The 110,908-nt window shown below is 72.1% G+C and carries 101 protein-coding genes, 1 other RNA gene and 9 pseudogenes (1 of these 111 cut by a window edge); 51 read left to right on the top strand and 60 right to left on the bottom strand.

From position 1 onward, the window contains the following. Positions 1 to 1,445, bottom strand: the 5' portion of a protein-coding gene (locus ACFW48_RS00555) for an MFS transporter (protein ID WP_386309014.1). Its footprint begins 325 nt before the window's first position; the window shows 1,445 of its 1,770 coding nt (coding positions 1-1,445); it begins with the start codon at positions 1,443 to 1,445; the stop codon falls past the left edge of the window. 286 nt (positions 1,446 to 1,731) lie between these two features. On the opposite strand from ACFW48_RS00555, the gene ACFW48_RS00550 reads away from it, so the two are divergent. Continuing rightward, a complete protein-coding gene (locus ACFW48_RS00550) occupies positions 1,732 to 3,174 on the top strand; it encodes an MFS transporter (protein ID WP_386309011.1) in 1,443 nt (480 codons plus the stop codon). A 397-nt stretch (positions 3,175 to 3,571) separates the two neighbouring features. On the opposite strand, the pseudogene ACFW48_RS00545 reads toward ACFW48_RS00550, so the two are convergent. Continuing rightward, a pseudogene (locus tag ACFW48_RS00545) lies at positions 3,572 to 3,697 on the bottom strand (DNA-binding response regulator); the annotation flags it as partial. A 191-nt stretch (positions 3,698 to 3,888) separates the two neighbouring features. On the opposite strand from ACFW48_RS00545, the gene ACFW48_RS00540 reads away from it, so the two are divergent. Next, positions 3,889 to 4,785, top strand: a complete 897-nt coding sequence (locus ACFW48_RS00540) for a MaoC/PaaZ C-terminal domain-containing protein (protein ID WP_386309010.1) — start codon at positions 3,889 to 3,891, stop codon at positions 4,783 to 4,785. 95 nt (positions 4,786 to 4,880) lie between these two features. Here the strand turns inward: ACFW48_RS00540 and ACFW48_RS00535 are convergent, their stop codons facing one another. Then, on the bottom strand, positions 4,881 to 5,048 hold the full coding sequence (locus ACFW48_RS00535) for a hypothetical protein (RefSeq protein ID WP_386309007.1): 168 nt from the start codon (positions 5,046 to 5,048) through the stop codon (positions 4,881 to 4,883). Between the two features lie 97 nt (positions 5,049 to 5,145). Further along, the gene (locus ACFW48_RS00530; protein ID WP_386309005.1) at positions 5,146 to 6,312 is read right to left on the bottom strand and encodes a hypothetical protein; all 1,167 of its coding nucleotides are present in this window, start codon (positions 6,310 to 6,312) and stop codon (positions 5,146 to 5,148) included. Positions 6,313 to 6,510: 198 nt separating this feature from the next. Between ACFW48_RS00530 and ACFW48_RS00525 the strand changes: the two genes are divergently transcribed. From ACFW48_RS00525 to ACFW48_RS00515, 3 genes are read left to right on the top strand one after another with little or no spacing between them, the layout of a single operon-like run. After that, complete coding sequence (locus ACFW48_RS00525; RefSeq protein ID WP_386309002.1) at positions 6,511 to 7,377, top strand: Nif3-like dinuclear metal center hexameric protein; 867 nt, start codon at positions 6,511 to 6,513, stop codon at positions 7,375 to 7,377. Beyond that, positions 7,374 to 8,117 carry a C4-type zinc ribbon domain-containing protein gene (locus ACFW48_RS00520; RefSeq protein ID WP_337303862.1) on the top strand — a complete coding sequence of 248 codons (744 nt, stop codon included), beginning with the start codon at positions 7,374 to 7,376 and terminating at the stop codon, positions 8,115 to 8,117. The genes ACFW48_RS00525 and ACFW48_RS00520 overlap by 4 nt, the downstream gene beginning before the upstream one ends. Positions 8,118 to 8,163: 46 nt before the next feature. Further along, positions 8,164 to 9,486: a bifunctional RNase H/acid phosphatase gene (locus ACFW48_RS00515; protein ID WP_386310220.1), complete on the top strand. Its 1,323-nt coding sequence runs from the start codon at positions 8,164 to 8,166 to the stop codon at positions 9,484 to 9,486. Here the strand turns inward: ACFW48_RS00515 and eda are convergent. The 4 genes from eda to ACFW48_RS00495 all read right to left on the bottom strand — a co-directional run bounded on the left by eda (position 9,461) and on the right by ACFW48_RS00495 (position 12,421). After that, the gene (gene eda, locus ACFW48_RS00510; RefSeq protein WP_386309000.1) at positions 9,461 to 10,129 is read right to left on the bottom strand and encodes a bifunctional 4-hydroxy-2-oxoglutarate aldolase/2-dehydro-3-deoxy-phosphogluconate aldolase; all 669 of its coding nucleotides are present in this window, start codon (positions 10,127 to 10,129) and stop codon (positions 9,461 to 9,463) included. The two genes, ACFW48_RS00515 and eda, sit on opposite strands and share 26 nt — an antisense overlap. 93 nt (positions 10,130 to 10,222) lie before the next feature. Further along, positions 10,223 to 11,005, bottom strand: a complete 783-nt coding sequence (gene yaaA / locus ACFW48_RS00505; protein ID WP_386308998.1) for a peroxide stress protein YaaA — start codon at positions 11,003 to 11,005, stop codon at positions 10,223 to 10,225. A gap of 43 nt (positions 11,006 to 11,048) precedes the next feature. Then, positions 11,049 to 11,663 (bottom strand): hypothetical protein, encoded by a 615-nt coding sequence (locus tag ACFW48_RS00500; protein ID WP_386308995.1) that lies wholly within the window; start codon positions 11,661 to 11,663, stop codon positions 11,049 to 11,051. Then, positions 11,660 to 12,421: a MerR family transcriptional regulator gene (locus ACFW48_RS00495; RefSeq protein WP_386308993.1), complete on the bottom strand. Its 762-nt coding sequence runs from the start codon at positions 12,419 to 12,421 to the stop codon at positions 11,660 to 11,662. Before ACFW48_RS00495 ends, ACFW48_RS00500 begins: the two co-directional genes overlap by 4 nt. Positions 12,422 to 12,594: 173 nt before the next feature. Between ACFW48_RS00495 and ACFW48_RS00490 the strand changes: the two genes are divergently transcribed. The 4 genes and pseudogenes from ACFW48_RS00490 (at position 12,595) to rnpB (ending at position 15,342) form a co-directional block, all read left to right on the top strand. Beyond that, positions 12,595 to 13,164 carry a Uma2 family endonuclease gene (locus ACFW48_RS00490; RefSeq protein ID WP_386310218.1) on the top strand — a complete coding sequence of 190 codons (570 nt, stop codon included), beginning with the start codon at positions 12,595 to 12,597 and terminating at the stop codon, positions 13,162 to 13,164. A 27-nt stretch (positions 13,165 to 13,191) separates the two neighbouring features. Continuing rightward, on the top strand, positions 13,192 to 14,022 hold the full coding sequence (locus ACFW48_RS00485) for an AraC family transcriptional regulator (protein WP_386308991.1): 831 nt from the start codon (positions 13,192 to 13,194) through the stop codon (positions 14,020 to 14,022). Between the two features lie 20 nt (positions 14,023 to 14,042). Then, positions 14,043 to 14,822, top strand: a pseudogene (locus tag ACFW48_RS00480) (DMT family transporter); the annotation flags it as partial. 118 nt (positions 14,823 to 14,940) lie between these two features. After that, positions 14,941 to 15,342, top strand: an RNA gene (gene rnpB / locus ACFW48_RS00475) — RNase P RNA component class A. 97 nt (positions 15,343 to 15,439) lie between these two features. On the opposite strand, the gene ACFW48_RS00470 is transcribed toward rnpB, so the two are convergent. Then, positions 15,440 to 16,264: an HAD family acid phosphatase gene (locus ACFW48_RS00470; protein WP_386308989.1), complete on the bottom strand. Its 825-nt coding sequence runs from the start codon at positions 16,262 to 16,264 to the stop codon at positions 15,440 to 15,442. Between the two features lie 270 nt (positions 16,265 to 16,534). Between ACFW48_RS00470 and ACFW48_RS00465 the strand changes: the two genes are divergently transcribed. After that, positions 16,535 to 17,500 carry a hypothetical protein gene (locus tag ACFW48_RS00465; RefSeq protein ID WP_386308986.1) on the top strand — a complete coding sequence of 322 codons (966 nt, stop codon included), beginning with the start codon at positions 16,535 to 16,537 and terminating at the stop codon, positions 17,498 to 17,500. A gap of 56 nt (positions 17,501 to 17,556) precedes the next feature. Here ACFW48_RS00465 and ACFW48_RS00460 read toward each other — a convergent pair whose 3' ends face one another. After that, a complete protein-coding gene (locus ACFW48_RS00460) occupies positions 17,557 to 17,955 on the bottom strand; it encodes a hypothetical protein (protein WP_386308984.1) in 399 nt (132 codons plus the stop codon). 118 nt (positions 17,956 to 18,073) lie between these two features. Here ACFW48_RS00460 and ACFW48_RS00455 point away from each other — a divergent pair, with 118 nt between their 5' ends. From ACFW48_RS00455 to ACFW48_RS00435, 5 genes and pseudogenes are all read left to right on the top strand, one after another. Beyond that, on the top strand, positions 18,074 to 18,676 hold the full coding sequence (locus tag ACFW48_RS00455; RefSeq protein ID WP_386308983.1) for a hypothetical protein: 603 nt from the start codon (positions 18,074 to 18,076) through the stop codon (positions 18,674 to 18,676). After that, positions 18,673 to 19,443, top strand: coding sequence for a hypothetical protein (locus tag ACFW48_RS00450; protein ID WP_386308981.1), 771 nt, complete (start codon positions 18,673 to 18,675; stop codon positions 19,441 to 19,443). Before ACFW48_RS00455 ends, ACFW48_RS00450 begins: the two co-directional genes overlap by 4 nt. A 6-nt stretch (positions 19,444 to 19,449) precedes the next feature. Then, positions 19,450 to 20,094, top strand: a complete 645-nt coding sequence (locus ACFW48_RS00445; RefSeq protein ID WP_386308979.1) for a hypothetical protein — start codon at positions 19,450 to 19,452, stop codon at positions 20,092 to 20,094. Positions 20,095 to 20,239: 145 nt separating this feature from the next. After that, positions 20,240 to 20,497, top strand: coding sequence for a hypothetical protein (locus ACFW48_RS00440; protein ID WP_386308976.1), 258 nt, complete (start codon positions 20,240 to 20,242; stop codon positions 20,495 to 20,497). An 11-nt stretch (positions 20,498 to 20,508) separates the two neighbouring features. Then, positions 20,509 to 20,882: pseudogene (locus ACFW48_RS00435) on the top strand (hypothetical protein). 71 nt (positions 20,883 to 20,953) lie between these two features. Here ACFW48_RS00435 and ACFW48_RS00430 read toward each other — a convergent pair. Beyond that, on the bottom strand, positions 20,954 to 22,003 hold the full coding sequence (locus tag ACFW48_RS00430; RefSeq protein WP_386308974.1) for an LLM class flavin-dependent oxidoreductase: 1,050 nt from the start codon (positions 22,001 to 22,003) through the stop codon (positions 20,954 to 20,956). A gap of 342 nt (positions 22,004 to 22,345) precedes the next feature. Between ACFW48_RS00430 and ACFW48_RS00425 the strand changes: the two genes are divergently transcribed. Both ACFW48_RS00425 and ACFW48_RS00420 read left to right on the top strand, forming a co-directional pair. After that, positions 22,346 to 23,344 carry a glycoside hydrolase family 11 protein gene (locus tag ACFW48_RS00425; protein WP_386308971.1) on the top strand — a complete coding sequence of 333 codons (999 nt, stop codon included), beginning with the start codon at positions 22,346 to 22,348 and terminating at the stop codon, positions 23,342 to 23,344. Between the two features lie 34 nt (positions 23,345 to 23,378). Continuing rightward, on the top strand, positions 23,379 to 24,368 hold the full coding sequence (locus tag ACFW48_RS00420; protein WP_386308969.1) for a polysaccharide deacetylase family protein: 990 nt from the start codon (positions 23,379 to 23,381) through the stop codon (positions 24,366 to 24,368). A 47-nt stretch (positions 24,369 to 24,415) separates the two neighbouring features. On the opposite strand, the gene ACFW48_RS00415 is transcribed toward ACFW48_RS00420, so the two are convergent. Both ACFW48_RS00415 and ACFW48_RS00410 read right to left on the bottom strand, forming a co-directional pair. Continuing rightward, positions 24,416 to 24,760, bottom strand: a complete 345-nt coding sequence (locus ACFW48_RS00415; protein WP_386308967.1) for a MazG-like family protein — start codon at positions 24,758 to 24,760, stop codon at positions 24,416 to 24,418. A 45-nt stretch (positions 24,761 to 24,805) separates the two neighbouring features. Continuing rightward, the gene (locus tag ACFW48_RS00410) at positions 24,806 to 25,348 is read right to left on the bottom strand and encodes a DoxX family protein (RefSeq protein WP_386308965.1); all 543 of its coding nucleotides are present in this window, start codon (positions 25,346 to 25,348) and stop codon (positions 24,806 to 24,808) included. Between the two features lie 145 nt (positions 25,349 to 25,493). Here ACFW48_RS00410 and ACFW48_RS00405 point away from each other — a divergent pair, with 145 nt between their 5' ends. Beyond that, positions 25,494 to 25,820 (top strand): nuclear transport factor 2 family protein, encoded by a 327-nt coding sequence (locus tag ACFW48_RS00405; protein ID WP_386308963.1) that lies wholly within the window; start codon positions 25,494 to 25,496, stop codon positions 25,818 to 25,820. 101 nt (positions 25,821 to 25,921) lie between these two features. Here ACFW48_RS00405 and ACFW48_RS00400 read toward each other — a convergent pair whose 3' ends face one another. Then, positions 25,922 to 26,740, bottom strand: a complete 819-nt coding sequence (locus tag ACFW48_RS00400; protein WP_386308962.1) for an SDR family oxidoreductase — start codon at positions 26,738 to 26,740, stop codon at positions 25,922 to 25,924. Between the two features lie 132 nt (positions 26,741 to 26,872). Between ACFW48_RS00400 and ACFW48_RS00395 the strand changes: the two genes are divergently transcribed. Continuing rightward, positions 26,873 to 28,537 carry an alkaline phosphatase D family protein gene (locus tag ACFW48_RS00395; protein ID WP_386308960.1) on the top strand — a complete coding sequence of 555 codons (1,665 nt, stop codon included), beginning with the start codon at positions 26,873 to 26,875 and terminating at the stop codon, positions 28,535 to 28,537. Here ACFW48_RS00395 and ACFW48_RS00390 read toward each other — a convergent pair. Further along, positions 28,524 to 29,540, bottom strand: coding sequence for a Gfo/Idh/MocA family protein (locus ACFW48_RS00390; RefSeq protein ID WP_386308958.1), 1,017 nt, complete (start codon positions 29,538 to 29,540; stop codon positions 28,524 to 28,526). The genes ACFW48_RS00395 and ACFW48_RS00390 overlap by 14 nt on opposite strands. A gap of 105 nt (positions 29,541 to 29,645) precedes the next feature. Between ACFW48_RS00390 and ACFW48_RS00385 the strand changes: the two genes are divergently transcribed. The 3 genes from ACFW48_RS00385 to ACFW48_RS00375 all read left to right on the top strand — a co-directional run bounded on the left by ACFW48_RS00385 (position 29,646) and on the right by ACFW48_RS00375 (position 33,510). Continuing rightward, complete coding sequence (locus tag ACFW48_RS00385) at positions 29,646 to 30,983, top strand: multidrug effflux MFS transporter (protein WP_386308956.1); 1,338 nt, start codon at positions 29,646 to 29,648, stop codon at positions 30,981 to 30,983. Continuing rightward, complete coding sequence (locus ACFW48_RS00380; RefSeq protein ID WP_386308954.1) at positions 30,935 to 32,110, top strand: serine hydrolase domain-containing protein; 1,176 nt, start codon at positions 30,935 to 30,937, stop codon at positions 32,108 to 32,110. The genes ACFW48_RS00385 and ACFW48_RS00380 overlap by 49 nt, the downstream gene beginning before the upstream one ends. 398 nt (positions 32,111 to 32,508) lie before the next feature. Further along, complete coding sequence (locus ACFW48_RS00375) at positions 32,509 to 33,510, top strand: small ribosomal subunit Rsm22 family protein (protein ID WP_386308951.1); 1,002 nt, start codon at positions 32,509 to 32,511, stop codon at positions 33,508 to 33,510. A gap of 93 nt (positions 33,511 to 33,603) precedes the next feature. On the opposite strand, the gene ACFW48_RS00370 is transcribed toward ACFW48_RS00375, so the two are convergent. Further along, positions 33,604 to 33,810 carry a DUF6243 family protein gene (locus ACFW48_RS00370; protein ID WP_386308948.1) on the bottom strand — a complete coding sequence of 69 codons (207 nt, stop codon included), beginning with the start codon at positions 33,808 to 33,810 and terminating at the stop codon, positions 33,604 to 33,606. Positions 33,811 to 33,909: 99 nt separating this feature from the next. Here ACFW48_RS00370 and ACFW48_RS00365 point away from each other — a divergent pair, with 99 nt between their 5' ends. Both ACFW48_RS00365 and ACFW48_RS00360 read left to right on the top strand, forming a co-directional pair. After that, a complete protein-coding gene (locus ACFW48_RS00365; RefSeq protein WP_386308946.1) occupies positions 33,910 to 34,560 on the top strand; it encodes a TetR/AcrR family transcriptional regulator in 651 nt (216 codons plus the stop codon). Between the two features lie 105 nt (positions 34,561 to 34,665). Then, positions 34,666 to 35,397: a bifunctional DNA primase/polymerase gene (locus ACFW48_RS00360; protein WP_386308943.1), complete on the top strand. Its 732-nt coding sequence runs from the start codon at positions 34,666 to 34,668 to the stop codon at positions 35,395 to 35,397. A 22-nt stretch (positions 35,398 to 35,419) separates the two neighbouring features. Here ACFW48_RS00360 and ACFW48_RS00355 read toward each other — a convergent pair whose 3' ends face one another. Continuing rightward, positions 35,420 to 36,421, bottom strand: a complete 1,002-nt coding sequence (locus ACFW48_RS00355; protein WP_386308940.1) for a hypothetical protein — start codon at positions 36,419 to 36,421, stop codon at positions 35,420 to 35,422. Between the two features lie 284 nt (positions 36,422 to 36,705). Beyond that, a pseudogene (locus ACFW48_RS00350) lies at positions 36,706 to 36,864 on the bottom strand (hemin ABC transporter ATP-binding protein); the annotation flags it as partial. Positions 36,865 to 37,087: 223 nt separating this feature from the next. Between ACFW48_RS00350 and ACFW48_RS00345 the strand changes: the two are divergent. Beyond that, positions 37,088 to 37,732, top strand: a complete 645-nt coding sequence (locus tag ACFW48_RS00345) for a PhzF family phenazine biosynthesis protein (protein WP_386308937.1) — start codon at positions 37,088 to 37,090, stop codon at positions 37,730 to 37,732. 90 nt (positions 37,733 to 37,822) lie between these two features. After that, the gene (locus tag ACFW48_RS00340) at positions 37,823 to 38,038 is read left to right on the top strand and encodes a hypothetical protein (protein ID WP_386308935.1); all 216 of its coding nucleotides are present in this window, start codon (positions 37,823 to 37,825) and stop codon (positions 38,036 to 38,038) included. An 84-nt stretch (positions 38,039 to 38,122) separates the two neighbouring features. Here the strand turns inward: ACFW48_RS00340 and ACFW48_RS00335 are convergent, their stop codons facing one another. Continuing rightward, positions 38,123 to 38,770, bottom strand: coding sequence for a heme oxygenase (biliverdin-producing) (locus ACFW48_RS00335; protein WP_386308933.1), 648 nt, complete (start codon positions 38,768 to 38,770; stop codon positions 38,123 to 38,125). 128 nt (positions 38,771 to 38,898) lie between these two features. Next, positions 38,899 to 39,756 carry a type I methionyl aminopeptidase gene (gene map, locus ACFW48_RS00330; protein WP_386308931.1) on the bottom strand — a complete coding sequence of 286 codons (858 nt, stop codon included), beginning with the start codon at positions 39,754 to 39,756 and terminating at the stop codon, positions 38,899 to 38,901. Positions 39,757 to 39,814: 58 nt separating this feature from the next. Here map and ACFW48_RS00325 point away from each other — a divergent pair, with 58 nt between their 5' ends. Next, on the top strand, positions 39,815 to 40,048 hold the full coding sequence (locus ACFW48_RS00325; RefSeq protein WP_386308928.1) for a hypothetical protein: 234 nt from the start codon (positions 39,815 to 39,817) through the stop codon (positions 40,046 to 40,048). Positions 40,049 to 40,123: 75 nt separating this feature from the next. Here ACFW48_RS00325 and ACFW48_RS00320 read toward each other — a convergent pair whose 3' ends face one another. Beyond that, positions 40,124 to 40,726, bottom strand: coding sequence for a hypothetical protein (locus ACFW48_RS00320; RefSeq protein ID WP_386308925.1), 603 nt, complete (start codon positions 40,724 to 40,726; stop codon positions 40,124 to 40,126). Between the two features lie 153 nt (positions 40,727 to 40,879). Between ACFW48_RS00320 and npdG the strand changes: the two genes are divergently transcribed. Then, the gene (gene npdG, locus ACFW48_RS00315) at positions 40,880 to 41,587 is read left to right on the top strand and encodes an NADPH-dependent F420 reductase (protein ID WP_386308922.1); all 708 of its coding nucleotides are present in this window, start codon (positions 40,880 to 40,882) and stop codon (positions 41,585 to 41,587) included. 86 nt (positions 41,588 to 41,673) lie between these two features. After that, the gene (locus tag ACFW48_RS00310) at positions 41,674 to 41,865 is read left to right on the top strand and encodes a hypothetical protein (RefSeq protein WP_121746686.1); all 192 of its coding nucleotides are present in this window, start codon (positions 41,674 to 41,676) and stop codon (positions 41,863 to 41,865) included. On the opposite strand, the gene ACFW48_RS00305 is transcribed toward ACFW48_RS00310, so the two are convergent. Continuing rightward, the gene (locus tag ACFW48_RS00305; protein WP_386308919.1) at positions 41,855 to 42,652 is read right to left on the bottom strand and encodes a site-2 protease family protein; all 798 of its coding nucleotides are present in this window, start codon (positions 42,650 to 42,652) and stop codon (positions 41,855 to 41,857) included. The genes ACFW48_RS00310 and ACFW48_RS00305 overlap by 11 nt on opposite strands. 192 nt (positions 42,653 to 42,844) lie before the next feature. On the opposite strand from ACFW48_RS00305, the gene ACFW48_RS00300 reads away from it, so the two are divergent. Next, positions 42,845 to 46,270, top strand: a complete 3,426-nt coding sequence (locus ACFW48_RS00300) for a BTAD domain-containing putative transcriptional regulator (RefSeq protein WP_386308916.1) — start codon at positions 42,845 to 42,847, stop codon at positions 46,268 to 46,270. A gap of 17 nt (positions 46,271 to 46,287) precedes the next feature. On the opposite strand, the gene ACFW48_RS00295 is transcribed toward ACFW48_RS00300, so the two are convergent. From ACFW48_RS00295 to panB, 3 genes are all read right to left on the bottom strand, one after another. Beyond that, positions 46,288 to 47,094 carry an ABC transporter permease gene (locus ACFW48_RS00295; RefSeq protein ID WP_375918879.1) on the bottom strand — a complete coding sequence of 269 codons (807 nt, stop codon included), beginning with the start codon at positions 47,092 to 47,094 and terminating at the stop codon, positions 46,288 to 46,290. Next, positions 47,091 to 48,119 (bottom strand): ATP-binding cassette domain-containing protein, encoded by a 1,029-nt coding sequence (locus ACFW48_RS00290; protein ID WP_386308913.1) that lies wholly within the window; start codon positions 48,117 to 48,119, stop codon positions 47,091 to 47,093. Before ACFW48_RS00290 ends, ACFW48_RS00295 begins: the two co-directional genes overlap by 4 nt. A 158-nt stretch (positions 48,120 to 48,277) precedes the next feature. After that, a complete protein-coding gene (panB, locus tag ACFW48_RS00285) occupies positions 48,278 to 49,150 on the bottom strand; it encodes a 3-methyl-2-oxobutanoate hydroxymethyltransferase (RefSeq protein WP_386308911.1) in 873 nt (290 codons plus the stop codon). Between the two features lie 313 nt (positions 49,151 to 49,463). On the opposite strand from panB, the gene ACFW48_RS00280 reads away from it, so the two are divergent. From ACFW48_RS00280 to ACFW48_RS00265, 4 genes are all read left to right on the top strand, one after another. After that, the gene (locus ACFW48_RS00280) at positions 49,464 to 50,516 is read left to right on the top strand and encodes an endonuclease/exonuclease/phosphatase family protein (protein ID WP_386308908.1); all 1,053 of its coding nucleotides are present in this window, start codon (positions 49,464 to 49,466) and stop codon (positions 50,514 to 50,516) included. A 145-nt stretch (positions 50,517 to 50,661) separates the two neighbouring features. Then, the gene (locus ACFW48_RS00275; protein ID WP_386308905.1) at positions 50,662 to 51,888 is read left to right on the top strand and encodes an MFS transporter; all 1,227 of its coding nucleotides are present in this window, start codon (positions 50,662 to 50,664) and stop codon (positions 51,886 to 51,888) included. 111 nt (positions 51,889 to 51,999) lie between these two features. Continuing rightward, positions 52,000 to 52,854, top strand: a complete 855-nt coding sequence (locus ACFW48_RS00270) for a helix-turn-helix domain-containing protein (RefSeq protein WP_386308902.1) — start codon at positions 52,000 to 52,002, stop codon at positions 52,852 to 52,854. Beyond that, the gene (locus ACFW48_RS00265; RefSeq protein WP_386308899.1) at positions 52,851 to 53,057 is read left to right on the top strand and encodes a DUF397 domain-containing protein; all 207 of its coding nucleotides are present in this window, start codon (positions 52,851 to 52,853) and stop codon (positions 53,055 to 53,057) included. The genes ACFW48_RS00270 and ACFW48_RS00265 overlap by 4 nt, the downstream gene beginning before the upstream one ends. Positions 53,058 to 53,109: 52 nt before the next feature. Here ACFW48_RS00265 and ACFW48_RS00260 read toward each other — a convergent pair whose 3' ends face one another. Together ACFW48_RS00260 and glnA (ACFW48_RS00255) are read right to left on the bottom strand one after the other, a co-directional pair. Further along, positions 53,110 to 53,343, bottom strand: a complete 234-nt coding sequence (locus ACFW48_RS00260) for a hypothetical protein (RefSeq protein WP_386308897.1) — start codon at positions 53,341 to 53,343, stop codon at positions 53,110 to 53,112. Positions 53,344 to 53,796: 453 nt separating this feature from the next. Beyond that, complete coding sequence (gene glnA, locus ACFW48_RS00255) at positions 53,797 to 55,158, bottom strand: type I glutamate--ammonia ligase (RefSeq protein ID WP_386308894.1); 1,362 nt, start codon at positions 55,156 to 55,158, stop codon at positions 53,797 to 53,799. Positions 55,159 to 55,434: 276 nt separating this feature from the next. Between glnA (ACFW48_RS00255) and ACFW48_RS00250 the strand changes: the two genes are divergently transcribed. The 3 genes from ACFW48_RS00250 to ACFW48_RS00240 all read left to right on the top strand — a co-directional run bounded on the left by ACFW48_RS00250 (position 55,435) and on the right by ACFW48_RS00240 (position 58,550). Further along, entirely contained in the window at positions 55,435 to 56,103 is a 669-nt protein-coding gene (locus tag ACFW48_RS00250; protein ID WP_386308892.1) for a DUF3105 domain-containing protein, read from the top strand. Next, positions 56,100 to 56,726 (top strand): DUF305 domain-containing protein, encoded by a 627-nt coding sequence (locus ACFW48_RS00245; protein ID WP_386308890.1) that lies wholly within the window; start codon positions 56,100 to 56,102, stop codon positions 56,724 to 56,726. The genes ACFW48_RS00250 and ACFW48_RS00245 overlap by 4 nt, the downstream gene beginning before the upstream one ends. 69 nt (positions 56,727 to 56,795) lie before the next feature. After that, a complete protein-coding gene (locus ACFW48_RS00240; protein WP_386308887.1) occupies positions 56,796 to 58,550 on the top strand; it encodes an NAD+ synthase in 1,755 nt (584 codons plus the stop codon). Positions 58,551 to 58,590: 40 nt separating this feature from the next. Here the strand turns inward: ACFW48_RS00240 and ACFW48_RS00235 are convergent, their stop codons facing one another. The 3 genes from ACFW48_RS00235 to ACFW48_RS00225 all read right to left on the bottom strand — a co-directional run bounded on the left by ACFW48_RS00235 (position 58,591) and on the right by ACFW48_RS00225 (position 59,615). Then, a complete protein-coding gene (locus tag ACFW48_RS00235; protein WP_386308885.1) occupies positions 58,591 to 59,037 on the bottom strand; it encodes a VOC family protein in 447 nt (148 codons plus the stop codon). Between the two features lie 63 nt (positions 59,038 to 59,100). After that, on the bottom strand, positions 59,101 to 59,355 hold the full coding sequence (locus tag ACFW48_RS00230; protein WP_386308883.1) for a Txe/YoeB family addiction module toxin: 255 nt from the start codon (positions 59,353 to 59,355) through the stop codon (positions 59,101 to 59,103). Further along, on the bottom strand, positions 59,352 to 59,615 hold the full coding sequence (locus ACFW48_RS00225; protein ID WP_121746669.1) for a type II toxin-antitoxin system Phd/YefM family antitoxin: 264 nt from the start codon (positions 59,613 to 59,615) through the stop codon (positions 59,352 to 59,354). Before ACFW48_RS00225 ends, ACFW48_RS00230 begins: the two co-directional genes overlap by 4 nt. A 168-nt stretch (positions 59,616 to 59,783) precedes the next feature. Between ACFW48_RS00225 and ACFW48_RS00220 the strand changes: the two genes are divergently transcribed. Beyond that, the gene (locus tag ACFW48_RS00220) at positions 59,784 to 62,789 is read left to right on the top strand and encodes a bifunctional [glutamine synthetase] adenylyltransferase/[glutamine synthetase]-adenylyl-L-tyrosine phosphorylase (protein ID WP_386308880.1); all 3,006 of its coding nucleotides are present in this window, start codon (positions 59,784 to 59,786) and stop codon (positions 62,787 to 62,789) included. A 43-nt stretch (positions 62,790 to 62,832) separates the two neighbouring features. Here ACFW48_RS00220 and ACFW48_RS00215 read toward each other — a convergent pair whose 3' ends face one another. Beyond that, positions 62,833 to 63,726 carry an NADP-dependent oxidoreductase gene (locus tag ACFW48_RS00215; protein WP_386308878.1) on the bottom strand — a complete coding sequence of 298 codons (894 nt, stop codon included), beginning with the start codon at positions 63,724 to 63,726 and terminating at the stop codon, positions 62,833 to 62,835. 70 nt (positions 63,727 to 63,796) lie between these two features. Between ACFW48_RS00215 and ACFW48_RS00210 the strand changes: the two genes are divergently transcribed. Next, entirely contained in the window at positions 63,797 to 64,384 is a 588-nt protein-coding gene (locus ACFW48_RS00210; RefSeq protein ID WP_386308876.1) for a TetR/AcrR family transcriptional regulator, read from the top strand. Between the two features lie 49 nt (positions 64,385 to 64,433). Here ACFW48_RS00210 and ACFW48_RS00205 read toward each other — a convergent pair whose 3' ends face one another. Further along, positions 64,434 to 65,288 carry a phosphatase PAP2 family protein gene (locus ACFW48_RS00205; RefSeq protein ID WP_386308874.1) on the bottom strand — a complete coding sequence of 285 codons (855 nt, stop codon included), beginning with the start codon at positions 65,286 to 65,288 and terminating at the stop codon, positions 64,434 to 64,436. A 94-nt stretch (positions 65,289 to 65,382) separates the two neighbouring features. Next, positions 65,383 to 66,414 (bottom strand): LacI family DNA-binding transcriptional regulator, encoded by a 1,032-nt coding sequence (locus ACFW48_RS00200; protein WP_386308872.1) that lies wholly within the window; start codon positions 66,412 to 66,414, stop codon positions 65,383 to 65,385. Positions 66,415 to 66,792: 378 nt separating this feature from the next. Here ACFW48_RS00200 and ACFW48_RS00195 point away from each other — a divergent pair, with 378 nt between their 5' ends. From ACFW48_RS00195 to ACFW48_RS00170, 6 genes are all read left to right on the top strand, one after another. Further along, a complete protein-coding gene (locus tag ACFW48_RS00195; protein ID WP_386308870.1) occupies positions 66,793 to 68,064 on the top strand; it encodes an extracellular solute-binding protein in 1,272 nt (423 codons plus the stop codon). A gap of 116 nt (positions 68,065 to 68,180) precedes the next feature. Next, positions 68,181 to 69,185 carry a carbohydrate ABC transporter permease gene (locus ACFW48_RS00190; protein ID WP_386308868.1) on the top strand — a complete coding sequence of 335 codons (1,005 nt, stop codon included), beginning with the start codon at positions 68,181 to 68,183 and terminating at the stop codon, positions 69,183 to 69,185. Positions 69,186 to 69,198: 13 nt separating this feature from the next. After that, entirely contained in the window at positions 69,199 to 70,110 is a 912-nt protein-coding gene (locus ACFW48_RS00185) for a sugar ABC transporter permease (RefSeq protein ID WP_386308866.1), read from the top strand. Positions 70,111 to 70,229: 119 nt separating this feature from the next. Beyond that, positions 70,230 to 71,912: a glycoside hydrolase family 13 protein gene (locus tag ACFW48_RS00180; protein ID WP_386308865.1), complete on the top strand. Its 1,683-nt coding sequence runs from the start codon at positions 70,230 to 70,232 to the stop codon at positions 71,910 to 71,912. Between the two features lie 199 nt (positions 71,913 to 72,111). Then, on the top strand, positions 72,112 to 77,544 hold the full coding sequence (gene pulA, locus ACFW48_RS00175; RefSeq protein ID WP_386308864.1) for a pullulanase-type alpha-1,6-glucosidase: 5,433 nt from the start codon (positions 72,112 to 72,114) through the stop codon (positions 77,542 to 77,544). Between the two features lie 65 nt (positions 77,545 to 77,609). Further along, positions 77,610 to 77,966, top strand: coding sequence for a 5-carboxymethyl-2-hydroxymuconate Delta-isomerase (locus ACFW48_RS00170; RefSeq protein WP_310873697.1), 357 nt, complete (start codon positions 77,610 to 77,612; stop codon positions 77,964 to 77,966). An 11-nt stretch (positions 77,967 to 77,977) separates the two neighbouring features. On the opposite strand, the gene ACFW48_RS00165 is transcribed toward ACFW48_RS00170, so the two are convergent. The 5 genes from ACFW48_RS00165 to ACFW48_RS00145 all read right to left on the bottom strand — a co-directional run bounded on the left by ACFW48_RS00165 (position 77,978) and on the right by ACFW48_RS00145 (position 83,280). Next, positions 77,978 to 78,667: a TetR/AcrR family transcriptional regulator gene (locus ACFW48_RS00165; protein WP_386308863.1), complete on the bottom strand. Its 690-nt coding sequence runs from the start codon at positions 78,665 to 78,667 to the stop codon at positions 77,978 to 77,980. A 57-nt stretch (positions 78,668 to 78,724) separates the two neighbouring features. Beyond that, positions 78,725 to 79,822, bottom strand: a complete 1,098-nt coding sequence (locus tag ACFW48_RS00160) for a PDR/VanB family oxidoreductase (protein WP_386308862.1) — start codon at positions 79,820 to 79,822, stop codon at positions 78,725 to 78,727. Then, positions 79,819 to 80,709: a metal-dependent hydrolase gene (locus ACFW48_RS00155; RefSeq protein WP_386308861.1), complete on the bottom strand. Its 891-nt coding sequence runs from the start codon at positions 80,707 to 80,709 to the stop codon at positions 79,819 to 79,821. Before ACFW48_RS00155 ends, ACFW48_RS00160 begins: the two co-directional genes overlap by 4 nt. 85 nt (positions 80,710 to 80,794) lie before the next feature. Then, positions 80,795 to 82,726 (bottom strand): hypothetical protein, encoded by a 1,932-nt coding sequence (locus ACFW48_RS00150; RefSeq protein ID WP_386308860.1) that lies wholly within the window; start codon positions 82,724 to 82,726, stop codon positions 80,795 to 80,797. Between the two features lie 44 nt (positions 82,727 to 82,770). After that, complete coding sequence (locus tag ACFW48_RS00145) at positions 82,771 to 83,280, bottom strand: tetratricopeptide repeat protein (protein WP_386308859.1); 510 nt, start codon at positions 83,278 to 83,280, stop codon at positions 82,771 to 82,773. 132 nt (positions 83,281 to 83,412) lie between these two features. Here ACFW48_RS00145 and ACFW48_RS00140 point away from each other — a divergent pair, with 132 nt between their 5' ends. Then, entirely contained in the window at positions 83,413 to 83,844 is a 432-nt protein-coding gene (locus ACFW48_RS00140) for a hypothetical protein (protein WP_386308858.1), read from the top strand. Between the two features lie 70 nt (positions 83,845 to 83,914). Here ACFW48_RS00140 and ACFW48_RS00135 read toward each other — a convergent pair whose 3' ends face one another. The 9 genes and pseudogenes from ACFW48_RS00135 to ACFW48_RS00095 form a co-directional block, all read right to left on the bottom strand. After that, entirely contained in the window at positions 83,915 to 85,375 is a 1,461-nt protein-coding gene (locus ACFW48_RS00135; RefSeq protein ID WP_386308856.1) for a DUF1996 domain-containing protein, read from the bottom strand. Positions 85,376 to 85,679: 304 nt separating this feature from the next. Further along, positions 85,680 to 85,901 (bottom strand): annotated as a pseudogene (locus tag ACFW48_RS00130) (response regulator transcription factor); the annotation flags it as partial. A gap of 10 nt (positions 85,902 to 85,911) precedes the next feature. Beyond that, a pseudogene (locus ACFW48_RS00125) lies at positions 85,912 to 87,159 on the bottom strand (sensor histidine kinase); the annotation flags it as partial. 52 nt (positions 87,160 to 87,211) lie between these two features. Continuing rightward, positions 87,212 to 88,246 carry an NAD-dependent epimerase/dehydratase family protein gene (locus tag ACFW48_RS00120; RefSeq protein ID WP_386308855.1) on the bottom strand — a complete coding sequence of 345 codons (1,035 nt, stop codon included), beginning with the start codon at positions 88,244 to 88,246 and terminating at the stop codon, positions 87,212 to 87,214. 87 nt (positions 88,247 to 88,333) lie between these two features. Continuing rightward, a pseudogene (locus tag ACFW48_RS00115) lies at positions 88,334 to 88,692 on the bottom strand (winged helix-turn-helix domain-containing protein). A 97-nt stretch (positions 88,693 to 88,789) separates the two neighbouring features. Further along, on the bottom strand, positions 88,790 to 89,821 hold the full coding sequence (gene glnII, locus ACFW48_RS00110; protein WP_386308854.1) for a glutamine synthetase: 1,032 nt from the start codon (positions 89,819 to 89,821) through the stop codon (positions 88,790 to 88,792). Positions 89,822 to 90,015: 194 nt separating this feature from the next. Beyond that, positions 90,016 to 90,446, bottom strand: a pseudogene (locus ACFW48_RS00105) (hypothetical protein); the annotation flags it as partial. A 50-nt stretch (positions 90,447 to 90,496) separates the two neighbouring features. Beyond that, the gene (locus ACFW48_RS00100; RefSeq protein WP_386308852.1) at positions 90,497 to 91,372 is read right to left on the bottom strand and encodes a hypothetical protein; all 876 of its coding nucleotides are present in this window, start codon (positions 91,370 to 91,372) and stop codon (positions 90,497 to 90,499) included. 58 nt (positions 91,373 to 91,430) lie between these two features. Next, on the bottom strand, positions 91,431 to 91,790 hold the full coding sequence (locus tag ACFW48_RS00095) for an arsenate reductase family protein (RefSeq protein WP_386308850.1): 360 nt from the start codon (positions 91,788 to 91,790) through the stop codon (positions 91,431 to 91,433). Positions 91,791 to 91,963: 173 nt separating this feature from the next. Here ACFW48_RS00095 and ACFW48_RS00090 point away from each other — a divergent pair, with 173 nt between their 5' ends. Further along, positions 91,964 to 92,278 (top strand): hypothetical protein, encoded by a 315-nt coding sequence (locus ACFW48_RS00090; protein ID WP_373901909.1) that lies wholly within the window; start codon positions 91,964 to 91,966, stop codon positions 92,276 to 92,278. A 154-nt stretch (positions 92,279 to 92,432) separates the two neighbouring features. Here ACFW48_RS00090 and ACFW48_RS00085 read toward each other — a convergent pair. From ACFW48_RS00085 to glnA (ACFW48_RS00075), 3 genes and pseudogenes are all read right to left on the bottom strand, one after another. After that, a pseudogene (locus ACFW48_RS00085) lies at positions 92,433 to 92,711 on the bottom strand (DNA glycosylase AlkZ-like family protein); the annotation flags it as partial. 34 nt (positions 92,712 to 92,745) lie between these two features. After that, positions 92,746 to 93,006 carry a hypothetical protein gene (locus ACFW48_RS00080; RefSeq protein ID WP_386308848.1) on the bottom strand — a complete coding sequence of 87 codons (261 nt, stop codon included), beginning with the start codon at positions 93,004 to 93,006 and terminating at the stop codon, positions 92,746 to 92,748. Between the two features lie 201 nt (positions 93,007 to 93,207). Further along, a complete protein-coding gene (gene glnA, locus ACFW48_RS00075) occupies positions 93,208 to 94,617 on the bottom strand; it encodes a type I glutamate--ammonia ligase (RefSeq protein ID WP_053129717.1) in 1,410 nt (469 codons plus the stop codon). A 253-nt stretch (positions 94,618 to 94,870) separates the two neighbouring features. Between glnA (ACFW48_RS00075) and ACFW48_RS00070 the strand changes: the two genes are divergently transcribed. Continuing rightward, complete coding sequence (locus ACFW48_RS00070) at positions 94,871 to 95,338, top strand: RDD family protein (RefSeq protein ID WP_386308845.1); 468 nt, start codon at positions 94,871 to 94,873, stop codon at positions 95,336 to 95,338. Positions 95,339 to 95,424: 86 nt separating this feature from the next. On the opposite strand, the gene ACFW48_RS00065 is transcribed toward ACFW48_RS00070, so the two are convergent. The 4 genes from ACFW48_RS00065 to lipB form a co-directional block, all read right to left on the bottom strand. Next, positions 95,425 to 96,129, bottom strand: coding sequence for a DUF4191 domain-containing protein (locus tag ACFW48_RS00065; protein WP_210958828.1), 705 nt, complete (start codon positions 96,127 to 96,129; stop codon positions 95,425 to 95,427). Between the two features lie 81 nt (positions 96,130 to 96,210). Further along, on the bottom strand, positions 96,211 to 96,426 hold the full coding sequence (locus ACFW48_RS00060) for a hypothetical protein (protein WP_386308843.1): 216 nt from the start codon (positions 96,424 to 96,426) through the stop codon (positions 96,211 to 96,213). Between the two features lie 232 nt (positions 96,427 to 96,658). Next, positions 96,659 to 97,612, bottom strand: coding sequence for a lipoyl synthase (gene lipA, locus ACFW48_RS00055; protein WP_386308840.1), 954 nt, complete (start codon positions 97,610 to 97,612; stop codon positions 96,659 to 96,661). A gap of 171 nt (positions 97,613 to 97,783) precedes the next feature. Continuing rightward, positions 97,784 to 98,581, bottom strand: coding sequence for a lipoyl(octanoyl) transferase LipB (gene lipB, locus ACFW48_RS00050; protein WP_386308838.1), 798 nt, complete (start codon positions 98,579 to 98,581; stop codon positions 97,784 to 97,786). A 236-nt stretch (positions 98,582 to 98,817) separates the two neighbouring features. Between lipB and ACFW48_RS00045 the strand changes: the two genes are divergently transcribed. Continuing rightward, positions 98,818 to 100,281: a regulator gene (locus ACFW48_RS00045; protein ID WP_386308835.1), complete on the top strand. Its 1,464-nt coding sequence runs from the start codon at positions 98,818 to 98,820 to the stop codon at positions 100,279 to 100,281. Between the two features lie 199 nt (positions 100,282 to 100,480). Here the strand turns inward: ACFW48_RS00045 and ACFW48_RS00040 are convergent, their stop codons facing one another. Next, positions 100,481 to 101,893 (bottom strand): NAD(P)/FAD-dependent oxidoreductase, encoded by a 1,413-nt coding sequence (locus tag ACFW48_RS00040; protein WP_386308832.1) that lies wholly within the window; start codon positions 101,891 to 101,893, stop codon positions 100,481 to 100,483. Positions 101,894 to 102,379: 486 nt separating this feature from the next. After that, entirely contained in the window at positions 102,380 to 103,297 is a 918-nt protein-coding gene (locus ACFW48_RS00035) for a TIGR01777 family oxidoreductase (protein ID WP_386308829.1), read from the bottom strand. Positions 103,298 to 103,369: 72 nt separating this feature from the next. Here ACFW48_RS00035 and ACFW48_RS00030 point away from each other — a divergent pair, with 72 nt between their 5' ends. Continuing rightward, positions 103,370 to 103,864: a GNAT family N-acetyltransferase gene (locus ACFW48_RS00030; RefSeq protein ID WP_386308826.1), complete on the top strand. Its 495-nt coding sequence runs from the start codon at positions 103,370 to 103,372 to the stop codon at positions 103,862 to 103,864. A gap of 3 nt (positions 103,865 to 103,867) precedes the next feature. On the opposite strand, the gene ACFW48_RS00025 is transcribed toward ACFW48_RS00030, so the two are convergent. After that, positions 103,868 to 105,052 carry a MarP family serine protease gene (locus tag ACFW48_RS00025; RefSeq protein ID WP_386308824.1) on the bottom strand — a complete coding sequence of 395 codons (1,185 nt, stop codon included), beginning with the start codon at positions 105,050 to 105,052 and terminating at the stop codon, positions 103,868 to 103,870. Between the two features lie 241 nt (positions 105,053 to 105,293). Here ACFW48_RS00025 and ACFW48_RS00020 point away from each other — a divergent pair, with 241 nt between their 5' ends. Then, a complete protein-coding gene (locus ACFW48_RS00020; protein ID WP_386308822.1) occupies positions 105,294 to 106,115 on the top strand; it encodes a peptidoglycan recognition protein in 822 nt (273 codons plus the stop codon). 46 nt (positions 106,116 to 106,161) lie between these two features. Here the strand turns inward: ACFW48_RS00020 and ACFW48_RS00015 are convergent, their stop codons facing one another. From ACFW48_RS00015 to aceE, 3 genes are all read right to left on the bottom strand, one after another. After that, positions 106,162 to 106,683, bottom strand: a complete 522-nt coding sequence (locus ACFW48_RS00015; protein WP_386310217.1) for a DUF4240 domain-containing protein — start codon at positions 106,681 to 106,683, stop codon at positions 106,162 to 106,164. A gap of 56 nt (positions 106,684 to 106,739) precedes the next feature. Beyond that, complete coding sequence (locus ACFW48_RS00010; RefSeq protein ID WP_386308819.1) at positions 106,740 to 107,780, bottom strand: helix-turn-helix transcriptional regulator; 1,041 nt, start codon at positions 107,778 to 107,780, stop codon at positions 106,740 to 106,742. A 67-nt stretch (positions 107,781 to 107,847) separates the two neighbouring features. Continuing rightward, the gene (gene aceE / locus ACFW48_RS00005) at positions 107,848 to 110,550 is read right to left on the bottom strand and encodes a pyruvate dehydrogenase (acetyl-transferring), homodimeric type (RefSeq protein WP_386308817.1); all 2,703 of its coding nucleotides are present in this window, start codon (positions 110,548 to 110,550) and stop codon (positions 107,848 to 107,850) included. Positions 110,551 to 110,908: the final 358 nt, after the last annotated feature.

The following is a 110,908-nucleotide window of genomic DNA, read 5'->3' as shown; positions in this document are numbered from 1 at the left end:
TTCGCGTCCTCCTCGCTGCTCGCGCGCAGCTGCGTGGTCGTCGCCGGGCGGCGACGGGGGAGGAAGAGGGCCAGCGCCAGGCCGACGGCGACCGCGGCGGTCGCGATGAGGAACGAGACGCGGAAACCGTGCATGGTGGGGACGGCGACCCCCCCGACGTCGTTCGCCGTGTTGGCGAGCACCATGCCGATGACGGCACTCGACACCGACGTACCGATGGACCGCATCAGGGTGTTGAGGCCGTTGGCCGCGCCCGTCTCCGAGGCCGGGACCGCGCCGATGATCAGCGCGGGCAGCGAGGAGTAGGCGAGGCCGATGCCGGCGCCGATCAGCACCGAGGTGACGACGGTCTGCCAGGCGGCGCTCATCAGGCCGAGACCACCGGCGTAGCCGATACCGATGATCACCAGGCCGAGGATCAGGGTGGTGCGCGGGCCGTAGCGGGCGGACAGGCGGGCGTACACCGGCGCGGTGAACATCATCGTCAGGCCCAGCGGTGCCACGCACAGGCCCGCGACGACCATCGACTGACCGAGGCCGTAGCCGGTCTCGGAGGGCAGCTGGAGGAGCTGCGGCAGGACGAGCGAGATGACGTAGAAGGAGACGCCGACCATGATCGAGGCGAGGTTGGTGAGCAGGACCTCGCGGCGGGCCGTGGTGCGCAGGTCGACCAGCGGGGCCGCGAGGCGCAGCTCCATCAGGCCCCACAGGAGCAGGACCACGACGGCGGCGGCGAACAGGCCGAGCGTGGTGGGCGAGGACCAGCCCCAGTCGCTGCCCTTCGTGATCGGCAGGAGGAAGAGCACCAGACCGGCGGCCAGACCCACCGCGCCCGGCAGGTCGAAGGAGCCCTTGGCGCGCAGCGGGGACTCCGGTACGACCAGCAGGGTCAGGGCGATGGCGAGGACGCCGAGGCCGGCGGCGCCGTAGAACAGGGCGTGCCAGTCGGTGTGCTGCGCGACCAGGGCCGCGGCGGGCAGCGCCAGGCCGCCGCCGACGCCGATCGAGGAGCTCATCAGGGCCATCGCCGAGCCGAGCCGCTCGCGGGGCAGCATGTCGCGCATCAGGCCGATGCCGAGGGGTATCGCGCCCATCGCGAAGCCCTGGAGGGTACGGCCGACGATCATCGGGAGCAGGGCGTCGGTGAACGCGCTGACCAGCGCGCCCACCACCATCACCGACAGGCTGGCGATCAGCATGCGGCGCTTGCCGAAGAGGTCGCCGAGCCGTCCCATGATCGGCGTGGCAACGGCTCCGGACAAGAGCGTCGAGGTCAGTACCCAGGTGGCGTTGCCGGGAGTGGTGTCCAGGAGTCGGGGCAGGTCCTTGATGACCGGGACGAGCAGGGTCTGCATCACCGCGACGACGATGCCCGCGAAGGCGAGCACCGGGACGGTGGTCCCGCTCGCTTTCCGGGCGGGCTCGTCGGTCGTCGTGTGGGACATGGGGTGAGGCCTCCAGGCCGGGGAGCCGGCGAATGCGGTGCGGATGTGCGATGCGGGGTGTGTGCAGGCTGAACCTCGTGCGCTGGGGCAACTATTCCGTTGTTTCGAGCCCCTAACGAATTCTTGACCTTTCTTTGGGGAGAAGGCCAGACCCGGGACCGGAGACCGGAGACCGGAGACCGGAGACCGGAGACCGGAGACCGGAGACCGGAGACCGGAGACCTAGGACCGTCCGGGGACCAAAAACCGATGCAAGGGGTGCGCCCGGGTTGAGACCATGACACCCATGCTCGAAGCCACCGGCACCACCACCGCCCGAATATCCTCGCGCCGCACGCCACCCACCTGGCTGGTCGTGGCGCTCGCGTGCGCCGGACAGTTCCTGGTCGTACTCGACGTGTCCGTCGTCAACGTCGCCCTGCCGTCGATGCGGGCCGACCTCGGGCTGAGCGCGCAGGGACTCCAGTGGGTGGTCAACGCCTACGCCATCGCCTTCGCGGGCTTCATGCTGCTCGGCGGGCGGGCCGGCGATCTGTACGGGCGCAAGCGGATGTTCCTGGTCGGGCTCGGGCTGTTCACGCTGGCCTCGCTGGGCGGCGGCCTCGCCCAGGAGGGCTGGCAGCTGCTGGCCGCGCGGGCCGTGCAGGGACTGGGAGCGGCGGTACTCGCACCCTCGACGCTGACGATCCTGACCGCGGCGGTGCCGGAGGGCGCGGCGCGGGCGCGGGCGATCGCGACCTGGACCGCCGTGGGCGCGGGCGGCGGCGCCGCGGGCGGCCTGGTGGGCGGCGTCCTGGTGGACGGACTGTCGTGGCGGTGGGTACTGCTGATCAACGTGCCGGTGGGCGCGGTGGTGCTGGCCGGCGCCGTGCTGTGGCTGACCGAGAGCCGGGCCGGTGAACGACGGCGCCTGGACCTGCCCGGCGCGCTCCTGGTCACCGCCGGCCTGGCCACCCTGGCCTACGGCATCTCGCAGACCGAGTCCGAGGGATGGGCCGCGGCGGCGACGCTCGTGCCGCTGCTCGCCGGGCTCGCGCTGCTCGCGCTGTTCCTGCTCGTCGAGGCGCGGACGGCGGCGCCACTGATGCCGCTCGGGCTGCTGCGGCTGCGGTCGGTGGCGTCGGCGAACGTGGCGATGCTGGTGTCCGGCTCGTCGATGTTCGCCATGTGGTTCTTCATGACGCTGTACGCGCAGAACGTGCTGGGCTACTCCCCGCTGGAGGCCGGTCTCGCCCTCGTCCCCAGCTCGCTCGCGGTCGTTCTCGGTTCGAAGGCGGCGCCGCGGTTCATGCCGAGGATCGGGGCGCGGAACGTGGCCGTGCTGGGCACGCTCGTGGCGGCGGTCGGCTTCGGCTGGCAGTCGACGATGACCGCGGACGGCGGGTACGTCACCGCGATCATGATTCCCGGGGTGCTGATGATGCTGGGCGCGGGGCTGGCGGCGACTCCGCTGGCGTCGCTGGCCATCTCGGGCGCGGCGGCCGGGGACGCCGGACTGGTCTCCGGGCTGATCAACACCTCCCGGACGATGGGCGGTTCGCTGGGGCTCGCCGTGATGTCGACGATCGCGGCGGCCCGGGCCGGGGGAGAGGGCGCCGGACCGGAGGAGCTGACGGACGGGTACGCGCTGGTGTTCCGTACGGCGGCGGCGGTGCTGGTCGCCGGGGCGGTGCTGATGCGGGTGTGGCTGCCGGCGGGGGAGCGGGGCTCGCGCGGGGTAGCGGGGTAGGGGGGAGCGGTTTCGGGGCCCGCCCCGGGGCGGGCCCGGGGCCGGGGGCCGAGCCGGGAGGTGATTGGCGCGAACGCCCAAGCGCCCCGGCTCGCCTGCCCCGGCGCCCCGGCTCGCCTGCCCCGGCGCCCCGGCTCGCCTGCCCCGGCGCCCCGGCTCGCCTGCCCCGGCGCCCCGGGGCCCGGCGCTACGGCTCGACTGCCCTGGCGGCACGGCGTGCGGGCGGCGCCTGGCCGGGGCGTCCGCGCCGCTCGGCGCCGCACGCACCGGCTCCCGGTCGACAACCGGTGCCGGAGCCGGAGCCGGAGGCGGTGCCGGTGCTGGAGGCGGTGCCGGTGCCGGTGCCGGAGCCCGTGCCGGTGCTGGAGCCGGTGTCGGCGCGGGAGCCTCGGTCGCCTCAGAGCCATCCCTGGCGCCGTGCCTCGCGGAGCGCCTCCGGGCGGTTGCGGGTGGCGGTCCTGCCGATGGCCGCGGAGAGGTAGGTGCGGACCGTGGACTCGGAGAGGTGCGGGGCCGCGGCGTTGCCCGCGCCGTCGCGTCCCGGCAGCGCGACCGTCTCGCCGCGCGCGATCTGCCAGGTCCACGCCGTCGACGGCGCGGACGTCGCCGTACGCCTTGGCCGCTCCGGCGAGGGAGACGGCGGGAGCGGTGCGGTGTGCGGTCGGCGTCCCGTACGGTCGTGGCTGTCCATGGTGTCGGTACCGGGGGAGTGTCATGCCCATCGACGCAGCCGAGGCGCTCGCCGCCGCACCCCGCGTCCGCGAGATCGCCTGGGACCACAAGGACGTCCTGCTCTACCACCTCGGCATCGGCGCCGGTCTCCCCGCCGCCGACCCCCGCGAGCTGCGCTACACCCTGGAGTCCCGGCTGCACGTCCTGCCGAGCTTCGCGACGGTCGCGGGCGGCGGCCCCCCGGGCGTCATCGGCGGCCTGTCCATGCCCGGCGTCGACGTCGATCTCGCCCACGTCCTGCACGGCGGACAGCAGCTGCGCCTGCACCGGACCGTCCCGGTGCGGGGACGGGCGAGCGCCGCCTCCCGCGTCGTCGCCGCGTACGACAAGGGCACGGCGGCCGTCCTCGTCCTGCGCACCGAGGTCACCGACGCGGACGGACCGCTGTGGACCGACGAGGCCGAGATCTTCGTACGCGGGGAGGGCGGGTGGGGCGGTGAACGGGGACCGTCCGGGCGCCCGGCGCCGGCGCCCGCCGACCCGCCCGACCATGTGGTCGAGCGCCCCGTACGCGAGGACCAGGCCCTGCTCTACCGGCTCTCCGGCGACTGGAACCCCCTGCACGCCGACCCGGAGTTCGCGGCGCGCGCCGGCTTCGACCGGCCCGTCCTGCACGGGCTGTGCACCTACGGCGGAACGCTCAAGGCGGTCGTCGACACGCTGCTGGACGGTGACGTGACCCGGGTGCGCGAGTACCGCACGCGGTTCGCCGGGGCCGGGTACCCGGGGGAGACGCTGCGGGTGCGCATGTGGCGGTCCGCGGTGCCGGACGGCGGAGACCCGGCGGGGGACGGCGGCGGTTCCGTGCGGGTGGCCGTGAGCGCCGTCGAGAGGGACGACGCCCCCGTCCTCGCCGACACCGTCGTCCGGTACGGATGACGACAACGGCCCCGTCCGTCGCAGTGACGAACGGGGCCGGAGCCGCTTGCCCGCTTCTTACTTCGTGTGCCGTTGCCTTGCCTCTCGACGCGCCGTCAGGCCGCCGTTTCGGACTCTTCGGCCGGCTTGCGGTGGCGGCCCCGTGGGGTCGCCACGCCGTCCTGGCTGGAGACCGGTCCTCGGTGCCGGCCGTGGCCGGTGTCGGTCTCGCGAACGTCGGCACCGTCGGCCTGCATCGGCTGGGTCGTGCTGGCGTCGTTCATCGGAAGGAATTCACCCCGTCAACATGATCTTTCCTACAGCCGGGCGAGTGTAACCGGCACACCTCGGCCCGAATCCAGGCGGCCACGCCAACCGGCACTACTTCGTTACAAGCCGTGCCAGCGGGGCCTGTTGCAGGGGTACGGGGCGCTGCGGAGCGGGCGGCGGAGTGTCCGTCTCCTCGGGTTCGCCGGGCTCGCCCGGAGCCGTTTCCTCCGCATCCTCCGCCCGCTCGCCGCCCGATTCGGGTGCGCTCAGCCGCGCCACGCCGCACGGCGACCGCGGTGTGGAGCACGGCAGACGCAGCTCCCCGTCCGCGGTCCACAGCCCGGCGCCCGTCAACCACCCCTCGGGAGCCGGCAGATGACGCACCCGCCGCTCGGCGGGCCGCCACACCCCGAGCCAGCTGCCGAACGCGCCGTCCACGCGCAGCGCCACCGCGCAGCGCTCCGGCGTCAGCGCTTGGCCGGGCTGGATCGCGAACGGCGTCACGACGCAGTCCGGCAGTCGCAGACACTCCGGGAAGCGCACCGGCAACGTGCTGCCCAGCACCCCCCAGCCGAGCCGGTCCTGTCCCGGCGAGGGCGCGTCCGAGCGGATCAGCACCAGTCCGCTGTCCGGATCGGCCAGCAGTATCCGGTCGTCGCTGTCCGCGGCGATCTGCAGCAGCGGCGACACGTCGCCGCCCCGCTCCAGGTCCACCACGACCGCCTTGGTGCGGCCGCCGGTCTCCCGGTCCACGGCCAGTAGCCGGCCCGTGCGGTCCAGCCAGGCCCCGCCCGAGCAGCGGCCGGGGATCTCGGCGAGCCGCTCGGGCCCGAAGGCGCCGCCCGCGACCTGCCACAGCACCGTCGAGCGCGGGCCGACCGCGAGGGCGTACGCCCGCTCGCCGCCCGGGGCCGGCGGCAGCAGGCGCAGCGCGGTGGTGTCCGCCGGGCACTCGACCGCGCCGAGCGGCAGCTCGCCGGTGCCGGGCCCGGTCGGGTACAGCAGCGCGAAGACGTGCCGTCCGGCCGCGACGCGGTGGACCAGGACCCGTCCGTCGCCCATCGGCTGCACCTCGGTGCCGGGCTCCTCCGGCTGGTTGCCGGGCAGCGGTACCGCGTACGGCTCGGGGCCGTCCAGGGTCCAGCGCTCCGGATACCAGGAGTCTCCGCTCAGGGCGAGTCGCGCGGCGTAGGCGCCCTCCGCGGTGATGCTGCAGCCCGCCCGCGGGGGGCCGCCGTTCCCGGGGTCCGCCGAAGGCTCGATCGCACAGGCCGTCATCGTTCGGTCACCTCCGGCGACGAAGCTAGTTTTCGCACGCACGGGCGGGGGACCGGCCGCCGTACCCATCACACGTACGTGTGGCACAGGAACGATTCGGCTGAGGGGAGGGCGGGGTCTGTGCTGTGCCGGAGCGGGGCGGTGACGGGGGCACGCTGCGGGTACAACGGCACAGATCAGCCAGGTAGCCTTGCCTACGTGCCCCGTCTGTCAGAAGTCATCGCCGCGCTGGAGAACCTGTGGCCCGCCGAGCGGGCCGAGTCCTGGGACGCGGTCGGCACCGTCGTGGGCGAGCCCGACCAGGAGGTCTCCCGGGTCCTGTTCGCCGTCGACCCCGTCCAGGAGATCGTCGACGAGGCGGTGAGGCTGGGCGCCGACCTGCTCGTCACCCATCACCCGCTGTACCTGCGCGGGACGACGACGGTCGCGGCGTCCACCTTCAAGGGCCGCGTGGTGCACACGCTCATCAAGAACGACATCGCGCTGCACGTCGCCCACACCAACGCCGACACCGCCGACCCGGGCGTCTCCGACGCGCTGGCCGGCGCCCTCGACCTCCGCGTCGTACGCCCCCTCGTGCCGGACCCGGGCGACCCCGACGGCCGCCGGGGCCTGGGCCGGGTGTGCGAACTGGAGCATCCGCTCACCGTCCGCGAGCTGGCCGCCCGCGCCGCCGAGCGGCTGCCCGCCACCGCGCAGGGCATCCGCGTCGCCGGCGACCCGGAGGCGACCGTCCGCACGGTCGCCGTCAGCGGCGGCTCCGGCGACAGCCTCTTCGACCACGTACGGGCGGCCGGCGTCGACGCGTTCCTCACCGCGGACCTGCGCCACCACCCGGTGTCCGAGTTCACCGCGGATCGTGCCCACAGTCCCCTCGCGCTGCTCGACGCGGCGCACTGGGCCACCGAGTGGCCCTGGTGCGAGCTGGGCGCGGCCCAGCTCGACGAGATCTCCGACCGGAACGGCTGGGACCTCCGGGTCCACGTCTCCAAGACGGTCACCGACCCCTGGACCGCCCACGCGGCGTCCGCCCCGACCTCCGACACAATGGGAGCCCCCAACTGAAAGCCGCGCCCGCCGACCAGATCCGACTCCTCGACGTCCAGGGCCTCGACGTGCGGCTCCAGCAGCTCGCGCACAAGCGCCGGTCCCTGCCCGAGCACGCCGAGATCGAGTCGCTGACCAAGGACCTCACGCAGCTGCGCGACCTGCTCGTGGCCGCGCAGACCGAGGAGAGCGACTGCGCCCGCGAGCAGACCAAGGCCGAGCAGGACGTGGACCAGGTGCGCCAGCGCGCCGGCCGCGACCAGCAGCGCCTCGACTCGGGTGCCGTCACCTCCCCCAAGGACCTGGAGAACCTCCAGCGCGAGATCGCCTCCCTCGCCAAGCGGCAGGGCGACCTCGAGGACGTCGTCCTGGAGGTGATGGAGCGCCGCGAGTCCGCGCAGGAGCGGGTCGCCGAGCTGACCGAGCGGGTCGGCGCGGTGCAGGGGAAGCTCGACGACGCCGCCGCGCGCCGGGACGCGGCCGTCGAGGAGCTGGACGGCGACGCGGCCTCGGTCACCAAGGAGCGCGAGGTCATCGCGGGCTCGGTCCCCGACGACCTGCTGAAGCTCTACGACAAGCTGCGCGAGCAGCAGGGCGGCGTCGGCGCGGCCAAGCTGTACCAGCGCAGCTGCCAGGGCTGCCGCCAGGAGCTGGCGATCACCGAGCTGAGCGAGATCCGCTCGGCGGCGCCCGACACGGTCGTCCGCTGCGAGAACTGCCGCCGCATCCTGGTGCGCACGGCCGACTCCGGGCTGTAGGGCAGGTTCGGTGGCAGGCTCGGTGGCGGCTTCGGCGGCCGGTCCGGTGCGGGAGTTCGTCGTCGAGGCCGACGGCGGGTCGCGGGGCAACCCGGGGCCCGCGGGCTACGGGGCCGTGGTGCTGGACGCGGCGACGGGGGAGACCCTGGTCGAGGCCGCCGAGTACCTCGGGGTCGTCACGAACAACGTGGCCGAGTACCGGGGCCTGCTGGCCGGCCTGCGCGCGGCGAAGGAGCTGGACCCGGACGCGGCCGTTCACGTGCGGATGGACTCCAAGCTCGTCGTCGAGCAGATGTCGGGCCGCTGGAAGATCAAGCACCCGGACATGAAGCCGCTGGCGGCCGAGGCGGCGCGCGTCTTCCCGCCGGGGCGGGTGACGTACGAGTGGATCCCCCGCGCGAGCAACAAGCACGCCGACCGCCTGGCCAACGAGGCGATGGACGCGGGGGCGCGCGGCGAGCAGTGGTCGCCGTCCCTGTCGACGGCGGAACCGGACGCGGCCGACGCCCGGGCCGCGGCCGACGCGGACACGGAGCGGGGCGCCCCCGAGCCCGGTGACGGTGCCGCCGTGGGCGAACGTATCGCTCAGTCGGCCCGGACAACCCCTGAGCCCACCGGGGTCCCGCGCCTCTCCGCCGACGCCTCCGCGGACGCCGACGCCGACGCCTCCGCCGACACCGCGGCCGACGCCGACGTGCGGGCCGCGAAGACCGTGGCCTCGCCCGGCTGGGGACCGCCCGACATGGGCGCCCCCGCCACCTTCGTCCTGCTCCGGCACGGCGAGACGCCCCTCACCCCGCAGAAGCGGTTCTCCGGAAGCGGCGGCAGCGACCCGTCCCTGTCGGCCGTCGGCCGGGAGCAGGCCGAGAAGGTCGCCGCGAGCCTGGCCCGGCGCGGCACGATCCAGGCGGTCGTCGCCTCGCCCCTGGCCCGCACCCGCGAGACCGCCGGCATCGTCGCCGCCCGCCTCGGCCTGGAGGTGACGGTCGAGGAGGGCCTGCGGGAGACCGACTTCGGCGCCTGGGAGGGGCTTACCTTCGGCGAGGCGCGCGAGCGGTACCCCGACGACCTGGACGCCTGGCTGTCCTCCCCGGACGCGGAGCCGACCGGCGGCGGCGAGAGCTTCGCGACGACCGGCGCGCGGGTCGCCGCGACCCGCGACAAGCTGGCCGCGGCCTACGCGGGCCGCACGGTGCTGCTGGTCTCCCACGTGACACCGATCAAGACGTTCGTACGGCTGGCCCTGGGCGCCCCGCCCGAGTCGCTGTTCCGCATGGAACTGTCGGCGGCGTCGCTGTCGGCGGTGGCGTACTACGCGGACGGCGGCGCCAGCGTCCGGTTGTTCAACGACACGTCCCACCTGCGCTGAGCCCCGCGGCCTCCCGGGCGAGCCGCTCCACGCGCTCCCAGTCACGATCGGCCACCGCGTCCTTCGGGAGCATCCAACTGCCCCCGACGCAGCCGACGTTGGGCAGCGCCAGGTACTCCGGCGCCGAGGCCGGCCCGATGCCGCCGGTCGGGCAGAAACGGGCCTGCGGCAGCGGAGCGGCGAGTGCCTTGAGGTAGGCGGTGCCGCCCGCGGCCTCGGCCGGGAAGAACTTCATCTCCCGCACCCCGCGCTCAAGGAGCGCCACCACCTCCGAGGTGGTCGACACCCCCGGCAGGAACGGCACCCCGGACGCCCGCATCGCCTCCAGCAACCCGTCCGTCCACCCCGGGCTGACCAGGAACCGCGCCCCGGCCGCCACGACCTCCCCGACCTGCTCCGGCGTGATGACCGTGCCCGCGCCGACGACCGCTCCCGGTACCTCAGCGGCGATCGCGCGGATCGCGTCGAGGGCGACCGGCGTCCGCAGCGTCACCTCGATCGCGGGCAGCCCGCCGGCGACGAGCGCGCGGGCGAGCGGCACGGCGTCGGCGAGGTCGTCGACGACCACGACGGGAACGACGGGGGCCAGATCCAGCACCGACGGCGTCGAGGCGTGCGGGGAGGAGGGCAGCGGTGAGCTCATGACCTCATCGTGCCGTCGGGAAGCAGTACGTGCAATAACCGTTGCGACATACGCAACACTACGCAGCGGCACGTGACGGCCGACTCAGTGATCTCAGTGGATCTCCGCCACCAGCACGTCCAGCGACCACGGCTTACCCGCCTTCGCGGGCGCCTCGGCCTCCACCTCGTACCCCAGGTCCCGCAGCGCCTCCACCAGCTCCGCGGGCCCCTCGGGCGCGGTCCCGGACGCCAGCAGGCTCCGTACGATCCGCCCCTTGGTCGCCTTGTTGAAGTGGCTGACCACCTTGCGGGTCGGAGCGTGCAGCACCCGCACGGTCGCCGTCCGCCCGGCGACCTCCCCCTTCGGCTTCCACGCCGCCGCGTACGCCGACGAACGCAGGTCCAGCACCAGCCGGTCCCCGGCCACCTCGGGCAGCACCTCGGCCATCGGCGTCCGCCAGTACGCCCCCAGCGCCCCGAGGGCGGGGAGCTTCACGCCCATCGAACACCGATAGGACGGAATCCGGTCGGTCACCCGCACCGCGCCCCACAGCCCCGAGAACACCAGCAGCGAACGGGCGGCCCGCTTCTTGGCGGCCGGGTCCAGCGAGGCCAGGTCCAGGGCGTCGTACAGCACACCGGTGTAGATCTCCCCGGCCGGACGCGCCCCCGCCGTCCGCAGCTCCGTGTTCTTGGCGACCTCGCCGCGCAGCCCCTCGCTGAGCCCGAGCACCTCGCGCGCCTTCTCCTCGTCACCGGCGCACAGCTCGACCAGTTCGCCGAGCACGGTCTCCCGGGCCGCGGCGAGCCCCGGCAGGGACAGCGACTCCGGCTTCAGCGGGGCGCCCCGGCCGGACGCGGCCTTCCCCTCGGACGGCGGCAGCAGGACAAGCACACGTACTCCTTCACTCCGAGCTCCCAAGCTCCCGGACTCCAGGTCAGGGTACGGCGTACCCCTCCCGCGCCCGCTCGACGGCCCGTACGAGACCGCCGGGGTCGTCGGCGTGGCAGCGCACGACGCGCACCTCGCGCCGCCGCCCGAAGAAGGTGACGTGGGTGACGGGCTCGGCGAGACGGACGGTCACGGAGGTCTGGGACCCGACGGCGAGATCGAGTTCACCGTCCACCCGGTCGTGCGTGGTCCGCAGCTCGCGGCGCACGGAGGCGATCCGCGCCAGCGGTACCCGTACGTCGACGTGCACGGCCCGGCGTATCCGCAGCGTGCCGCCGCCCGGATCCAGGACGTGCGGACGGACCACGGACGCGGCGTGCAGCCCGACGACGAAGACGACGGTGTACACGTCCAGCACCAGCACCACGTGGTGCACGGTGGGCCAGTCCCACAGCAGCACGGACATCATCACGGACTCGATCACGCACACGAACCCGAGGCCGAACATCATCGCGCCCTGCCCCCGCGAGTACCCGAAGGCCGACCCGCCGGCCGCCGCCCCGTCGGTCCGCCGCGCCGCCCACAGCCACAGGCTCGCCAGCAGCCGCAACTCGTGCCGCACCAGGAGGTACGGGAGCGTGACGAAGGACGGGCCCCTCACGACCGCCGCCCCCTCGACGCGATCTCCATGGCCCGCCGGATCGCCTCCGCCTGCCCGGGCGCGAAATCGGCGTACAGGGCACCCAGGAAACCGCCACCGGTGTCCAGTACGACGTCCTCCTCGGGCAACAGCTCAGCGGGCAGGCAGTCCGCGAGCACCCGGGCCGCCTCCGCCACCCGCGGATCGTCGGCGCCGGCGTCCGCCAGCTCGTCGAGCAGCGCATAGGCGGCATGGGCCCGCGCCACCGCCTCCGGGGAGCCCAGCGCGCCGCGCAGCGTGGCCAGCAGCCGCTCCCGGTCCTCCGGCGCCACGGTGCTCTCCAGGAGCGCCAGCATCTCCCGGTCCCGGACGGCCATGGGTGAGCCGGAGACATCCCCCATCCCGGCGAACAACTCCGCCAGCTCCGGCGAGACCGGCCCCTCGGCCGGCAGCCCGCCCTCCGCCTCCAGCAGCGCCCGCAGCCGCGCCCGCCGCTCCCGGATCGCCGCCTCCTGCCGCGCGAGATCCGCGTCCAGTTCCTCCAGCACCTCGGCCAGATCCTTCCCGGCCTCGTCCGCGAGCACGTCCCGCACCTCCGCCAGGCCGAGCCCCAGCTCGGTCAGCCGCCGGATCCGCGCCAGCACGACGACGTGCCGCAGGGTGTACGTCCGATAGCCGTTGGCCAGCCGTTCCGGCTCGGGCAGCAGGCCCTGGTGGTGGTAGTGCCGCACGGTCCGCGTGGTGACGCCGACGGCGTCGGCGAGTTCTCCGATCCGCATGACCTCAGTAGAAACGTTGACGTTGCGACAGGGTCAAGCGGCGTGGCTCCGGCTTCGGACGGTGGGCGTGATCGTGTGCCACGATCGAGGGAACGGTCCCGATCTCATGGACAGGTGATCAGCCGATGTCCCAGTCTGGCGAACGACCGAAGGAGGGGCGTGACATGACTGCCATGGCCCACGAGCCGCTGACGCAGGCGGAGGTCCTGCTGGAGGGGTTCCTCGCCCTGGACACGCCGGAAGGCTTCCGGGCCGAGCTGATCGAGGGGGAGATCGTTGTGACGCCGCCGCCGGACGGGGATCACGAGGACTACATCAATCTGATCGTGAAGCAGGTGATCAGGAAGTCCCGGACCGACATGGACTTCTCCGGGAACAAGGGCCTGAAACTGCAGAGCGGAGGCGCCTGCCCGAAAGACCACGTGATCCCGGACGGCACCTTCGCCCCGACCGAGCTGCGGCTCTACCGAGGCGCCGACCCCTGGATGCCCTGCGAAGGTGTCGCGCTGGTCCTCGAGGTGACTTCCACCAAGCCTCGGGCCGACCGAGAGGCCAAGCGCCGCTGCTACGCCCGTGGAGGCATCCCCCGCTACCTGCTCGTCGACCGCGAGGCATCGTCGATCACGCTGTTCAGCGACCCGGAGCAGGACGACTACCGCGAGCACCGCACCCACCCCCTCGGCAAACCCCTCGCCCTCCCCGCCCCCTTCGCCTTCGAACTGGACACCGCCGACTTCCTCTGATCCCGTTGGGGCAGGGGGTGGGGAGCGGTGGACGCGCGCGAACAGGCAAGGTGGACCAGGGCCCGGCTGGGAACGGACGGCCCGCCCCTCGACCTCCTCACCGCACGGTTCGACCGCCACGTCTACGCCCCGCACGCCCATGACGAGTTCACGGTCGGCGTCACCGTCGGCGGCCTGGAGGTCATCGCCTACCGGGGCGGGCACATCCACTCGGGCCCGGGATCGATCGTCGTCCTGGAGCCCGGCGAAGTGCACACCGGCGGCCCGGCAGCCCCCGACGGCTACTCGTACCGCGCCCTGTACGCGGCCCCGAACCTCCTCACCGACGGCACCCGCGGCACCCGCCTCCCACACTTCCGGCAGCCCGTTCTGGAGGACCCGGAACTCGCCGCCGCCCTGCGCGCCGCGCACACGGACCTGACCCGCCGCCCCGACCCCCTGGAGGCCGAGTCCCGCCTCCCCTGGCTGCTCACGGCCCTGGCCCGCCGCCACTCGGTGGCCCGCGCGACCGACGACACCGTCCCCGGCGCCGACCGCATCGCCCGCGTCGTACGCGACCGCCTCGCCGACGAACTCCTCGCCCCGCCGTCCCTGGCAGCCCTCGCCACGGACCTCGGCCTGTCCCGCTACCAACTCCTGCGCGCCTTCCGTACGACGACGGGGATACCGCCGTACGCCTGGCTCGCCCAGCACCGGGTGGCCAGGGCGCGCGGGCTCCTGGACGCGGGCCTGCGCCCCGCCGAGGTTGCGGCACTGGTGGGCTTCGCCGACCAGGCACACCTGACCCGCTGGTTCCGCCGCGTACTGGGCGTGACCCCGGCGGCGTACCGCAACAGCGTTCAAGACGGCACCGCCTGACCCGGCCGAGACTCGGCCGCATGACTGCACGCGGCTGGTTTCTGTTCTCCCTGATGGGAGTGGTCTGGGGCGTCCCCTACCTGATGATCAAGGTGGCGGTGGACGCCGTGTCCCCGTCCGGGGTGGTGTTCACGCGCTGCGCGCTGGGCGCCGCCATCCTGCTCCCCTTCGCCCTGCGCAAGGGAGGTCTGCTCCGCACCGTGGGGACCCACTGGAAACCCCTCCTCGCCTTCGCCGTCATCGAGATCATCGGCCCCTGGTGGACCCTGACCGACGCCGAACGCCACCTGTCCAGCTCGACCGCGGGCCTGCTGATCGCGGGCGTACCGATCGTCGGAGTCCTCCTGGCCCGCCTCTCCGGCGACACCGAGCACCTCGGCGTACGGCGGCTCGCCGGCCTCGGCCTCGGACTGGCCGGCGTCGGCGTCCTCACCGTCCCGCACCTGACCGGCGGCGACGCCCGCTCCCTCGCCGAGGTACTGCTGACGGTGGTGGGCTACGCCACGGCCCCGTTGATCGCCGCCCGCCACCTCAAGGAGGTCCCGTCCCTCCACCTCACGGCGTCCTGCCTCACTCTCGCGGCCGTCGTCTACGCTCCCGCCGCCATCGCGTCCCGCCCGGACACCCTCCCCTCCACGGAGGTGCTGGCCGCCCTCGCGGGGCTGGGCGTGGTCTGCACGGCGGTCGCGTTCGTCGCCTTCCTGGAGCTGATCAAGGAGGCCGGCCCGACCCGGGCCACGGTCATCACGTACGTCAACCCGGCGGTCGCGGTCACCGCCGGAGCCCTCTTCCTGGACGAGTCCCTGACCCCCGGCGTCATCGCCGCCTTCGCCCTGATCCTCACGGGCTCGGTCCTGGCGACGGCGGCCACCGGACCGAGCCGGCGCGCACGCCCGGTACCATGGTCGACACGGCAGACGAGCCGGGCGGGCGGCCGCGTGGAGTCCCTTGCGGGACTTCCCGAGGAACGTCCGGGCTCCACAGGGCAGGGTGATGGCTAACGGCCACCCGGGGTGACCCGCGGGACAGTGCCACAGAAAGCAGACCGCCGGAGGCTTCGGTCTCCGGTAAGGGTGAAACGGTGGTGTAAGAGACCACCAGTGCCCAGGGCGACCTGGGCAGCTAGGTAAACCCCACCCGGAGCAAGGTCAAAAGGAGACACCTCGGTGTCTCTGCGCGGACGTACGAGGGCTGCCCGCCCGAGTCCGCGGGTAGACCGCACGAGGCCGGCGGCAACGCCGGTCCTAGATGGATGGCCGTCGCCGGCGGGCCCGCGAGGACCCGCCGGAACAGAACCCGGCGTACAGCCCGACTCGTCTGCCGCCCCTTGTGGCTTCGCCTCGGACCGTGGTGGGTGGGCGGGGTGGTCCAGGCCGGGAAGCGACGCCGCCCGGATCCCGCAGGTGCGCGTCGGCGGTCAGTCGACGAAGTACGACGGGTTCGGGAGCTTGTACAGCTTGTCGGCGTAGCCGCCCTTGAGGTCGGAGTACTGGTCGCCGAAGCTGCCGATGATGTCGTAGCCGGTCGACTCGATGTACTTCCGGGTGCCCGCCTTGTACTGCACGGTGGTGCAGTTCCAGTCCTCGGCGGTGGCACAGTCGCCCAGGTAGGACGGCGGATTGGCCTTGTTCTTGAAGAACGCGTGGTCGGCGTCGAGTTCGGTGTCGACACCGACCTCGGCGAGGTTCTCGACCGCGGCCTCGCGCTTGTCCTCACCGAGGCCGGTGAGGAAGAAGACCTCGACGCCGTGGTCCTCCGCGTATGCGATCAGCTCGGGCACACCGAAGACGGCCGGGCGGTCGGCCCGGTCCACGTACTCGCTCCACGTGGTGTTGTTGTACGTGTAGTTGGTGCGCTTCTCGTAGTCGATGCTGAGCAGCACTGTGTCGTCGATGTCGAGGACGATCGCGGGTCGGTCGTCCTTCGCCCGGCCGGAAGTGGCCGCCTGGCGCTTGATGTCGCGCTTGGCCTTGGCGAGGACGTCGGCGACGTCCTTGGCGTAGTCGCTGTCCGCGGACGCTCGGTAGACGCCGTCGTCGTCCTGGGTGATGCCGTAGTAGGCGTCGATCTCGGCGACGAGCTGCCCGATGTTGTGGGGTTCGTTACCGCTCTTCGCCTCCGTGATCCTGGAGGCGGGGGCGCCGGTGTCGGTACCGGCGGTGGCGGTGCCGGTGCCCCACAGGGCTCCGCCGGCGAGGGCGCAGGCGGTGGCGATGCTCGCGGCTCTGAAGGACTTGCGCATGGATGATGTCTCCGGATCCGGCCTGAACGGCCATGAGAGCAGGGCGTACCAGGCGGCAGGGAGACGGCCTGCGCACCAGGTCGCCCTATGTCTACGCGCGTCGCCTTCAGGGTGGCAAGACTCTTTGCCCATCGTTTACGCGATGGCTCGGCGGCCGTCCGGACCGCCCGTCGGTCACGTGGTCGCGCCCCTTGCGGGGAGGCCGGGCGGGCCGCTACGTTCCCGGCCAACTCGATCATCTACGCGCGTCGCCTCGCCAGGGAGAGCTCCATGAGCATGCGTAAGGCCGTCCTGACCACCACCGCTGTGCTGGGCGCGGGAGTTGCCGTGGCCGCCACCACGGGAGCGACCGCGGCACGCACGAGTGGCGCGCCGGCGCTCGCGGCCACCGGATGGCAGCAGGTCGGACCGGACATGAGGAGCGGCGTCAGCGGATTGGCCGTCACCTCGCACGCGGGCAACACCTACCGCGCCCTGATCGCGCTGGACAACAAGCGCCCCGGAGAGCAACGCATAGCCCGACTCACCCACCGTCACGGCGAATCCGGGCGCTCGGTGGTTGTGCGGCCACTCGACTGGAGGGGCGGTGCCGAGCCGATCGACCTGGAGGCGCTCGAAGCGGTGCCGGGCACCTCCGACGAGTACCTGGCCGTGGCGAGCCGGGGCCTCGTCTACCACCTGGAGGTCACCGACGACGGGAACGCGGTCGAGGTCCGCGATCTCTCGCCGCTGCCGGCGATCGGCCAGGGCGACAACTTCGAGAGCCTCGCGCTCGTTTCACGGCACGGCAAGCTGGCGGCGGTCTGGGCCGACCGGGGCGAGGGCGACGACCGAGCGGCGACGCTCTACGCGGCACCCCTGTCGTTCAACAGGTACGGGGAGTCGGTGTTCGGCACCGTGACGAAGGCCGCCTACCGGGCGCCGTATCCCACAGGTGACGTCCGGCACGCCTCCGACATCTCTGTCACCGACTCGGGCAGGCTGCTGATCGCCTCGGCGTCCGACGAGGGGGACGACGGGCCGTTCGACTCGGCGGTGAACGACGCGGGCTCGGTGTCGCTCGATCGCTCGGGCCGGGTGCGGCTCACGGTCGCCAAGTCGCCCGAGGTCCTCCGGAAGTTCAAGGACCACAAGGTCGAGGCCGTGCACTGCGTGTCCGGCTCGGACGTCGCGGTCCTCGGCGCGGACGACGAGAACGCGGGCGGCGCCGTCAGGACGGCTCGTATCTGCGACTGATCACCCGGCTGGGACCGGGAGCCGGTCCACAACCAGCCCGACTGATCCCACCTCCCTCAGACGGGCTCCGGAAGACGACCAAGGTGCTTGATCACACGCTCCCGCAGCAGGAGGTACTCCGCCCAGCGCCGGGGCAGCGGGCCCGGCAGGCGCTCGACGACACGTGCAGCGGTGACGGTCTGCCCCCGCTGGAACTGCTCACGCGTCAGATCGAGCTGGACACCGCTCGGCAGCCGGTTCCACCAGTGGAAGCCGTGCTGGGACCCGTCAAGGTGCACCTCCCCGACCATGAGATCACCACCGAAGACGTCGTTGACGATCAAGGCCGTGACATCACAGTGCCCCCAGGCCGGGTTCCCTGCCTGCCAGTCCGCCTGATCGTCGGGGGAACAGGTATCGGCGGCCCAGCCGGCTCGCAGGGCCTTGTCGAGATCGAGCAGGTTCCAGGGGATCATGCGGCCAGCTTCCCAGCCACCACCGACAACGAAGCTGACTCGGCCGGCCACGCCCTGCCGCCCGACGGGAAGCGGTTGGGCTCTCGCGACCGCACGTGCGTCAGACGCTCGCTCCGACATGACTGTCTCCCCGCCCCTCGACGTCTCCGCCTTGCGGGAGCCGCTCGGTTCCGTCCTGCTGTACGCGCCGACCGACTGGTTCGACCTGCTCGCCGACGGTCACGACGAGGAGGCCGCACGGGCGCGCTGCGCCGACCTGATCAATCGCAGCTACCCGCACAAGGCCATCGGTCTGCGCCAGGCCTACACCGACGCGCTGACGGCCTGGCGGCGGGTCCTCCTGAACCAAGGCGTGATCACCCACGGCGTCGTCGCGGTGCCCGAAGGCGAGTACGGCAGGGCCGTGTGGCAGATCAGCGCCGGAGTCGTCGAGGTGCCCGCGGCCAACCAGGACGTGAACCTCGGTGAGGTGCTCGCGCGGCATTTCGCGAAGACCGAGCCGGACGCGGGCGACGGGGCCGGGGCGGCCCGCCCCCTGGCGAAGCTCGGACTCGCCGTCTGCCTGGCCTGCCCTCCCGGTGGCGGCCGTGGACTCCTGGTCGTGGGTACCTGCCTGGACGCAGAACAGGTGCTGGCGATGGCGAGCATCGTGGCCCTCATCGCAGGAAAGTCGACCTTTCTCGAAGACCCGGAACCCGCCGAGGACGGTGCGTCGTCATGAACCCCGGAAACCCGCCGGACCTCCCCCCGGACCCCCGGACACTGAGCTGGTACGACCGCGCGGCGCTCCTGACCGCCCGCGCCGCGGCGACGGACGTCCTTGACCGGCGCGGTATGGCGCTGCGGAACATGCTGTGGGCCTGGCTGGCCACGGCGCTGATCGCGGGAGGCTGGCTCGTCGCGTGGGTGGGGCTCGGCTGGTACCTCGGCCTCGACGGTCCGGAAGACGCGGAGCTGCTGGTGGCCGTAGTGCTGGTGGTCGTCTCGCTCCTGGCCGCCGGAGCGGGCGCCGCGGGGCTCGTGCGCGTGGTGCGGCGGGGCCGTATCGAGCAGAGGTTGTTGGAGGCCTGGTCGGCGCTCGACCGCCTGCCCCCGGCCCGCTCGCTCCCTCCAGGGAACATCCCGCAGCCGCTCGCCTCCACGTGGGACCTGATGCGCGCGGGGCAGCCCTGGAAGGACACCGTTCCGCTGGACGGGCGCCGGTACCTGGTGTTCCTGTCCGGGAAGTCGCTCGTGTGGATGATGGCACCCGTCGTACCGTTCCTGATCGGCGCGGTCCTGGTGCTCGTCGCCCTGACGGGAGACCTCGGCCAGGGCGACGGTGCCGCCTGCGTCCAGGTGGGCGTGGCCGGCGCCGGCGTGGTGATCGCGGCCGTCGGCCTCTGGGGTGTGGGCAAGGGAGTGCGGCACTACGCGTGGGCACTGCGGGAAGCCCGGGCGAGGGTCTCGGAGGAGAAGACCTGGCCGGTCGTCCCTGCGCGGTGGTAGGTGGTGATGGCAGGCCCCCAGTGGCTCGACAGGCTGGAACGGCGGTATCCGGCGCCGCGCTTCTATGCGTGCGTGGCGGTCCTGGCCGCTCTTGACGGCGTCATGCTCTCCGGGGTCGTCGGCCGCTGGCTCGTGTTCCCCGGCCTGGCGGGGGCGCTCGGGCTGCTGTGGTTGATCGCGGTGCACACCGGCCAGCGGATGGCCCTGGCGCTGGTGTTCCTCCTCTCCGCCGCAGGGCTCTTCGTCCTCGGTCTGTTCCTGATCCAGGACCGGGCCCTGCAACAGCGCGGCGAGTGGGTCGACGCTGTCGTGACGTCCACGGAGCAGACCAGGGTCAACTCGACCTGTGAGTTGCGCGGGAGCGACGGCACCCGCTTCGCGGGCCCGGCCGGTGGCTGCCGTGGCGCGCGGGCCGGAGACCGGGTCCGGGTCTTCTTCGACCCCGAAGGTGAGGTGCCGTCCAGCTGGAGTGCGCCCCACGTCGCCAGGTGGGTCTGGTTGGCGGCCGGGACCAACGTCGTCTTCACCGCGTGCGTGCTCCGCGCGGCCTTCCTCGGCCTGCGCGGGAACCGGCATGCCGGGGCACAGGGACCCGGCACAAGTGGGGGTCGGCCTGCGCCGCCGCCACACGACCCTCCGGCTCATCGGTGATCATTCGGGTGCTGGCACGAAGCAGGCGGGAGATCCCCAACGCCTCGGCCACGGCGATGGCTTGCCGAGTGGATGCGCCGACGGTGGACGGGTACGTACCCGTACCCGTACCCGTACTCTGGGCGGCTCAGACCGAGGAGGCACCATGGCCGACGCCAACGTCCGCATCCCCGCAGAGGCCCGCGACAGGCTCGCCCGGATAGCTTCCTCCGAAGGCATGTCATTGCGGGGACACCTCTCCCACCTCGCCGAGACGCTGCTCACTCCCGAGGAGCGGGTGGTGAGGGCCGAAAGGACCCGCGTCGCCCTGCGGGAGTGGAACGGCTACGACCCGAGCGCGAGCGAGCAGGCGGCTCTCGACGCGGAACTCGACCGGCGGCTGAGTGAGGCGGGCGCCAGGTGACGACCGAGCCCCTGCACATCGTCCTGGACGACACCGCGATGGTCGCGGCCGGCAAGGGCGATGTGCTCGCCTCCCGGCTGATTCACCGTGCCCAGGCCGAGGCGGGCTGGTTCCTCTACGCCCCGGCCTGCGCCTTGGTCGCGGCGGACCGGGTTTGGCCCGGCACGGCACGGCGGAGCACCTTGCCGCGCTGCCCGGTATCACCGTGCTGGAGCTGGACCTGTCCACCGTCCGCGCCGTAGCCCGCGAGACCTCCTGGGCCCCGGCCCACACGCGGTACGCCGCCGAGCCGACGGCCGAGCGGCCGAGCGGCGCGGTGATCGCCACCACCGAACCCGAAGCGTGGAGGGGGCAGCCCGTACGCCTCATCGACCTCGGGCCCTGACCTCGGCGTCGCCCCCTCCCTGCTGCCCTCCGCGCGGTCACCTCGGACGGGTGGTTCGACAAGCCCCCGGCTCAGGCGAACGCCGGCATCACCCGGTCCTGGATGAGCCGCAGCTGCGTGTTCACGTCCGCCGCCTCCGTCAGGTCCCGGCCCGTGAACGCCTTCACCAGGGTGCGGTCGGTGATCGCGCAGATCATGTGGTTCACACCGCTGGGGGCGATGTCCCGCTCGATCTTCTCCCGGCATTCCTCGGGCGTGCCTGCGACGGAGAGGCGGTCGGCGATCTCCGGGGTGGTCAGTTCGATGCCGCGCGCCAGGTCGCCGGCGCCGATCGCGTCGATGACCGGCTTCAGCTCGGCCGGGTCCACGCCGTTGCGGAGCAGCTGCTCCTCGGGCATGGAGGACGCGTAGATGCCGACCATGCTGCGGGCCGCCTCCTTGGCGGCCGCCGAGTCGGGGCCGGTCGCGAAGACCACCCAGGCGCCGATGTCCAGGGAGCGCCAGTCCTTGCCGGCGCGCTCGGCGCCCGCCCGGATGTGGTGCACGGCGTAGTCGTAGGCCTCGCGGGTGTAGCTCAGGGCGTGGTGGCAGCCGTCGGACAACTCCCCGGCGGCCTCGAAGGACTTCGGTCCGCGCATCGCGCCGAGCTTCAGCGGCAGTCGGCTCTGCACGGGCCGGGCGAACGTGAACAGGCCGTCGTAGGAGAAGAATTCGCCGTCGTGCGTGATCGCTCCCTCGTCGAGGAACGTGCGCATCACGTGCAGGGCTTCCTTGACGCGGGAGAGCGGCCTGGTGCGGGCCCAGTCGATGCGGTACTGGGCGAGGAGGCCGAAGTTGCCGCTGGACAGGACGCCTTCGGCGCGGCCGTCGGTCAGTTCGTCGAGCGTGGCGAGGGCCTGGGCGATCAGGGTCGGTTCGCGCAGCGTCACCGGGGAGACGCTCGGGCCGAGGCGGATGCGGCTGGTGCGGCCGGCGGCCGCGGCGAAGAGGAGCCAGAGGTCCTTGTGCCAGGTCTCGTCGGCGGCGTAACAGGCGTAGAAGCCCAGCTCGTCGGCTAGTTGGATGGACTCCAGGGAATCGGCCAGGGGGTAGTCGGGGAGCATGGCGTAGCTGAACTTCACGGGCGCACCTTCCGGTGTGGGAAGCGGTGTGCGGCTGTCTGGTGTCCTGCCTCCCCGAGGATCTGTGGTCCCGCCCGCCGTTGTCCAGAGGACCTCGGCCCGTCGAAACATTCGGTGAGGCTGGCTGCGATTTCTGATCATGGCATTGCGGGCCTTGTGGCTGGGTGGGTTTTTCTTGGTGTGAAGCTGGGTTGAGCTGCTCTTGCTGTCGGGTCTTAAGCGATGTGGCAGGTCGAAGGTTTCGAAAGATTTACCGAAACTGTTGACGGCCGACGGGTGCGGGCCAACACTGGCGCCGTTGTCACACCCCCACGGGACCCCCACGGAGAGGAAGCACCCGTCATGAACGTGCTCGTCCGACCCGGGCGTCGCAGAAGCGGCTCCGTCACGCTGTTCGTCAGAAGTGCGTGGGCCTTCGCGCTGGCCGCCCTCGCCGCGATGCTGCTGCCGGGCACCGCCCACGCCGGCACGGTCGTCACGACCAACCAGGAGGGCACCAACAACGGCTACTACTACTCGTTCTGGACCGACAGCCAGGGCACCGTCTCCATGGACATGGGGTCCGGCGGCCAGTACAGCACCTCGTGGCGCAACACCGGCAACTTCGTCGCGGGCAAGGGCTGGAGCAACGGCGGACGCCGGACCGTGCAGTACTCGGGCACCTTCAACCCGTCCGGCAACGCGTACCTGACCCTCTACGGGTGGACGTCGAACCCGCTCGTCGAGTACTACATCGTCGACAACTGGGGCACCTACCGGCCCACCGGCGAGTACAAGGGCACCGTGACCAGCGACGGCGGTACCTACGACATCTACAGGACGACCCGCTACAACGCGCCCTCCGTGGAAGGCACCCGCACCTTCGACCAGTACTGGAGCGTGCGGCAGTCCAAGCGGACGGGTGGCACCATCACCACCGGCAACCACTTCGACGCGTGGGCGCGGGCCGGGATGCCGCTGGGCAACTTCAGCTACTACATGATCATGGCCACCGAGGGCTACCAGAGCAGCGGCAGCTCCAACATCACCGTCGGCGGTACGGGCGGCGGCGGCGGTGGTGGGGGCGGCGGCGGTGGTGGTTGCGCCGCGACGGTGTCCGCCGGGCAGCGGTGGGGTGACCGGTACAACCTCAACGTCTCGGTGAGCGGGGCGAGTGACTGGACCGTGACGATGAACGTGCCGGCCCCGGCGAAGGTCATGTCCACCTGGAACGTCAACGCCAGTTATCCCAGCGCGCAGACGCTGACCGCCAAGTCCAACGGCAGCGGCAACAACTGGGGGGCCACCATCCAGGCCAACGGCAACTGGACCTGGCCCACGGTCTCCTGCAGCGCCGGCTGACCCCGGACCCGAGGAGTGAGGAGGACCCACCTGTATGCGTAGCAGAACCCGTCCCTCGTTAAGTTCCCTGGTCACCGGGGTGGCCGTCGCCACGCTCGCCGCCGCGGGAACCGTCGTCGCCGACGCCGCTCCGGCACGGGCCGCCGCCTGCAACGGCTACGTCGGGCTCACCTTCGACGACGGCCCCTCCGGCAACACCCAGGCCCTGCTCAACGCGCTCAAGCAGAACGGGCTGCGGGCCACCATGTTCAACCAGGGCCAGTACGCGGCCCAGAACCCGTCCCTGGTCCGGGCCCAGGTCGACGCCGGCATGTGGGTCGCCAACCACAGCTACACGCACCCGCACATGACCCAGCTCAGCCAGGCGCAGATGGACTCCGAGATCTCCCGGACCCAGCAGGCCATCGCGGGCGCGGGTGGCGGTACGCCCAAGCTGTTCCGGCCGCCGTACGGCGAGACCAACGCCACCCTGCGGTCGGTCGCGGCCAAGTACGGGCTGACCGAGGTGATCTGGGACGTCGACTCGCAGGACTGGAACAACGCCAGTACCGACGCGATCGTGCAGGCCGCCTCCCGGCTGGGCGACGGCCAGGTCATCCTCATGCACGACTGGTCGGCCAACACCCTCGCGGCCGTACCGCGCATCGCGCAGACGCTGGCAAGCAAGGGGCTGTGCGCCGGCATGATCTCGCCGCAGACCGGACGGGCCGTCGCTCCCGACGGGAGTGGCGGCGGCGGTGGCGGCGGCGGTGGTGGCGGTGTGTGCACCGCTACGCTGTCCGCCGGGCAGCGGTGGGGGGACCGGTACAACCTCAACGTCTCGGTGAGCGGGGCGAGTGACTGGACCGTGACGATGAACGTGCCGTCCCCGGCGAAGGTCATGTCCACCTGGAACGTCAACGCCAGTTATCCCAGCGCGCAGACGCTGACCGCCAAGTCCAACGGCAGCGGCGACAACTGGGGTGCCACCATCCAGGCCAACGGCAACTGGACCTGGCCCAGGGTCTCCTGCACCGCGGGCTGACCGGCACATGGAGGTCCGGGCCCGGGGCGTCCCCGGGCCCGGTACCGTCACGTCTCCGACGACAGCGACCGCCCCGCCACCCGTGCCAGGTGCCGCGCGAACACCTCCCGCGCCTGAGGCGTCAGCGTCCGCAGTACCACCAGCGCCGTGATCACGACGTCGCACAGCTCGGCCTCGACGTCGTCCCACGTGTGGGTGATGCCCTTGCGGGGGTTCTGGCCGGTCGCGCCGATCACCGCCTCGGACACCTCGCCGACCTCCTCGGACAGCTTCAGCATGCGTAGCAGGAGGCCCTCCCTGCCGCCGACGCTTTGGTCGGCCTCCAGCCACTTCCACAGGTCGTCGATGGTGTTCCAGAGGTCGGGGGGCGTGCCGCCGCGGTCGTCGCTCATGCGGGGCAGCCTGCCACGGAGGCCGGGCCGGTCAGGACCGGTACGTCAGTCGAACAGTGGTTCCTGCTCCCCCTCCGTCGCCTTCCGTACCCGCCTGTTCCGGGCTCCCACGACGACCGCCGTGGCCGCGGCCGTCGCCGCCAGGGCGGCCGGGACCATCCAGTTCCGGTTGACCGCGTGGCCCAGCGCGTGGTCCAGCGAGAGGCGGCCGGGGCCCGTGACCGCGAGGCCGGCGGCGGTCAGGCCGAGGGACACCGCGTACTCGTAACCGCCGGCCTGGGCGAAGAAGCCGTTCGGGGCGTGCACCGCCGCGGCGCCCACCATCGCGCCGGCCGCCGCCGCGCCCGCGGCCGGGGTGGCGAGGCCCAGCGCCAGCAGCGTTCCGCCGCCCGCCTCCGCGAGGCCGGCCGCGGTGGCGCTGGCCCGGCCCGGCGTGTAGCCCATGGCCTCCATGGCCTGGCCGGTGCCCTCGATGCCGCCGCCGCCGAACCAGCCGAGCAGTTTCTGCGCGCCGTGCGCGGCCAGGACGCCGCCGGTCCCCAGGCGGAGCAGCAGCAGCCCGAGATCACGCCGGTCAGAACAGTTCACGTCGACTCCCTCGCACGCGGTGGCGGCTCACCTCTCCACCGTCGCCCGCCCGCGCCGCGCGGGCCCGCCGCGGGCGCCGTTCGGGTGGTGGGCCGGGTGGCGGGCCCGGGTGGCGAGGGCCCGGAGCCGGTGTGACGCTGCCGCCATGACGATTCAGACCACGCGACTCAGCGACCCGGCCGTCCGCGCCTTCGTCGCCGCCGTCAACGCCCACGACCGCGAGGCCTTCCTCTCGCTGCTCGCCCCGGACGCCACCATGGCCGACGACGGGAACGACCGGGACCTCGCCCAGTGGGTCGACCAGGAGATCTTCTCCTCCCACGGGCACATGGAGGTCGACAACGAGTCGAACGGGGGTCGCGCCCTCCTCGCCCGCTACAGCAACGACACCTGGGGTGAGATGCGTACGCGGTGGGACTTCACGGTGAACGAGGAGGGCCGGATCACGCGGTTCGAGACCGGGCAGGCGTAGCCCGGTCCCGGGGCCGCGCGGCACGACCCCCACCGGCAGCCGTTCCGCCCACCGGTGGGGGCCCCGCGGTCCCACGGGACCCACCACCCGACGCGGTGGGCTCAGCCGCGTCCCACGTACGGCATCGCCGTCGCCATGACCGTCGCGAACTGCACGTTCGCCTCCAAGGGCAGCTCCGCCATGTGCCGCACCGTGCGCGCCACGTCGGCGACGTCCATCACGGGCTCGGGTGCCGTCTCCCCGTTGGCCTGGAGCGCGCCGGTCTGCATGCCGGCCGTCATGTCGGTCGCCGCGTTGCCGATGTCGATCTGGCCGACCGCGATGCCGTAGGGGCGGCCGTCCAGCGACAGTGACTTGGTCAGGCCCGTCAGCGCGTGCTTGGTCGCCGTGTACGCCACCGAGTGCGGGCGCGGCGTGTGGGCCGAGATCGAGCCGTTGTTGATGATCCGGCCGCCCTGCGGGCTCTGCTCCTTCATCTGCCGGTACGCCGCCTGCGCGCACAGGAACGCGCCGTTGAGGTTGGTGTCCACCACGTGCCGCCAGGCCTCGTAGGGCAGGTCCTCGACCGGCACACCGCCCGGACCGAACGTCCCGGCGTTGTTGAACAGCAGGTCCAGCCGCCCGAAGCGGTCGCGTACGGCGTCGAACAGGGCCGCCACGTCCTCGGGGCGTGACACGTCGGCGCGGACGGGGAGCGCCGTCGCACCGCCCCCGGGGGCGTGTGAGGCCGCGCCGCCCGCTGGGGCCTGTGCGGCCGTCTCCTCCAGTGTCTCGACGCGCCGGCCGGCGAGGGCCACCGACCAGCCGGCCGCCAGCAGTTCGACGGCGACCGCCCGGCCGATGCCGGAGCCCGCGCCCGTGACGACGGCCACTTTCTGTGCGCCGACGTTTTCCTCGTCGGCGGTTCTCACGGTGTTCATGAGTCGGCAGCGTACGCGTGGCGAATCATGCGGAACTCATCCATCCGACATGGGATCGCCATGTCCGCGCCAAGCCAGGGACGTCCCCGGCCATTCGAATGCCCCATGCAACCACTGCATGGGGAGGAACGGATGACACCCGCGAACCACCAGGCCCAGGCCCCGTCCCAGGCCCAGCCCTCGCACGCGCCCGAACTCCGCGCCGCCGCCCGCCACCTGGGCCGCCGCCGCTTCCTGACCGTCACCGGCGCCGCCGCCGCGCTCGCCTTCTCCGTGAACCTGCCGGCCGCCGGTACCGCGAGCGCCGCCGAACTCGACGCGGCACAGCTCACCGAGGACCCCTTCACGCTCGGCGTCGCCTCCGGCGACCCGCAGTCCGACTCCGTCCTGCTGTGGACTCGCCTGGCCCCCGCCCCGTACCAGGCCGACAGCGGCCTGCCCGCCAAACGCGTCGACGTGGGCTGGGAACTCGCCCTCGACGAACGGTTCCGCCGCGTCGTCAGGCGGGGCAAGGCCACCGCCCACCCCGAGTTCCACCACACCGTGCACGTCGAGGTCGGCCACCTCGCACCCGGCCACGTCTACTACTACCGCTTCCGCGTCGGCCGCTGGGTCAGCCCGGCCGGCCGCACCCGCACCGCGCCGCCGCGGCACAGCCGGGTCTCCGACCTCACCTTCGGCGTGGTCTCCTGCCAGAAGTACGACGAGGGCTACTACACCGCGTACAAGCACCTGGCCCAGGAGGACGTCGACGTCGTCTTCCACCTCGGCGACTACCTCTACGAGTACGCCGTCGACGACGCCGCCGGCCAGCGCGCCTACCCGGCCGGCACCCTGCCCTCCCTGTTCAAGCGCGAGACGGTGACCCTGGAGGACTACCGCCTGCGGTACGCCCTCTACAAGTCGGACCCCGACCTGCGGGCCGCGCACGCCGCCCACCCGTTCGTCGTCACCTGGGACGACCACGAGACCGAGAACAACTACGCCGACGAGACGCCGGAGAACAGCGTCCCGCCGGAGGAGTTCCTCATCCGCCGGGCCGCCGCCTACCGGGCCTACTGGGAGAACATGCCGCTGCGCCGCCCGCAGCTGCCCGACGGCGCCGACCTGAAGCTCTACCGCCGCCTGCACTGGGGCCGGCTGGCCCAGTTCGACGTGCTCGACACCCGCCAGTACCGCTCCAACCAGGCCTACGGCGACGGGTGGCAGTTCCCCGGTCCCGAGTCCGAGGACCCGAGCCGCACGCTGACCGGCGACGCCCAGGAACGCTGGCTGATCAACGGCTGGCACCGGTCGAACGCCCTGTGGAACGTGGTGCCCCAGCAGGTCACCTTCTCGCAGCGGTACAACATGACCACCACGCCGTCCAAGGTCTCCATGGACTCCTGGGACGGCTACCCGGCCTCCCGCGAGCGGGTGCTGGCCGGCGCGCAGGCCGCCGGCGTCGAGAACCTCATGGTCCTCACCGGCGACGTGCACGTCTCCTACGGCTTCGACATCAAGCGCGACTTCTCCGACCCGGACTCCCGGACCGTGGGCACGGAGATCGTCACCACCTCCGTCACCAGCGGGCGCGACGGCGCGGAGAAGCCGTCCAACTGGGACACCCTCATGACCGCCAACCCGCACCTGAAGTTCTTCAACGGGCGGCGCGGCTACGCGACCGTGTCACTCGGCCGGAAGTCGGCGCGCGCCGACTTCAAGACGGTGCCCCACGTGACCACGCAGGGCGCGCCGCTGACGACCGCCGGGTCCTTCGTGACGGAGGTGGGGGAGCAGGGGCTCAAGCCGGCGTGACCGCACGCTCCTCGCCGGGGTAGCGGACGCCGACGCGGTCCCGGATCGCGTCGAGCGTCCGCATCACGGCCAGGGTGCCGTCGAGCGGGACCAGCGGGGACTCGGTCTCACCGGCACGCAGAGCGCGCATCACCTCCCGGGCCTCGTGCTTGAGGCTGGCCCGGGGGCCGTCGGCCGCGTCGGCCCGGAACTCCTGCGGGTCCTGGCCGTCCCGGTGCAGCACGAAGTGGTCCGGGAAGAAGAAGCCGTACGGGACGTCGACGCGGCCCTTCGAACCGGTGACCGAGGCGGAGTTGGGCGTACCGCCGGTGATGGAGCAGTGCACCGAAGCGAGAGCGCCGCTCTCGTAGGAGAGCAGTGCACCCGTCTGGAGATCGACGCCCTCGTCGGAGAGCACCGCTCGCGCCGCGATGTCCGACGGCTCACCGAGCAGCAGCTGGGCGAACGACACCGGGTACACACCCAGGTCGAGCAGCGCGCCGCCGCCCTGCGCGGGGTCGCGGAGACGGTGCGCGGGCGGGAAGGGGCCAGCCAGCCCGAAGTCCGCCTGGACGCTGCGGACCTCGCCGATCGCGCCGTCGTCGACCAGTGACTTGAGCCGCCGCACCAGCGGGTTGCAGTACATCCACATCGCTTCCATCAGGAAGCTGCCGCCGTCCCGGGCGAGCGCGACCAGTTCCTCCGCCTCGCGCACGTTCAGCGTGAACGGCTTCTCGCACAGCACGTTCCGCCCCGCCTCCAGACACAGGCCGGCGGCCGTCCGGTGCGCCGAGTGCGGGGTGGCGACGTACACCACGTCGACGTCCTCGTCCCGCGCCAGCGTCTCCCAGTCGCCGTAGGCCCGCGGTATCCCGAACCGCTCCGCGAACGCCTTCGCCGACGCCTCCGTCCGCGAGGCCACCGCCACGACCTCCGCGTCCGGCAGATCGACCAGATCCGCCGTGAACGTCGCCGCCATCCCGCCGGTCGCCAGAATCCCCCAGCGCACCTTCTGCCCGGTCACCGCTGACACCCTGCCCCACCCTCGCTCAGGTTGTTCGAGTCTGTTCGTTCAAGTCCGTACGAGCTGAGAGCATAGGTGGCGGATCTGTCGAAGAGGGAGGGGCACATGCCCGAGCGCGGGCCGTCCATACCGCACACGTCACCGGACCCCACACTGAAGACCTCGAAGCCTGCGCAGGCGGCCGGACCGGAAACGGGACCGGCCGCCCGCTCGCTGCGCGCCACCCGACGCACCGGCCTGCTCGTCACACTCATCCTCGGCGGCCTGACCGCCACGCCGCCGCTGGCGATGGACATGTACCTCCCAGCGCTCCCGGAGGTCACCCGGTCCCTCCACGCGCCCGCCGCGACGGTCCAGCTCACGCTCACCGCCTGCCTGGCCGGCATGGCGCTCGGCCAGCTCGTGGTCGGACCGATGAGCGACAAGTGGGGCCGCCGCCGCCCGCTTCTGACCGGTCTCGCCGTCTACGTCGTCGCGACCGTCCTGTGCGCGTTCGCGCCCACCGTCGAACTCCTCGTCGCCTTCCGGCTGGCGCAGGGACTCGCGGGCGCCGCCGCGATCGTCATCGCCCGTGCCGTCGTCCGGGACCTGTACGACGGCGTGGCCATGGCCCGCTTCTTCTCCACCCTCATGCTGATCTCCGGAGTGGCGCCGATCGTCGCGCCGCTCATCGGCGGACAGATCCTGCGGGTGACGGACTGGCGTGGAGTGTTCGTCGTGCTCACCGTGGTCGGGGTGGTGCTGGGCGTCGTCGTGTGGGCCAAGCTGCCCGAGACGCTCCCGGAGGAGGAGCGGCACGCGGGCGGGGTCGGCGACACCCTGCGCGCGATGCGCGGGCTGCTCGCCGACCGCGCCTTCACCGGGTACATGCTCGCGGGCGGCTTCACCTTCGCCGCGCTGTTCGCCTACGTCTCGGCGTCCCCGTTCGTCATCCAGGAGATCTACGGCGCCTCCCCGCAGACGTTCAGCCTGCTGTTCGGCCTCAACTCGATCGGCCTGATCGTCGTCGGGCAGATCAACGGCAAGATCCTGGTCGGCCGGGCCCGGCTGGACCGGGTGCTGGGACTCGGGCTCCTCATCGTCATCGCCGCCGCGACCGCCCTGCTGCTGATGACCCTGGGCGTCTTCGGCGAGGTCGGCCTCGTGCCGGTCGCCGCCGCGCTGTTCGTGCTGATGTCCGCGATGGGCATCAGCATGCCCAACACCCAGGCGCTCGCCCTGATGCGGGTCGAGAAGTCCGCCGGCTCCGCGTCCGCGCTGCTCGGCACGTCCTCGTTCCTCATCGGCGCCATCGCCTCCCCGCTCGTCGGGATCGCGGGGGAGGACACCGCCCTGCCGATGGCCGTGGTCCAGTTGGCGGCGGCACTGGTGGCACTCGCCTTCCTGGTGGGGATGTGTCGTCCTGTCACGGGACGGACGACGGGCGAGGGAGAAGACAGCTGAGCCCTCCGAGACTGCGCAGCGACACCCCGGAGCGGGCCGGGCTCGACCCCGGGCAGCTCCGCCGTCTCGTCGAGGAGGTGCACGACCTCACCACCGGCGAGCGCCCCTGGGCGGCGGGCGCCGTGGTGGCCGTCGGACGCGGACCGGTGCTCGCCGTCGAGGAGGCGGCGGGCTGGGCCGTGCGCTACGCGTCCTACGATCCGCGCACCGACACGGGCGTGGAACTGCCCGCCCGCTCCCGGGTGCCGATGACCGTCGGCACAGCCTTCGACCTGGCGTCCCTCACGAAGGTGTTCACGGCGGTCGCCGCCGTACAGCAGATCGAACGGGGCACGCTCGGCATCGACGCCAAGGTCGGGGCGTACCTGCCGGACTTCCGGGCCGCCGCCGCGCACGGCGTCACGGTGCGGCAGCTGCTCACCCACACCTCCGGGCTGCGGCCCGAACTCCCGCTGTACGACTGCGCCGACGACGAGGAACGGCTGCGGCGGCTGCGGGCGGAGCCGCCGGTGGGGGTGCCCGGCACGTACTGCTACTCGGACCTGAACATGCTGCTCCTCCAGCAGGTCCTGGAACGCATCACCGGTCGCGGCCTCGACGTCCTCGTCCACGACGGGATCACCCGGCCGCTGGGCATGACGGCGACGCACTTCGGGCCGTGCCCGGGGGCGGCGGCGACGGAGGACCAGCGCAGGCCGTGGGCCAAGGCGGACCGGGGGATGCTGCGGGGCGTCGTCCACGACGAGAACGCGTGGGCGCTGGGCGGGGTGGCCGGTCACGCGGGACTCTTCTCCACGGGGCGGGACCTCGCGGTCTTCTGCCGTGCGCTGCTGGCGGGCGGCTCGTACGGGCCGGCGCGGATCCTCGGTCCCGATTTCGTGGAACTGCTCCTGACCGAGCCGGGGCTCGGGTTCGCCCTGGACCAGCCGTGGTTCATGGGCGAGCTGGCGGGGCACGGAGCGGCCGGGCACACCGGGTTCACGGGCACGATGCTGGTCCTCGACCGGGGGACGGACACGTTCGCGGTCCTCCTCGCCAATACGGTCCATCCGCGCCGCCGCGCCTCGGACAGCGGGCCCCGGGCGGCGCTGGGGACGCGGGTGGCGCGGGCGGTGCGGGAGATTTGAGCGGGTGCGGGTGCGGGTGCGGGTGCGGGTGCGGTGCCTGCGGCGGCCTGTGCGGGTTTTGTGGGGGTGCGGGCAGCGCGTTCTGTTTTGTTGTGGGTCGGGCCGTGTCGGGGGGTGTCCGTCCTCGGAACGGCGCGGAATCGGTCGGCCGCGGAAGTGCCGGCGTTGACGCGCCAACCGCTGCGGGCGGACACCCCCTGACACGTCCCTTCGCGCCGTACGCGGCTCTCCGTCCCGCGTAGCTGCGGGCAGTCGTGCCGCCGGGGCGGCACGGGTGGGCGCGGCGGCACCCCGTAGCGCCGGGCCGCGCACCCGCAGCCCGCGCCCGCCCTGCCGGCGCCGGGCGGCGTGACGCGCGCACCGTCGGCGCCACTCGGCCCGGACCGTAGAATCGCCGGGTGAACGACCCCGCCACCCCCGCCGACACCCTGCGCACCGCCCTCGCCGACCTGGTCGACGGGCTGCCGCCCCGGCAGGCCGCGCAGGCCGTTGAGCGGCTGATCGCCAACTATCGCGGGGCCACCCCGACCGACGCCCCGATCCTGCGGGACCGCGCGGACGTCGTCGCCTATGCCGCGTACCGCATGCCGGCGACCTTCGCGGCGGTGCGGTCGGCGTTGGCGGCGTTCGCGGACGCCGTGCCCGGGTGGGTGCCCGGGAGCCATGTCGACGTCGGCGGCGGGACCGGCGCGGCCACCTGGGCCGTCAGCGCCATATGGGGCGGCGTTCGTCCGGTGACCGTGCTCGACTGGGCCGAGCCCGCGCTGGCCCTCGGCCGGGAGATCGCCGCCGCCCACCCGGCCCTGCGCGACGTACGTTGGCAGCGTTCTCGGATCGGAGCGGCGCTCACCGTCGAGAGCGCTGATCTCGTCACCGTTTCCTACGTGCTCAACGAACTGACCGGCGCCGACCGCGCCGCCCTCGTCGACGCCGCCGCCTCCGCCGCGCGGGCCGTCGTGATCGTGGAGGCCGGCACCCCGGACGGGTACGCCCGGGTCATCGAGGCCCGCGACCGGCTGATCTCCGCCGGGTTCCAGGTCGCCGCCCCCTGCCCGCACAGCGCCGCCTGCCCCATCGTCCCCGGCACGGACTGGTGCCACTTCGCGGCGCGGGTCAGCCGTTCCTCCCTGCACCGCCAGGTCAAGGGCGGCTCCCTCGCCTACGAGGACGAGAAGTTCAGCTATGTCGCCGCCACCCGGCTCCCGGTCGACCCCGCCCCCTCCCGGGTGATCCGGCGTCCGCAGATCCGCAAGGGCCAGGTACTGCTCGACCTGTGCGAGCCCGACGAGCAGCTTCGCCGCCGGACGGTCACCAAGCGCCACGGCGACCTGTACAAGGCCGCCCGCGACGCGGACTGGGGGGACCCCTGGCCCCCGTCGGAGGCCAATTCGGCTACGTAGTAGGGCCGTTGGCCGAGGGGGCGGATGTCGGCAGCGCGGGGCAGTGCGGCCGGTGATCGGCTCACCGGCCGCGCGGAGGGTCGTTCGTCCCGCTCACGACGCCTCGTCGCTCGCGGACTCGCCTCCCTGCTGTTGCCGCTGCCGTTCCTGGAGCTTGCGCAGCAGTTCCCGTTTCTGGCTCTGCGGGTCCAGCGCGCCGCCGATCCGGCCGTTGCGGTCGCTGCCGCGCAGGGCGTTGCGGCCGAGCTTCCGGCGCGTGCCGCCGACGCCCAGCATGTTTCCGGCTCCACCTCGGGTCATGGCGTTCTCCTTTCGCGGTACGAGACGTTGCGTCTCGTACTTCTTGAGGTCCACTGTCCGGCGAGACGTACCGTCTTGTCAACCTGGTAAATTCGAGACATGGCCGCTCAGAAACCAGCCCACGCCCCCACTCCCGCGCCCGACAGGCCGCACCCCGACGCCACCCGTCGCAGTCAACGGTCCCGTCAGGCCATCTACGACGCCGCTCTCGCCCTCGTCGCCGAGGTCGGCTACCCCAAGACCACCATCGAGGGCATCGCCGCCCGCGCCGGTGTCGGCAAGCAGACGATCTACCGCTGGTGGGCCTCGAAGGCCGACGTCCTGCTGGAGGCCTTCCTCGACCTGGGCGAGCGGGCCGTGCAGGCCGCCGGCGAGGAGGCGTACGCCATCCCGGACACCGGTGACCTCGCCGCCGACCTCAAGTTCGTGCTGCGCGCCACCGTCGATGAACTGCGCGATCCGAAGTTCGAGGCCCCCTACCGTGCCCTGGCCGCGGAGGGCGTCGTCAACGAACAGCTCGGCCGGGAGTTCGTCACCAGGCTCCTGGAGCCGTCGCTCCAGCTCCACGCCGACCGGCTGCGCGCCGCCCAGGATGCCGGCCACGTGCGTCCGGAGATCGACCCGCGCATCGGACTGGAACTCTTCGTCTCCCCGCTCGCCCAGCGCTGGCTGCAGCACACCGGGCCCATCACCCACGCCTACACCGACACGCTCGTCGACTACGCGCTCAACGGGCTCGCTCCGCGATGACCAAAGAAGCCTGACCAGGGAAGTTTGTCCCTTCCCGACCCCGAAGCGCCGAATGGTGCGACCATAGGGCATGCTGGTGCGCACGACGGCGAGGCGAGGGGATAGATGAGCGCGGAGTTCGGCGGTCGGAGCGGCCTGCAGGGCAAACTCTCCCAGTGGCTGCGCGGACGCCGCCCCAAGGAGGCCGCCGGTGACGGTGGCCGGGAGGACCTGCTGCTCGCCGCCGCCGGTGCGGGACTGCCCCTGGCACCCGCCGCGCACCCGGCCGGATACCGCTGCTCGTGCGACCGCGTCGGCTGTCCCACCCCCGCCCGGCACCCGGTGTCGTTCGCCTGGCAGACGCAGTCCACCACCGACCGCGCGCAGATCGAGCGCTGGGCCCGCCACCAGCCCGAGGCCAACTTCATCACCGCGACCGGCATGGTGCACGACGTCCTCGACGTCCCCCTCCAGGCCGGTCGCGAGGCGCTTCGGCGCCTGCTCGACGCCGGTATCGAGGTCGGACCGGTCGCCGAGAGCGACGACGGCCGCATGATGCTGTTCACCCTCACCCGCGGCACCCCCGAGGACGAGGACGAGTGGTGGCCCTGCGAGCTGGACTGCCACCCCGAGACGATGGACGAGCATCCGGGCCTGCGCTGGCACTGCCGCGGCTCCTACGTCCTCGTACCGCCCGCCCGCCTGCCCGGCGAGGACCGGACGGTGCACTGGGTACGCGGCCCGGAGCACCCGCTGCCGGACCCGCTGAACCTGCTGGAGATCCTCACCGACGCCTGTGCCCGGCACGTCGGCGAGGAGAGCGACCACGCGGGCACGGCCTGGCCCTCGCGCCGCTGAGCGAGCGCGGCGCCACCTGCCGCTACTCGCCCTTCGCCGACGTCAGACCCTGGACCCGCCCCAGGACCGACACCTGCCCGTTCCCCGCGCCCCGCGCCGGGTCGAGCGCGATCCCGTTGGAGACGAACTCCATCGTCAGCGACTGCTTGATCTCGCCGTCCGTCAGCGCCAGTACGTCCTTGTTCGGCGTCGGCACCGACGCGCCCTGCGCCGCGGTCTGCTTCTCGAAGTGCCGCGTGGTGAAGAACACCAGCGCCCCGCCGTCCTCCGTGCGCAGCGCCAGCGGCGCGTAGTCGCCGTTGGTCAGCGGCTCGTCGATGTACTGCGTGACCAGGCCGGGACGGGTCGACCGCTTCTCGCGCAACTCCCGCCAGGAACTGGTGTGGGCGCCGTCCGCGAAGGTCTTCCCGCCGTCCTTCAGATACGTCGTGTAGTCCTTGCTCAGGTCGGCGGGCGCAACGGCCAGATCGGTGGAGTTCGCGGGGACGGCCTCGGCCCAGCCGTCCCGGTCGGTCTTGAACTCGGGCACCTTGTCGGGCGCGACCAGCGTCAGGTACGCCGCCTGCCAGGTCTCCTCCAGGCCGTCCCGGGTGAAGACCAGCAACCAGCGGGCGTCGCCGCCCTTGTTGGCCCTGGTGTCCGCGACGAACCAGCGCGGCCAGCCCGCCTTCTTCGGGATCGTGAACTTCGCGTCCGTCAGCTCCAGCGGCGTGTGCGAAGGGTTGCCGCCCGGGTTGTTGGCCCGGCCCGCCTCCAGTCGCGCCGAGTCGATGGCGGCGAGGGCGCCGGTGGTGTGATCGGCGTCCAGGGAGGGGTCGTAGGCCTTGTCGGCCGCGTTGTAGGCGGAGGTGAACCGCTGGAGCGCCTTCGCGGCCTCGGCCCGGGTGGTCGACGGGAGCACCTCGCGCTCGCCGTGCACCACCACGCATCCGCTCGCCGTCAACGACAAAGCGGTCGCCGAGGCCGCTATCAGCGCGCTCCGGTCAAGCCTGCGGGGCCAACTAGGGCCGCGATCCCTGCTCATCAGGTTCCTTCACCTTCCCCTTCCCGGAGGCGAACCCTACCGGGGCGAGGGCCTGTCCGGCGGACCAGGTCGCAGGAAAGCGACGGCACCTCATCAGCGCAGGTGAGCGGGGGCTGGTGCGTCCAGCTGCAAGGCGGAGGAGGGCGACAGGGCGGAGCCCCGGCAACCGACGACAACGCCGCAGATGGGCGTGCCAGGCCCCGCGTCTGCGGCATGATCCGCCGGACAGGCCCTGGGCGCGCGAGCGCCGGGACCGGGTACAGCGGCCACACCGTGATCTCACGTCACGGCTCGCGCCTCGGGACGACCAGCGGCGCCCCCGTGCGCGGGTGCGGCACTACCTCCACCGGCTGGTCGCAGACCTCGGACAGCAGCCTCCCGGAGAGGGCCTCCGCCGGCGGTCCGTCGGCCGCGACCCTGCCCGCGCGCAGGATCGCGACCCGGGCCTGCCCGGCCCATCCGGGCCACCTCCTCGACCGGGCACGGGAAGGACAGCGACGCCGACCGGCTCGCCTGGCGGACGACGCGGAGTGGCGGGGCAGGTCCGGACACCGAACGCCGGTGCGCCGCCCTGGCGCGGGCGTACGCGGAGCCACTCGCCACCCTGCCCTTCGACGAGGCCCCCACGCCGACCTGGCCGCCGGCGAGCGATGCTTGAATGCCCCGGTGACTGACTACGACGTACTGCGCGTCTTCTGTGCGCCGAACGGCGGATACGGCAACGAGCTCGGCGTCGTCCGGGACGGCTCCGTGCTGCCGGATCCCGCCGGTCGGCAGGAGCTCGCCGCGAAACTCGGCTTCAGCGAGACCGTCTTCGTCGACGATCCCGAGCGCGGCGTCGTCGACATCTACACGCCCACCCTGCGCCTGCCGTTCGCCGGCCACCCCTGCGTCGGCACGGCCTGGCTGCTAGACGTGCCCGAGCTGGTCACCCCGGCCGGGGTGGTGGGCGCCCGGCTGGACGGCGAGTTCAGCTGGATCGAGGCCCGCCCCGAGTGGGCCCCGCCGCGCACCCTGCGCCAGTACGGCACCGCCGCCGAGGTCGACGACCTGCGGGTGCCGCCGCCGGGGGAGTGGGTCTACGCCTGGGCCTGGGAGGACGAGCCGGCGGGGCGTGTCCGGGCCCGCGCCTTCCCGGGCCGCGACGACGGAATCGACGAGGACGAGGCGACGGGCGCGGCGGCGCTGCTGCTGACCGAGCGGCTGGGGCGGGCCCTCAACATCACCCAGGGGGCCGGCTCGCAGATCCTGACGGCGCCGCAGCCCGAGGGATGGGTCGAGATCGGCGGACGGGTGCGTCTGGAGCGGTGACGGGCGCCGCCGTACGGGTGGAACAGCGTGTGCGGGCGGACGCGAGGGGTTAACTCTCGCCTGACCGTTCCCTCACGCGAGAGGAAATCCATGCGCATCCGCTCCGCCCTCGCCACCGTCCTGCTGACCGCCGCCATGACCGCCGGCGGCGCCGCGACGGCCACCGCCTTCGACGGCCGGCTGCACGGTGACGAGGACGCCACCTGCAGCCCGTACTTCGGCAACGTCTCCACGGACATCGTCGGCAGCGACGTGTACTTCGGCGGCATCAACTGCCGCAGCGACGACTACGACATCGACAACTGAGCCGGTCGAGCCGTTCGCTCCCGGTCCCCCTCGGCCCAGGCGGCCGAGGGGGACCGGCCCGTCTCCGGGACCGGGACGTGGCGCTCACGCGGACAGCGGGAACTCCTCGGCGAGGTCCTGGAAGACCGCCGTGTTCAGGTCGAAGGCACGCTTGCACTCGGCGACGACCCGCTGCTTCTCCAGGTCGTCGGCCCGGATGCCGTCCAGCAGTGCGCGGTACTCGCGCTTGAAGGCGGCCGGGTTGGTGATGGACTCGAAGACGTAGAAGCGGACCCCGTCGCCCTTCTTGGCGAAGCCCCATGTCCGCTCCGCCCTGTCGCGGACGACCTGGCCACCGGCGAGGTCGCCGAGGTAGCGGGTGTAGTGATGGGCGACGTACCCGGCCGGCCAGGTCTCGGCGCATTCGCGAACCCGGTCCGCGTAGGCCCGCGTGCTCGGCAGCGCGGTGAGGGACGCCCGCCACGCCGGGCCTCGCAGATGGGCCAGGTCCTGTTCCAGCGACGCCAGCCGCAGCAGCTCCGGGCGGACGAAGGGGCCCGCCACCTGGTCCCGCGACAGCCGCCCAGCTCCGGACTCCAGGGCTTCGTACACGAACCACAGCTGTTCGGTGTAGCGCGTGAAGGCGTCCATGCCCAGCCTGCCCCCCAGCAGGTTGCTCATGAACGACGACGTGTTCGCCACTTCGTGCTGTTCGTGAGTGGCGGCGCGGAGGAGCGTCGAGAAGCTGTCCATAAGGCCGATCTTCTTGGTTAGGCTTACCTAAGTCAATAGTCTTGCCGACGGACTGTCGGTAAAAGCATAGCCGGACGCGAAAGGGCCCGCCCTCCGAAGAGAGCGGGCCCGGAGGAAGAGTGACGCGGCTACGGCAGGGTCAGGATCTCGGCCCCCGAGTCCGTCACCACCAGCGTGTGCTCGAACTGCGCCGTCCGCCTGCGGTCCTTCGTCACGACCGTCCAGCCGTCGTCCCACATGTCGTACTCGTGCGTCCCGAGCGTCAGCATCGGCTCGATCGTGAAGGTCATCCCGGGCTGGATGACGGTGGTGGCGTGCGGGCTGTCGTAGTGCGGGACGATGAGCCCCGAGTGGAACGACGAGTTGATCCCGTGACCGGTGAAGTCCCGCACCACCCCGTACCCGAACCGCTTCGCGTACGACTCGATGACCCGGCCGATGATGTTGATCTGCCGGCCCGGCTTGACCGCCTTGATCGCGCGGGCGAGGGACTCGCGGGTCCGCTCGACCAGCAGCCGGCTCTCCTCGTCCACGTCGCCGACCAGGTAGGTCGCGTTGTTGTCGCCGTGCACGCCGCCGATGTACGCCGTCACGTCGAGGTTGACGATGTCACCGTCGCGCAGCACCGTGGAGTCGGGGATGCCGTGGCAGATGACCTCGTTGACCGAGCTGCACAGGGACTTGGGGAAACCGCGGTAGCCCAGCGTCGAGGGGTAGGCGCCGTGGTCGCACATGTACTCGTGTGCCACCCGGTCCAGCTCGTCCGTCGTCACGCCGGGCGCGATGAGCTTCGCGGCCTCCTCCATGGCCCGCGCCGCGATCCGCCCGGCCACGCGCATCGCCTCGATCGTCTCGGGCGTCTGCACCTCCGGTCCGGTGTACGGCGTCGGCGCGGGTTTGCCTACGTATTCGGGCCGGCGGATGTTTCCGGGTACGGAACGGGTGGGAGACAGCTCCCCTGGTACGAGCAGCGACTGGCCAGACATGTCAGCGAGTCTAACCAGCGGGCATACGAGAGCATGTCCCTGGCGAAAGGAGCCGGTCATGGCCCTGTTCAAGAAGCGCACGGTCGGAAAACCGGGCGAGTGGTACTACTGCCTGGAGCACCAGAAGGTCGAGGAGGGCCCGGACTGCCCGGGAAAGGACCGTTTCGGACCGTACGCGTCCCGCACGGAGGCCGAGCACGCGATGCGGACCGCCCGCGAGCGCAACCTCGAATGGGAGAACGACCCCAAGTGGCACGACTCCTCCGCCGCGGGCCGCGCGGAAGAGGACTGACGGGACACCTCTCCACGGTCACCGCGGCGGCGACCGCCGTGCGCGCGGATCCGGGGGCAGGATCCGGGGCGGGGACTACCAGCCGGAGGGCGGCGGGGCCGTCAGGTGGTCGGCCAGTCGGGACAGGCGGTCCCGGAAGCGGCGGCGGCCCCGGGGCGGTGGCACCGCGTTCTCCCCGGCCGCCGCGCTGACCAGGTGCTGCACCGTGTCCAGGTCCAGCTCGGCGCCGTCCGGCACGGTCAGTGTCTCGTGCGCCATCGCCGTCAGCTCACGCTCGCCGGTGCCCAGCGCCAGCACCGTCGCGCCGGCCCGGCGGGCGTCGTGCACCCGTTCCAGCAGCGGGGCGCCGGGGTCGTCGGGTGTCACCACGAGCAGCGTCTCCCCGCGCCGGGCCGCCGCCAGCCGCCCTGGACCCACCGCGAGATGCGCCGGGTCCGAAGGGCGCGCGTCGTGCCGTACGAGCGTGGGGGCCAGCTCCGGCGTCCCCGACCACGCGGCCTCGTCCACCAGGTGCGCCGCCAGATGCCAGGGCTCGTACTCGGCGGTGCCCACGAGGAGCAGCCCGCCCCCGTGCGGGACCACGGAGCCCCGCAGCGCCCCCGCGAACCTCCGGGTGGCGACCAGCCACTCGGTCCCGGCGAGCACTTCCCGCAGCAGCGCGACCCGTACGGCGTCCATGGGCCCGCATCCTGCCGCAACCCGGCCCGCGCGGCCCGGGAATCGCCCCGGATTCGCCCGACCCGGGGACGGCCCGGGGACGTCCCGGGAACGCACCGGCACGGGGCGGGACCTGAACCCGTCCGGCGGTCGGGACGGACGTAGGGTCGGCCCATGACCTCTACCGACAGTGCTGCACAGAAGGCCCCCGCCAAGGACCCCTGGGACCTGCCCGACGTATCCGGGCTGGTCGTCGGCGTGCTCGGCGGCACCGGCCCCCAGGGCAAGGGCCTCGCGTACCGCCTCGCCAAGGCCGGCCAGAAGGTGATCGTCGGCTCGCGCGCCGCCGAGCGCGCCCAGGCCGCCGCCGAGGAGATCGGGCACGGCGTCGAGGGCGCCGACAACGCCGAGACCGCCCGCCGCAGCGACGTCGTGATCGTCGCCGTGCCCTGGGACGGCCACGGCAAGACCCTCGAATCCCTGCGCGAGGAACTGTCCGGCAAGCTCGTCGTCGACTGCGTCAACCCGCTCGGCTTCGACAAGAAGGGCGCCTACGCGCTCAAGCCCGAGGAGGGCAGCGCCGCCGAGCAGGCCGCCGCCCTGCTCCCGGACAGCCGGGTCACCGCCGCCTTCCACCACCTCTCCGCGGTCCTCCTCCAGGACCCGGAGATCGACGAGATCGACACCGACGTCATGGTGCTGGGCGAGGTGCGCGCCGACGTGGAGATCGTCCAGGCCCTCGCCGGGCGCATCCCCGGCATGCGCGGCGTCTTCGCCGGGCGGCTGCGAGGCGCCCACCAGGTCGAGTCGCTGGTCGCCAACCTGATCTCCGTCAACCGCCGCTACAAGGCACACGCCGGGCTCCGCGTCACCGACGTGTGAGGCGATGGGGGACACTGGTGGGTGCCAGCCAGACCGCGACACGACACCCGCGACACCCGCCGTGTCCCCCGACAGGAGTCCGCACCATGCCCCGCCTCGCCCTCTACGCCCTGGTCGTCTGCGTGCTCGCCGTGGCCGCCGCCGTCGTCTCCTTCGTGCGGGGCAGCGTGCTGATCGGCGTCGTGTGGGTGCTGCTGTCGGGGCTGTCGTCCAACATGTGCTGGTACTACGTCAAGCGTGGCAGGGACGCCCGCCGCTCCACGTCGGTCACGGGCTGACCGAGCAGAGCTGGTCCGTCTGCCAGAAGCGGTACACCTCGAAGCCGCAGTACGTGTCCAGCTCGCTGATCCCGAGGCCGCGCAGGATCGCGTCGATCGCGTCGAAGAACACGCCGTTGACGGCCGGGATCCACAGCAGCGCGAACACGATCAGCAGCCCGAACGGCGCGAGCGGCTCCACCTGCCGCCGCACGTTGTACGACAGCCACGGCTCGATCACCCCGTAGCCGTCCAGGCCGGGTACCGGCAGGAAGTTCAGGATCGCCGCCGTGACCTGGAGCAGCGCGAGGAAGGCCAGCGCGATCCGGAAGTCGCGCGGCACGCCGTCCAGCGCGTCCAGCCAGAACGGGGCCGTGCACACCACGGCGAACAGGACGTTCGTCAGCGGGCCCGCGGCCGAGATCAGGCTGTGCCGCCAGCGTCCCCGGATCCGCCCGCGCTCGATGAAGACGGCACCGCCCGGCAGGCCGATCCCGCCCATGATCACGAACAGCACCGGGAGCACGATGCTCAGCAGCGCGTGCGTGTACTTCACCGGATTCAGCGTGAGATAGCCCTTCGCGCCGACCGAGATGTCGCCGCTGTGCAGCGCGGTGCGCGCGTGCGCGTACTCGTGCAGGCACAGCGACACGACCCACGCGGCCGTCACGAACAGGAACACGGCCAGGCCCACCTGCTCGGCGAACCCGGTCCAGGTGGCCCAGCCCGTGACCGCGGCGACGGCGACGATCCCGAGGAACACCGGACTGATCCGCCGGTCACTGGGGCGGGCGGTGGCGGTGGTCATGGGGCTCCCTGGACTCTCGGGTGTGCGGCGGGACCTGCGGGGGACTGCCCGACCGTACCGGGCGCACCGGGAAAACGTCTCGCGGGCGGCGGGAGGCTCCGGGGAAGACGGGGCCGCGGTGAGGGGCTTCGGCCCCGGCCCGCGCGCCGCGCCGTCAAAACCCCGTGACCGGCTCCGACGACAGCGGGGACAATGGACCCCGTGCGCTATCGCATCCTCGGCACCACACAGGTACTCCGCCCCGACGGCACGGCCGTCCCGCTCGGCGGGGCGCGGCTGCGCGCGCTGCTGACCGTCCTCGCGCTCAGGCCCGGCCGCACCGTGCCCGCGGGCCTGCTGGTGCAGGAGGTGTGGGACGGCGACCCGCCCGCCGACGCGCCGGGCGCCCTGCAAGCCCTGGTCGGGCGGCTGCGCCGGACGCTCGGCGCGGGTGCCGTCGCCTCGGCCGACGGCGGTTACCGGCTGGCCGCCGCCCCCGACGACGTCGACCTGCACCGCTTCGACCGGCTGGCCGGCGAGGGCAGCCGCGCCCTGGCCGACGGCGACCCCGCCAAGGCGGCCGCCGTGCTCGACGACGCCCTCACCCTGTGGCGCGGCCCCGCCCTCGCCGACCTGCCCGACCGCACCGCCGAGGCGGCCCGCTGGGAGATGCGGCACCTGGACGTCCTGCGCGCCCGCCACACCGCCGCCCTCGACCTCGGCCAGGCCGAGCACTCCCTGCCCGAGCTGACCGCGCTGTGCGACGGCCACCCCCTGGACGAGCCCCTCCAGGCCCTGCGGCTGCGCGCCCTGCGCGACACCGGCCGCACCGCCGAGGCGCTGGCCGCCTACGAGTCCGTACGCCGACTGCTCGCGGACCGGCTCGGCACCGACCCGGGACCCGAACTACGGGCCCTGCACGGGGAACTGCTCAATCCAGCGACGCCCGCGTCGCCCCCGACGCCTGCGTCACCCGCGTCGCCCCCGATGCCTGCGTCACCCACAATGCCCGCATCGCCCCCGTCGCCCCCGTCGCCCCCGACGGCCGCCGAGTCCGCTGCTTCCGCGGCGACCGAGGGCCGTGACGCCCCAGCCGCTCCGGCCGCCGCCTCCCGCCCCCGGGGCAACCTCCGAGCCCGGCTCACCTCCTTCGTCGGCCGGGACGCCGACGTCGAGGCCCTGCGCGCCGACCTGGCGACCGCGCGTCTCGTCACCCTCCTCGGCCCCGGAGGCGCGGGCAAGACCCGGCTCTCGCAGGAGGTCGCCGAAGGCGTCGGGGACACGGCGCGGGACGGCGTGTGGCTGGCCGAGCTGGCGCCCGTCGACGACCCCGGCGCCGTACCGGAGGCGGTGCTGACCGCCCTCGGCGCCCGCGAGACCGTGCTGTACGGCGCCGGCGCCGAGGAGATGCGGGCCGTGGCCGCCCCCGACCGGCGGGCCACCGCCGTGGAGCGCCTCGTCGAGCACTGCGGCCGGCGCCGCATGCTGATCGTCCTCGACAACTGCGAGCACGTCGTCGACGCCGCCGCCCGCCTCACCGAGGAACTGCTCGCCCACTGCCCCGGCCTGACCGTCCTCGCCACCAGCCGCGAACCCCTCGGCGTACCGGGGGAGTCACTGCGTCCGGTGGAGCCGCTGCCCGAGCCCGCCGCGCTGCGGCTGCTCGCCGACCGGGGTGCCGCCGCCCGTCCCGGCTTCCGCACCGACGCCGACGAGGAGACCGCGGCCGCCTGCGCCGAGATCTGCCGCCGCCTCGACGGACTGCCGCTGGCCATCGAACTGGCCGCCGCCCGGCTCCGCATGCTCACCCCGCGCCAGATCGCCGACCGCCTCGACGACCGCTTCCGCCTGCTCACCTCCGGCAGCCGCACCGTCCTGCCCCGCCAGCAGACCCTCCGCGCGGTCGTCGACTGGTCCTGGGACCTGCTGGACGCGGACGAACGGGACGTCCTGGGGCGCCTGTCCGTCTTCGCGGGCGGCTGCGACCTCGCCGCCGCCGAGGCCGTGTGCGGACCCGCCGCGCTGGAGGCCCTCGGCTCCCTGGTCGACAAGTCCCTGGTCGTCGCCGCGCCGTCCGGCGGCGACGGCATGCGCTACCGGCTCCTGGAGACCGTCGCCGAGTACGCCGGGGAACGCCTCGACGAGGCCGACGGCCGCGCCGCCGCCGAGCGGGCGCACCTGACGTACTACCGCGAACTCGCCCGCACCACCGACCCGTTGCTGCGCGGCCCGCAGCAGCTGCCCGCCATCGAGCGGCTGGAGCGCGAGTACGAGAACCTGCGCACCGCCCTGCGCCACGCCGTCGCCGAGCGCGACGAACAGGAGGCGCTCAGCCTGGCGCTGTCGCTGGTCTGGTACTGGCAGATGCGCGACCTGCGGGTGGAGGCCCGGAACTGGTTCAGCGAGGTCATGGCCCTCGGCCCCGACCCGTTCGCCGAGCCGGTGCGCCGCGCCGAGCCGGTGTGGGAGCGGTGCACGGCCGCCCCGCCCCCGATGACCGGCGAAGTGCTCGCCGAGGCCCGGCGCGGGGTCCACCTCGCCCACCTCGCCTGCATGGACACCGAGCTGGAGGCCTGGCAGAAACCGGAGGCCAAGCGGAAACTCCGCGCCATCGCCGAGACGTACGAACCGGGCATGCCCCAGGTCTGTTCCCCTCCCGGCCTGCTCTGGTTCTTCGCCGTGATGCTCGCCGGCGACATGGAGCGGCTGCGCGAGATCATGGACGCCGCCGTGCGCACCTGCCGTGCGACACCCGGGTTCGAGTGGTCGCTGGCCGGCTGTCTCCAGATGCGCGCCAACTTCCGCGCCAACCGCACCGAGTGGGCCGGCGACGCGGCCCGCGACGCCGACGAGGCGATGGAGATCTACCGCCGCCTCGGCGACGCCTGGGGCACCGCGGAGGCGCTCGCCGCCCGCGCCGAGGCCCGTGAACGCAAGGGCCAGTACCGACTCGCCGCCGCCGACTACCGGCTTGCCGCGGTGCACGCCGAACGGCTCGGCGCGCACGCCCAGGTGGACGTCCTGGAGGCCCGCCTCGGCAGCGTGCTGCTGGAGGCGGGCGACGGCGAGGAGGGCGAGCGCATCCTGACCGCCGTGATCGACCGGACCGAGGGGACCGGGCACAACGGCGCCATGCCGGCCGCCCGGCTCTTCCTCGCCGGCTGGCTCGGCATGACCGACCGGACCGCCGAGGCGCGGGTGCAGCTGCGGCTGCTGCGCGAGGACTTCGCCATCTCCCACTTCATCGTCTTCGACGCCTTCATCCTCGCCGCGGAGGCCTGGATCGCCACGCTGGAGGACCGGCACGAGGAGTGCCTGGACAAGGTCCGCAAGTCGCTGGAACGGGCCGAGGACCCGCTGTCCGCGGCCGTCGCCCCGCACATGCGCTCCGGATACCTGACCATCGCCGCGATGGCGCTGGCCCGCGTGGACGACGGGCGCCGGGCCGCGGACGCCGCCCGCTGCGTCGGCGCCGCCGACGCGATGCTGCCGCCGGACCACGTCTCCATGGGCCTGGAGCGGGACGCGCACGCCCGGGCCACCGAGCGGGTCCGCGAGGTACTCGGCGGCGAGGCGTACGAGGCCGCGTACGCCGAGGGCGCCGGCCTCTCCGTGGAGGAGGCCGTCGCCCTCGTCTGACCCTCGTCCGACCCGGCTCAGGTCTTCGTACGGAACTTGTGGATGGCGACCGGCGCCATCACCGCCGTGATCGCCACCGACCAGCCGAGCGTGATCCACAGGTCGTGCGCGACCGGGCCGCCCACCATCAGGCCACGCGCCGCGTCGGCGAGCGTGGACAGCGGGTTGTAGTCGGTGAAGGCCTGCAGCCAGCCCGGCATCGACTGCGTCGGCGCGAAGATCGAGGAACCGAACTGCAGCGGGAACAGCACCATGAATCCCATCGCCTGCACGGACTGCGCGTTCTTCAGGATCACGCCCAGGGTGAGGAACACCCACATGATCGACGAGGCGAACACCGCGGACAGGCCCACCGCCGCGAACAGACCGGGCCAGCTCTGGATGTCGAAGCCGACCAGGACCGCGACGATCATCAGTACGGCGGTCGCGAACAGCATCCGCAGCATCTCCACCGCGATCTTCGCGAAGAGCACCGAGCCGCGCCCGATCGGCAGGGACCGGAAGCGGTCCATGACACCGGAGTTGAAGTCCTGGCTGAACCCGGTGCCGACGCCCTGGGACAGCGTCATGCTCATCATCGCGATCATGCCGGGAATCACGTACTGCACATAGCCGTCCTGCCCGCCGCCCAGGGCCTGGCCGATCGACCCGCCGAAGACGTACACGAACAGCAGGGTGAAGACGACCGGCATCAGCAGGGCGTCGAACATCGACTCCGGGTCCTGCCGGATCCACAGCAGGTTGCGGCGGACCAGGGCGCCGGTGTGCCGCAGATGCCCGCGCGGGGTGATCCGGGCGTCGGGACTGACAGTGGTGGCGCTCATACGGCGACCTCCTCGCGGGCTTCGGCGGGCGCGGGGTCCTGCGGGGCGCTGGCGCGGTGGCCGGTGAGCGACAGGAAGACCTCGTCCAGGCTGGGCAGTTCGGTGGTGATGGAGGCGATCGTGACACCGCGGGCGGTGACCGCGCCGACCACGGCGGTCAGCTGCTCGTCGCTGAGGATCGGTACCAGGACGGCACCGCGCTGCGCGTCCACCGTGGAGTTGGCGAGCCCGGTGATGCCCAGCTCGTCCAGGAAGGCGGCGAGCGGACGCAGCTGGAGCGGGTCGGCCGGGCGGACGCGCAGGGTGCGCCCGCCGACCTTGGCCTTCAGCTCCTCGATGCCGCCGTTCGCGATGACCTTGCCGCGGTCCACGACGGTCAGCTCGGAGGCGAGCTGCTCGGCCTCCTCCATGTACTGGGTGGTGAGCAGCACGGTGACACCGTCGCCGACCATGCGCTTGACCTCGTCCCACACCTCGTTGCGGGTGCGCGGATCCAGGCCGGTGGTGGGCTCGTCGAGGTAGAGGACCGCCGGATGCCCGATCATGGAGGCCGCCAGGTCCAGCCGCCGCCGCATGCCGCCCGAGTACGTGGCCGCGGGCCGCTTGCCGGCCTCGGTGAGCGAGAACCGCTCCAGCAGTTCGTCGGCCCGGGCGCGGGCGTCCCCGCGGGACAGGTCGAGCAGCCGGCCGATCATGTAGAGGTTCTCCCAGCCGGGGAGCTTCTCGTCCACGGACGCGTACTGCCCGGTGAGTCCTATCACCCGCCGCAGCTGCCGCGGCTGCCGTACGACGTCGTAGCCGGCGACGTGCGCCTGGCCGGAGTCCGGCGTGATGAGGGTGGACAGGATGCGGACGAGGGTGGTCTTGCCGGCCCCGTTCGGCCCGAGCACACCCATCACGGTGCCCTCGCGCACATCCAGGTCGACGCCGTCCAGTGCCTTGGTCTCGCCGTAGTGCTTGACCAGCCCCCGCACGGTGACCGCGCTGCCCGCGATGGTCGGGGGGTTGCCATCGATTTGCTTCATGCAGATGACGTTGTCAGGGGCTGCCGACATATCACCGACAGCCCACCGACATCAGTGCCGACAACACCGACAACTCACCGACAAGCACCGCAACCATCAATTGAGGAACCACGACGGCGAGCAACCAGCTCCGCGAGAGCGGCGCCGGCTCAGGCGCATCAGAACGCGTGCTCCTCCTGCGGGAACGTTCCGCCGACGACGTCCTCGGCGAAGGACTTCGCCGCGTCGCCGATGACCTGGCGCAGGTCGGCGTACTGCTTGACGAACTTCGGCATCCGGCCGCCGGTCAGCCCGAGCATGTCGGTCCACACCAGCACCTGCGCGTCCGTGTCCGGACCCGCGCCGATGCCGACCGTCGGGATGTGCAGTGTCCGCGTCACCTCGGCGGCCAGCTCGGCCGGCACCAGCTCCAGGACGACCGCGAAGGCGCCCGCGTCCTGCACCGCCTTGGCGTCGCGCAGCAGCTGCTGGGCCGCCTCCTCGCCCCGGCCCTGCACGCGGTAGCCCATGACGTTGACGGACTGCGGGGTGAGGCCGATGTGCGCCATCACGGGGATGCCGGACTCGACGAGCAGCCGGATCTGCTCGTGCGACCGCTCACCGCCCTCCAGCTTGACCGCCCCGACCCCCGCCTCCTTCACCAGCCGGGTCGCCGAGCGCAGCGCCTGCACCGGACCCTCCTGGTAGGAACCGAAGGGCAGGTCGCCGACGATCAGGGCGCGACTGGTGCCCCGGACGACCGCGGCCGAGAGCATCGTCATCTCGTCCAGCGTGACCGGCACGGTCGTGTCGTAGCCGAGGTGGCAGTTGCCCGCGGAGTCGCCGACGAGCATGACCGGGATGCCGGCCTCGTCGAAGACGGACGCGGTCATCGCGTCGTAGGCGGTGAGCATGGGCCACTTCTCGCCGCGCTCCTTGGCGGCGGTGATGTCCCGGACGGTGATACGACGGTTGCTCTTGCCCCCGTACAGCGCCTTGCTCCCGTCGGAGGGCTTGCGCTGAGGCGTCGGGGCAGCCGAAAGCTGCGTCATGGCAACGGCTCCTTCATGTCATCTCGAGGCACCCTGACGGTGTCCCCGGATCCCTTCCATGGTGGCACCTCGTGCGTCCCGGCGGCTAGGGGACCCTCGGCATGGACCGCACCCGGGGGGAGGGGAGGGGGCGAATGTGCTCGTTGTGTCACAGAGCGGCCCGGGTCGGCGCTGTTCGGAACTCCGGACGCCGACTCGTACGTCCTCGTGCCAGTACGGCCGTCACGGGACGGCGGGTTCGGAACCGATCATCCCCTAGGGTGCTGAGTCACAGGGGGCGACGGTGTTGCACGGCAGGTTGTGAGGCGACGGTATGGCGCAGCAGGCGTACATGACGGAGACGGACAGCGGCGGCTCGGGGCCCGAGCGCCGGGAGACCCGGATTCGGCGCCTGTTCGACCGGGCGGTCACCGGCTGGCGCGGAGACCCGCGGATCTGGCGCCGGGGCCTGATCACCGCGGCGGTGGCCGCCGTCCTGGCCGTCGTCATGGCGGGCCACTCGCGCATCCCGAACGCCATCGGCAACCTCGGCAGCCTCACGGAGACCTTCCTGCCCTGGTTCGGCCTGCTGGTCCCGGTGCTCCTGGTGATCGCCCTCGCCCGCAAGTCGGCGACGGCGCTGATCGCGCTCCTGCTGCCGATTTCCGTGTGGTTCAACCTCTTCGGCGGCCTGCTCTTCGACAAGACGGGCACCGGCGGCGACCTCACGGTGGCCACGCACAACGTCAACGCCGACAACGCCGACCCGGCCGGCACCGCCCGCGCCGTGGCCGCCGCCGGCGCGGACGTGATGGCCCTGGAGGAACTGAAGGCGTCCGCCGTACCGACGTACGAGAAGGCGCTCGCGGCGAAGTACCCCCATCACGCGGTCGTCGGCACCGTCGGGCTGTGGAGCAAGTACCCGCTCAGCGGCGTGAAGGCGGTCGACATCGAACTGGGCTGGAAGCGCGCGATGCGCGCCACCGTCGCCACCCCGTCCGGGCCGGTCGCCGTGTACGTCGCCCACCTGCCCTCCGTACGGGTGAAGCTGGAGGCCGGTTTCACCGCCCGGCAGCGGGACAAGAGCGCCGAGGCCCTCGGCGAGGCCATCGCCGACGAGAAGCTGCCCCGCAAGATCCTGCTCGGCGACCTCAACGGCACCATGAACGACCGCGCCCTCACCGCGATCACCTCCCAGATGCGCTCCCCCCAGGGCGCGGTGGGCGACGGCTTCGGCTTCAGCTGGCCGGCGTCCTTCCCGATGGCCCGCATCGACCAGATCCTGGTCAGCGGCGTGGAACCGACGACCAGCTGGACCCTCCCGGCGACCGGCAGCGACCACCTCCCGATCGCCGCGCGTGTGAGGGTCGACACAGCGGAGTCCTGAAAGTCCCTGGTCAGCCCCGTATGGGCGACTGCCGGAAACCCACGCGTCACCTCACGGAATACTCGGCCTGAGAGGCTTTGTTCCGTACGGGAACATAGCGAAGAAGTCCCGTACGCACCTCCGCTCTCGAAAGGCGAGACCCTTCATGCCCCTGGCCCTGCTCGCCCTTGCCGTGGGCGCCTTCGGCATCGGTACGACCGAGTTCGTGATGATGGGCCTGCTGCCCGAAGTCGCGGACGACCTGCACATCTCGATCCCCGCCGCAGGCCACCTGGTCTCGGCCTACGCGCTCGGCGTCGTCATCGGCGCACCGCTGCTCGCCGCGGCGACCGCGCGGATGTCCCGCCGCACGGTCCTCATCGCCCTGATGGCGCTGTTCGTGATCGGAAACGCCCTGTCGGCCGTCGCGCCCGGCGAGGGCTCCCTCCTGGCCGCCCGCTTCGTCAGCGGCCTGCCGCACGGTGCCTTCTTCGGCGTCGGCGCGGTGGTCGCCACCGGCATGGTCGCGCCGGAACGCAAGGCCCGCTCCGTCTCCCTGATGTTCCTGGGCCTGACCGTCGCCAACATCGTCGGCGTCCCCGCCGCCACCGCCATGGGCCAGCAACTCGGCTGGCGGGCGACCTTCCTCGGCGTGAGCGCCATCGGCGTCGCGGCGATAGCGGCGCTCGTCGCGCTGATCCCGCGCGAGAACGCCCCCGCCCCCGCCACGGGCCTGCGCGGCGAACTGGCCGCCCTGCGCTCCCTGCCCGTCTGGCTGGCGCTCGGCACGACGGTGGCGGGCTTCGGCGCGCTCTTCTCCGCGTACAGCTACATCACGCCGATGCTCACGGACGCCGCCGGATTCGCCGAGGCCGGCGTGACGCTGCTGCTGGCCCTCTTCGGAGTCGGCGCCACCGCGGGCAACCTGCTGGGCGGCCGCCTGGCCGACCACTCCCTCCGGGGCACCCTCTTCGGCGGCCTCGCCTCACTGGTCGTGGTCCTCGCCCTCTTCCCGCTCCTGATGCGCACGGAGGTCAGCGCGGCCGCAGCGGTGGCCCTGCTCGGCATGGCCGCCTTCGTCACCGGCTCCCCGCTCCAGCTGATGGTCATGGAGAAGGCCGCCGCGGCCCCCTCCCTGGCCTCCTCCGCCAACCAGGCCGCCTTCAACCTCGCCAACGCCGGCGGCGCCTGGATCGGCGGCCTCGCCCTCGCGGCGGGCTTCGGCGCCACGTCCCCGGCGACGGCGGGCGCGGGGCTGGCGGTGCTCGGCGTGGCGGTCGCGGGCGCGGCCTACGCCGTGGACCGGCGGCGGGCCGCCGCCGCTCCGGTCACCGGGCGGGAACGCGTGGTCGCCGGGCACGTGCCGGAGGCCGTGGAGACGGCGCGCCGCTGAGGACCGCGCCCCACGTCGGGGTGACGGGGGCAGCATCCCGCCACCGTGGCGACGATCGTCCGTCTACCGTGACGCACGTCGCGATACGACGCGTACGGCGGAGGGGTGCGGATGTCGGTGGACGGTGGGGCGGACGAGCCGGGTTGGGAGGTCGACCCGGACGACGAGTGGGGCGTGGCGGTCATCGCCACCGTGGGGCGGCAGCTGAAGCTGCGGCGCGAGGCGGCGGGGATGCGGGCGGCCGAGTTCGGGACGGCGGTGGGGTACGGGGAGGACCTGGTCTACAAGGTCGAGGGCGGTAAGCGGATTCCGCGGCGGGAGTATCTGGAGCGGGCCGACGAGGTGCTGGCGGCAGGTGGGCTCATTGCCGCGACTTGGGAGGACGTGAAGAAGGTCCGATATCCGAAGTACGTGCGGGACCTGGCGAAGATGGAGGCGCGCGCGGTCGAGTCGCTTTCGTACGGCAGCCACAACCTGCACGGCCTCGTCCAGACCGAGGAGTACGCCCGCGCCCTGCTGGGCACGCGGCGGCCGGCGCTGACGGAGGAGGAGTTGGAGAGGGCGGTCGCCGCGCGGATGGCCCGCAGGGCGATTTTCGATCGGGCCCCCGCCCCGGAACTCAGCTTTGTCCAGGAAGAGGTGACTCTGAGGCGTCCCGTCGGGGGCAAGATGGTGCTGCGCAGGCAGCTCGAGCATCTGCTGGAGGTGGCGCGGTTGCGGCACGTCGAGGTCCAGGTGATGCCGACGTCTCGCGGCGATCACCCGGGTACGGGAGGACGGATTCAGGTGCTCAAGTTCGGCGACGGCACGGCGGTCGGCCGGGCCGACGACGAGTTCGGCAACCGTCCGGTCACCGACCCACGACTGCTGCGAATCCTCGAACTGCGCTATGGCATTATCCGGGCCGAGGCGCTGACCGCCCGGGAATCACTGGCTTTCATCGAACAACTGCTGGGGGAGACATGAGCCGCATGGACGCGTCCGGAGACGTCGCCGACCTGACCTGGTTCAAGAGCAGCTACAGCGACAGCAGCAACCCCAACGACTGCGTAGAGGTCGCGATAACCCCCGCCACCGTCCACGTCCGCGACTCCAAGCGCCCCGACGGCCCCCGCCTCGCCGTGGCCCCGGCCATGTGGGCGGCGTTCGTGGCGGGCACCGGCACGTGAGAAGCCCCGGACGCAGTGGTCCGGGGCTTCACGCGCGCGTCAGTCGTGCGGCTCAGACCATGGTCGTGTGCGCGTGGCCCTGCGCCGAAGCGCCGCCGAGCGACGCGGAGGCGCCGGCACCGGCACCGAGGGCGAACGGGCCGGCCTCCGCGTAGAGACCGGTGCCGACGGCGCCACCGGACGTTATGACGGCCGTGCCGGCGTCGATGCCGATGTTGCCGCCGGACACCTGGTCCAGGTCCGCGTCGGAGATTTCAGCAGTTTCGACCTGGGGGACGAGGTTCATGACAGGTCTTTCCTTTCGTGCGAACGAAATGGGAGCGGTGAGGCACGCACGCCCGGAACGCGGAGTTGGGGGAGTCCGGAACCGATCGCCGGCGTGCCGCGCACCGATCAAAGCACGCTGGTGAACGGCCGACTATCCGTGTGCTGTTGAGGGGCCGTTCCCGGCGTCTCCGCATCCATCAGTGTGCCCATGCGGTCAGGGAAAGAGCTCGCGTCTTCACGCTACCCGCCGGTACAGGGGCCTCCCCGGGGCCGCGACGGGCGCGGTCGGCCCGATCCGCCTCCACCACGCCCTTTCCGTGCGACCGAGTGATGAACGGTGTGCAGGTCCGAGGGATTTTCGGGGTCGGTCCCGGCTCGAAGACCGGCTCGGGGGGAGTAACACGTCGGGGCCGGCGGTCAGTCGACCGTCGGCCCCTCTGTCATGACAGCGGGACGCGCCCGCGGATCCGCCCTACAGCACCGGCAGCGACTTCCGCAGCTCGAACGCGGTGACCTGCGAGCGGTACTCCTCCCACTCCTGCCGCTTGTTGCGGAGGAAGAAATCGAAGACGTGCTCGCCGAGGGTCTCGGCGACCAGGTCGCTGCGTTCCATCAGGGCGAGGGCCTCGCCGAGGTTCTGGGGGAGGGGCTCGATGCCCAGCGCGCGGCGTTCCGAGTCGGACAGGGCCCAGACGTCGTCCTCGGCGCCCGGCGGGAGTTCGTAGCCCTCCTCGATGCCCTTGAGACCGGCGGCGAGGAGGACGGCGTAGGTCAGGTACGGGTTGGCGCCGGAGTCGATGGAGCGGACCTCGACGCGGGCCGAGCCGGTCTTGCCGGGCTTGTACATGGGGACGCGGACCAGGGCCGAGCGGTTGTTGTGGCCCCAGCAGATGTAGGAAGGGGCCTCGCCGCCGGCGCCCGCCGTGCGCTCGCTGCCGCCCCAGATGCGCTTGTAGCTGTTCACCCACTGGTTGGTGACCGCCGAGATCTCCGCCGCGTGCCGCAGCAGGCCCGCGATGAAGGAGCGGCCGACCTTGGAGAGCTGGTACTCGGCGCCCGATTCGTAGAACGCGTTGCGGTCGCCCTCGAAGAGCGAGAGGTGCGAGTGCATGCCCGAGCCCGGGTACTCCGAGAACGGCTTCGGCATGAAGGTGGCCTGGAGGCCCTGCTCCAGCGCGACCTGCTTCATGACCAGGCGGAAGGTCATGATGTTGTCGGCCGTGGAGAGCGCGTCGGCGTAGCGGAGGTCGATCTCCTGCTGGCCGGGGGCGCCCTCGTGGTGGGAGAACTCCACCGAGATGCCCATCGACTCCAGCATGGTGATCGCCTGGCGGCGGAAGTCCATGCCGATGTTCTGCGGGGTGTGGTCGAAGTAGCCGGAGTTGTCGGCGGGGGTGGGGACCGTCCCGTCGACGGGCTTGTCCTTCAGCAGGAAGAACTCGATCTCCGGGTGGGTGTAGAAGGTGAAGCCCAGGTCGGAGGTGCGGGCCAGGGTGCGCTTGAGGACGTAGCGCGGGTCGGCGAAGGACGGGGAACCGTCCGGCATGAGGATGTCGCAGAACATGCGGGCCGTGCCGGGGGCCTCCGCGCGCCAGGGCAGGACCTGGAAGGTGGAGGGGTCCGGCTTGGCGATCATGTCGGACTCGTAGACCCGGGCGAAGCCCTCGATCGCGGAGCCGTCGAAGCCGATGCCCTCGTCGAAGGCCTGCTCCAGCTCGGCCGGGGCCACGGCGACGGACTTGAGGAAGCCCAGTACGTCCGTGAACCACAGGCGTACGAACCGGATGTCGCGCTCCTCCAGCGTCCGGATCACGAACTCCTGCTGCTTGTCCATCTTCCGCTTCCCCATCCTCGCTGGTCAGGCCGCCTGTCTCCGGTACGGCGGGAGGCGGCCCTGCACCTGAGCATCACACCACAGCACGGTTTCGTACGCGTTGCGGGCCTCGATCGGCCCACCGGCTCTCCCCGCAGCGTAGAGGCCACCTGTTCGATCGGGCCATTCCTGGACTCCCACCGCGACGGATCCTGTGATCTCCCTACGATTCAGCCCTCCTCCGCCCTTACGATCAGCGGACTCCACCGCCCCCCTTTTCCCAGAAGGGCACACCCCATGGGTTCCGCCAAGAAGAGCAGCAACACGGCGCGACAGACACGCATAGCCGAGATGCGGCGCGCCGAGGAGGCCCGCGACCGCCGGAACCGGATCCTCACCATCGCGGTCAGCGCCGTGGTCGTCGCCGGTCTCGTCGTCGGCGGGGTCGTCCTCGTCCGGTCGCAGTCCGGCGACTCCGACGACGCCACGGCGTCGGACGGCAAGACCTCCGGCAAGTTCGTCGCCGGGGAGGACGGGGTGCGGACCTGGAAGGGGGACCTGTCCCGCAACCACGTCACCAAGAAGGTGTCCTATCCGGCCGAGCCCCCGGTGGGCGGCGACCACAACCAGGTCTGGATGAACTGCAACGGTGACGTCTACACCAAGCCGCTGGAGAACGAGAACGCGGTGCACTCGCTGGAGCACGGCGCCGTCTGGGTGACGTACACCGACAAGGCGCCCGAGGCCGACGTGGAGAAGCTGGCGGCGAAGGTGAAGAAGACGCCGTACTCGCTGATGAGCCCGGACGACAAGCAGAAGGACCCGATCATGCTCACCGCCTGGGGCCACCAGCGCACGGTGACGGGCGCCGACGACCCGAACGTGGACAAGTTCTTCGAGAAGTTCGTCCAGGGCGAGCAGACCCCCGAGCCGGGGGCCGCGTGCACCAACGGGCTGTCGCAGTGACCCCGAGGCGGGCCGGCTGGATCACGGGGGCCGCGGCCGCGGCCCTCGTCGCGGCCGGCGGCATCACCTACGCCGTCGCCGGGGACGACGGCGCGGGCCGGGTCCCGTCGGCCGACTCCGCGGACGCCGGGTTCGCGCGGGACATGTCGGTGCACCACCAGCAGGCCGTGGAGATGTCGTACATCGTGCGCGACCGCACGAAGGACGAGGAGGTGCGGCGCCTCGCGTACGACATCGCGCAGACCCAGGCCAACCAGCGGGGCATGATGATCGGCTGGCTCGACCTGTGGGGGCTGCCGAAGGTGTCGTCCGACCCGCCGATGACCTGGATGGGCATGGGCGACATGCCGTCGGCGGGGGAGGGCTCGCTGATGCCGGGGATGGCCACCGACGCCGAGATGGAGAAGCTGGCCACGCTCGACGGGAAGCGGGCGGAGGTCTACTACCTCCAGCTCATGACCGAGCATCACAAGGGCGGCGTCCACATGGCCCAGGGGTGCGCCGACAAGTGCACGGTCGGGGTGGAGAAACGGCTGGCGCGGGGGATGGTGGAGTCGCAGGAGTCGGAGATCCGGCTGATGACGGACCTGCTGGCGGAGCGGGGCGCGCAGCCTCGGACATGAGGCGAGTAGCGGACATGCGGGTACCGGCACGCCACCCCATCGCGTCGTTCTGACGATTACACTGTGCGCGTGCCTCAACTACGACTCGCCCTGAACCAGATCGACTCGTGTGTCGGCGACATCGCCTCGAACGCGGAGTCGGTCGTCCGCTGGACCCGGCACTCGGCCGAGCAGGGAGCGCACCTGGTGGCGTTCCCGGAGATGGTCCTGACCGGATACCCCGTCGAGGACCTGGCGCTCAGGCCGTCCTTCGTGGAGGCGTCCCGCACGGCCCTGCGCTCGCTGGCGGCGCGTCTGGCGCGGGAGGGCTTCGGCACGCTGCCGGTGGTCGTCGGCTACCTCGACCGCTCCGCGACCGCCCAGCCGAAGTACGGCCAGCCGGCCGGCGCCCCGCAGAACGCGGCGGCCGTGCTGTACGGCGGCGAGGTGGTGCTGAGCTTCGCCAAGCACCACCTGCCCAACTACGGCGTCTTCGACGAGTTCCGCTACTTCGTGCCCGGCGACACCATGCCGGTGGTGCGGGTGCGCGGCGTCGACGTGGCGCTGGCCATCTGCGAGGACCTGTGGCAGGACGGCGGCCGGGTGCCGGCCGCGCGCTCGGCACGGGCCGGGCTGCTGCTCTCCGTCAACGCCTCGCCGTACGAGCGCGACAAGGACGACACCCGGCTGGAACTGGTGCGCGGGCGCGCCCGGGAGGCCGGGTGCACGACCGCCTACCTGGCGATGACCGGCGGGCAGGACGAGCTGGTCTTCGACGGTGACTCGATCGTGGTCGACCGGGACGGGGAGGTCGTGGCGCGGGCGCCGCAGTTCTCCGAGGGCTGCGTGGTCGTCGACCTGGATCTGCCGGCCGCCGACCCGGACGCGCCGACGGGCGTCGTGGACGACGGGCTGCGCGTCGACCGGGTCGTGCTGTCCGAGGAGCCGGTGCCGGCCTACCCGCCGGAGCTGTCCGGCGGGTACGCGGAGCGGCTGGACGACGACGAGGAGGTCTACTCGGCGCTCGTCGTCGGACTGCGGGCCTACGTCGCGAAGAACGGCTTCCGCTCGGTGCTGATCGGACTGTCCGGAGGCATCGACTCCGCGCTGGTCGCGGCGATCGCCTGCGACGCGGTCGGCGCGGAGAACGTGTACGGCGTCTCCATGCCGTCCAAGTACTCCTCCGGGCACTCCAGGGACGACGCGGCGGAGATGGCGCGGCGCACCGGACTGAACTACCGCACCGTGGCGATCGAGCCGATGTTCGACGCGTACATGGGCTCGCTGGACCTGACCGGGCTGGCGGAGGAGAACCTCCAGTCGCGGCTGCGCGGGACGTTGCTGATGGCCATCTCCAACCAGGAGGGCCACCTCGTGCTCGCGCCCGGCAACAAGTCGGAGCTGGCGGTGGGGTACTCGACGCTGTACGGCGACTCGGTCGGCGCGTACGGGCCCATCAAGGACGTGTACAAGACGTCCGTCTTCCGCCTCGCCGAGTGGCGCAACCGGGCGGCCGAATCCCGCGGTCAGGCCCCGCCGATCCCCGAGAACTCGATCACCAAGCCGCCGAGCGCGGAGCTGCGCCCGGGCCAGGTCGACACGGACTCGCTGCCGGACTACCCGGTGCTGGACGCGATCCTCGAGCTGTACGTCGACCGGGACCGGGGCGCGGACGAGATCGTGGCCGCCGGGTACGACCGGGAGCTGGTGACGAAGACGCTGCGCATGGTCGACACCGCGGAGTACAAGCGGCGCCAGTACCCGCCGGGCACCAAGATCTCGCCGAAGGGCTTCGGCAAGGACCGCCGGCTCCCGATCACCAACCGGTGGCGGGAGACCGGCTGATCCGAACGGCCCACTAGGGGGCCAGTCCGGCGGACAGGCCCTAGCCCTGCCGCTGCTGGTCCGCCAGCAGCTGGTGCAGCGGCTCCGTCGCCCGGCGGCGGTACTCCTGGACCGCCCAGCCGTTACCGTCCGGGTCCTTGAAGTACATGAACGTGGCGCCGTCGTCCGGCGCGTACTGCACCGGCTCGGAGACCTCCAGGCCGCGCCCCACCAGCTCCGCGTGGGCCGCCTTGATGTCGGTGACGCACAGCTGAAGCCCCTGGTACGTGCCGGGGGCCGGCGCGGTCTGGCCTTCGGCCATGTCCCAGATGGCCTCGCCGAGGGCGATGGAGCAACCCGAGCCGGGCGGCGTCAGCTGGACGATGCGCATCCCCGGCATGACCTCCTGGTCGATGTCGACGTGGAAGCCGACCTTGTCCCGGTAGAAGTCCCGGGACCGGTCGATGTCGGTCACGGGCAGCGGGATCACTTCGAGCGTGAAGTCCATGGCATGGCTCCTTCGACGTCCTTGTCGAGCACGATGTCGTGATGTCGGTTCTGTCGGCATCTGTCAGTAGTGGTACCGCGCCTGCACGATGACCAGCACGCCATCGACGGGCTTGTACACCAGACGGTGTGTGTCGTCGATGCGTCGTGACCAGTAGCCCGACAGGTCGCCCTTCAGGGGCTCAGGCTTGCCGATGCCCTTGAACGGGTCACGTGTGATGTCGGTGATCAGTTTGTTGATCCGCTTGGTCACCTTCCGGTCGCTCTCGGCCCAGTGGACGTAGTCCTCCCAGCCGTGCGACGTGAAAGTGATCTTCACGTGCGCTCCGCGTCCGGATCGATCAGCTCACGCCGCCGTGCGCCGCCGGACTCGGCCTCGGCGATGGAATCGAGCAGGCGGCGGGCGTTCTTGGGGGAGCGCAGGAGGTGCACCGTCTCCGTCCAGGCCGTGAAGTCCTCCTCGGACATGAGCACGGCGTTTCCCTTGCGGGAGGTGATGTGCACCGGGGCGTGGTCCTCGTTGACCTGCTCTATCAGGGGGAACAGGTTCTGACGGGCTTCGCTTGCGGTAATGGACATACCGGTGCCTCCCTTCGCGGCTTGTACAAGATATCGTACGAGTGTGGAGCGGTCCACCGGAGGCCGGGAACGGGGAGCGAGAGCGGTACGCCCCGGCGCCCGCGCGCTGCTCCCCGGTTACGCTCAGGCCGTACGACCTTGATCCCACAGGTCCGACAGGAGACCGAGATGACGGCGCCGGGGCGCAGGAGCAGTACCTTCACACGGCTGCTGCGGCACGGCTTCACCGATCCCTCGGCCGCCGAGCGGCTGCTGGAGGGCGTGGAGCTGGCACCGGTCCGCAGCGACCCGGTCCTGCTGGAGGCGCTGGGCGCCACCGCCGACCCGGACCTCGCCCTGCACGGCCTGGTCCGACTCCTGGAGGCGCAGCCCGGCCCCACCGCCCGCCGGGAGCTGCTGGACACCCTGATAGCGGCCAAGCCGCTGCGCGACCGTCTCCTCGGTGTGCTCGGCGCCTCCGAGGCGCTCGGCGACCACCTCGCCCGGCACGCCGGCGACTGGCAGGCCCTGGTCACCTACGAGCCGCGGGACCTGCACCGCGGGGTGGCGGAGTTCGAGCGCGGCCTCGCCGAGGCCACCGACCCCGTCTCCCTGCGCGTCGCCTACCGGCGCTGCCTGCTGTCCATCGCCGCCCGCGACGTGTGCGGCACCATCGACGTCGCCGAGACCGCCGCCGAGCTGGCCGACCTAGCCACCGCCACACTCCGCGCCGCCCTCGCCCAGGCCGAGGCCGCCGCGCCCGAGGACGCGGCCCTGTGCCGGCTCGCGGTCATCGCGATGGGCAAGTGCGGCGGACACGAGCTGAACTACGTCTCCGACGTGGACGTGATCTTCGTGGGCGAGCCCGCGGAAGGCACCGACGGGGCGGCCGACGAGGCCAGGGCGATGCGGGCCGCGACCGCGCTCGCCTCGCACCTGATGCGGATCTGCTCCGAGACGACCGTCGAGGGCTCCATCTGGCCCGTCGACGCCAACCTCCGCCCGGAGGGACGCAACGGCCCGCTGGTGCGCACCCTCAGCAGCCACCTCGCCTACTACCAGCGCTGGGCCAAGACCTGGGAGTTCCAGGCGCTGCTCAAGGCCCGCCCGGTGGCCGGCGACCCCGGGCTCGGCGCCGAGTACGTGGCCGCCCTCCAGCCCCTGGTGTGGCAGGCCGCCGACCGCGAGAACTTCGTCCCGGACGTGCAGAAGATGCGCCGCCGGGTGGTGGAGACCATCCCCGTCGCCGAGGTCGACCGGCAGCTGAAACTGGGTCCGGGAGGGCTCAGGGACGTCGAGTTCGCCGTCCAGCTGCTCCAGCTGGTGCACGGGCGGTCGGACACGTCCCTGCACAGCGGTACGACGCTGGACGCGCTGGAGTCCCTCGCCGCGGGCGGGTACGTGGGCCGGGCGGATGCCGCCCAGCTCGACGAGGCGTACCGCTTCCTGCGTTCCATGGAGCACCGCATCCAGCTCCACCGGCTGCGGCGCACCCACCTCGTCCCCGAGGACGAGGCCGACCTGCGGCGCCTCGGCCGCTCCCTCGGCCTGCGCACGGACCCGGTCACCGGGCTGCTGCGCGCGTGGAAGCGGCACGCGTCCGTCGTACGCCGGCTGCACGAGAAGCTGTTCTACCGGCCGCTGCTCGACGCCGTGGCCCAGCTGGCGCCCGGCGAGGCCCGGCTGAGTCCCGAGGCGGCGCGGGAGCGGATGGTCGCCCTCGGGTACGCCGACCCGGCCGCCGCGCTGAGGCACCTGGAGGCGCTGGCGTCCGGTGTCACCCGCAAGGCGGCCATCCAGCGGACCCTGCTGCCCGTGCTGCTCGGCTGGTTCGCCGACTCGGCCGACCCGGACACCGGCCTGCTCAACTTCCGCAAGGTCTCCGACGCGCTCGGCACGACGCCCTGGTACCTGCGGCTGCTGCGGGACGAGGGTGCCGCGGCGGAGAACCTCGCCCGGGTGCTCTCCGCCGGGCGGCTCGCCCCCGACCTGCTGATGCGGGCGCCCGAGGCCGTCGCGCTGCTCGGGGACGGCAACGCCGGCGGGCTGGCGCCGCGGGGGCGGCTCCAGCTGGAGCAGGAGACACTCGCCGCGGTCCGCCGTGCCGACGGCGCGGTGCAGGCGGTGACGGCGGCGCGCGGGGTCCGGCGCCGGGAGCTGTTCCGTACGGCCGCCGCGGACATCGTCGGTTCCTACGGCACCGAGGCGCAGCCCGTCGAGGCCGACCAGGGCGCCCTGGTGGACCTGGTCGGCGGCGCCGTGTCCGACCTGACGGCGGCGACACTGGCGGGCACGCTCCGGGCCGTCGTCCGGGAAGGCTGGGGCGACACGCTGCCGACCCGGTTCGCGATCATCGGCATGGGCCGGTTCGGCGGGCACGAGCTGGGCTACGGCTCGGACGCGGACGTGTTGTTCGTGCACGAGCCGCGGGACGGGGTCGACGAACGGGAGGCGTCGGAGGCGGCGAACAAGGTCGTCTCCGAGATGCGCCGCCTGCTCCAGGTCCCCAGCGCCGACCCACCCCTCCTCATCGACGCCGACCTGCGTCCCGAGGGCAAGTCCGGCCCGCTGGTGCGGACCCTGAAGTCGTACGAGGCGTACTACCGGCGCTGGTCGCTGGTGTGGGAGCGGCACGCGCTGCTGCGGGCCGAGTTCGTCGCCGGCGACGCGGACCTGGGGCGCCGGTTCACCGAGCTGGTCGATCCGCTGCGGTTCCCGGCGGACGGGCTCGGGGAGGACGCGGTACGGGAGATCCGGCGGCTCAAGGCCCGGATGGAGTCCGAGCGGCTGCCGCGCGGCGCGGACCCCAAGCTGCACGCCAAACTGGGGCCGGGCGGGCTGTCCGACGTGGAGTGGACCGTGCAACTGCTCCAGCTGCGGCACGGGCACGCGGAGCGGGGGCTGCGGACCACCCGGACGCGCCAGGCCCTGTCCGCCGCCTGCGACGCCGGGCTGATCTCGGCGGAGAACGCCGGGACACTCGACGAGGCGTGGGTACTGGCGACGCGCGTGCGCAACGCGGTGATGCTGGTGCGCGGCCGGGCCGCCGACACCTTCCCGACCGACCCCCGCGAACTGGCGGCGGTCGGCCGCTACCTGGGCCACGGCCCGGGCCACGCGGGCGACATGCTCGACGAGTACCGCCGCACGGCCCGCCGGGCCCGGGCGGTGGTGGAGGACCTGTTCTACGCCTAGGGCCTGTCGTCCCACACCTAGGGCCTGTCGTTCGGACCAGGGCTCAGACGACCACGACCCGCCGGCCGCGCGTGTGGCCGGTCTGGCTGTCGATGTGCGCCGCCGCGGCCTCGGCGAGCGGGTACGACTTCTCGACCGGGATGTGGAGCCTGCCCCGTGAGATGAGGCCGACGGCCTCGGCGAGCGCGTCCGGCACGCTGCCGGCCACGCCGGAGAACCGGACACCGGACTCCGGCGCACCGAGGTCGGCGATGGACACCACCCTGCTCGGATCGCCCGTCAGCTCGACGAGCTCGCGGATCACCCCCGAGCCGGCCAGATCGAGAGCCGCGTCGACGTGGCCGAGCGCCCGCACCCGCTCGACCCAGCCCTCGCCGTACGTCGTGGCGTGGGCGCCCAGGCTCCGCAGATAGTCCTGGTTGGCGGCCCCGGCGGTGCCGATCACCGTGATGCCGCGATCGCGGGCGATCTGCAGCACCGCCGACCCGACGCCCCCGGACGCACCGCTGACCAGCAGCGTCTGCCCGGGCCGCACACCGACCTCGCGGATGACGCGCAGCGCGGTCTCCACCACGGAGGGGTATCCGGCCGCCTCTTCGAACGTCAGCCCTTCGGGCATCCGGGCCCAGGCCCCCAGCACGGCGTACTCGGCATAGGTGCTCGAACCCTCACCGAACACGTGGTCGCCGACCTCGACGCCTTCGACGCCCTCGCCGACCTCGTCCACCACCCCCGACGCGTCCAGCCCGACCCCGGCGGGCAACTCGATCGGATGGGCCTTCAGCATCTGGCCTTCACGGACCCGCCAGTCGACGGGGTTGACGCCCGCCGCCCGCACGGCGACGCGTACCTGGCCGGGGCCGGCATGGGGCTCCTCGGCGTCCACGAGTCGCAGGACGTCCGGACCGCCGAACTCGGCGAAGCTCACTTTCTTCATGTCGGCGACCGTAGCACTAACGGTTAGGTTTTCGAAACGGTTACACCTTTGCATTTGGTAGTGTCAGCGCATGACCGTGCCGACCGGGCGCCGGGAGCGCAAGAAGGCAGCGACCCGCCAGAAGATCGCCGACGCCGCCCTGCGGCTCTTCCTGGAACGCGGCTACGACGCGGTGGGCATCCGGGACGTGGCCGCCGAGGCCGACGTGGCCGTCACCACGCTCTTCTCCCACTTCGCCTCGAAAGAGGCCCTGGTGTTCGAGCAGGACCAGGACTTCGAGCATCGCCTCACGCGGGCGGTCACCGACCGGGCGCCGCACGAGCCGCTCGTCCCCGCGCTGCGCCGCGAGGTCCTGGCCCTGGTGCGGCACTGCACGGCGGACGGCGCCGCCCCGATCCGGCGCATGGTCGACGGATCACCCGCCCTGCGGGAGTACGAGGAGTCGATGAGGCTGCGCCATGCGGAGTCGCTGGCGGCGGCCATCGCCGCCGATCCCGGCCTGACGCGGAGCACGACGGTCTGCCGGACGCTCGCGAGGTTCGCGGTCGACGCCTATTCGCTGGCCCGCGAGGCGCCCGATCCGCAGGCCGCGCTGGACGAGATCTTCCGGATGATCGAGGCGGCCTGGGAGGTCACCTGCCCTCCTCGGCACAGCTGAGGAGCCGTCCCGCCGCGCGGGGCCGGAGCCCGTCCGGGGACGGCCGGCCCTACGCCCGCGTGGGCGACCACGCCCGCCACCGCGCCGCCACCGTCCGCGGCAACGCGTACGGCAGGCGCCCGTACCAGGCCGCCGCCACCATGTAACCGAACCCCAGACACAGCACCCCGCCCACCGCGTCCAGCCAGAAGTGGTTGGCGGTGGCGACGATCACGACCAGGGTCAGCGCCGGATACACCAGCCCCAGCACCCGCACCCACGGCACGGAAGCCAGCGCGAAGATGGTCAGCCCGCACCACACCGACCACCCGATGTGCATCGACGGCATCGCCGCGTACTGGTTCGACATGTTCTTCAGGTCGCCGGACGCCATCGAGCCCCACGTCTCGTGGACCATCACCGTGTCGATGAAGTGCCCGCCGTTCATCAGGCGGGGCGGGGCGAGCGGATACAGGTAGTAGCCGACCAGGGCGACGCCCGTCGTCGCGAAGAGCACGAGCCGGGTCGCCGCGTACCGCCCGGGGTGGCTGCGGTACAGCCACACCAGCACACCCAGGGTCACCACGAAGTGCAACGTGGCGTAGTAGTAGTTCATGCCGACGACCAGCCAAGTCACCGAGTTCACGGCATGGTTGACGGACTGCTCGACGGCGATGCCGAGCTGCTGCTCGACGCGCCAGATCCAGTCGGCGTTGCGCAGCGCCTGCGTCCGCTGCTCCGGTACCGCGTTCCGGACGAGGGAGTACGTCCAGTAACTGACGGCGATCAGCAGGATCTCGAACCACAGCCGGGGTCGGCGCGGTGCGCGGAGACGGCACAGCGGGCCCCGCCCCGTCTCCTCCGTGACGGGGTGCGGAACGCCCTCTCCCAGGCGTTCCGGAGTCCTCACGGTCGCGTCACCCATAGGCATGAAGTCTGCCAGAAAAGCCCTCTCCCACCGATCATCCCCCAGTCGGATCCGGGCCGCATCCGGCCACCTCGCGGGGTAGGGGCCAGGGCTACCGGTTGCGCTCGCCCGGCGCCGACGCCGTCGAGCCGCGTACCACCAGCTCCGGCATGAACACGAACTCACTGTGCGGCGCGGGCGTTCCGCCGATCTCCTCCAGCAGCGTGCGCACCGCCGCCTGCCCCATCGCCGGGACCGGCTTGCGGACGGTCGTCAGCGGCGGGTCGGTGAAGGCGATCAGCGGTGAGTCGTCGAAGCCGACGACCGAGAAGTCCTTGGGCACGTCCAGGCCCCGCTGCCGGGCCGCCCGTATCGCGCCCAGCGCCATCATGTCGCTGGCGCAGACCACCGCCGTGCAGTTCCGCTCGATGAGGGCGGTGGCCGCCGCCTGGCCGCCCTCCAGGGTGTAGAGGGAGTGCTGGACGAGATCCGTCTCCACGGTCTCGGCACTCAGATCCAGTTGGTCCTGGATCGTGCGGACGAAGCCCTCGATCTTGCGCTGCACCGGCACGAACCGCTTCGGGCCGAGGGCCAGCCCGATGCGGGTGTGGCCGAGCGAGACGAGGTGCGTGACCGCGAGGCTCATCGCGGCGCGGTCGTCGGGGGAGATGAACGGCGCCTGCACCTTCGACGAGAAACCGTCGACGAGGACGAACGGCACGCCCTGTGCGCGCAACCGTTCGTAGCGCTGCATGTCGGCGGTGGTGTCGGCGTGCAGACCTGAGACGTAGATGATGCCGGCGACCCCGCGGTCGACCAGCATCTCGGTCAGCTCGTCCTCCGTGGAACCGCCCGGGGTCTGGGTGGCGAGGACCGGCGTGTAGCCCTGACGCGTCAGCGCCTGGCCGATGACCTGGGCCAGCGCCGGGAATATCGGGTTCTCCAGCTCCGGCGTGATCAGGCCGACCAGGCCCTCGCTGCGCTGCCGCAGTCGCACGGGGCGCTCGTAGCCCAGGACGTCGAGGGCGGCGAGTACGGACTGTCGGGTGGTGGCGGCGACGCCCGGCTTCCCGTTGAGGACGCGGCTGACCGTCGCTTCGCTCACCCCCGCCTGGGCGGCGATGTCGGCAAGCCGTGTGGTCACAGGGGTGGACTGTACCTGTCGGCCGCCGCCTTGCACACCGATCGGGCGCCGTGCACGGCCTGTTGGACGGCCCGGCGCGGGCTGCTGCGTCATCGCGCTCCCTCGAGAAAGTGGCGGCAAGAGCTTGCAGAGTCTTGCACAACCGGCCCGATACCGCTCGGCCCCCGTAAACAAGCGTCTCATGACGGTCGCCAGGAGGTCACGCACGGATAACTTCGGAGATCTCTTGCACTTTTTTGCTGCAAGCCCTTTCGCGGAGCTTGCAGCGCTGTTACGTTCACGTCGCCCGACGGCGGCAACGACGCGGTCGGTGTCGGCAGGAGCGGCGGACGGGCCCGCACCCTGCACCACACGGGCTTTCACCCTCAAGGAGAACTCATGCGGCGTGGCATAGCGGCCACCGCTCTGGTGGCTTCCCTCGCCCTCGCGGCGACGGCGTGCGGCGGGGACGGCGACAGCGACAGCGAGTCGGGCGGACCGGTCACCATCACGTACTGGGACACCTCGAACGCGACCAACGAGGCGCCGACCTACAAGGCCCTGGTCAAGGAGTTCGAGGCCGCCAACAAGGACGTCAAGGTCAACTACGTCAACGTCCCCTTCGACCAGGCGCAGAACAAGTTCGACACCGCCGCCGGTTCCAAGGGCGCCCCCGACGTGCTGCGTGCCGAGGTCGGCTGGACCCCCGCCTTCGCCAAGAAGGGCTTCTTCCTGCCGCTGGACGGCACCGAGGCCCTCGCCGAGCAGGACAAGTTCCAGCCCAACCTGATCGAGCAGGCCGAGTACGAGGGCAAGACCTACGGCGTCCCGCTGGTCACCGACACCCTCGCCTTCGTCTACAACAAGGAACTCTTCAAGAAGGCCGGCGTCGAGGCCCCCAAGACCTGGGACGACCTGAAGAAGGCCGCCGCCACCATCAAGGACAAGACCGGCGCCGACGGCTACTGGGCCTCCACGGCCGGGTACTACGCGCAGCCGTTCCTGTACGGCGAGGGCACCGACACGGTCGACGCCGAGGGCAAGAAGATCACCGTCAACTCGCCCGAGGCGAAGAAGGGGTACGGCACCTGGCTGAGCCTCTTCGAGGGCAAGGGCCTGCACAGGGCCGACGTCACCGCCGACGCCTACGCCCACATCCAGGAGGCGTTCGTCAGCGGCAAGGTCGCCTCGATCATTCAGGGCCCGTGGGAGATCACCAACTTCTACAAGGGCTCCGCCTTCAAGGACAAGAACAACCTCGGCATCGCCACCGTCCCGGCCGGCTCCACCGGCAAGGCGGGCGCCCCGACCGGCGGCCACAACCTGTCGGTGTACGCCGGCTCGGACAAGGCCCACCAGGAGGCGTCGCTGAAGTTCGTGAAGTTCATGACCTCGGCGAAGTCCCAGGAGACCGTCGCCCTGAAGAACTCCACGCTGCCGACCCGCGACGACGCCTACACCGACAAGGTCAAGGCCGACCCGGGCATCGCCGGCTTCCAGACGGTCCTGCCCGCCGCCCAGCCGCGCCCCGCCCTGCCGGAGTACAGCTCCCTGTGGACCCCGCTCGATGAGCAGCTGCCCCAGATCGCCGGCGGCAAGAAGTCCCTGGACGAGGGGCTGGGCGACGCCGAGACCGCGATCGCCAAGCTGGTGCCGGACTTCAGCAAGTGAGTCCGCGCGGCCGCCGGGTCCCCCCACGTGGGGGGAGGGGACCCGGCGGCCACCGGCCTGCGCGCCGTACCCCTTGATCGTCCCGCTCGTCCTGATGCTCCCGAAGGTGTCGAACCATGACAGTCGCCATCGACCGCGCGACCGGCAAGCGCCGCGGTGACCGCACGCCGCGGCCCGGCCTTGGCCGGCGTCTGAAAGACGGGTACCAGAAGCACTGGTACGCCTACGCCATGATCGCGCCGGTGGCCGTCGTGATCGGCGTCCTCGTGCTGTACCCGCTGGGGTACGGCCTCTACCTCACCCTCACCGACGCCAACAGCCTCAACACCGGGCGCACGATCGGCGTCAACGAGATCGAGGCCACCTACGAGTTCGTCGGCCTGGACAACTACGCCGACATCCTGTGGGGTCCGACGGCGTACGACCGCTTCTGGTCGCACTTCATCTGGACCATCGTGTGGACGGCGGTCTGCGTCGGCCTGCACTTCTTCATCGGCCTCGGTCTCGCCCTGCTGCTCAACCAGAAGCTGCGCGGCCGCACCTTCTACCGGCTGATCCTGGTCCTGCCGTGGGCCGTGCCCACCTTCGTCACCGTCTTCGGCTGGCGCTTCATGCTCGCCGACGCCGGCGTCATCAACTCCGCCCTGGACTGGCTGCACCTGCCGACCCCCGCGTGGCTGGAGGACACCTTCTGGCAGCGGTTCTCCGCGATCATGGTGAACACCTGGTGCGGTGTGCCGTTCATGATGGTCTCCCTCCTCGGCGGCCTGCAGTCCATCGACAACACCCTGTACGAGGCCTCCGAGATGGACGGCGCGAACGCCTGGCAGCGGTTCCGCCACGTCACCCTCCCCGGTCTGCGGGCGGTCAGCTCCACGGTCGTCCTGCTCGGCATCATCTGGACCTTCAACCAGTTCGCCGTGATCTTCCTGCTGTTCGGCAACACCGCCCCCGACGCGCAGATCCTGGTGACCTGGGCGTACAACCTGGGCTTCGGGCAGCAGCCGCGCGACTTCGCGCAGTCCGCGGCCTACGGCATCCTGCTGCTGGCCATCCTGATCGTCTTCACCTCCTTCTACCGCCGCTGGCTGAACCGCAATGAGCAGCAGCTCGCGAACTGAGGCAGGAGCCGCCATGAGTACTACCACCACGCCGACCAAGGCCCCGGCGGAGCAGGCCACCGCGTCCACCGAGCCGCGGCGCCGGGTGCGTGGCCGCGGCGAACGCAGCCGCGCCGCCACCCTCGCCTCCCACGGCGTCCTGTCCGTCGCGAGCCTCATCGCGCTCTTCCCGGTCGCCTGGCTGGTCTACCTGTCGCTCGGCCCGGACAAGAACGACTACCTGCACCCCGGGCGCATCTGGTCGAAGATGACCTTCGACAACTACGCGTTCGTGCTTCAGCACACGCAGTTCTTCGACTGGCTGAAGAGTTCGCTGATCGTCTCGCTGGGGACCGCGGTCATCGGCGTCATGGTCGCCGCCACCACCGGCTACGCGGTCTCGCGGATGCGCTTCCCGGGGTACAAGAAGCTCATGTGGGTCCTGCTGGTCACCCAGATGTTCCCCATCGCCGTACTGATCGTGCCGATGTACCAGATCCTGTCCGAACTCCAGCTCGTCGACAGCTACCTCGGCCTGGTCCTCGTCTACTGCTCGACCGCGGTGCCGTACTGCGCGTGGCTGCTCAAGGGCTACTTCGACACCATCCCGTTCGAGATCGACGAGGCCGGGCGCGTCGACGGGCTGAGCCCCTTCGGCACCTTCTTCCGGCTGATCCTGCCGCTCGCCCGGCCGGGCCTCGCGGTCGCCGGCTTCTACAGCTTCATCACCGCTTTCGGCGAGGTCGCCTTCGCCTCGACGTTCATGCTGAGCGACACGAAGTACACCTTCGCCGTCGGTCTGCAGAGCTTCGTCAGCGAGCACGACGCGCAGCGCCATCTGATGGCGGCCACCGCCGTACTCGTCGCGATACCCGTCTCCGCGGTCTTCTACCTGGTGCAGAAGAACCTGGTGACCGGCCTCACCGCCGGCGGCACGAAGGGCTGACGCCCCGCCGGGGAAATCGTCCGGCCGCGGTGCCCATCCGACCCCGCTGCACCGCGGCCGGCCGCCTCGCCCTCACCCGTGCCTCCATGACCTGAACTCCGTCACATCACAAGGACGACATGAGCCAGCAGCACTCCGCCGCACCGGCCCCCGCCTCCGCCGTCGCCACCGTCGCAGGGCGCCATGACTGGTGGCGGGACGCGGTCATCTACCAGGTGTATCCGCGCAGCTTCGCCGACAGCAACGGCGACGGCATGGGCGACCTGGAGGGTGTCCGCACCCGCCTGCCGTACCTGCGCGACCTCGGCGTGGACGCCGTGTGGCTCAGCCCCTTCTACGCCTCGCCGCAGGCCGACGCCGGCTACGACGTCGCCGACTACCGGGCCGTCGACCCCATGTTCGGCACCCTGCTGGACGCCGACGCGCTGATCCGTGACGCCCACGCGCTGGGCCTGCGCATCATCGTCGACCTGGTCCCGAACCACTCCTCCGACCAGTACGAGTGGTTCAGGCGCGCCCTCGCCGAGGGCCCCGGCTCGCCGTCGCGCGACCGCTACCACTTCCGCCCGGGCAAGGGCGAGAACGGCGAACTGCCGCCCAACGACTGGGAGTCCATCTTCGGTGGCCCCGCCTGGACCCGGGTCACCGAGCCCGACGGCACGCCGGGGGAGTGGTACCTGCACCTGTTCGCCCCCGAGCAGCCCGACTTCAACTGGGAGCACCCGGCCGTCGGCGACGAGTTCCGCTCCATCCTGCGGTTCTGGCTGGACATGGGCGTCGACGGCTTCCGGATCGACGTCGCGCACGGCATGGTGAAGGCCGAGGGCCTGCCCGACCTTGGATCACACGAGCAGCTGAAGCTGCTGGGCAACGATGTCATGCCGTTCTTCGACCAGGACGGCGTCCACGACATCTACCGCCAGTGGCGGCTCATCCTCGACGAGTACTCCGGTGAGCGGATCTTCGTCGCCGAGGCGTGGACCCCCACCGTCGAGCGCACCGCGAACTACGTCCGTCCCGACGAGCTGCACCAGGCCTTCAACTTCCAGTACCTCGGCACCCACTGGGACGCGGCGGAGCTGCGCACGGTCATCGACCGCACGCTGGACGCCATGCGCCCGGTCGGCGCCCCGGCCACCTGGGTCCTCTCCAACCACGACGTCACCCGGCACGCCACCCGCTTCGCCAACCCGGCGGGGCTCGGTACCCAGATCCGCCTGGCCGGCGACCGCGAACTGGGCCTGCGCCGAGCCCGCGCGGCGACCCTGCTGATGCTGGCGCTGCCCGGCTCGGCCTACGTCTACCAGGGCGAGGAGCTGGGTCTGCCGGACGTCGTCGACCTGCCGGACGAGGTGCGCCAGGACCCGGCGTACTTCCGGGGCGCGGGACAGGACGGCTTCCGCGACGGCTGCCGGGTGCCGATCCCCTGGACGCGCACGGGGTCGTCGTACGGCTTCGGCGACGGCGGCAGCTGGCTGCCGCAGCCGGCGGGCTGGGGCGAGCTGAGCGTCGAGGCGCAGACCGGCGAGCCCGGCTCGACCCTGGAGCTGTACCGCGCCGCGCTGGCCGTGCGCCGCGAGCAGGCCGACCTGGGCGCGGGCGACGCCGTCGAGTGGCTGCGCGCGCCCGAGGGTGTCGTCGCCTTCCGGCGCGGCGAGTTCGTGTGCGTCGCCAACACCACCGGCGAGTCGGTGCCGATGCCCGCGTACGGGCGGGTGCTGCTGGCCAGCGGTGAGGTGACCGAGGCGGCCGGCGAGGCGAAGGTGCCGGCGGACACGACGGTGTGGTGGACGACGGCCTGACGGCCCGTCCCCCCATCCTCCGACGGCCCGCCGTTCCCCACCGGGAGCGGCGGGCCGTCCGTGTCGTGAAGTCCCGTGAAAATTCTTTCCGTTACTTTCACGACCCTTGCTGCAAGCCTTGCGTCGGCGCTACGGTCTCGCCGGGGTCGGACCCGATCGAACGCACATCGCGAGTCGTAATCGCAAGGAGTTCACACCGGTGATACCGAGATGGCCGGCGCCTGTGAAGCGCCGAACCGCCGTATCCGGACGGGCCGCTGCCCCACGGATCGCGGCCGTCACCGTCGCCGCGCTCGCGGCGACCCTCCTCCCGCCCCTCGCCGCGCGGGCCGACGCCCCGCCCCCGCCCCCGTCGGACGCCAAGCTCGCGAAGGCCGACGCCCGGCACGACCTCACCCGCGAGCAGTTCTACTTCGTCCTGCCGGACCGCTTCGCCAACGGCGACGCCCGCAACGACCGGGGCGGCCTGACCGGCACCCGGCTCGCGACCGGCTACGACCCCACCGACAAGGGCTTCTACCAGGGCGGCGACCTCAAGGGCCTGACCGACAAGCTCGACTACATCAAGGGCCTGGGCACCACGTCCATCTGGATGGCGCCCATCTTCAAGAACCAGCCCGTGCAGGGCACGGGGGAGAACGCCTCCGCCGGCTACCACGGCTACTGGATCACCGACTTCACCCAGGTCGACCCGCACTTCGGCACCAACCAGGACCTCAAGAACCTCATCTCCAAGGCGCACGCCAAGGGCATGAAGGTCTTCTTCGACGTCATCACCAACCACACCGCCGACGTCGTCGACTACGAGGAGAAGTCCTACGACTACCTCTCCAAGGGCGCCTTCCCGTACCTGACCAAGGCCGGCGAGCCCTTCGACGACGCCGACTACGCCAACGGCGACCGCCGGTTCCCCCGCGTGGACGCCGGCTCCTTCCCGCGTACGCCGGTCGTCCCCGCCGCGAAGAAGGACCTCAAGGTCCCGAAGTGGCTCAACGACCCGGCGATGTACCACAACCGCGGCGACTCCACCTGGGCCGGCGAGTCCGCCACCTACGGCGACTTCTCCGGTCTCGACGACCTGTGGACCGAACGGCCCGAGGTCGTCAGCGGCATGGAGAAGATCTACCAGCGGTGGGTGAAGGACTTCGCCATCGACGGCTTCCGCATCGACACGGTCAAGCACGTCAACATGGAGTTCTGGACCCAGTGGGCCACCGCCCTGGACGCCTACGCGGCGAAGAAGGGCCGGGACGACTTCTTCATGTTCGGCGAGGTCTACTCCGCCGACACGGCCGTCACCTCCCCGTACGTCACCCAGGGCCGGCTTGACTCCACGCTGGACTTCCCCTTCCAGGACGCGGCCCGCGCGTACGCCTCCCAGGGCGGCAGCGCCAAGAAGCTCGCGGCCGTCTTCGGCGACGACTACAAGTACACGACCGACAAGGCCAACGCCTACGAGCAGGTCACCTTCCTCGGCAACCACGACATGGGCCGCTTCGGCACCTTCCTCAAGCAGGACGACCCGAAGGCCACCGACGCCGAACTGCTGAAGAAGGACCGGCTCGCCAACGAGCTGATGTTCCTCAGCCGGGGCAACCCCGTCGTCTACTACGGCGACGAGCAGGGCTTCACCGGCGCGGGCGGCGACAAGGACGCTCGCCAGCCGATGTTCGCCTCCCGCACCGCCGACTACCTGGACGACGACCAGCTCGGCACCGACCGCACCCACGCCGACGACGCGTATGACACGAGAGCGCCGCTCTACCAGCAGATCAGTGCTCTCGCGGGGCTCCGCAAGGCCCATCCCGCCCTCGCCGACGGCGTCCAGACCGAGCGCTACGCGGCCGACGGCGCCGGCGTCTACGCCTTCTCCCGCACCGACGCCGAACGCGGCACCGAGTACGTCGTCGCCTTCAACAACGCCGACGAGGCGAAGACCGCGACCTTCGCGACCGGCTCGGCCGACATGACGTTCCGGGGCCTCTACGGCACCGACGCCACCGCGCGGTCCGGCGCCGACAAGAAGGTCACCGTCACGGTGCCCGCCGGGTCGGCCATCGTCCTCAAGGCCGCCGGCCGGCTCGCCGAGCCCGCCACCGAGCCGGCCCTCACCCTCACCGCCCCCGAGCCCGGCGCCACCGGCACCGTCGAGCTGACCGCCGACGTCACCGGGGGACAGCTCAACCGCGTCGTCTTCGCCGCCCAGACCGGCGACGGCGAGTGGCGCACCCTCGGCTCCGCCGACCACGCCCCCTACAAGGTCACCCACACCATCGGCGAGGACACCCCCGCCGGCACCGCCCTGCGCTACAAGGCGGTCGTCGTCGACTCGGCGGGCCGTACCGCGAGCACCACGGCCGCTTCCACGACCGGCACCCCGCCCGTCGAGCAGCCCCCCGCCGCCGCCTCCCGCGACTACGCGATCGTCCACTACAAGCGGGCGGACGGGAACTACGAGGACTGGGGCCTGTACGCCTGGGGCGACCTCGCCGACGGCGAGGCGACCACCTGGCCCGACAGCCACCCCTTCACCGGCCGCGACGCCTACGGCGCCTTCGCCTACGTCAAGCTCAAGCCCGGCGCGAGTGACGTCAGCTTCCTGGTCATCGACAAGGAGGGCAACAAGGACGTCGCCACCGACCGCACCATCGACGTCACGCGGACGGGCGAGGTGTGGATCGCGCAGGGCAAGGAGCAGGTCGCCACGGAGCGGCCCGACCACCCCGCCCAGGACACCACCAAGGCCATCCTCCACTACCACCGCGCCGACGGGAACTACGACGGCTGGGGACTGCACGTCTGGGGCGGCGCCGCGCACCCCACCGACTGGTCGAAACCCCTGACGCCGGTGAAGACTGACTCCTATGGCGCGGTCTTCGAGGTACCGCTCACCGAGGGTGCCAGCAGTCTCAGCTACATCGTCCACAAGGGCGACGAGAAGGACCTGCCCACCGACCAGGCCCTGGACCTCAAGGCCAACGGGTACGAGGTGTGGCTGGTGAGCGGCGAGGAGAAGTACCTGCTGCCGCAGCCGGCCGGCTCGGCGGCGGCCGTCGACCTCACCACCGCCAAGGCGGTCTGGATCGACCGGAACACCGTCGCCTGGAACGGCTCCGAGGGCGCCGCCTCCACCCAGCTCCTCGCCTCCCGCACCGGCGCGATCAAGGCTGAAGGCTCCACCCTGACCGGCGCCGACGACACCACCTGGCTCCGCCTCACCGGGACCACCCTCACCGACGCCCAGAAGGCGAAGTTCCCGCATCTGCGGGACTACACCGCCTGGTCCGTCGACCCGCGCGACCGCGACCGGGTGCGCGAGGCCCTGCGCGGCCAGGTCGTCGCCTCCCAGCGTGCGGCCAACGGCGCCGTGCTCGCCGCGACGGGCGTGCAGATCGCCGGCGCCCTGGACGACCTGTACGCGGCCGACGCGACGAAGGCCGACCTCGGCCCGACCTTCCGCCACGGCAGGCCCACGCTTTCCGTGTGGGCGCCGACCGCGCAGAGCGTGAAGCTGGAGATCGGCGACCGCACGGTCCGCATGCGGCGCGACGACGACACCGGCGTCTGGTCCGTGCGCGGCCCGCGCTCCTGGAAGGGCAAGGCCTACCGCTACGCCGTCGAGGTGTGGGCGCCCGACGCCGGCAAGGTCGTCACCAACAAGGTCACCGACCCCTACTCGCTCGCCCTGACCACCGACTCCGAGCGCAGCCTCGTCGTCGACCTGGGCGACCGCTCCCTCGCCCCGCGCGGCTGGCACAGCTACGACAAGCCCAAGGCCGTGCCGCTCAGGGACGCCCAGATCCAGGAGCTGCACATCCGCGACTTCTCGGTCGCGGACCGGACGGCGGACGCGGACCACAAGGGCACCTACCTCGCCTTCACCGACAAGGACAGCGACGGCTCCGAGCACCTGCGCCGGCTCGCGGAGTCGGGCACGTCGTACGTCCACCTCCTCCCGGCCTTCGACATCGCCACCATCCCCGAGAGGAAGTCCGACCAGGCCACCGTCGACTGCGACCTCGCCGCGCTCCCGGCCGACTCCGACGAGCAGCAGGAGTGCGTGGCGAAGGCCGCCGCCAAGGACGCCTACAACTGGGGCTACGACCCGTACCACTACACGGTCCCCGAGGGCTCCTACGCCACCGACCCGGACGGCACCGCCCGCACGGTCGAGTTCCGCGAGATGGTCAAGGCGCTCAACGAGGACGGCCTGCGCGTCGTCATGGACGTCGTCTACAACCACACCGCGGCGAGCGGTCAGGCGAAGACCAGCGTCCTCGACCGGATCGTCCCCGGCTACTACCAGCGGCTCCTCGCCGACGGCTCGGTGGCGAACAGCACCTGCTGCGCCAACACCGCCACCGAGAACGCCATGATGGGCAAGCTGGTCGTCGACTCGGTCGTCACCTGGGCCAAGGAGTACAAGGTCGACGGCTTCCGCTTCGACCTCATGGGCCACCACCCGAAGGAGAACATCCTCGCGGTCAGGAAGGCGCTGGACGAGCTGACCCTCGCCGAGGACGGCGTCGACGGCAAGAAGATCATCCTGTACGGCGAGGGCTGGAACTTCGGCGAGGTCGCCGACGACGCCCGCTTCACACAGGCCACCCAGAAGAACATGGCCGGCACCGGCATCGCGACCTTCTCCGACCGCGCCCGCGACGCCGTGCGCGGCGGCGGCCCCTTCGACGAGGACCCCGGCGTCCAGGGCTTCGCCTCCGGCCTGTACACCGAGCCCAACTCCTCCGAGGCCAACGGCACCGAGGCCGAGCAGAAGGCCCGCCTGCTGCACTACCAGGACCTGATCAAGGTCGGCTTGACCGGCAACCTCGCCGACTTCACCTTCACGGACACCGACGGCAAGGAGGTCAAGGGCTCCGAGGTCGACTACAACGGCGCCCCCGCCGGATACGCCGAGGCCCCGGGCGACGCCCTCGCCTACGCCGACGCGCACGACAACGAGTCCCTGTTCGACGCACTCGCCTTCAAGCTGCCGGCGACCGTGAGCGCCGACGACCGGGCCCGCATGCAGGTCCTCGCCATGGCGACCGCCTCCCTCTCGCAGGGTCCGGCACTCTCCCAGGCCGGCACCGACCTGCTGCGCTCCAAGTCGCTGGACCGCAACTCCTACGACAGCGGCGACTGGTTCAACGCCATCCACTGGAACTGCGCCGACGGCAACGGCTTCGGCCGCGGCCTGCCCCCGGCCGCCGACAACCAGGACAAGTGGCCCTACGCAAAGCCCCTGCTCGGCACGGTGAAGGTCGGCTGCCCGCAGATCACCGGCGCCTCGGCGGCGTACCGGGACCTGCTGAAGATCCGTACGAGCGAGAAGGACTTCTCCCTCGCCACGGCGGGGCAGGTGCAGTCCCGGCTCTCCTTCCCGCTCTCCGGGAAGGAGGAGACGCCCGGCGTGATCACCATGCTCCTCGGTGACCTCGTGGTCGTCTTCAACGCCACCCCGCGACAGCAGGAGCAGCGGATCGAGACGGCGGCCGGCACCGGCTACCGGCTGCATCCGGTGCAGGCGGCGGGCGCGGACCCGGTGGTGAAGGAGTCCTCGTACGCGGCGAAGAACGGCACGTTCACCGTGCCGGGCCGTACGGTCGCCGTGTTCGAGCGGTCCGGCTGACGGCCGTAGGACCGCGGTGGTCTGCGGCTAGGGTGAGCCCTGCTGTTCACGCAACGGGAGGGCTCATGCCGCAGATCACCGTCGACTACTCCGCCCAGCTCGCGGACGACTTCGACCGGCCCGCGTTCGCGCGGGCGCTGCACACCGCCGTCGTCGAGATCGCGGCCGCCAAGCCGCCGGCGTGCAAGACGCAGTTCCGCCGTGGCGAGGACACCACGGTCGGCCCCGACACCGAGGGGCACGCCGTCGTGCACGTCACCCTCGGGCTGCTCGCGGGCCGCACCGAAGAGACCAAGGCCCGGCTCACCGAGGCCGTCCTGGAACTGCTGCGGCAGCACGTGAAGCCGGGCGACGGCCTCGCCCTGCACGCCTCCGCCGAGGTCCGCGACCTGGACCCGTCGTACCGGAAGTTCGAGAGCTGACCGGTCGAGAGCTAACCGGCAAGACCGACGAGCCGGCCGACCAGGTCCCCGAAGGGACCGTCGGCCGGTTCGTCGTCGATGACGCGGCGCAGCAGGGCGCCCATCTCCTCGTCGTAGGCGGCGCTCACCGCCACCAGCGCGGCGAAGTCGTGCACGAGCTGGACCTCCAGCTCGGCGCGCGGGATGCGGCGCCCGTCCAGCCAGATCAGCGCCGTCGACTCGGCGAGCGAGATCCAGGAGCGGACGACCAGTTCCAGGCGCGCGGGCGGATCGGTGACGCCCAGGTGCGAAAGGATCTGGACATACGCGGCCTGCCGTACGGAGTCCACGAGCGCGTTGGTCGTGGAGGAGCCGACGGCCGGACCACCGCGCATCAGGGCCGAGAAACCGGGGCCGTGCTCGTCGACGAAGTCGAAGTAGCGGCCCATGACTCGCAGCAGCCGCGCGCCCAGCGGGCCCTCGTGCGGCTCCACGAACCGGGCCGCCAGATCGTCCGAGGCGCGCTGCAACGCGGCCTCGTACAGGCTGAGTTTGCCGGGGAAGTAGTGGTAGACCAGCGGGCGCGAGATGCCCGCCGCCGACGCTATCTCGTCGATGGAGACCTCGTCGGGCGAGCGGCGGCTGAACAGATCGAGCGCGACGCCGATCAACTGCTGCCGCCGCTCCTCGACGCCCATTCTGCGGCGTACCCCGGTAGTCATACGAACACCTTACCGATCGAATCCGGCCCCCGAACGGGCCGGACCGGGCGCAGGTGTTCACATGTCCAGCACGAGCCGTGTCCCCCGGGCGCGGGACACGCAGATGAGCATCGAGTCCCCGCGCTCCGAGTCGGTCAGCAGCTCGTCCCGGTGATCGATCTCGCCCTCCAGCACCTTCTGTTGGCAGGTCCCGCACCAGCCCTGCTCACAGGAGTACGGCGTGTTCGGCAGCTCGGCGCGCACGGCGGCCAGCACCGAGGTGTCCCCGTCCACGGTGAGCGTGCGCCCGCTGCGGTGCAGCTCGACCTCGAACTCCCCGTCGCCACCGGCCGTCGTACGCGGCGCGAACCGCTCCAGGTGCGGTGCCGTGCCCTCGGGGAGGCGTTCCTCGACGGCCGCCATCAGGCCCTCCGGGCCGCAGCAGTACACCGCCGTGCCCTCGGGGAGGTCCGCCAGGAAGGCGTCGAGCCCGGGGCGCCCGTCCTCGTCCTCGGCGACGACGGTGACCTTCCCCCAGCCTTCGGCCGGGGGTGCCCCCGTCCCGCTTCGCTCGTGGTCCAGGTCCAGCTTCTCGATCTCCTCCAGGAACGGCATCGAGGCCCGCGTCCGCCCGCAGTACAGCAGCCGCCACTCGGCGCCCTCCGGCAGGGCCCGCAGCATGGGCAGGACGGGCGTGATGCCGATACCGCCGGCGACGAAGACGTAGGCGGGGGCGTCGACCAGCGGGAAGCGGTTGCGCGGGCCGCGCACCTCCAGCTCCACGCCCTCCTGCACCTGCTCGTGCACCTCGCGCGAGCCGCCCCGCCCGTCCTCGACCAGCCGCGTGGCGACGGTGTACGACGAGGTGTCCTCCGGGTCGCCGCACAGCGAGTACTGCCGCACCAGACCCGACGGCAGCACCAGGTCCAGGTGGGCGCCCGGCTCCCAGCGCGGCAGGTCGTGTCCCTCCAGACGGATCCGGACCACCCCGTCGGCTATCCGCTCGTGCGCGGTGACCAGCAGCGTCAGCGCGCGCGAGCGGGGCCGCCCGGAGACCGGCGGGTCCAGCGCGGGCATCGGCCACAGCGGCGAGGCCTGGACACGGCGCCGCAGCGCCCGGCGGACGACGAGCGCGGCACCGGCCGCGAGCACCAGGGTCATCGGCCTGGGCTTCATACGGCACCCTCCTGCGACTTCTCGGCGGCGACAGCGGCAACAGCGGCGGGGGAGGTGGCGAGGTAGGCCACGGCCTGCTCGGTCGACCCCTCCTGGGACGGGTGGTAGGCACGGCTCAGATAGCGCGGTACGGAGCGGATCACGGCGCCGGTCGAGGGCAGCAGGCCGCGTCGGCCGCGCCGGTGGAAGTCCCGGAAGGTGGCGCGGCCGTCGATGAGCGTCGGGTCGTTCTCCATGAAGTACCTGGCCCCGCGCTGCCACAGGAACACCAGCGCCGCGAACGCGGTCGCCCAGGTGCGCGCCCGCCGCGCGTAGCCCCCGTCCACGTGCAGGAACACCTCGAAGGCCACGGAGCGGTGCTCGACCTCCTCGGCGCCGTGCCAGCGCAGCAGGTCCAGCATGGTCGGATCGGCGCCGCGGCGGTCGAGTGCGTCGGCGTTGAGCACCCAGTCGCCGAGGAACGCCGTGTAGTGCTCGATGGCCGCTATCAGCGCCACCCGCTCCATCAGCCACCACCGGCGCGGCCGGCCCGGCGGCAGCGTGCGGTCGCCGAGCAGCTTCTCGAAGAGCCAGTCGACCTGCGCGGTGTACGGCGTCGGATCGAGCCCCTGGTCCTTCAGGTGCGGCAGCACCTCGTCGTGGGCCTGGGAGTGCATCGCCTCCTGCCCGATGAACCCGATGACGTCCTCGCGCAGCCGCTCGTCCCGGATGTACGGCAGCACCTGCTTGTAGACGTGCACGAACCAGCGCTCCCCGGCGGGCAGCAGCAGGTGCAGCACATTGATCGTGTGCGTCGTGAACGGGTCTCCCGGCACCCAGTGCAGCGGGGTGTCCTCCCAGGCGAAGGACACCTTCCGCGCCTTGAGCGGGACATGCGTATTAGACATGGCGTCAATGTACTGTCGGGTAGATCTCCGGGGAACCCTCGTGCCGCCACTTGTTGACGCCAGTGTCAGCTGCCGCCGCCCGGCCCTAGCGCAGTCCGCCGATCGTCCGGCCCTTCTCCAGGGTGCCCTTCAGCTCGGCCTGCGCGCCCTGCTCGGCCTTCGCCGTCAGCAGGTTCCCGTCGGCGGAGTCGTTGATCCCGCCCGTCGCCTCGACCGACTTCGTGTCGCGGCTGCCGGCGGCGAGCAGGTACCAGTGCCCGCCCTCCGACTTCCACAGCACCCCGGCCAGCACGTGCGGGTCGCGCTCGCCGCAGGCCGGCACGCCCTGCGCCTTCGCCGCCACCGCGCCCTGCGTCCCGCCCGGCGTCCGGAACTGGGCCAGCACGCGCGCCCCGTCGCCCCGCCACGTCTCGGCCCGGGTGCACACCCACGCGGCCGACCCGCTGGAGTCGGGCAGCGGCTGCGTCGCGAACTCCCAGGCGTTCACCGAGCGCACGCCCTGCCCCCGCACCGCGCCCAGTGAGCAGGCGTACGGCGCCCACGCGTCCAGTGCCTTCGCCCCCGAGGCGTCCTTCGCCGAGCCGGGGCGCCCGGTGGTGAGGCGGGCCGGGACCAGTTCGCCGAGGTCGGTCACCAGGCGGGTGTCCGAGCCGTCGGTCAGCTCCAGCACGTCCCAGGACGCGCACGCACCCGACCGCTGCTGCACGGGGCTGGCCACCGGCGAGGTCACGCCGTCGGTCAGCGTCAGGTCCCGGGCGCCGGCGTCCGGGTCGGTGAGGTCCCGCCCGGCCGCCTTGGTCACCCAGGGCGCCGTCAGATAGCGGACGTTGCCGTCGGCCCGGCCCAGGACCACGGCGTTCGCCTCGGCCCGGCCGGCGCCGTCGGTGCGCGCGAAGTCCAGGGCGGCCCCGGCCGTGCCGTCCTTCGGCTCGGCGTACCGGGCGATGCGCAGCCCGTCGTGCAGGATCACCACGCGCGCGTTGTCGACGGTCCCGGCGTACAGCAGCTGGGGCGGGCCGGACGGACCGCCGGTCGGGGTGCCCGGTGTCGCCGAGACACCCACCGCCTCGCCGGGCCGGGCCCAGACGGCGAGGGCGCGCCGCAGCAGCTCCTCGTCGCCGGTGAGGTCACCGCGGGCCGGCCACACCGAGAAATCGGTGCGCGCGGACGTCTCCCACGCGGCGGCGGCGGCCTTCGTCAGCCTGCCGGGGTCGAGGGCGGCCTCGGCCGCCGGGTTCCGCGCGTACGGCGGGGCGGCGGCGCCGTCCGGCCCCCAGCCCTCACCGGGCAGGCCCAGCAGCGCCCCGCACACCACCAGGGCGGCCCCGGCGACCAGCGCCGCCTTCGTGTGCTGCCGGCGGCGCATCAGGTCGGTCGGCCGGGCCTGCAGCGAGCAGGGGTCGAATTCGGGGGAGCCGAGCAGCGCGTGCTGGCCGGGCACCTCGTCGGCCTCCCGCAGCGCGGCGTCCGCGTCGGCCACCCCGGCGGCCCCGAGCAGCTGCCGTACGTCGTCGTCGGAGAGCTTCTCCAGACCCCGCAGCACGTATGCCGCCCGGCCCGGCGCGGAGAGGGCGGAGAGCCGCTGGTCGAGGGCGAGTTCGTCGGCACCACCGGAGCGCGGGAAGAGCTTGAGCCCCCGTACCTGGGGCAGCAGCGGCGGCAGCTGGGAGCGCTTGGGCCACGCGCGCCGCCTGAGCGGGAGGCCCGCCTCCAGCGCCGTACGTACGACCCGTAGCCGGACCAGGGCGTAGCCGGGGTCGACCCCGCGGCCGGTCGACTGGGCCGGGATCACGGGTGTCGTCGTCCGGTTCCGGGGCAGCGCGCGCTGGGTGAGGGCGTGCGCGGTCAGGACGCGGCGGCTCCGGCCGAGGCGTGGCGGCAGCACCAGATAGGCGAGCCGGACCAGGCGCGGATAGTGCTCGACGAGCGCGGCCTCGGCCTGCTCGACGTCGACGACCGGGTCGGCCGAGGAGGTTGAGGACGGTGCGGGGCGCGGGGCGACATCCTGTGACTGCACGTTCAGCAGAACGAGCGAATCGGTGGTTGGTCACCGTGCCCAGGTCAATCCTCGGGCTCCACCAGCTGCCGTGCGTAGGCGGCCATCGAACGCTGGTAGCGCGGCAGATGGGGCGCGAGCGCGCCGAGCACCAGGGACAGGCCCTCACGGTCGCGGCCCATGCTCGACAGGCAGAGCGCGAGCGTGGCCCGTACCGCGTCGTCCAACTCGTCGGACGGCGCCAGCAGTTCGGGCGACAGCAGCTTGACGCCCTCCTCCGGGTGCCCGGTGTTCCGCAGGGAGCTGGAGAGCTGGATCTTCGCCCGGCGGCCCTTGTAGCCGCTGACCTCCCCCAGGCCGCGCGCCAGCGCCTCGCGGTACAGCGGCACGGCCCGGTCGGAGTGGCCCGTGGAGTCCCAGGCGCAGGCCCGCTCGAACAGGCCGAGGGGGCTGTCCGCGGGCAGTTCGTCGGCGAGGGCGTCGATCACCGCGCGGAAGGCGGCGGCGTCGTCTTCCGCGTAGTCGTCGAACGTCGCCCACGCGGCGGTCACTCGGTCTTCCCAGTCCTGGTCCACGGCGCCACTTTCGCACGGGCGGGCTCGGGGCACCAGGATCGCTGAGTACTTCGCGCCTCGCGGCCGTATCGATGCCGAGAGCCCTCGCCGGGGCTCCGTGCGGCATGTCGCCGGAACGGACCGGAGGAACACATGAGGCTGACCCGACCGATGCTCGCGCTGGCCGGAGCGGCGGCGGTACTGGCGCTGACCGGCTGCGGATCCGACGGGGACGGCGAGGCGTCCGTGCCCGAGACGGCGACCGGCAGCCTGGAGCACCTGGCCGCCGAGGCGAAGTGCGCCCCGAACATGCAGACCGACGCCGACACCATCCGCCAGGCGATCTGCGAGAAGGGTGACGAGAAGTACGTCCTCGCCACCTTCTCCACCGACCGCGGCCAGCGCGAGTGGATCAACACGGCCAAGGACTACGGCGGTTACTACCTCGTCGGCCGCAAATGGGTCGCCGTCGGCCACCAGGACGTCGTGGCGGACCTGCGCGGCCGGCTCGGCGGGACCCTGGAGCAGGGCACGCGGCACGGCGGCGGCAGCCGCCCGGCGGGGCACGGTGGACACGGCGGCTGACCCCCGCGCGGGACGCGAAGAGGGCCGGTGGCGAATGCCGCCACCGGCCCCTCACGCGCCCTCGGCAGGACTACTGGCAGTCCTCGCCGCTGTTGATGCAGTCGACCACCTCGTTCATCAGGTCCTCGTCCATGACGTTGATGAAGTCGTTGTGATCGGTGATCGGCTTGTGCAACTGCTCCGGGAAACTGTCCACGGCGTACGGGTTTTGCACCGAGCCGTTCTCGATGGTCGGGGTGGGGATGTCGTACACCAGGCGGACCTGCAGCTGGGGAATGGCCTGGAAGCCGTTCCCGCAGCTGCCGTCCGCCTGGACGAACGCCATGTGATCACGATGGTTGGCGCTGTCGATGTTCTGGCCGTCCCAGCAACTCTGGAAGTTGGACGTGCGCACCACCTGGCTGCCCTCGGGGCAGAGCGGATACTTGTCGGTGACCTGCCGGTCCTCGAAGCCGGTGCAGCTCCACGAACTGTTGGCGTTCGCGTCGCCGTTGGTGAAGGACTTGGCGTCACCCGTGATGATGCGCAGGAACTTCGGCATGGCGACCACGTCGCTCTGCTGGTTGCCGACGAACTTCAGCTCGGCTTGGGCCGGCTCGAGGATCTTGCCGACGTTGCCGTCGGCGCCACCGCCCAGGTCGTTCGCGTCGAACTCCTCCGTACCGTCCTGGAGCCGCAGCACCGGCCAGTAGTAGGTGGACTTGTCGCCCTGGTTCTGGCACGAGGTGTCGGCGTTCGCCAGGTCCTCGTCGCTGGAGAAGGCGTCGTTGTCCTGGTTGCCGACGTAGTCGTGCACGTGGTGCGCGCCGTTGTCGACGCCCGGGGCGGCGATCAGGTTGTCGCTGTTGAACAGATCGTTCTCGTTGACACCGCAGTCCGTGGTGAAGGTGCCCGTGGACCCGCCGTCGCCGTTGGCGGCCAGGCCGTTCTGGCTGTTGCGGGAATTGGGCTCGACGTCGTTGATGTCGACGAAGTCGTCGGCCACCGGGCCCGCGACGCCGTTGCCGTTGTCGTCCTGGTCCTGGCCGTCGCCGCCCTGGCCGTCGCCGTTCTGCGGCTGCTCCGCGGGCTGCCCCTGGCACTGGGCCAGCTCGTCCAGATTGTCGTCGGCCTGGCCGCCGGCCCGGTTGATCTCCAGCTGGATCCGGTCGATGATCGCCTTCCGGCGGTCCTTGAGCGGGCCGAGAATGGCGTTCTGGACAAACCGCGAGTCACCCGCCTGCGCGCGCCGTGTGGTGGCGAGGCGCTTGTAGGCGTCGGTGATCTGGCTGTCCATCGTGGCCAGTTCGCCGTCGACCTCCCCGCGCGCCCGGTCCGGCACGCCGGAGAGCTGCTGGCCGACGTCGGGACAGTCGATCGTCGCCACCTGCGCGGCGGCGGACCGCGTCCGGTTGTGCGCCGGATTCTCCTCGTGCGCCGAAGCGTGGAAGTTGGCCCAGACCAGCCCGCCCCCGCCGACCGCCAGGGCCGCCGCCCCGGCTACGACCTTGGTGGCCAGCGGCGTACGGCGTTTTCTTGTGTTGCGTGCCATCAGTCTCCTAGCGAGGGGCCCTCGGCCTCGGTCGAGGGGGGAATCCGCTTCCCTGTGTTCTGGTAATTTGTCCTTTGCCCCGCAAAGGGTCGGTTCGGGCTGGACCGCAGCCTCCGGGCTGGAAGCCTCGCCGCCTCAGCGGTGGGCGGAGTCACGGAACTCCTCTGACTTCACCGAGGAGCACCGGGCGTTGAAACGCCCAACCAGATGGAGCGGCTCCCTTAACTACGGGAGCCGCTCCAAGGGTGTTCACCCGTCTCGGAAATCGCTGGGTCCTGTGGGACCGGTGGGAACGGCGACGGGGTCAGCGGCCGCGGTCCAGATACGCCAGAACCGCCAGTACACGCCGGTTGTCGTCGTCCGAAACCTCAAGGCTCAGCTTCGCGAAGATGTTCGCCGTGTGTTTCGCGATCGCCCGCTCCGTGACGACGAGCTTGCCGGCGATCGCCGCGTTGGTCCGTCCCTGCGCCATCAGCTCCAGCACCTCCAGCTCCCGGGGCGTCAGCCGTTCCAGCGGCTGGTCCTCCGCCGCACGCGACCATGGTGGGACCGCCGGCGGGCGAGCTGACGGCCAGGACGCCGTCGAATGTACCGAGTCGGCGCTCCACCCCGGCCAGGCCCGACCCCGCTCCGGTCACCGCTCCGCCCTTGCCGTTGTCGGTGACGGCGATGCGCAGATGACCCTCGGCGTGGTGCATGTCGACCCAGATCCGGTCGGCTCCGGAGTGCTTCACGGCGTTGGTGAGGATCTCGCTGACCGCGAAGTACCCGGCCGACTCCACGGGGGCCTCCGCGCGGCCGGGCAGGTCCACCTCGACCTCGACGGCGACGGGCAGCCGCAGCGCCAGGGCCCGTACGGCGTCGCCCAGGCCGCGTTCGGCGAGCACCGGCGGGTGGATGCCGCGTACGAGTTCACGCAGTTCGGTCAGGGCGTCGGCGGAGGACTGGCGGGCCTGCACGAGCAGTTCCCTGGCCTTCTCCGGGTTCTTCTCCAGCAGTGCCTCGATGGTGCCCAGGTCCATGCCCATGGCGACCAGCCGGGCCTGCGCCCCGTCGTGCAGGTCGCGCTCGATGCGGCGCAGTTCGGCGGCGGAGGTGTCCAAGGCGTCACGGCGGGTCTCGGTGAGTACGCGCACCCGCTCGGCGAGTTGGCCCTGGCCGGTGCCGAGGACCGCGCCGGTGAGCCGGAAGTGGGCGTACAGCATGCGAGGGGTGAGCCAGAGGGCGACGAGGAGGAGCATGGCGCCGAGGCCCGCGGCGTAGAAGGCCGAGGTCTGGTCGGTGACCCGGACGAAGCCGTACCAGTACCCGTCGGGCAGGACCCGCCACAGCCCGGCCGCGATCGCGAACCCCTCCAACGGGTACAGCGGCAGCACGAAGGCCAGCAGCGCGGTGAGGGTACCCGCCGTCATGTCGACCGGCAGCCACCGGAAGTCACGCCAGGTCGCGGGGTCACTGAGCATTCCGAAGGTGCGCGTCCACGGATTGGCGTTCTCGGGCAGTGGCCGGTACGCCCGCTGGATCCGCACCCCGCCCCACTCGGCGGCGAGCAGTCGGCGCCAGTCCGCGAACGCCCGCACGCCCGTGAGCACCCACGGAGTGGTGACGAGGCCGATCCCGATCGGGACGAGGGCGACGGAGACGAGGGTCAGGCAGAAGCACAGCACCGAGCCGACCAGGGAGATCGGTGTCAGCGCCAGTCCCCGCACGGCCGGCAGAGCCACGCCCCGCGTCCGTGTGGTCCGGTCGGTGTGCCGGTCGTCGCTCTTCGTCTCGGTGTTCATGCCGTCAGTCTCGCCGAGGCGACGGCGCGGGTCACTGGGCCGAACCCCCCGGTCAGAGGGTGGTGTGAGGTACACCTTCGTGGGGCCCGCTCCGGTCGGCGGCGAGTACCTTCGCCTCCGTCTCGGGGTCCAGCCCGACCGGCGGCCGGTCCGGGCGCCGGGGCGCCGTGCCGCCGATGCCCCGCAGCCAGGTCCAGGTGTCCGCGACGGTGGCGTCGGCCGGGCGGCAGCGCAGGCCCGTCGCCAGCGCCCGGGACACGTCCGCGCTCTGCAGGGCGTCGTGCAGGTCGCTGCCCGGCGGTGTCCACACGGGCAGTTGCCCCCACGGCTCGATGCCGGCGGCGAGTACGGTCTCGGGGGTGGTCCAGCGCAGCTCCGCCGCTCCGCCCGTGGCCGTCGCGCAGGCGTCGAGCAGGGCGCCCATGGTGGTGTGCCCCGGCGGCGAGACCAGGTTGTACGGTCCGCTCAGCTCCTGCTCGACCGCTCCGAGGGCCCAGTCGGCGAGGTCGCGGACGTCGACGTACTGGAGGGGGAGGTCCCGTGGGCCCGGTGCGAGGACCGGGCCGCCGCGCGCGACGCGGTTCAGCCACCATGGCAGCCGCCCGATGTTCTCGTACGGGCCGAGGATCAGCCCGGCCCTGACGAGCACCGAACGGTCCGCGCCGAAGGCGTCCAGGACGGCCAGTTCGGCGCCCCGCTTGTCCCGGGCGTAGTCGGTCTGCCCGGCGTCCGCCGAGGCGCCGTCGACGAGCGGGGCGTCCTCGGTGTACCCGGCGGGCGGGGGCCAGGCGTACACCGAGCAGCTCGACACGTACACGTACCGGCCGGCGCGGCCCCGCAGCAGCCGCGCCGCGTCCCGCACGGCGCCGGGCGCCGCCGACCAGGTGTCGACGACGGCGTCCCACGTGCCGTCGGCCAGGGCGGTGAGCCCGTCGGACGCGGTGCGGTCGCCGTGCAACGACCGCGCTCCGGGCGGCGCCGCGTGCCGTCCTCGGTGGAAGACGGTCACCTCCCAGCCGCGCCCGAGCGCCGCCTCCACCACGGCCCGCCCCACGAACTCCGTACCGCCCAGCACCAGTAGCCTCATGCGGTTCACTGTGCCCGGCGCGGCGGCCGGAGGGAACGCCTGTCTGCCGACAGCAGAGACAGCGGAGGCAGCAGAGACAGCGGTGGCTCAGCGTCCGGTGGGCGGTGTGTACGTGTAACCGACGCGCCGCACGGTCCGGATCGTCCGCCGGTGTTCGGCGCCGAGCTTCCGGCGCAGCCGGGCGATGTGCACGTCGACGGTGCGGCCGTCAGCCACGTGTCCGTACCCCACACCGTGGTGACCAGCCGGTCGCGGGTGTGCATCCGGTGGGGATGCGCGACGAGGGGTGCGAGCGGCTCGAACTCCGGGTAGGGCAGGGCGAGTTCGCGTCCGTCCACGGCGGCGGTGCGCCGCGCGGTGTCGATGCGTACGAGCGGGCAGCCAGGTGGCGCCCGGCGGCAGGAGGTCCGCGACGTTCACCACCGCGTCTGGTCGACGGCACGCAACCGGTGCCGCGGCGCGGTCGCGACGGCAGCGCGAAGGGGCGCCCACCGTCGTGGTGGACGCCCCTTCGCGCGAGTCGCGTGGCCGGGGACGGCCGGATCAGACCTGGCCGGCCTTCTCCAGCGCCGTGCAGCAGGTGTCCACCAGCAGGCGGGTCACCACGTACGGGTCGACGTTGGCGTTCGGACGGCGGTCCTCGATGTAGCCCTTGCCGTCCTTCTCGACCTGCCACGGGATGCGGACCGAGGCACCGCGGTCGGAGACGCCGTAGGAGTACTCGTTCCACGGGGCGGTCTCGTGCAGGCCGGTGAGGCGGTCGTCGATGCCGGCGCCGTAGTTCTTGACGTGGTCGAGCGGCTTGGAGCCCTCGCCGAGCGACTCGCAGGCGGTGATGATCGCCTCGTAGCCCTCGCGCATCGCCTTGGTGGAGAAGTTGGTGTGCGCGCCCGCGCCGTTCCAGTCGCCCTTGACCGGCTTGGGGTCGAGGGTGGCGGAGACCTCGAAGTCCTCGGCCGTGCGGTAGAGCAGCCAACGGGCCACCCACAGCTGGTCGGAGACCTCCAGCGGCGCCAGCGGGCCGACCTGGAACTCCCACTGGCCGGGCATGACCTCGGCGTTGATGCCGGAGATGCCCAGGCCCGCCTTCAGGCAGTTCTCCAGGTGCGCCTCGACGACGTCACGGCCGAAGATCTCGTCCGAGCCGACACCGCAGTAGTAGCCGCCCTGCGCGGCCGGGAAGCCGCCTTCGGGGAAGCCGAGCGGCCGGGCGCCCTTGAAGAAGGTGTACTCCTGCTCGATGCCGAAGATCGGCTCCTGCGCGGTGAAGCGCTCGGAGAGCTCGGCCAGCGCGGCGCGGGTGTTGCTCGGGTGCGGGGTCATGTCCGTGTCCAGGACCTCGCACAGCACCAGGATGTCGTCGCCGCCGCGGATCGGGTCGGGGCAGGAGAAGACCGGCTTGAGCACGCAGTCCGAGGAACTGCCCTCGGCCTGGTTGGTGGAGGAGCCGTCGAAGCCCCAGATCGGCAGGGCGTCCAGGCCGGCGGGGGCGTCCGTGATGATCTTCGTCTTGGAACGGAGCTTGGCCGTCGGCTCGGTGCCGTCGATCCAGATGTACTCGGCCTTGAAGGTCACGGGGACACATCCTTCGGGGTGGGTCTGGGCGCACTCGCGGGTGCTGCGGCGCCGGGGCGACCGGGGGCGTCGCGTCTACTGCGCAGCAGCGTGCCAACAGGCGATTTCCCGTCCGTTGCCCATATGTGAACCCCGTGTTACCTGGGGTCGGTGTGGCGGGTCTCTCACTGTTCCCGTCGCGGCTCCCGCCCGCCCCCGGCGTCCTGCCCCGCTTCCTGGCCGTCCTGCGGCGGCTGTGGGGTCTGGGAGTCCTGAGCCGACTCCCCACCGCGCACCCGGACGCCGCCTGCTTGGGTCCTGTCTCCGCGATGACCGCCTCGCGGTTGGCGATCCGGGCCTCCGACTGAGCGTCGGGATCGGCCCGCTGGCCGTCGCTGAACCGCTGGTTGTCGCCGAGCGCGGTGGCCAGGCCCTGGCGGACGGAGGAGTCCTGGGCGGCCTTCGTCTGCGCGTTCTGGGAGGTCTGCGAGGCGTTCGAGGCGTTCGCCGCCACGAACGCCCCACCGCCGGCCACCGCCGCCGCGCTGACCAGCAGCGCGATCTTCTTCTTCGTGCCGAGAGTTCTCCTGCGCGACGTGCGCGCCTCCTGAAGAAGTAGGGGAGCGTACGCCGCTGGGTACGAGATACCGAACAGGGTTACTCAGCGGTCGCGCCGATGCGCATGGGCAACCTGCGTCAGACCCTGCCCTGTTCGTACGCCACCACGTGGTCGTTGACATACTGGAGCAGGCCCTCCGTCTGCCGGGTGAGCGCGGCCTCCCCGGTCTCCGCCCCGTCGCCCCACTGGCCGTTCGCGAACACCACCGACCGTACGGTCATCAGCCGCTTGAAGACGCCGGCCGACCCGGGCGGCACCGTCGGCAGCCCCGCCTCGGGCGGCGGGTCGAGCGAGACCGTCTGGTACGTCACCGGGTCCATGGCGGCCATCGCGTACACCGTCCCGGCGTCCTCCGCGCGCACGAAACTCGCCACGGACACGCTCACCTGCGAGCGCCGCTCGGCGTCCGTGAACAGGGCCGCGGTGAGCCGCAGGCAGCCCTCGCCCTGGTCGACCAGGGCGGCGAGCTCCGGCGACATGCCCTGCGCGCACTCGGTGGTGGTGACCAGGTCGACGCGCTTGTACCGGGATCCGTCGGACAGCCGCACGTTCGTCTCCGGGAAGGCCTGCTCCGGGCGCACTACCGGGCGGGCGAGCAGCGAGGGCTGGGTGGAGGGTGCGTCGGAGGGCGGGGCGGCGGTGACGGAGGGGGCGGCGGCGGCCGTGGCGGTCGCCGTGGCGGGCGGCGGCACGGCCCGGTCGTCGTCGCCGCCCGTGTACATCAGGGTGCCGGCGGCGATGGCCACGACGAGGACGCCGCCGGTCGCCGCGAGAACCGCGAGCCGGGTGCGGCGGCGTCTGCGTATGCGGTGCTGCTCCGCCGTCCAGGAGGCCGCAGCCGTCGCGGGGCCGTACGGCCCGTATTGAGCGGGCTGCCCGTGCTGCGCGTACTGCCCGTACGGTCCGTGCTGCCCGTACGGTCCGTGCTGCGTTCCTTGATCATCGTGGGTCATGGCGGCGCAGGGTAACAGCGCGGACAGTCCTGAGTCCCGGCGCCCGACAAGGCATTGCCTAACGGGACAGAGCGTCCCGAACCGCCTCATCGGTGCGGGCCACGACGGCCGTTCCGTCGTCCGCCGTGATGATCGGACGCTGGATCAGCTTCGGGTGCTCGGCGAGCGCCGTGACCCAGCGATCGCGTGACGCCTCGTCACGGGGCCAGTCCTTCAAGCCCAGTTCCTTGGCCGCGGCCTCCTGGGTGCGCGTGATGTCCCACGGTTCCAGTCCGAGACGGGTGAGCACCTCGCGGATCTCGTCCTCGCTCGGCACGTCCTCCAGATAGCGGCGGACGGTGTAGTCGGCACCCTCGGCGTCGAGCAGGCCGACCGCGCTGCGGCATTTCGAACAGGCCGGGTTGATCCAGATCTCCATGGCGACACGGTAGCCCGAGGGCGCGAAAACCCGTTCACCCCGTGCGCCACAGTGACCCCGAAAGCCCTTGTGGCCAGGGGCTTTTGTCAGTGGTGGGCGGTAAAATAGAAGCAGTGTTCGAGGGTGTCGCCGAGAGGTCCGGACGGCGCCCTGACCGCGACAGGAGGATGCCCGTGCCCGCTGCCGCACTGAAGCCGAAACCGCTGCCCACCCAGTCCACCGCCAAGCGTCCCGTCCTGCTGGACCTGCCCTACGAACCCGTGGAGAAGCGTCCGCTGCCGGCGGGCCGTCCCCGCGAGTGGTACGTCACGCACAACCGCCGGCTCAAGGCGATGCGACTCGCCATCGCCCTGCTCGACTCCGGCGTCTACCTGCCGAACCAGGCGCGCAACGAGAGGATACGGAGCGCTGCGCTGGCCATCGGAGTTCACCCGCCGTCGGACACGACGTGCCACATGGTGCGGGCGTTGATGCGGTACTCGCGGTGAGCGGGGCGCAGGGTGCCGTTCGTTCCGCGGTGCCCTGCGTCCGTGTCGCCGTCTCTGGGGGCTGCCGCCCCCAGACCCCCGCTGTCGGCCTGAACGGCCTCGTCCTCAAAGGCCGGACCGGCTGAAAGCGCCCCCCGGCGTTCAAAGGCGTGCCCTACGCCGACAACTCCCGCTCCAGCGGTGTCCGGAACCGCGGCGTCACCCGGGTCGTCGCCACCCAGGACGCCAGCCGCTCGGCCTCCGCCGCGATCGCGGTCTCCGCCTCGCGGCCGGCCCCCTCACCCTCCAGCACCCGCCAGACGATCCCGCCGTCGGTCCGCTGGGCCCAGCCGCCGACCACGCGGCCGTTCCACCACACCGTCGGCCCCATGTTGCCGCTGCGGTCGAACAGCGTCGGCCGCAGCTCGGGCGCGAGGTCCCAGTCCCGCTGCCGCCGGCGTCCCGGGCCGGACGGCCCGGTGAGCGACCTAGTAGGAAGCCCGGAAGTTGGCGTACCCGAGCAGGACGATCAGCGCGGCCACGCAGCCCAGCACCACGGCGGTCGACACCCACGACGACCGGCGCCCGGAGCGGCCCACGTGCTCGGGATCGGCGCGGAAGGGCACCGGTCCGGGCGGGTTCTCCTTCCAGCGCGCGGCGAGCATCCTGGCGCGTGCGGAGGGTTCCTTGTGCTCGGCACCGTCCGCCCACTTGATGTCGAACTCGCGTTCATCGTCCCGATCGGACATGTCCGGTCCCTCTCCCCGTCCCCTGACTCGAACAACCGTGTCAGTAAACATGATCCTGGGCCCGCTTCCCCCTGTGAAGCTTTTCGGCCAACGAGCCGGCGAGTCAACGGGCCGGCGAGCCGGCGGGCCAACGACGGCGCCCCCGCCCCTGACGAGCAGGAGACGGGGGCGCCGGACGACCCGGGCGGACCCGGGCGTCGATCACACGTCGAAGTACATCTCGAACTCGTGCGGGTGCGGACGCAGCTGCAGCGGCGCGATCTCGTTGGCGCGCTTGAAGTCGATCCACGTCTCGATCAGGTCCGGCGTGAAGACGTCGCCCTGGAGGAGGAACTCGTGGTCGGCCTCCAGGCGGTCCAGGACCGCGCCGAGGGAGGTCGGGACCTGCGCCACGTTCGCGTGCTCCTCGGGAGCCAGCTCGTAGAGGTCCTTGTCGATCGGCTCGGCCGGCTCGATCTTGTTCTTGATGCCGTCCAGGCCCGCGAGCAGCAGGGCCGAGAAGGCCAGGTACGGGTTGCCGGAGGCGTCCGGCGCGCGGAACTCGACGCGCTTGGCCTTCGGGTTCGAGCCCGTGATCGGGATACGCATCGCGGCCGAGCGGTTGCGCTGCGAGTACACCAGGTTCACCGGCGCCTCGAAGCCCGGCACCAGGCGGTGGTAGGAGTTCACCGTCGGGTTGGTGAAGGCCAGCAGCGACGGGGCGTGCTTGAGGATGCCGCCGATGTAGTAGCGGGCGGTGTCGGACAGGCCGGCGTAGCCCTGCTCGTCGTAGAAGAGCGGCTCGCCGCCCGACCACAGCGACTGGTGGACGTGCATGCCCGAGCCGTTGTCACCGAAGATCGGCTTCGGCATGAAGGTCGCCGTCTTGCCGTTCTTCCAGGCCACGTTCTTCACGATGTACTTGAAGAGCTGGAGGTCGTCGGCCGCCGCGAGCAGCGTGTTGAACTTGTAGTTGATCTCCGCCTGGCCGGCGGTGCCCACCTCGTGGTGCTGGCGCTCGACCTGGAGGCCGGACCGCTCCAGCTCCAGGGAGATCTCGGCGCGCAGGTCGGCGAAGTGGTCGACCGGCGGGACCGGGAAGTAGCCGCCCTTGTAGCGGACCTTGTAGCCGCGGTTGTCCTCCAGGGCACCGGTGTTCCAGGCGCCGGCCTCGGAGTCGATGTGGTAGAAGGACTCGTTCGCGCTGGTGGCGAAGCGGACGGAGTCGAAGACGTAGAACTCCGCCTCCGGGCCGAAGAACGCCGTGTCGGCGATGCCCGTGGAGGCCAGGTACGCCTCGGCCTTCTTCGCCACGTTCCGCGGGTCGCGGGAGTACTGCTCACCCGTGATCGGGTCGTGGATGAAGAAGTTGATGTTGAGGGTCTTGTCCCGGCGGAACGGGTCGACGCGCGCGGTGGACAGGTCGGGGCGCAGCGACATGTCCGACTCGTGGATGGCCTGGAAGCCGCGGATCGAGGATCCGTCGAAGGCCTGCTCGTCATCGGGGTCGAACGCGGCGGCGGGCAACGTGAAGTGCTGCATCACGCCCGGCAGGTCGCAGAACCGGACGTCGACGAACTTGACGTCCTCGTCGGCGATGTACTTCTTGGCCTCGTCGGCGTTCTGGAACATCCAGCTCCTCCTACTCCCGACCGTCCCGCCGGGGTGGTAGATCGTTCGTGCGGCCAGTGCGGGTGGCACACGCTTCCTCGACCCTAGGGACGGGTGATTTCTCGGGCGTGACCCATTTGTTTCGCAGAAGTTAACCGGCTCCGTTCCAGCGTAGGCCTCATCCCGGCCCGCCACACCCCGCCGTACGCCGCTCCGCGGCCTCCGCGCCCACCCTCCGTCCGCCGGTCATATACGGGCGCAGTACCGTGTACGGGTGGACAACAGGCAAGCAATCGGATCGTGGCTTTCCGGGCCGCGCGCGGCCATCGAAGAGGCCGGCGCCGATCTCGGATACCGGGGTGAGCAGCTCGGTCTGCCCGAGGAGGGACCGGGCTCGATCGCCCGTCCGGGCAGGCGGATCGGCGCCCTGGCCGTCGACTGGGCCCTGTGCCTCCTGATCGCATACGGCCTGATCACGGACGGCTACGACCAGGCGACCGGCAACTGGGCCCTGCTGATCTTCTTCGTGCTGAGCGTGCTGACCGTCGGCACGGTCGGCTTCACCCCGGGCAAGCGCCTCTTCGGCCTGCGCGTGCTGGACCTGGGCACGGGCCGCCCGAGCCCCCCACGTGCGCTGCTGCGCTCGGTCCTGCTGTGCGTCGCCCTCCCGGCGCTGATCTGGGACCGCGACGGCCGGGGCCTGCACGACCGGCTGGCTCGCACCGTGGAAGTACGGATCTGACGCTGCGCGTACGGTACGGCGATGGGGGCGCCCGGAGTGATCCGGGTGCCCCCATCGCCGTACCGGCGTCTTGAAGTCCTACGGGGTCAGCGCTGCCTGGGGTTTCCGCCCCTGGGCATGCGCATGCCCTTCGGCATCGGGCCCTTGGGCAGCGGCATGTTGCTCATCAGGTCGCCCAGGGCGCGCAGTCGGTCGTTGGTCACGGTGACCTGCGGGCCGCTCAGGACGCGGGGGAGCTTGAGCATGGTCGTGCGGAGCTTCTTCAGCTCGACCTGGCCCTCGCCGGTGCCCACGACCAGGTCATGCACGGGCACGTCGGCGACGATGCGGTTCATCTTCCGCTTCTCGGCGGCGAGCAGGGACTTCACCCGGTTCGGGTTGCCCTCCGCGACCAGCACGATGCCGGCCTTGCCGACCGCGCGGTGCACCACGTCCTGGTTCCGGTTCATCGCCACCGCGGGGGTCGTCGTCCAGCCCCGGCCGATGTTGTCCAGCACGGCCGCCGCGGCGCCGGGCTGTCCCTCCATCTGACCGAAGGCCGCCCGCTCGGCCCGGCGCCCGAAGACGATCGCCGTCGCGAGGAAGGCGAGCAGCACGCCCAGGATGCCGGCATAGATGGGGTGACCGATCAAGAACCCGATCGCGAGGAGGACACCGAAAACGACGATGCCGACACCCGCGAGTACAAGACCGATCTTCTTGTCGGCCTTGCGGGTCATCTTGTAGGTCAGAGCGATCTGCTTCAGTCGCCCGGGATTCGCAGCGTCCGCTGCAGGTTCCTTCCTCGCCATGGCACGAAGTCTACGTGCCCCCGAAAGCGCCGACGACGGCAGTGCCCGGCGCGGGGAGACGGGACGGAGGCGGGATCGGAGTCAGGGGCGGCCGGCGACGGACTGCCGCAGCACGCGCTCCGTCTCGATCCGGTCCTTGGCGCGACGGCGGTCCTCCAGGACGGAGGTCCAGGCGTTGCGCCGGGCGGTGCGCTGACCACTGCTCATCAGCAGCGACTCGACGGCCCGCAGGGCGGTGGTGAACGACGGGATGGCGGTGGCGCGAACGGCGGTGGCGCGAACGGGCGCGGGCTGCATCGTGGAGGTCCCCCCTCGGTACGGCTCCGGGCACGGAGACGGGTGTACGTGCTGTGATTTCAGGGTCACTGATTGGTGTTACCAGGGCGTGACCCCCCGGTCAAACGGACATGAAGCCGCGATGCCGGGGGCCGGAACGGCGTCGCGGCCCCGACCGGTGTCCTCATCTGCGAGGACGGTCGGGACCGCGGCGTATCGGCCATTACTGGTGAGTAGTGACTTGTGCGTGAATTCACACGGTGGCGGAGTTACGCTGCTCCATCGCCATCCGGTAGAGCCGTCCGGCCCGGTACGAGGACCGCACCAGCGGGCCCGACATCACGCCGGAGAAACCGATCTGCTCGGCCTCCTGCTGCAGCTCCACGAACTCCTGCGGCTTGACCCAGCGCTCCACGGGGTGGTGGCGCACCGACGGGCGCAGGTACTGCGTGATGGTGATCAGCTCGCAGCCCGCCTCGTGCAGCTGCTTCAGCGCCTCGCTGATCTCCTCGCGGGTCTCACCCATGCCGAGGATCAGGTTCGACTTCGTGACCAGGCCGTAGTCGCGGGCGTCCGTGATGACCTTCAGCGAGCGCTCGTAGCGGAAACCGGGGCGGATGCGCTTGAAGATCCGGGGCACCGTCTCGACGTTGTGCGCGAAGACCTCGGGGCGGGAGGCGAAGACCTCCTGGAGCAGCTCCGGCACCGCGTTGAAGTCGGGGGCCAGCAGCTCGACCTTGGTGCGGCCGTCCGCGCGCTCCGCCGTCTGCTGGTGGATCTGGCGCACCGTCTCGGCGTACAGCCAGGCCCCGCCGTCCGGCAGGTCGTCACGGGCGACGCCGGTGATGGTCGCGTAGTTCAGGTCCATGGTGACCACGGACTCGCCGACCCGGCGCGGCTCGTCGCGGTCGAGAGCCTCGGGCTTGCCGGTGTCGATCTGGCAGAAGTCGCAGCGCCGGGTGCACTGGTCGCCGCCGATGAGGAAGGTCGCCTCGCGGTCCTCCCAGCACTCGTAGATGTTGGGACAGCCGGCTTCCTGGCAGACGGTGTGCAGGCCCTCGCTCTTCACGAGGTTCTGCATCTTGGTGTACTCGGGGCCCATTTTCGCCCGGGTCTTGATCCACTCGGGCTTGCGCTCGATGGGGGTCTGGCTGTTGCGGACCTCCAGGCGCAGCATCTTGCGTCCGTCGGGTGCGACTGCGGACACGACCGGCTCCCTAGCGTTTGATTCTTCGGCGCCTTTAAGCGTACGCCCGTTGATTTGAATGCCCGGCGAGGGTGCTGGCCTCGCTGGGGGCTGCCGCCCCCAGGCCCCCGCTTCGGCCTGAACGGCCTCGTCCTCAAACGCCGGACGGGCTGGATTTATGCCGCGCAGGATTCAGGCCGGCGTCTTCTCGATCACCCTCGGCTTCAGTTCCGCGTTCTCCAGGACGTCGCGCAGGTGGCGCTCCGCCACCGGCAGTACTTCCTCGATGGTGATGTCCCGGCCCAGCTCGTTCGCGAGCGAGGCGACGCCCGCGTCGCGGATGCCGCAGGGGATGATCCTGTCGAACCACTTGTTGTCGGGGTTCACGTTCAGGGCGAAGCCGTGCATGGTGACGCCCTTGGCGACCCGGATGCCGATCGCGGCGATCTTGCGGTCCTCGCGGCGCTGGCCGGCGTTGGACGGGGCGTACTCGGGCCCGTTCATCCGGGGGTCGAACTCCTCGTCGGTCAGCCGCGGGTCGAAGTCCAGGGACAGCCCGCCGAGCGCCGGGCGCCGATCGAGCGGGTCGCCCAGCACCCACACCCCGCTGCGGCCCTCGACCCGGGTGGTCTCCAGGCCGAACTCCGCGCAGGTGCGGATCAGGGCCTCCTCCAGCCGCCGCACGTGCGCCACCACGTCCACCGGGCGCGGGAGCTTCTGGATCGGGTAGCCCACCAGCTGGCCCGGACCGTGCCAGGTGATCTTGCCGCCGCGGTCCACGTCGACGACCGGCGTGCCGTCCAGCGGACGCTCGCTGTCCTCGGTGCGCCGGCCGGCGGTGTAGACCGGCGGGTGTTCGAGGAGCAGTACCGTGTCGGGGACCTCGTCGACGAACCGCGCGGCGTGCACCCGGCGCTGCTCGTCCCACGCCTCCTGGTACTCGACGCGATCGGCACCGAACCCCATTCGGACGAACCGCAGCTCACTCACGGCAAGTGCCTCCCTGGAAGGTCGTAAGGCACGAACCGTGCCCACGCCACTGTACGACCGTCCGCCCGTCGTCAGCCGGGCGGGCAATCCTCACACGATCGGATGAATGCCGGGCGAAGTGTGCGATCGGGCGCTTACTCTCCGCTACATTCGCGCCGTTCACGAGGCCATAAGGGCTGCTCACAGGCGCTCCGGGCACATCGAACGGCCCGGAAGGCAGGAGACCGCACCGCACCATGACGGAACGACCCGCGCAGCGCACCCCCAACCGCCAGCTCGCCGCGCTCATCGCCGAAGCGGGGTTCTCCAACGCGGGTCTCGCGCGTCGCGTCGACCAGCTCGGACTCGAACACGGCCTGGACCTGAGATACGACAAGACGTCCGTCACCCGGTGGCTGCGCGGCCAGCAGCCCCGCGGCACCACCCCGGCCCTGATCGCCGAGGTCTTCACCCGGCGCCTCGGCCGCCGTCTCACCGCCCAGGACCTCGGCCTGGACGCCTGTGCCCCCGTCTACGCGGGGCTGGAGTTCGCCGCCTCCCCGGACGAGGCCGTCGACATCGTCGGCGGGCTGTGGCGCAAGGACTCCGGCAGTCACGCCGAACTGCGCAAGATCGCCTTCACCCCGGCGGGCCTCGTGGTGCCCAGCCGGGACTGGCTGATCGGCCGCGCCGACGAGAAGGTGGCCCGCGTCGAGGTGCCCGTCCGCATCCCCGCGCAGGGCCGTCCGGCGACCCCCGGAACCCTCACCCCGCTCGCCCCGCCCCGCCGGCGGGGCCCGGCCGAGCGCGGGCCCGGCCAGAAGGTCACCGGCGGCGACCTCGCAGCGCTCCGCTCGGTCGGCGAGCTGTTCCGCAGCCTGGACGACCGGTACGGCGGCGGACACGCCCGCCAGGCCCTCGTGCGCTACCTGGAGCACGAGCTGGAGCCGATGCTGCGCGGCACCTACGGCGAGCAGACCGGCCGTCGGCTGTTCGCCGCCGCCGCCGACCTGACCCGGCTCGCGGGCTGGACCTCGTACGACATCGCCGCGCACGGCCTCGCCCAGCGCTACTTCGTCCAGGCGCTGCGGCTGTCGCAGGCGGCCGGGGACCGGGCGTACGGCTCCTACGTGCTGGTCACCATGAGCCGGCAGGCCGTCTACCTGGGCCACGGACGGGAGGCGGTGCAGCTCGCGCGGGTGGCGCAGCAGGGTGTGGGAACCTCCGCGCCGCCGGTCGTGCAGACGCTGTTGCACGCCGCCGAGGCACGGGCGCACGGCATCCTCGGTGAGGTGCGGGCGTGCACCGCCTCGCTGGTCAGGGCGGAGCGCGCTCTGGAGGCCGCCCGGCCCGGCGACGAGGTGCCGCACTGGGCGCGCTTCTTCGACGAGGCGCAGCTCGCCGACGAGTTCGGACACTGCCACCGCGACCTCCAGCAGTTCCGCGCCGCCGCCCAGTACGCGGAACGCTCGCTGCTGCTGCGCGCCCCCGTCTACGCCCGCAGCCGGCTCTTCTGCCGGGTGGTCCTCGCCACCGCCCGCCTCGGCCTCGGCGAACTCGACCAGGCCTGCCAGCTGGCCGCCGAGGCGGCCGGGCAGGCGGCCGAGATGCGGTCGGTGCGCGCGACGGAGTACGTACGCGACTTCGAACGGCGCCTGGAGCCGTACCGGGACGCCGCACCGGTACGGGGGTACCGGGACAAGGTGGCGGCACTGGGGTAGCCGGGGCGCGCGTTCGCCAGGGCCTGTCCGGCGGATCACGCCGCAGGCGCGGGGGCCGGCACGCCCATCTGCGGCCTTGTCGTCGGTTGCCAGGGCTCCGCCCTGTCGCCCTCCACTGCCTTGCAGCTGGACGCACCAGCCCCCGCTCACCCGCGCTGATGAGGCTTTCCTGCGACCTGATCCGTCGGACGGGCCCTAGCTAGGCCGCTCGGGCCGTCGGCACGGGGTCGGCGCTGTGCATCGGCCGGCCCGCCCCCAGGTCCGTCAGGATCGCCGCGGACGCCCGGTGGCCCGAGTGCAGCGCGCCCTCGACGGTGCTGGTGTCGCGGTGGTCGCCGCACACGTACAGACCGGCCAGCAGCCGTACCGGCCGGCGCAGGTCGTGCGGTGCGCGCATCGCGGGCACCGCCTCGGGCGTGTGGTGCACGGCGAGGGTCTCCCAGCGGGTGGTCGGGGTGCCGTAGAGGCGGGACAGGTGCATGCGTACGGCCGTGTCGACGCCGGACGGGGGAGGGCCGAGGACCGTCGAGGAGACGAGGGCGCGTCCGGCCGGCGCGCGGGACGGGTCCACGTGGCTGACCACGGCCGTGTGGGCGACCGGGCCGCCGCGGTCCGCGTCCAGCAGCAGGGAGGCGCCGGTCGTCGGCGGTTCGTCCGTCGTGTGGTGCACGACCGTCACCGGATGGAAGTCCGGCACGCGCAGGCCCGGCAGCAGCTCGGCCGCGGCGCGGGCGTCGGTCGCCACCAGCACGGCCCGGCAGCGGATGACGCCGTGCTCCGCGGTGGCCACGGCGTTGGTGGCGACCGACGTGACCCGGACGCCGGTGTGCACGGTGCCGGGCGGCAGCGCCCGCGTCAGCAGCTCCGGCAACGCCTCGGCGCCGCCCTCGGGCAGCCCGAGCCGCCCGCCGGCGAAGGCGCGCAGCGCGAGGTCGGCGCACCGGCTGGAGGTCGTGAGGTCCGGGTCGCACAGCAGGGCGGCGAGCAGCGGGCGCAGGAAGCCGTCGATCGTACGGGCCGGCAGCCCGCGCACCGCGAGCGCCTGGGCGGCGGGCAGCTCCGGGCGGGCCAGCAGCCGTTCGACCGGGGTGCTCGCCAGACGGGTCAGCGCGGCACCGAGCCGGGCTTGGTCGACGGCGGTGCCGAGCGGGGCGCCCGCCCGGGTGCGGGGCGGGATCACGGGACTCCCGGACGCTCGGGGCGCGTTGGCCGGGCGCCGGGGCGCGGGCACGGACCGGGGGGCGCTCGCGAGGGCGCGCACCGCGTGAAGTGCGCCCCTTGCGCCCCTTGAGCCCCGTACGCCCGCCGGGGCGCCCGCGCGGTGGTGACGGCCCTCGCTGTGCAGCAGGACGCCGGGGGCGAAGGGCAGCAGCGCGAGGCCGTCGAGCCCGGGGGTGCGGCGCAGTTCGGGATACGCCATGGACAGCAGCTGTCCGATTCTGTCGAGCCGGAAGCCGTCGACCTTCTCGGTCGCCATCCGGCCGCCCACGCCATGGGCGGCCTCCAGGACCGTGGTCGTCACTCCTGCGCTGGTCAGCCGATGCGCCGCGGCGAGTCCGGCGATCCCGGCCCCCACGACGACGACGTCCGCCTGGTACGCGGGCTCAAGCACGTGCCCCTCCTCGAGGTTGCGCGGCCGCTGGAGACGTCATGCCCCCAACCGGCTTGAGGGATACCCGAGTTCGAGTCGAGGTTAGAACCGGAAACGGTCAAGGGGAGTCGCACGGGGACAGGGCACGGTCGCACGGCGGTCGCATACGGGTGGGGTATGGGCTCATGTGGTCGCCATGTGGTCGCCATGTGGTCGCCATGTGGTCGCCATGTGGTCGGCATACGGCCGGGAAGCGGCGGGGGAAGGGGAGCGGAGGCGGCGGCTGCGGTCGTGCGGCAGTGCGTGGCGATGCTCGGCGATGCGGGGCGGTCGTGGTCCGGCGCGGTCGTGCGCGGGGCGGGCGGGCGCCGTCGTGCGCCGGGTGGGGACGGGGCCTCGGCACTCCCAGCGGGGTTCGGGGCGGTGCCCCGGCGTCTCCGGCTCGGCCGCCGCCCCGGCCCCACCCCGCCCCGCTCCCACCCCGCGCCAACCCCACCCGCCCTCACCTCACAGCGCCGCCCGGATCGCCCCGTCGATCTCCGGGAACGCGAAGCGGAAACCCGAGTCCAGCAGGCGGGCCGGGAGGACCCGGGCGCTGCCCAGGACGTCGCCGGCCATTTCGCCGAGCGCCGCGCGCAGGACCGGGGCGGGCACCGCGAAGGCGGCCGGGCGGCGCAGTACGCGCCCCATGGCCGCGGTGATCTCACGGTTCGTCAGCGGGTGCGGGGCGGTCAGGTTGAAGGGGCCGGACAGGTCGTCGCGGTCCAGCAGGTGCCGGATCGCCGCCACTTCGTCGTGCAGTGCCACGAAGGACCAGTACTGGGACCCGTCGCCCAGCCGCCCGCCGAGCCCCGCCCGGAAGAGCGGGAAGAGTCGTCCCCAGGCCCCGCCCCGGCGGGCGACGACCAGCCCGGTCCGCACGAACACCGTCCGTACGCCCGCCTCCCGGGCGGGGGCCGCCGCGGCCTCCCACTCCAGGCACAGGGACGGCAGGAAACCCTCGCCCGCTGGCGCGCTCTCGTCGACGGCCCGGTCGCCGGTCTCCCCGTAGAAGCCGATCGCGCTGCCGTTCACGAAGACCCGCGGACGCCGCTCCAGCGAGGCGACGGCCTCCGCGAGCGCCGTCGTGCCGTGCACCCGGCTGCTGCGGATGCGCGTCTTGTACGCGTCGGTCCAGCGGCGGTCGCCCACCCCGGCCCCGGCCAGATTGACCACGGCGTCGCACCCGTCGAGCCCGGCCGCGTCCACGCGTCCGCCCTCGGGATCCCACCGGACCTCGTCCGCGTTCCGGGGCGCGTGGCGCACCAGGCGCACCACGTCGTGCCCGTCCGCGGTCAGGGACCGCACCAGTGCGCTGCCGATGAGACCGGACGCACCGGCCACCGCGACGCGGGAACGTTCCCTGTCCTTGCGTCCATCGTCCATGCGCCCATCCTGCCGGGTGGCCCGGGAAAAACCCCGGACCGGCCGCCGGTCCGGCGTCGTACAGTGACCGTCATGCCAGCTCCGCACATACGCCAGGCCAGGCCCGACGACGAGCAGCCGCTGCGCAGGCTCGACCACGAGACCTGGTCGTACCAGCACGCCGTCTCGCCTCCGCCGGCACCGGACGACGCCTTCTTCAGCGAGCGTTCGGGCCCCGCCGACCACCTGGTCGCCGAACTCGACGGCGCCGTCGTCGGCTACGTCCGTCTCGGCTTCCCCACGGAACTGGCCTCCAACTCCCACGTGCGCCAGATCCGCGGCCTCGCCGTCTCCGACGCGGCCCGCGGCAACGGCGTCGGCCGCGCGCTCGTCCGGGCCGCCGTGGAGGAGGCCCGCCGCCTGGGCGCCCGGCGCATCACCCTGCGGGTCCTCGGCCACAACACCACGGCCCGGGGGCTCTACGAGTCCGAGGGCTTCGTCGTGGAGGGCGTGCAGCCGGAGGAGTTCCACCTCGACGGCGAGTACGTCGACGACGTGCTGATGGGGCGGTCGCTGACCGGCCCCTGACGCTCACGACGTGACCGGCTCGCCCGTGTCCACCGCCTCCGTCGCCTCCGCCGCGCGCCGCGCCTCGTCGGCCACCTCGTCCGCCGTCAGCACGTAACCGGTCCGGGCGTCGGAGGTGGAGCGGGCGAAGACCACGCCGTACACCCGGCCGTCGGTGGTCAGCAGTGGTCCGCCCGAGTTGCCGGGACGGACCGTGGAGCGGATCGAGTAGATCTCCCGGGTGACGTTCGCGTCGCTGTAGATGTTCTGCCCGGTCGCCCGTATCCGGTTCGCCACCGTCGCCGCCCGCAGGTCCAGGTCGCCGTCCTGCGGATAGCCCGCGACCACCGCGGGGTCGCCGCGCCCGGCGTCGTCGTCGAACCGCAGGACGGGCGCGGACAGGTCCGGGACGTACAGCACGGCCACGTCCTTGCCCGGGTCGAACAGCACCACCCGGGCCTCGTACGAGGGTCCCACCCCGCCGACCCGCACGCTCGGGTCGTCGATGCCGGCCACCACGTGGGCGTTGGTCATCACGTGCTCCGGCGCGTAGACGAAGCCGCTGCCCTCCCGGCCCTGGGCCCCGGCGACGCCCTCGACCTTGACCGTGCTGAGCTTGGCCGCGTTGGTGGCCGCCGCCGTGACGCTGTCGCCGGAGGGCTCGGCGACCTCGGCGGTCGACTCGTTCTCGAAGGGGTTGAAGACCCGCGGGAAACCCGCCTCGGTCAGCGCGGACGTCGCCCCGGAGAACCACGCCGGCGTGGTGTCCGGCATCGCCCGCTGCACCGCGCCCAGCAGCGTCGATTCCCGGATCGCCGAGGTGAGCAGCGAGGAGGAGGACGCCGCCAGGACGCTCGCCGCCACCCACGCCACGACCAGCGCGGCCGCCGCGTTGGCCACCGCCCCGCCGACCCCGTCGGCCACCCTGAGCGGCCCCGCGTCCAGCTCCCGGCGCAGCCGCAGCGCGAGCCGCCCCGCCAGTTCGTGGCCCACCACCGCCGGCAGCAGCACCGTGACCACGGCGGCCACCGTCGCCGCCGTCGATTCCGCCGCCACCAGATCCATCACCCACGGCAGGATCCACACGCCGAGCGCCGCACCGCCCACGAAACCGGCCAGCGAGACACAGCCGGCCACCAGGCCGCGCCGGTAGCCGGCCGCGGCGTAGGCCAGCACCACCAGCGCCAGCAGGATGTCGAGCAGGTCCACGTGAGCCGCCTCTCTGTCCGGACCCTCTGCGGACCCCGGGACCCTGAGTACGTGCCGGACGGGCCCGGTGATCAGCCTGGGACGCGCGGCTGTCCGAAAACGGTACCCGTGCGCGTCGACGGGTGTGCGAGTGAGCGCGAGTGGTGCGATCAACCGGAAAACGTCGTGGACCGGGACGATGGTTCCATCGGGTGGCACAGCACACATCGCGGATGGAGCGGATCCGCCGGACAGTGGGACCATGCGTGTCTTCCGAGGACCGCGCGAGGCCCGGGAACGGCGTGCGGTTCCCGTACCGGGCGCGGCCCGCATACCGGGCGCGGCACGGGCGCTGCTCGGCTGTCTGCCCGGTCTGGCCGCCGTCGCCGCGCTGGCGCTGTGCGCGAGCGGTGTGGAACGGGCCGCCGCGACGCACGCCCGGCCGGCCGCCGCCGACCGGCACACCGCGCCCCGGCCGCCCGTCGTGCCCCGGTCGGTCTGGCTGGGCGACGCCGCCCGCGCGCAGCCGCCCCCGCGCTACGACGACGAGATCCTCGCCGTCTTCGTCCACCACACGGACACGCCGAACGGCTACGACTGCGCCGACGTGCCGGCCATCCTCCGCGGTGTCTACACGGGCCAGACCGGCGCCCGGGACTGGGACGACATCGGCTACAACTTCGTCGTCGACCGCTGCGGCACCATCTACGAGGGCCGCGCGGGCGGCATCGACCGGCCCGTCACCGGCGCCCACACCCAGGGCTTCAACCACCGCACTACCGGCATCGCCGCCCTCGGCACCTTCACCGCCGGCGTGCCCGTGCCCGACGCGCTGACCGACTCGATCGCCGCGCTGGCCGCCTGGAAACTCGGCCGCACCGACACCGACCCGCGCGGAAGGGCCAGCCTGGTCTCCAGCAACGGCCTCAGCCGGTACGCCGCCGGCGCCACCGCCACCCTGCCCGCCGTCGCGGGCCACGACGACGGCTACCAGACCAGCTGCCCGGGCGCGGCCCTCACCGCCCGCCTTCCGGACATCAGGGAGGAGGCGGCGCGGCTCCAGGGCCGGGACGCTCGGCCCTGACTGCTCGGCCCTGTCTGCTCGGTCCTGACTGCTCGGCCCTGTCTGCTCAGTCCTGCCCGAACCGCTCCCACAGGCGCGGGAACCGCTCGGCGACGGCCTGGTCGTTCTCCAGGTCGATCGCGGTGCCCAGCGGCTCCGCGGGCGCGGGCGCGATGCCGAGATCGGGGGCGACGGTGCCGGTGAGCTGCTCGTATGCCTCGTCGGCCGCGTAGCCGAGTTCCTCGCCGTCGCCGTCCAGTTCCTCGTCGAAGTCGTCCAGCAGTTCGGCGAGCGAGTCGGGTTCGTGCACCGCGCCCTCGTACACCTCGCGGCCCTGGCCGATCAGCCAGCACCTGAAGTAGTCGAAGGCGTCGTCGCTGGCACCGCCGAGCAGCACCCACGCGGCGCCCCACAGGTCCCAGGTGCAGGCGCGGTTGTAGCGGGCCTCGAAATGGCGGGCGAAGTCGAGCACCAGGTCCGGGTCCATCCCGAGGAGCCGCTCCACGAGCAGGTCGGCCTGGTCCTCGGGATCGCCGTCGGCACCCTGCCGGGTGGCGTCGATCAGCTCCCAGAACTCCGTCTCGTCCATCACGGGTCCAGCATCGGTCCTGAAGGGGTGGTACGCACGTGGAGTGGTGCGGATCGTTATGCGCCGGCTCGGTGCGCGTCGCCGTCCATCCCGTCCAACCCGTCCCCGAACACCCCGTCGCCGTACAACCCGGCCAGTCGCCGCGCTTCCCGGGCGAACCGCTCCCGCAGCGCCTCGGGCGCCAGCACCTCCACCTCCGGCCCGAGCCCCCTGAGCTGGGTGCGCGCGACCTCCTCGGACTCCACCGGCAGCGTCACCGTCACCCACCCGTCCGCGTCCGGCGCGTCCGCGGCCTCCAGCGCCTCCCGGGCCGACCGCGCGTCGAGGACGTGCGGCAGCCCGCGCACACCCTCCGCCGACAGCCGCACCACGACCTCCGCCCGCAGGATCGACCGCGCGAACTGCTCCGCCCGCTCCGCCCAGAAAGCGGGCAGGTCGAAGTCGTCGTCCCGCGCGAAGCGCTCCTCGCCCGCGTCCACCGCCGTGAACCGGTCGATGCGGTAGACCCGGAAGGCCCCGCCACCCGCCGCCCGTGCGACCCTCGCGCACAGATACCAGACGCCCGCCTTCAGCACGAGCCCGTACGGCTCCAGCTCCCGGACGACCTCCTCCTCCCCGCGCCGGTAGCGCGCGGCGACGGTCCGGTCGTCCCAGACCGCGTCCGCGACCGCCGGCAGCAGCTCGGGCGTCCGGGGATCCCGGAACCAGTTCGGCGCGTCCAGGTGGAACCGCTGCGCCGCCGAGCGGGAGGCGTCCCGGAGGGAGGGCAGCAGGGCGGCCGACACCTTCAGGCGGGCCGCCGACGCCGCGTCCTCCAGGCCCATCTCGCGCAGCGCCCCCGGCACCCCGGACAGGAACAGCGCCTCGGCCTCGCCCCGCGCCAGTCCGGTCAGCCGAGTGCGGTATCCGCCGATCAGCCGGTAGCCCCCGGCCCGGCCCCGCTCCGCGTACACCGGTACGCCCGCCTCCGACAGCGCCTGCGCGTCCCGCGTCACGGTCCGCTCCGACACCTCCAGCTCCTCGGCCAGCTCGGCGGCGGTCATGGCCGGGCGGGACTGGAGGAGCAGCACCATCTTGATGAGGCGGGCAGCGCGCATGCCCACATCATGCAGGAGACGCGGGAGGCCCCCGCCGCGGCGGGGGCCTCCTCACTCCATGCCGGCCTTACAGGCCGTAGCGCTCGCGCGCCTCCTTCACGGCCGTCGCCTTGACCTCGCCGCGCCCCGCGAGCTGGGCCAGTGCCGCGACCACGATGGACTCGGCGTCGACGCCGAAGTGGCGGCGGGCGGCCTCACGGGTGTCCGACAGGCCGAAGCCGTCGGCGCCCAGCGAGGACCAGTCCTGCTCGACCCACTGCGCGATCTGGTCCGGGACCTGGCGCATGTAGTCGGAGACCGCGAGGACCGGGCCCTCGGCGCCCTGGAGCGCCTGGCGGACGTACGGCACCCGCTCCTCGCCGCGCAGCAGCGCCGCGTCGGCGTCCATCGCGTCCCGGCGCAGCTCCGTCCAGGAGGTCGCGGACCACACGTCGGCGGACACACCCCACTCCTCGGCGAGCAGCTTCTGCGCCTTCAGCGCCCAGTGGATCGCCGTGCCGGAGCCCAGCAGCTGGATGCGCGGGGCGTTGGCGGCCGGGGCCAGGCCCGCCGACTCCGCCGTGTTGAAGCGGTACAGGCCCTTGACGATGCCCTCGTCGACACCGGCGGCGGACGGCTTGGCCGGCTGCGGCATCGGCTCGTTGTAGACGGTCAGGTAGTAGAAGACGTTCGGGTCCTCGCCCGGGGCCGCCTCGCCGTACATCCGGCGCAGACCGTCCTTGACGATCGCCGCGACCTCGTACGCGAACGCCGGGTCGTACGTCAGCGACGCCGGGTTGGTCGCCGCGATGGCGGGGGAGTGGCCGTCCGCGTGCTGGAGGCCCTCACCGGTCAGCGTGGTCCGGCCGGCGGTCGCGCCGACCAGGAAGCCGCGGCCGAGCTGGTCGCCGAGCTGCCACATCTGGTCGGCCGTGCGCTGCCAGCCGAACATCGAGTAGAAGATGTAGAACGGGATCATCGCCTCGCCGTGCGTCGCGTACGACGTCGAAGCGGCGATGAAGTCGGCCATCGAACCGGCCTCGGTGATCCCCTCGTTGAGGATCTGGCCGTTCTTGGCCTCCTTGTAGTACATCAGCTGGTCGCGGTCGACCGGCTCGTACGTCTGGCCCTTGGGCGAGTAGATGCCGAGCGACGGGAAGAGGCTCTCCATGCCGAAGGTGCGCGCCTCGTCGGGGACGATCGGCACCCAGCGCTTGCCGGTCTCCTTGTCGCGGACCAGGTCCTTGACCAGGCGGACGAAGGCCATGGTGGTGGCCACGTTCTGCGAACCGGAGCCCTTGTCGAAGGACGCGAACGCCTTCTCGGCGGGCGCGGGCAGCGGGGCGACCGGGTGGACGCGGCGGGCCGGGGCGGGACCGCCGAGGGCGGCGCGGCGCTCCTGGAGGTAGCGGACCTCGGGGGAGTCGGCGCCCGGGTGGCCGTAGGGGACCACGCCGTCGACGAAGTCGCTGTCCTTGATCGGCAGGCCGAGCAGGTCGCGCATGTCCTTGAACTCGTCCACCGAGAGCTTCTTCATCTGGTGGTTGGCGTTCTTGGACGCGAAGCCGGTGCCGAGGGTGTGGCCCTTGACCGTCTGGGCCAGGATCACGGTCGGCGCGCCCTTGTGGGCGAGCGCGGCCCGGTAGGCGGCGTAGACCTTGCGGGACTCGTGGCCGCCGCGCGAGTAGTGGAAGCACTCGAGGATCTTGTCGTCGGACAGCAGCTTCGCCATCTCGGCGAGCTGCGGGTCCTTGCCGAAGAAGTCCTCGCGGATGTAGGCGGCGTCGCGCGTCTGGTACGTCTGCACCTGCGCGTCGGGTACCTCGCGCAGGCGGCGTACGAGCGCGCCGGTGGTGTCGAGCTGGAACAGCTCGTCCCACGCCGTGCCCCACAGCGACTTCACGACGTTCCAGCCGGCGCCGCGGAACTGGGCCTCCAGCTCCTGCACGATCTTGAAGTTGGCGCGGACCGGACCGTCGAGGCGCTGCAGGTTGCAGTTGATGACGAAGGTCAGGTTGTCCAGGCCCTCGCGGGAGGCGAGGGTGAGCGCGGTGGTGGACTCCGGCTCGTCCATCTCGCCGTCGCCGAGGAACGCCCACACGTGGGAGTTGGTCAGGTCCTTGATGCCGCGGCTGGTCAGGTAGCGGTTGAACCGCGCCTGGTAGATCGCGGAGATCGGCCCGAGGCCCATGGAGACGGTGGGGAACTCCCACAGCCAGGGCAGCCGGCGCGGGTGCGGGTAGGACGGCAGACCGTTCCCGCCGGCCTCGCGGCGGAAGTTGTCCAGCTGCTCCTCGCCCAGCCGACCGTCGAGGAAGGCGCGGGCGTAGATGCCGGGGGAGGCGTGGCCCTGGATGTAGAGCTGGTCGCCGGAGCCGTCACCCTCCTTGCCCTTGAAGAAGTGGTTGAAGCCGGTCTCGTAGAGCCAGGCCGCGGAGGCGAAGGTGGCGATGTGGCCGCCGACGCCGTGCTTGCTGCCGCGGGTGACCATCGCCGCCGCGTTCCAGCGGTTCCAGGCGGTGATCCGCTGCTCCAACGCCTCGTCGCCGTCCACGGCGGGCTCGTCGGCGGTCGGGATGGAGTTGACGTAGTCCGTCTCGAGGAGCTTCGGCAGCGCGATGCCGGCGCCCTCGGCGCGCTCCAGTGTGCGGCGCATCAGGTACGCGGCACGGTGCGGCCCGGCCGCCTTGGTGACGGCGTCCAGGGAGGCCTGCCATTCGGCGGTCTCCTCCGGGTCGCGGTCCGGGAGCTGGTCGAGCTCGCTCGGCTGGATGGCTTTGGGGTCGGTCATGTCGCCGCCTTCCTCAGTCGAAGGGGGTTCCCTCATCGTCAAGGGTTCGGGGGTGCCCTAGGTCTTTGGCAGGACAGGGCGTGAGGCTTGGGTGCAAGCCCGTCGGTGACTGTAACTCCCTGATCGATGATCGATCAAAGGGTTGAGGGGCAAAACCTCTCGATTACGAGAAAGTCGGCACGGGGTGCCTTCGGCGATGGCACGGAGTGACCTGTGCTGGTGGGTGTTTGTGCAGGTGAGCGCCGTAGAGCTCGGGTGGTTCGGGGGTGTGGCGGGTGCGGGTGCGTCGTGGCTGATCGCGCGGTTCCCCGCGCCCCTGAAAGGGGCGCGGGGAACTGCGCGAACGGCCCCCACCGGC

This window comes from Streptomyces sp. NPDC058812 (assembly GCF_042744565.1).
In the GTDB taxonomy this organism is placed as follows: domain Bacteria; phylum Actinomycetota; class Actinomycetes; order Streptomycetales; family Streptomycetaceae; genus Streptomyces; species Streptomyces thinghirensis.
This window is presented reverse-complemented; position numbering and strand designations above follow the sequence as displayed.

What these genes read in the sequence shown, in the direction of transcription:
- ACFW48_RS00550 (WP_386309011.1), top strand. Translation starts at nt 1,732, where the DNA reads ATGCTCGAAGCCACCGGCACCACCACCGCCCGAATATCCTCGCGCCGC.
- ACFW48_RS00540 (WP_386309010.1), top strand. Translation starts at nt 3,889, where the DNA reads ATGCCCATCGACGCAGCCGAGGCGCTCGCCGCCGCACCCCGCGTCCGC.
- ACFW48_RS00535 (WP_386309007.1), bottom strand. Translation starts at nt 5,048, where the DNA reads ATGAACGACGCCAGCACGACCCAGCCGATGCAGGCCGACGGTGCCGAC.
- ACFW48_RS00530 (WP_386309005.1), bottom strand. Translation starts at nt 6,312, where the DNA reads ATGACGGCCTGTGCGATCGAGCCTTCGGCGGACCCCGGGAACGGCGGC.
- eda (WP_386309000.1), bottom strand. Translation starts at nt 10,129, where the DNA reads ATGAGCTCACCGCTGCCCTCCTCCCCGCACGCCTCGACGCCGTCGGTG.
- ACFW48_RS00495 (WP_386308993.1), bottom strand. Translation starts at nt 12,421, where the DNA reads ATGCGGATCGGAGAACTCGCCGACGCCGTCGGCGTCACCACGCGGACC.
- ACFW48_RS00490 (WP_386310218.1), top strand. Translation starts at nt 12,595, where the DNA reads ATGGCCCACGAGCCGCTGACGCAGGCGGAGGTCCTGCTGGAGGGGTTC.
- ACFW48_RS00470 (WP_386308989.1), bottom strand. Translation starts at nt 16,264, where the DNA reads ATGCGCAAGTCCTTCAGAGCCGCGAGCATCGCCACCGCCTGCGCCCTC.
- ACFW48_RS00465 (WP_386308986.1), top strand. Translation starts at nt 16,535, where the DNA reads ATGAGCATGCGTAAGGCCGTCCTGACCACCACCGCTGTGCTGGGCGCG.
- ACFW48_RS00460 (WP_386308984.1), bottom strand. Translation starts at nt 17,955, where the DNA reads ATGATCCCCTGGAACCTGCTCGATCTCGACAAGGCCCTGCGAGCCGGC.
- ACFW48_RS00455 (WP_386308983.1), top strand. Translation starts at nt 18,074, where the DNA reads ATGACTGTCTCCCCGCCCCTCGACGTCTCCGCCTTGCGGGAGCCGCTC.
- ACFW48_RS00450 (WP_386308981.1), top strand. Translation starts at nt 18,673, where the DNA reads ATGAACCCCGGAAACCCGCCGGACCTCCCCCCGGACCCCCGGACACTG.
- ACFW48_RS00445 (WP_386308979.1), top strand. Translation starts at nt 19,450, where the DNA reads ATGGCAGGCCCCCAGTGGCTCGACAGGCTGGAACGGCGGTATCCGGCG.
- ACFW48_RS00440 (WP_386308976.1), top strand. Translation starts at nt 20,240, where the DNA reads ATGGCCGACGCCAACGTCCGCATCCCCGCAGAGGCCCGCGACAGGCTC.
- ACFW48_RS00425 (WP_386308971.1), top strand. Translation starts at nt 22,346, where the DNA reads ATGAACGTGCTCGTCCGACCCGGGCGTCGCAGAAGCGGCTCCGTCACG.
- ACFW48_RS00420 (WP_386308969.1), top strand. Translation starts at nt 23,379, where the DNA reads ATGCGTAGCAGAACCCGTCCCTCGTTAAGTTCCCTGGTCACCGGGGTG.
- ACFW48_RS00415 (WP_386308967.1), bottom strand. Translation starts at nt 24,760, where the DNA reads ATGAGCGACGACCGCGGCGGCACGCCCCCCGACCTCTGGAACACCATC.
- ACFW48_RS00405 (WP_386308963.1), top strand. Translation starts at nt 25,494, where the DNA reads ATGACGATTCAGACCACGCGACTCAGCGACCCGGCCGTCCGCGCCTTC.
- ACFW48_RS00400 (WP_386308962.1), bottom strand. Translation starts at nt 26,740, where the DNA reads ATGAACACCGTGAGAACCGCCGACGAGGAAAACGTCGGCGCACAGAAA.
- ACFW48_RS00395 (WP_386308960.1), top strand. Translation starts at nt 26,873, where the DNA reads ATGACACCCGCGAACCACCAGGCCCAGGCCCCGTCCCAGGCCCAGCCC.
- ACFW48_RS00385 (WP_386308956.1), top strand. Translation starts at nt 29,646, where the DNA reads ATGCCCGAGCGCGGGCCGTCCATACCGCACACGTCACCGGACCCCACA.
- ACFW48_RS00370 (WP_386308948.1), bottom strand. Translation starts at nt 33,810, where the DNA reads ATGACCCGAGGTGGAGCCGGAAACATGCTGGGCGTCGGCGGCACGCGC.
- ACFW48_RS00365 (WP_386308946.1), top strand. Translation starts at nt 33,910, where the DNA reads ATGGCCGCTCAGAAACCAGCCCACGCCCCCACTCCCGCGCCCGACAGG.
- ACFW48_RS00360 (WP_386308943.1), top strand. Translation starts at nt 34,666, where the DNA reads ATGAGCGCGGAGTTCGGCGGTCGGAGCGGCCTGCAGGGCAAACTCTCC.
- ACFW48_RS00355 (WP_386308940.1), bottom strand. Translation starts at nt 36,421, where the DNA reads ATGAGCAGGGATCGCGGCCCTAGTTGGCCCCGCAGGCTTGACCGGAGC.
- ACFW48_RS00340 (WP_386308935.1), top strand. Translation starts at nt 37,823, where the DNA reads ATGCGCATCCGCTCCGCCCTCGCCACCGTCCTGCTGACCGCCGCCATG.
- ACFW48_RS00335 (WP_386308933.1), bottom strand. Translation starts at nt 38,770, where the DNA reads ATGGACAGCTTCTCGACGCTCCTCCGCGCCGCCACTCACGAACAGCAC.
- map (WP_386308931.1), bottom strand. Translation starts at nt 39,756, where the DNA reads ATGTCTGGCCAGTCGCTGCTCGTACCAGGGGAGCTGTCTCCCACCCGT.
- ACFW48_RS00325 (WP_386308928.1), top strand. Translation starts at nt 39,815, where the DNA reads ATGGCCCTGTTCAAGAAGCGCACGGTCGGAAAACCGGGCGAGTGGTAC.
- ACFW48_RS00320 (WP_386308925.1), bottom strand. Translation starts at nt 40,726, where the DNA reads ATGGACGCCGTACGGGTCGCGCTGCTGCGGGAAGTGCTCGCCGGGACC.
- npdG (WP_386308922.1), top strand. Translation starts at nt 40,880, where the DNA reads ATGACCTCTACCGACAGTGCTGCACAGAAGGCCCCCGCCAAGGACCCC.
- ACFW48_RS00310 (WP_121746686.1), top strand. Translation starts at nt 41,674, where the DNA reads ATGCCCCGCCTCGCCCTCTACGCCCTGGTCGTCTGCGTGCTCGCCGTG.
- ACFW48_RS00305 (WP_386308919.1), bottom strand. Translation starts at nt 42,652, where the DNA reads ATGACCACCGCCACCGCCCGCCCCAGTGACCGGCGGATCAGTCCGGTG.
- ACFW48_RS00300 (WP_386308916.1), top strand. Translation starts at nt 42,845, where the DNA reads ATGGACCCCGTGCGCTATCGCATCCTCGGCACCACACAGGTACTCCGC.
- ACFW48_RS00295 (WP_375918879.1), bottom strand. Translation starts at nt 47,094, where the DNA reads ATGAGCGCCACCACTGTCAGTCCCGACGCCCGGATCACCCCGCGCGGG.
- ACFW48_RS00290 (WP_386308913.1), bottom strand. Translation starts at nt 48,119, where the DNA reads ATGAAGCAAATCGATGGCAACCCCCCGACCATCGCGGGCAGCGCGGTC.
- panB (WP_386308911.1), bottom strand. Translation starts at nt 49,150, where the DNA reads ATGACGCAGCTTTCGGCTGCCCCGACGCCTCAGCGCAAGCCCTCCGAC.
- ACFW48_RS00280 (WP_386308908.1), top strand. Translation starts at nt 49,464, where the DNA reads ATGGCGCAGCAGGCGTACATGACGGAGACGGACAGCGGCGGCTCGGGG.
- ACFW48_RS00275 (WP_386308905.1), top strand. Translation starts at nt 50,662, where the DNA reads ATGCCCCTGGCCCTGCTCGCCCTTGCCGTGGGCGCCTTCGGCATCGGT.
- ACFW48_RS00270 (WP_386308902.1), top strand. Translation starts at nt 52,000, where the DNA reads ATGTCGGTGGACGGTGGGGCGGACGAGCCGGGTTGGGAGGTCGACCCG.
- ACFW48_RS00265 (WP_386308899.1), top strand. Translation starts at nt 52,851, where the DNA reads ATGAGCCGCATGGACGCGTCCGGAGACGTCGCCGACCTGACCTGGTTC.
- ACFW48_RS00260 (WP_386308897.1), bottom strand. Translation starts at nt 53,343, where the DNA reads ATGAACCTCGTCCCCCAGGTCGAAACTGCTGAAATCTCCGACGCGGAC.
- glnA (WP_386308894.1), bottom strand. Translation starts at nt 55,158, where the DNA reads ATGGACAAGCAGCAGGAGTTCGTGATCCGGACGCTGGAGGAGCGCGAC.
- ACFW48_RS00250 (WP_386308892.1), top strand. Translation starts at nt 55,435, where the DNA reads ATGGGTTCCGCCAAGAAGAGCAGCAACACGGCGCGACAGACACGCATA.
- ACFW48_RS00235 (WP_386308885.1), bottom strand. Translation starts at nt 59,037, where the DNA reads ATGGACTTCACGCTCGAAGTGATCCCGCTGCCCGTGACCGACATCGAC.
- ACFW48_RS00225 (WP_121746669.1), bottom strand. Translation starts at nt 59,615, where the DNA reads ATGTCCATTACCGCAAGCGAAGCCCGTCAGAACCTGTTCCCCCTGATA.
- ACFW48_RS00220 (WP_386308880.1), top strand. Translation starts at nt 59,784, where the DNA reads ATGACGGCGCCGGGGCGCAGGAGCAGTACCTTCACACGGCTGCTGCGG.
- ACFW48_RS00215 (WP_386308878.1), bottom strand. Translation starts at nt 63,726, where the DNA reads ATGAAGAAAGTGAGCTTCGCCGAGTTCGGCGGTCCGGACGTCCTGCGA.
- ACFW48_RS00210 (WP_386308876.1), top strand. Translation starts at nt 63,797, where the DNA reads ATGACCGTGCCGACCGGGCGCCGGGAGCGCAAGAAGGCAGCGACCCGC.
- ACFW48_RS00205 (WP_386308874.1), bottom strand. Translation starts at nt 65,288, where the DNA reads ATGGGTGACGCGACCGTGAGGACTCCGGAACGCCTGGGAGAGGGCGTT.
- ACFW48_RS00195 (WP_386308870.1), top strand. Translation starts at nt 66,793, where the DNA reads ATGCGGCGTGGCATAGCGGCCACCGCTCTGGTGGCTTCCCTCGCCCTC.
- ACFW48_RS00190 (WP_386308868.1), top strand. Translation starts at nt 68,181, where the DNA reads ATGACAGTCGCCATCGACCGCGCGACCGGCAAGCGCCGCGGTGACCGC.
- ACFW48_RS00185 (WP_386308866.1), top strand. Translation starts at nt 69,199, where the DNA reads ATGAGTACTACCACCACGCCGACCAAGGCCCCGGCGGAGCAGGCCACC.
- ACFW48_RS00180 (WP_386308865.1), top strand. Translation starts at nt 70,230, where the DNA reads ATGAGCCAGCAGCACTCCGCCGCACCGGCCCCCGCCTCCGCCGTCGCC.
- ACFW48_RS00170 (WP_310873697.1), top strand. Translation starts at nt 77,610, where the DNA reads ATGCCGCAGATCACCGTCGACTACTCCGCCCAGCTCGCGGACGACTTC.
- ACFW48_RS00165 (WP_386308863.1), bottom strand. Translation starts at nt 78,667, where the DNA reads ATGACTACCGGGGTACGCCGCAGAATGGGCGTCGAGGAGCGGCGGCAG.
- ACFW48_RS00160 (WP_386308862.1), bottom strand. Translation starts at nt 79,822, where the DNA reads ATGAAGCCCAGGCCGATGACCCTGGTGCTCGCGGCCGGTGCCGCGCTC.
- ACFW48_RS00155 (WP_386308861.1), bottom strand. Translation starts at nt 80,709, where the DNA reads ATGTCTAATACGCATGTCCCGCTCAAGGCGCGGAAGGTGTCCTTCGCC.
- ACFW48_RS00140 (WP_386308858.1), top strand. Translation starts at nt 83,413, where the DNA reads ATGAGGCTGACCCGACCGATGCTCGCGCTGGCCGGAGCGGCGGCGGTA.
- ACFW48_RS00135 (WP_386308856.1), bottom strand. Translation starts at nt 85,375, where the DNA reads ATGGCACGCAACACAAGAAAACGCCGTACGCCGCTGGCCACCAAGGTC.
- ACFW48_RS00120 (WP_386308855.1), bottom strand. Translation starts at nt 88,246, where the DNA reads ATGAGGCTACTGGTGCTGGGCGGTACGGAGTTCGTGGGGCGGGCCGTG.
- ACFW48_RS00100 (WP_386308852.1), bottom strand. Translation starts at nt 91,372, where the DNA reads ATGACCCACGATGATCAAGGAACGCAGCACGGACCGTACGGGCAGCAC.
- ACFW48_RS00095 (WP_386308850.1), bottom strand. Translation starts at nt 91,790, where the DNA reads ATGGAGATCTGGATCAACCCGGCCTGTTCGAAATGCCGCAGCGCGGTC.
- ACFW48_RS00080 (WP_386308848.1), bottom strand. Translation starts at nt 93,006, where the DNA reads ATGTCCGATCGGGACGATGAACGCGAGTTCGACATCAAGTGGGCGGAC.
- glnA (WP_053129717.1), bottom strand. Translation starts at nt 94,617, where the DNA reads ATGTTCCAGAACGCCGACGAGGCCAAGAAGTACATCGCCGACGAGGAC.
- ACFW48_RS00065 (WP_210958828.1), bottom strand. Translation starts at nt 96,129, where the DNA reads ATGGCGAGGAAGGAACCTGCAGCGGACGCTGCGAATCCCGGGCGACTG.
- ACFW48_RS00060 (WP_386308843.1), bottom strand. Translation starts at nt 96,426, where the DNA reads ATGCAGCCCGCGCCCGTTCGCGCCACCGCCGTTCGCGCCACCGCCATC.
- ACFW48_RS00045 (WP_386308835.1), top strand. Translation starts at nt 98,818, where the DNA reads ATGACGGAACGACCCGCGCAGCGCACCCCCAACCGCCAGCTCGCCGCG.
- ACFW48_RS00035 (WP_386308829.1), bottom strand. Translation starts at nt 103,297, where the DNA reads ATGGACGATGGACGCAAGGACAGGGAACGTTCCCGCGTCGCGGTGGCC.
- ACFW48_RS00030 (WP_386308826.1), top strand. Translation starts at nt 103,370, where the DNA reads ATGCCAGCTCCGCACATACGCCAGGCCAGGCCCGACGACGAGCAGCCG.
- ACFW48_RS00020 (WP_386308822.1), top strand. Translation starts at nt 105,294, where the DNA reads ATGCGTGTCTTCCGAGGACCGCGCGAGGCCCGGGAACGGCGTGCGGTT.
- ACFW48_RS00015 (WP_386310217.1), bottom strand. Translation starts at nt 106,683, where the DNA reads ATGGACGAGACGGAGTTCTGGGAGCTGATCGACGCCACCCGGCAGGGT.
- ACFW48_RS00010 (WP_386308819.1), bottom strand. Translation starts at nt 107,780, where the DNA reads ATGCGCGCTGCCCGCCTCATCAAGATGGTGCTGCTCCTCCAGTCCCGC.
- aceE (WP_386308817.1), bottom strand. Translation starts at nt 110,550, where the DNA reads ATGACCGACCCCAAAGCCATCCAGCCGAGCGAGCTCGACCAGCTCCCG.